The sequence below is a fragment of the Streptomyces sp. NPDC051020 genome, assembly GCF_040683105.1.
Classification (GTDB): domain Bacteria; phylum Actinomycetota; class Actinomycetes; order Streptomycetales; family Streptomycetaceae; genus Streptomyces.
This window is the reverse complement of the sequence record NZ_JBFBCG010000032.1, coordinates 1-88,060: the sequence shown is the minus strand read 5'-3', so window position 1 is coordinate 88,060 and position 88,060 is coordinate 1. Positions and strand designations below refer to the sequence as shown.

The 88,060-nt window shown below is 69.5% G+C and carries 82 protein-coding genes and 7 pseudogenes; 25 read left to right on the top strand and 64 right to left on the bottom strand.

Translation table 11 applies throughout. The features are described 5' to 3' along the window. Positions 1-400: 400 nt before the first annotated feature. From AB0N06_RS19335 to AB0N06_RS19315, 5 genes are all read right to left on the bottom strand, one after another. Positions 401-928, bottom strand: coding sequence for a hypothetical protein (locus AB0N06_RS19335; RefSeq protein WP_366135891.1), 528 nt, complete (start codon positions 926-928; stop codon positions 401-403). Continuing rightward, positions 925-2,361, bottom strand: a complete 1,437-nt coding sequence (locus AB0N06_RS19330) for a HAMP domain-containing sensor histidine kinase (RefSeq protein WP_366135890.1) — start codon at positions 2,359-2,361, stop codon at positions 925-927. The genes AB0N06_RS19335 and AB0N06_RS19330 overlap by 4 nt, the downstream gene beginning before the upstream one ends. Then, positions 2,358-3,041, bottom strand: a complete 684-nt coding sequence (locus AB0N06_RS19325) for a response regulator transcription factor (protein WP_366135889.1) — start codon at positions 3,039-3,041, stop codon at positions 2,358-2,360. Before AB0N06_RS19325 ends, AB0N06_RS19330 begins: the two co-directional genes overlap by 4 nt. 102 nt (positions 3,042-3,143) lie before the next feature. Then, complete coding sequence (gene murJ / locus AB0N06_RS19320) at positions 3,144-4,763, bottom strand: murein biosynthesis integral membrane protein MurJ (RefSeq protein ID WP_366135895.1); 1,620 nt, start codon at positions 4,761-4,763, stop codon at positions 3,144-3,146. Positions 4,764-4,828: 65 nt separating this feature from the next. Next, the gene (locus AB0N06_RS19315; RefSeq protein ID WP_366135888.1) at positions 4,829-6,001 is read right to left on the bottom strand and encodes a peptidoglycan bridge formation glycyltransferase FemA/FemB family protein; all 1,173 of its coding nucleotides are present in this window, start codon (positions 5,999-6,001) and stop codon (positions 4,829-4,831) included. A gap of 226 nt (positions 6,002-6,227) precedes the next feature. Between AB0N06_RS19315 and AB0N06_RS19310 the strand changes: the two genes are divergently transcribed. From AB0N06_RS19310 to AB0N06_RS19300, 3 genes are all read left to right on the top strand, one after another. Then, complete coding sequence (locus tag AB0N06_RS19310; RefSeq protein ID WP_366135887.1) at positions 6,228-7,448, top strand: Ig-like domain-containing protein; 1,221 nt, start codon at positions 6,228-6,230, stop codon at positions 7,446-7,448. Positions 7,449-7,708: 260 nt separating this feature from the next. Then, entirely contained in the window at positions 7,709-8,503 is a 795-nt protein-coding gene (locus AB0N06_RS19305) for a methyltransferase domain-containing protein (RefSeq protein ID WP_366135886.1), read from the top strand. Between the two features lie 424 nt (positions 8,504-8,927). Beyond that, positions 8,928-9,671, top strand: coding sequence for a DUF4232 domain-containing protein (locus AB0N06_RS19300; protein WP_366135885.1), 744 nt, complete (start codon positions 8,928-8,930; stop codon positions 9,669-9,671). Between the two features lie 383 nt (positions 9,672-10,054). Here AB0N06_RS19300 and AB0N06_RS19295 read toward each other — a convergent pair whose 3' ends face one another. The 5 genes from AB0N06_RS19295 to AB0N06_RS19275 form a co-directional block, all read right to left on the bottom strand. Further along, on the bottom strand, positions 10,055-10,921 hold the full coding sequence (locus AB0N06_RS19295; RefSeq protein WP_366135884.1) for an amino acid ABC transporter permease: 867 nt from the start codon (positions 10,919-10,921) through the stop codon (positions 10,055-10,057). Then, complete coding sequence (locus tag AB0N06_RS19290; RefSeq protein ID WP_366135883.1) at positions 10,918-11,562, bottom strand: amino acid ABC transporter permease; 645 nt, start codon at positions 11,560-11,562, stop codon at positions 10,918-10,920. The genes AB0N06_RS19295 and AB0N06_RS19290 overlap by 4 nt, the downstream gene beginning before the upstream one ends. Before the next feature lie 17 nt (positions 11,563-11,579). Beyond that, a complete protein-coding gene (locus tag AB0N06_RS19285; RefSeq protein ID WP_366135882.1) occupies positions 11,580-12,491 on the bottom strand; it encodes a glutamate ABC transporter substrate-binding protein in 912 nt (303 codons plus the stop codon). A gap of 14 nt (positions 12,492-12,505) precedes the next feature. Next, a complete protein-coding gene (locus AB0N06_RS19280) occupies positions 12,506-13,249 on the bottom strand; it encodes an amino acid ABC transporter ATP-binding protein (RefSeq protein ID WP_366135881.1) in 744 nt (247 codons plus the stop codon). A gap of 319 nt (positions 13,250-13,568) precedes the next feature. Beyond that, positions 13,569-14,009, bottom strand: a complete 441-nt coding sequence (locus AB0N06_RS19275) for a DUF6278 family protein (protein ID WP_366135879.1) — start codon at positions 14,007-14,009, stop codon at positions 13,569-13,571. Positions 14,010-14,575: 566 nt separating this feature from the next. On the opposite strand from AB0N06_RS19275, the gene AB0N06_RS19270 reads away from it, so the two are divergent. Together AB0N06_RS19270 and AB0N06_RS19265 are read left to right on the top strand one after the other, a co-directional pair. Next, positions 14,576-15,808 carry a Cmx/CmrA family chloramphenicol efflux MFS transporter gene (locus AB0N06_RS19270; RefSeq protein WP_366135877.1) on the top strand — a complete coding sequence of 411 codons (1,233 nt, stop codon included), beginning with the start codon at positions 14,576-14,578 and terminating at the stop codon, positions 15,806-15,808. Positions 15,809-15,857: 49 nt separating this feature from the next. Further along, a complete protein-coding gene (locus AB0N06_RS19265; protein WP_366135876.1) occupies positions 15,858-16,130 on the top strand; it encodes a mycoredoxin in 273 nt (90 codons plus the stop codon). A gap of 84 nt (positions 16,131-16,214) precedes the next feature. Here the strand turns inward: AB0N06_RS19265 and AB0N06_RS19260 are convergent, their stop codons facing one another. From AB0N06_RS19260 to AB0N06_RS19230, 7 genes and pseudogenes are all read right to left on the bottom strand, one after another. Beyond that, a complete protein-coding gene (locus tag AB0N06_RS19260; protein ID WP_366135875.1) occupies positions 16,215-16,994 on the bottom strand; it encodes an exodeoxyribonuclease III in 780 nt (259 codons plus the stop codon). A gap of 47 nt (positions 16,995-17,041) precedes the next feature. Further along, positions 17,042-17,698, bottom strand: coding sequence for an MBL fold metallo-hydrolase (locus AB0N06_RS19255; RefSeq protein ID WP_366135874.1), 657 nt, complete (start codon positions 17,696-17,698; stop codon positions 17,042-17,044). A 13-nt stretch (positions 17,699-17,711) separates the two neighbouring features. Next, a complete protein-coding gene (locus AB0N06_RS19250; protein WP_366135873.1) occupies positions 17,712-18,989 on the bottom strand; it encodes an alpha/beta fold hydrolase in 1,278 nt (425 codons plus the stop codon). A 32-nt stretch (positions 18,990-19,021) separates the two neighbouring features. Continuing rightward, positions 19,022-19,216, bottom strand: coding sequence for a hypothetical protein (locus tag AB0N06_RS19245; RefSeq protein WP_366135872.1), 195 nt, complete (start codon positions 19,214-19,216; stop codon positions 19,022-19,024). 380 nt (positions 19,217-19,596) lie between these two features. Beyond that, positions 19,597-19,842: pseudogene (locus AB0N06_RS19240) on the bottom strand (HTH domain-containing protein); the annotation flags it as partial. Continuing rightward, positions 19,839-20,216 (bottom strand): hypothetical protein, encoded by a 378-nt coding sequence (locus AB0N06_RS19235; RefSeq protein WP_366135871.1) that lies wholly within the window; start codon positions 20,214-20,216, stop codon positions 19,839-19,841. The pseudogene AB0N06_RS19240 and the gene AB0N06_RS19235, both read right to left, overlap by 4 nt. 339 nt (positions 20,217-20,555) lie before the next feature. After that, positions 20,556-20,633: pseudogene (locus AB0N06_RS19230) on the bottom strand (DUF899 domain-containing protein); the annotation flags it as partial. A 307-nt stretch (positions 20,634-20,940) separates the two neighbouring features. Here AB0N06_RS19230 and AB0N06_RS19225 point away from each other — a divergent pair. Then, complete coding sequence (locus AB0N06_RS19225; protein ID WP_366135870.1) at positions 20,941-22,443, top strand: MFS transporter; 1,503 nt, start codon at positions 20,941-20,943, stop codon at positions 22,441-22,443. Positions 22,444-22,463: 20 nt separating this feature from the next. On the opposite strand, the gene AB0N06_RS19220 is transcribed toward AB0N06_RS19225, so the two are convergent. Continuing rightward, a complete protein-coding gene (locus tag AB0N06_RS19220) occupies positions 22,464-22,616 on the bottom strand; it encodes a hypothetical protein (RefSeq protein ID WP_366135869.1) in 153 nt (50 codons plus the stop codon). A gap of 201 nt (positions 22,617-22,817) precedes the next feature. On the opposite strand from AB0N06_RS19220, the gene AB0N06_RS19215 reads away from it, so the two are divergent. Beyond that, on the top strand, positions 22,818-23,363 hold the full coding sequence (locus AB0N06_RS19215) for a helix-turn-helix domain-containing protein (protein WP_366135868.1): 546 nt from the start codon (positions 22,818-22,820) through the stop codon (positions 23,361-23,363). Between the two features lie 24 nt (positions 23,364-23,387). Further along, positions 23,388-23,543, top strand: a pseudogene (locus AB0N06_RS19210) (IS5/IS1182 family transposase); the annotation flags it as partial. Positions 23,544-23,911: 368 nt separating this feature from the next. Here AB0N06_RS19210 and AB0N06_RS19205 read toward each other — a convergent pair. Then, on the bottom strand, positions 23,912-27,301 hold the full coding sequence (locus tag AB0N06_RS19205; RefSeq protein ID WP_366135867.1) for a S8 family serine peptidase: 3,390 nt from the start codon (positions 27,299-27,301) through the stop codon (positions 23,912-23,914). A gap of 249 nt (positions 27,302-27,550) precedes the next feature. Continuing rightward, positions 27,551-28,579 carry a helix-turn-helix domain-containing protein gene (locus tag AB0N06_RS19200; protein ID WP_366135866.1) on the bottom strand — a complete coding sequence of 343 codons (1,029 nt, stop codon included), beginning with the start codon at positions 28,577-28,579 and terminating at the stop codon, positions 27,551-27,553. A gap of 178 nt (positions 28,580-28,757) precedes the next feature. On the opposite strand from AB0N06_RS19200, the pseudogene AB0N06_RS19195 reads away from it, so the two are divergent. Together AB0N06_RS19195 and AB0N06_RS19190 are read left to right on the top strand one after the other, a co-directional pair. Continuing rightward, positions 28,758-28,855, top strand: a pseudogene (locus AB0N06_RS19195) (LUD domain-containing protein); the annotation flags it as partial. Positions 28,856-28,949: 94 nt separating this feature from the next. Beyond that, on the top strand, positions 28,950-30,071 hold the full coding sequence (locus AB0N06_RS19190; RefSeq protein WP_366135865.1) for a PP2C family protein-serine/threonine phosphatase: 1,122 nt from the start codon (positions 28,950-28,952) through the stop codon (positions 30,069-30,071). A 185-nt stretch (positions 30,072-30,256) separates the two neighbouring features. Here the strand turns inward: AB0N06_RS19190 and AB0N06_RS19185 are convergent, their stop codons facing one another. The 6 genes from AB0N06_RS19185 to AB0N06_RS19160 form a co-directional block, all read right to left on the bottom strand. Further along, positions 30,257-30,817 carry an alpha/beta fold hydrolase gene (locus AB0N06_RS19185; protein WP_366135864.1) on the bottom strand — a complete coding sequence of 187 codons (561 nt, stop codon included), beginning with the start codon at positions 30,815-30,817 and terminating at the stop codon, positions 30,257-30,259. Continuing rightward, the gene (locus AB0N06_RS19180) at positions 30,814-32,145 is read right to left on the bottom strand and encodes an MFS transporter (RefSeq protein ID WP_366135863.1); all 1,332 of its coding nucleotides are present in this window, start codon (positions 32,143-32,145) and stop codon (positions 30,814-30,816) included. The genes AB0N06_RS19185 and AB0N06_RS19180 overlap by 4 nt, the downstream gene beginning before the upstream one ends. A 30-nt stretch (positions 32,146-32,175) precedes the next feature. Next, complete coding sequence (locus tag AB0N06_RS19175; protein WP_366135862.1) at positions 32,176-33,093, bottom strand: TauD/TfdA family dioxygenase; 918 nt, start codon at positions 33,091-33,093, stop codon at positions 32,176-32,178. A gap of 61 nt (positions 33,094-33,154) precedes the next feature. Beyond that, the gene (locus tag AB0N06_RS19170; protein ID WP_366135861.1) at positions 33,155-34,126 is read right to left on the bottom strand and encodes a quinone oxidoreductase; all 972 of its coding nucleotides are present in this window, start codon (positions 34,124-34,126) and stop codon (positions 33,155-33,157) included. Between the two features lie 105 nt (positions 34,127-34,231). After that, the gene (locus tag AB0N06_RS19165) at positions 34,232-35,290 is read right to left on the bottom strand and encodes a 3-keto-5-aminohexanoate cleavage protein (RefSeq protein WP_366135860.1); all 1,059 of its coding nucleotides are present in this window, start codon (positions 35,288-35,290) and stop codon (positions 34,232-34,234) included. 375 nt (positions 35,291-35,665) lie between these two features. Further along, positions 35,666-36,688 (bottom strand): AraC family transcriptional regulator, encoded by a 1,023-nt coding sequence (locus AB0N06_RS19160; protein ID WP_366135859.1) that lies wholly within the window; start codon positions 36,686-36,688, stop codon positions 35,666-35,668. 295 nt (positions 36,689-36,983) lie between these two features. Between AB0N06_RS19160 and AB0N06_RS19155 the strand changes: the two genes are divergently transcribed. After that, positions 36,984-38,489: a long-chain fatty acid--CoA ligase gene (locus AB0N06_RS19155; protein WP_366135858.1), complete on the top strand. Its 1,506-nt coding sequence runs from the start codon at positions 36,984-36,986 to the stop codon at positions 38,487-38,489. A 21-nt stretch (positions 38,490-38,510) separates the two neighbouring features. On the opposite strand, the gene AB0N06_RS19150 is transcribed toward AB0N06_RS19155, so the two are convergent. From AB0N06_RS19150 to AB0N06_RS19120, 7 genes are all read right to left on the bottom strand, one after another. After that, entirely contained in the window at positions 38,511-39,107 is a 597-nt protein-coding gene (locus AB0N06_RS19150; protein ID WP_366135857.1) for a hypothetical protein, read from the bottom strand. 13 nt (positions 39,108-39,120) lie between these two features. Further along, positions 39,121-40,284 (bottom strand): ROK family glucokinase, encoded by a 1,164-nt coding sequence (locus tag AB0N06_RS19145; protein WP_366135856.1) that lies wholly within the window; start codon positions 40,282-40,284, stop codon positions 39,121-39,123. A gap of 135 nt (positions 40,285-40,419) precedes the next feature. Next, positions 40,420-41,274, bottom strand: coding sequence for an ATP-binding cassette domain-containing protein (locus tag AB0N06_RS19140; RefSeq protein WP_366135855.1), 855 nt, complete (start codon positions 41,272-41,274; stop codon positions 40,420-40,422). Further along, positions 41,241-42,293, bottom strand: coding sequence for an ABC transporter permease (locus AB0N06_RS19135; protein WP_358857340.1), 1,053 nt, complete (start codon positions 42,291-42,293; stop codon positions 41,241-41,243). Before AB0N06_RS19135 ends, AB0N06_RS19140 begins: the two co-directional genes overlap by 34 nt. Further along, on the bottom strand, positions 42,290-43,273 hold the full coding sequence (locus tag AB0N06_RS19130; RefSeq protein WP_366135854.1) for a sugar ABC transporter substrate-binding protein: 984 nt from the start codon (positions 43,271-43,273) through the stop codon (positions 42,290-42,292). The genes AB0N06_RS19135 and AB0N06_RS19130 overlap by 4 nt, the downstream gene beginning before the upstream one ends. Positions 43,274-43,467: 194 nt before the next feature. Then, positions 43,468-44,484, bottom strand: coding sequence for a substrate-binding domain-containing protein (locus AB0N06_RS19125; protein ID WP_366135853.1), 1,017 nt, complete (start codon positions 44,482-44,484; stop codon positions 43,468-43,470). A gap of 92 nt (positions 44,485-44,576) precedes the next feature. Continuing rightward, on the bottom strand, positions 44,577-45,335 hold the full coding sequence (locus AB0N06_RS19120) for a GntR family transcriptional regulator (RefSeq protein WP_366135852.1): 759 nt from the start codon (positions 45,333-45,335) through the stop codon (positions 44,577-44,579). A 220-nt stretch (positions 45,336-45,555) separates the two neighbouring features. On the opposite strand from AB0N06_RS19120, the gene AB0N06_RS19115 reads away from it, so the two are divergent. After that, positions 45,556-46,563 (top strand): Gfo/Idh/MocA family oxidoreductase, encoded by a 1,008-nt coding sequence (locus AB0N06_RS19115; protein ID WP_366135851.1) that lies wholly within the window; start codon positions 45,556-45,558, stop codon positions 46,561-46,563. A gap of 141 nt (positions 46,564-46,704) precedes the next feature. Here the strand turns inward: AB0N06_RS19115 and AB0N06_RS19110 are convergent, their stop codons facing one another. From AB0N06_RS19110 to AB0N06_RS19095, 4 genes are all read right to left on the bottom strand, one after another. After that, on the bottom strand, positions 46,705-47,124 hold the full coding sequence (locus tag AB0N06_RS19110; protein ID WP_366135849.1) for a PaaI family thioesterase: 420 nt from the start codon (positions 47,122-47,124) through the stop codon (positions 46,705-46,707). Positions 47,125-47,140: 16 nt separating this feature from the next. Continuing rightward, positions 47,141-48,319 carry a cytochrome P450 gene (locus AB0N06_RS19105; protein WP_366135848.1) on the bottom strand — a complete coding sequence of 393 codons (1,179 nt, stop codon included), beginning with the start codon at positions 48,317-48,319 and terminating at the stop codon, positions 47,141-47,143. A 201-nt stretch (positions 48,320-48,520) separates the two neighbouring features. Then, positions 48,521-49,264, bottom strand: coding sequence for a response regulator transcription factor (locus tag AB0N06_RS19100; RefSeq protein ID WP_366135847.1), 744 nt, complete (start codon positions 49,262-49,264; stop codon positions 48,521-48,523). Beyond that, entirely contained in the window at positions 49,261-50,481 is a 1,221-nt protein-coding gene (locus AB0N06_RS19095; protein WP_366135846.1) for a histidine kinase, read from the bottom strand. Before AB0N06_RS19095 ends, AB0N06_RS19100 begins: the two co-directional genes overlap by 4 nt. Positions 50,482-50,626: 145 nt before the next feature. On the opposite strand from AB0N06_RS19095, the gene AB0N06_RS19090 reads away from it, so the two are divergent. Continuing rightward, on the top strand, positions 50,627-50,830 hold the full coding sequence (locus tag AB0N06_RS19090) for a hypothetical protein (RefSeq protein ID WP_366135845.1): 204 nt from the start codon (positions 50,627-50,629) through the stop codon (positions 50,828-50,830). A gap of 38 nt (positions 50,831-50,868) precedes the next feature. Beyond that, positions 50,869-51,267: pseudogene (locus AB0N06_RS19085) on the top strand (SDR family NAD(P)-dependent oxidoreductase); the annotation flags it as partial. Positions 51,268-51,309: 42 nt separating this feature from the next. Here the strand turns inward: AB0N06_RS19085 and AB0N06_RS19080 are convergent. The 11 genes from AB0N06_RS19080 to AB0N06_RS19030 form a co-directional block, all read right to left on the bottom strand. Beyond that, positions 51,310-51,579 carry a DUF6529 family protein gene (locus AB0N06_RS19080; RefSeq protein ID WP_366135894.1) on the bottom strand — a complete coding sequence of 90 codons (270 nt, stop codon included), beginning with the start codon at positions 51,577-51,579 and terminating at the stop codon, positions 51,310-51,312. Further along, positions 51,576-51,806 (bottom strand): DUF6529 family protein, encoded by a 231-nt coding sequence (locus AB0N06_RS19075; RefSeq protein WP_366135893.1) that lies wholly within the window; start codon positions 51,804-51,806, stop codon positions 51,576-51,578. The genes AB0N06_RS19080 and AB0N06_RS19075 overlap by 4 nt, the downstream gene beginning before the upstream one ends. Positions 51,807-51,885: 79 nt before the next feature. Further along, on the bottom strand, positions 51,886-52,050 hold the full coding sequence (locus AB0N06_RS19070; protein WP_366135844.1) for a hypothetical protein: 165 nt from the start codon (positions 52,048-52,050) through the stop codon (positions 51,886-51,888). 555 nt (positions 52,051-52,605) lie between these two features. Then, positions 52,606-53,826 carry an acyl-CoA dehydrogenase family protein gene (locus tag AB0N06_RS19065; RefSeq protein WP_366135843.1) on the bottom strand — a complete coding sequence of 407 codons (1,221 nt, stop codon included), beginning with the start codon at positions 53,824-53,826 and terminating at the stop codon, positions 52,606-52,608. Further along, a complete protein-coding gene (locus tag AB0N06_RS19060) occupies positions 53,823-53,987 on the bottom strand; it encodes a hypothetical protein (RefSeq protein ID WP_366135842.1) in 165 nt (54 codons plus the stop codon). Before AB0N06_RS19060 ends, AB0N06_RS19065 begins: the two co-directional genes overlap by 4 nt. After that, positions 53,984-55,594 carry a hypothetical protein gene (locus AB0N06_RS19055; RefSeq protein ID WP_366135841.1) on the bottom strand — a complete coding sequence of 537 codons (1,611 nt, stop codon included), beginning with the start codon at positions 55,592-55,594 and terminating at the stop codon, positions 53,984-53,986. Before AB0N06_RS19055 ends, AB0N06_RS19060 begins: the two co-directional genes overlap by 4 nt. After that, the gene (locus tag AB0N06_RS19050) at positions 55,582-55,947 is read right to left on the bottom strand and encodes a hypothetical protein (protein ID WP_366135840.1); all 366 of its coding nucleotides are present in this window, start codon (positions 55,945-55,947) and stop codon (positions 55,582-55,584) included. The genes AB0N06_RS19055 and AB0N06_RS19050 overlap by 13 nt, the downstream gene beginning before the upstream one ends. A gap of 5 nt (positions 55,948-55,952) precedes the next feature. Next, positions 55,953-57,164, bottom strand: a complete 1,212-nt coding sequence (locus AB0N06_RS19045) for a hypothetical protein (RefSeq protein ID WP_366135839.1) — start codon at positions 57,162-57,164, stop codon at positions 55,953-55,955. Positions 57,165-57,999: 835 nt separating this feature from the next. Beyond that, positions 58,000-58,650, bottom strand: coding sequence for a hypothetical protein (locus AB0N06_RS19040; protein WP_366135838.1), 651 nt, complete (start codon positions 58,648-58,650; stop codon positions 58,000-58,002). A 12-nt stretch (positions 58,651-58,662) separates the two neighbouring features. Continuing rightward, positions 58,663-58,950 (bottom strand): hypothetical protein, encoded by a 288-nt coding sequence (locus AB0N06_RS19035; protein ID WP_366135837.1) that lies wholly within the window; start codon positions 58,948-58,950, stop codon positions 58,663-58,665. After that, the gene (locus AB0N06_RS19030) at positions 58,947-59,459 is read right to left on the bottom strand and encodes a cupredoxin family copper-binding protein (protein ID WP_366135836.1); all 513 of its coding nucleotides are present in this window, start codon (positions 59,457-59,459) and stop codon (positions 58,947-58,949) included. The genes AB0N06_RS19035 and AB0N06_RS19030 overlap by 4 nt, the downstream gene beginning before the upstream one ends. Positions 59,460-59,860: 401 nt before the next feature. On the opposite strand from AB0N06_RS19030, the pseudogene AB0N06_RS19025 reads away from it, so the two are divergent. Next, positions 59,861-59,956, top strand: a pseudogene (locus tag AB0N06_RS19025) (IS5/IS1182 family transposase); the annotation flags it as partial. 189 nt (positions 59,957-60,145) lie between these two features. Here the strand turns inward: AB0N06_RS19025 and AB0N06_RS19020 are convergent. From AB0N06_RS19020 to allB, 3 genes are all read right to left on the bottom strand, one after another. Then, positions 60,146-60,475 carry a putative quinol monooxygenase gene (locus AB0N06_RS19020; RefSeq protein ID WP_366135835.1) on the bottom strand — a complete coding sequence of 110 codons (330 nt, stop codon included), beginning with the start codon at positions 60,473-60,475 and terminating at the stop codon, positions 60,146-60,148. Positions 60,476-60,630: 155 nt separating this feature from the next. Then, complete coding sequence (gene alc, locus AB0N06_RS19015) at positions 60,631-61,746, bottom strand: allantoicase (RefSeq protein WP_366135834.1); 1,116 nt, start codon at positions 61,744-61,746, stop codon at positions 60,631-60,633. A 2-nt stretch (positions 61,747-61,748) separates the two neighbouring features. Then, positions 61,749-63,092: an allantoinase AllB gene (allB, locus tag AB0N06_RS19010; protein WP_366135833.1), complete on the bottom strand. Its 1,344-nt coding sequence runs from the start codon at positions 63,090-63,092 to the stop codon at positions 61,749-61,751. Positions 63,093-63,446: 354 nt separating this feature from the next. Here allB and AB0N06_RS19005 point away from each other — a divergent pair, with 354 nt between their 5' ends. Beyond that, positions 63,447-64,247, top strand: coding sequence for an IclR family transcriptional regulator (locus AB0N06_RS19005; protein WP_366135832.1), 801 nt, complete (start codon positions 63,447-63,449; stop codon positions 64,245-64,247). Between the two features lie 67 nt (positions 64,248-64,314). Here AB0N06_RS19005 and AB0N06_RS19000 read toward each other — a convergent pair whose 3' ends face one another. Together AB0N06_RS19000 and AB0N06_RS18995 are read right to left on the bottom strand one after the other, a co-directional pair. Next, positions 64,315-64,995 (bottom strand): ABC transporter ATP-binding protein, encoded by a 681-nt coding sequence (locus tag AB0N06_RS19000; RefSeq protein WP_366135831.1) that lies wholly within the window; start codon positions 64,993-64,995, stop codon positions 64,315-64,317. Then, entirely contained in the window at positions 64,992-66,089 is a 1,098-nt protein-coding gene (locus tag AB0N06_RS18995) for an ABC transporter permease (RefSeq protein ID WP_366135830.1), read from the bottom strand. The genes AB0N06_RS19000 and AB0N06_RS18995 overlap by 4 nt, the downstream gene beginning before the upstream one ends. Positions 66,090-66,200: 111 nt before the next feature. Between AB0N06_RS18995 and AB0N06_RS18990 the strand changes: the two genes are divergently transcribed. Beyond that, the gene (locus tag AB0N06_RS18990; protein WP_366135829.1) at positions 66,201-67,409 is read left to right on the top strand and encodes a sensor histidine kinase; all 1,209 of its coding nucleotides are present in this window, start codon (positions 66,201-66,203) and stop codon (positions 67,407-67,409) included. After that, positions 67,406-68,041 carry a response regulator transcription factor gene (locus tag AB0N06_RS18985; protein ID WP_366135828.1) on the top strand — a complete coding sequence of 212 codons (636 nt, stop codon included), beginning with the start codon at positions 67,406-67,408 and terminating at the stop codon, positions 68,039-68,041. The genes AB0N06_RS18990 and AB0N06_RS18985 overlap by 4 nt, the downstream gene beginning before the upstream one ends. Before the next feature lie 30 nt (positions 68,042-68,071). Here AB0N06_RS18985 and AB0N06_RS18980 read toward each other — a convergent pair whose 3' ends face one another. Continuing rightward, positions 68,072-68,374 carry a DUF5955 family protein gene (locus tag AB0N06_RS18980; RefSeq protein WP_358857310.1) on the bottom strand — a complete coding sequence of 101 codons (303 nt, stop codon included), beginning with the start codon at positions 68,372-68,374 and terminating at the stop codon, positions 68,072-68,074. A gap of 224 nt (positions 68,375-68,598) precedes the next feature. Here AB0N06_RS18980 and AB0N06_RS18975 point away from each other — a divergent pair, with 224 nt between their 5' ends. Continuing rightward, positions 68,599-69,201: a nucleotidyltransferase family protein gene (locus AB0N06_RS18975; protein ID WP_366135827.1), complete on the top strand. Its 603-nt coding sequence runs from the start codon at positions 68,599-68,601 to the stop codon at positions 69,199-69,201. Between the two features lie 172 nt (positions 69,202-69,373). Here the strand turns inward: AB0N06_RS18975 and AB0N06_RS18970 are convergent, their stop codons facing one another. Beyond that, positions 69,374-70,708 (bottom strand): transposase, encoded by a 1,335-nt coding sequence (locus tag AB0N06_RS18970; protein WP_366135826.1) that lies wholly within the window; start codon positions 70,706-70,708, stop codon positions 69,374-69,376. 393 nt (positions 70,709-71,101) lie between these two features. On the opposite strand from AB0N06_RS18970, the gene aceB reads away from it, so the two are divergent. Next, positions 71,102-72,721 carry a malate synthase A gene (gene aceB / locus AB0N06_RS18965; RefSeq protein WP_366135825.1) on the top strand — a complete coding sequence of 540 codons (1,620 nt, stop codon included), beginning with the start codon at positions 71,102-71,104 and terminating at the stop codon, positions 72,719-72,721. A 74-nt stretch (positions 72,722-72,795) separates the two neighbouring features. Here aceB and AB0N06_RS18960 read toward each other — a convergent pair whose 3' ends face one another. Beyond that, complete coding sequence (locus AB0N06_RS18960; protein ID WP_366135824.1) at positions 72,796-73,326, bottom strand: GNAT family protein; 531 nt, start codon at positions 73,324-73,326, stop codon at positions 72,796-72,798. Positions 73,327-73,684: 358 nt separating this feature from the next. On the opposite strand from AB0N06_RS18960, the gene AB0N06_RS18955 reads away from it, so the two are divergent. The 3 genes from AB0N06_RS18955 (at position 73,685) to AB0N06_RS18945 (ending at position 76,786) form a co-directional block, all read left to right on the top strand. After that, positions 73,685-74,500: an SAM-dependent methyltransferase gene (locus AB0N06_RS18955; protein WP_366135823.1), complete on the top strand. Its 816-nt coding sequence runs from the start codon at positions 73,685-73,687 to the stop codon at positions 74,498-74,500. Positions 74,501-74,707: 207 nt separating this feature from the next. Continuing rightward, on the top strand, positions 74,708-75,946 hold the full coding sequence (locus AB0N06_RS18950; protein WP_366135822.1) for an FAD-dependent monooxygenase: 1,239 nt from the start codon (positions 74,708-74,710) through the stop codon (positions 75,944-75,946). 258 nt (positions 75,947-76,204) lie between these two features. Further along, positions 76,205-76,786, top strand: a complete 582-nt coding sequence (locus AB0N06_RS18945) for a TIGR03086 family metal-binding protein (protein ID WP_366135821.1) — start codon at positions 76,205-76,207, stop codon at positions 76,784-76,786. A gap of 180 nt (positions 76,787-76,966) precedes the next feature. Here AB0N06_RS18945 and AB0N06_RS18940 read toward each other — a convergent pair whose 3' ends face one another. Continuing rightward, positions 76,967-79,102 (bottom strand): hypothetical protein, encoded by a 2,136-nt coding sequence (locus AB0N06_RS18940; RefSeq protein WP_366135820.1) that lies wholly within the window; start codon positions 79,100-79,102, stop codon positions 76,967-76,969. A gap of 123 nt (positions 79,103-79,225) precedes the next feature. Then, a complete protein-coding gene (locus AB0N06_RS18935; protein ID WP_366135819.1) occupies positions 79,226-79,909 on the bottom strand; it encodes an alpha/beta hydrolase in 684 nt (227 codons plus the stop codon). A gap of 60 nt (positions 79,910-79,969) precedes the next feature. Here AB0N06_RS18935 and AB0N06_RS18930 point away from each other — a divergent pair, with 60 nt between their 5' ends. Together AB0N06_RS18930 and AB0N06_RS18925 are read left to right on the top strand one after the other, a co-directional pair. Then, positions 79,970-80,821, top strand: coding sequence for a chitosanase (locus AB0N06_RS18930; RefSeq protein WP_366135818.1), 852 nt, complete (start codon positions 79,970-79,972; stop codon positions 80,819-80,821). A 365-nt stretch (positions 80,822-81,186) separates the two neighbouring features. After that, positions 81,187-82,065, top strand: a complete 879-nt coding sequence (locus AB0N06_RS18925; protein ID WP_366135817.1) for a chitosanase — start codon at positions 81,187-81,189, stop codon at positions 82,063-82,065. Positions 82,066-82,146: 81 nt separating this feature from the next. On the opposite strand, the gene AB0N06_RS18920 is transcribed toward AB0N06_RS18925, so the two are convergent. The 6 genes and pseudogenes from AB0N06_RS18920 to uraD all read right to left on the bottom strand — a co-directional run bounded on the left by AB0N06_RS18920 (position 82,147) and on the right by uraD (position 87,765). Further along, positions 82,147-83,589: a nucleobase:cation symporter-2 family protein gene (locus AB0N06_RS18920; RefSeq protein WP_366135816.1), complete on the bottom strand. Its 1,443-nt coding sequence runs from the start codon at positions 83,587-83,589 to the stop codon at positions 82,147-82,149. A 238-nt stretch (positions 83,590-83,827) separates the two neighbouring features. Further along, the gene (locus AB0N06_RS18915) at positions 83,828-85,198 is read right to left on the bottom strand and encodes an 8-oxoguanine deaminase (RefSeq protein WP_366135892.1); all 1,371 of its coding nucleotides are present in this window, start codon (positions 85,196-85,198) and stop codon (positions 83,828-83,830) included. Between the two features lie 62 nt (positions 85,199-85,260). Further along, positions 85,261-85,737: pseudogene (locus tag AB0N06_RS18910) on the bottom strand (solute carrier family 23 protein); the annotation flags it as partial. Positions 85,738-85,922: 185 nt separating this feature from the next. Further along, a complete protein-coding gene (gene pucL / locus AB0N06_RS18905; RefSeq protein ID WP_366135815.1) occupies positions 85,923-86,855 on the bottom strand; it encodes a factor-independent urate hydroxylase in 933 nt (310 codons plus the stop codon). Between the two features lie 5 nt (positions 86,856-86,860). Next, a complete protein-coding gene (gene uraH / locus AB0N06_RS18900; RefSeq protein WP_366135814.1) occupies positions 86,861-87,250 on the bottom strand; it encodes a hydroxyisourate hydrolase in 390 nt (129 codons plus the stop codon). Between the two features lie 5 nt (positions 87,251-87,255). Next, positions 87,256-87,765, bottom strand: a complete 510-nt coding sequence (gene uraD / locus AB0N06_RS18895) for a 2-oxo-4-hydroxy-4-carboxy-5-ureidoimidazoline decarboxylase (RefSeq protein WP_366135813.1) — start codon at positions 87,763-87,765, stop codon at positions 87,256-87,258. Positions 87,766-88,060: the final 295 nt, after the last annotated feature.

Below are 88,060 nucleotides of genomic sequence, written 5' to 3'. Positions count from 1 at the left end.
GGCGGACGGCGGCGGCGAGACCGTGGTCCTGGCCGACGGCACGCTGCTGAGGGTGGACGCCGTGCTGCCCACCGCTTTCCGGCGGCTCCGCCGTAGCCAGCGTCGACGGGCGACTTGGGGGGCGGCGATATCGGCAGTGCGGACGAGGGCGGTGCGGCCGCCCCGACCGAGACGACAGCGGCGAGAACACCCAACAAGGACACATTCCGTGCGACGGAACGTCGCATGCGCACCTCCACTGAAGGATCGTCCGCGCAGGGTAACTCCGCCTCCTACGTCTCGTCAGGACCGCAGTGAACATGGATCCGAATCGCCGATAGCATGCCCGCCCGTGACTGACCCGGGCCCCGGCCGGGGCACCCGGCCCGACGGTCTCGTCCCGGAGTGCGCCCGCGGACGGTCAGACGGTGCAGTGGGTGGGCCCGACGGAGCCGTCGGTGCCGGACAGCGTCACCGCCGCACCCGGGTCGGGCACGCCGGAGTGGACTGCCGTGCAGATCAGCTGCTGTTGCGCGAGTCCGGAAAGTCCGGCGACAGGGATGTCCAGTCGGACCAGCACCCCGCTGCGAGTCATGGTCACGCTCAACCCGCCGTGAGTCTGAGGGAGTTCGGTCGTCAGTCCGGCATTCATCTCCGCCCTGGTGGGACCGCCGAACAGTTGGACGAGCGGCTTGCCCGCCGGGCTCTTCAGATCCCCCGTGCCCGAGGACACGCCCTGCATCGGTACGTCGGTCTGCCGTACGACGGGCAGCAGCGTGCCCGGGGAGGACGAGGAAATGAAGTACAGAAGCGTGCCCTGCCGACTCCCCGGGGCCACGTCCACGGTCGCCGGATCACCGACCTCGACCACGTCCGAGGCCCGGATGCCGCACCCGGTCGCCGGCAGCGCGAACGTCATCAGCGCGACCAGGGCGCGCAGCCGCCTCACACCCCCTCCCGTGGCAGCTCGACGGTGAACACCGCACCGCCGGACGGGTTGTTGGCGGCGCGGACCGTGCCACCGTGCAGCCGTACGTTCTCCTGCGTGATCGCCAGACCGAGTCCGCTCCCCGCCGACCGGGTACGTGCCGCGTCGGCCTTGTAGAACCGGTCGAAGATGTGCGGCAGCACGGCTGCGTCGATCCCGGGGCCGCTGTCCGCGACCTCCGTCACCAGCCGGTCCCTTCCGTCCCGCCGCTCGGTCCACAGCCGCACGGAGACGGGCTCGGCGCCGTGCCGCAGTGCGTTGCCGACCAGGTTGGCAATGATCACATCGAAACGGCGCGGGTCGAGCACCGCTCTTACACCTTCCGGGAGTTCGGTGCCGACCCGGTCCTCCCACCGTCTGCTCTGCAAGGTCTTGCGGATCGTCTCGGCGACATCGATCTCGTCGGGATGAAGGTCCGCGGCCTTCGCGTCGAAGCGGGAGATCTCCATCAGGTCTTCGACCAGGGTGGCCAGCTTCCCGGTCTCCGCGCTGATCAGCCGCACGGCTGCCGCGGTGTCGGCGTTCAGGTGCGCGGCGTCCTCGTCCAGGACCTCGGTGACGGCGAGCATCCCGGCGAGCGGGGTGCGCATCTCGTGCGAGACGTCGGAGGCGAAGCGTCTGGCACGTTCCTCCGCCCGCCGGAGCTCCGCCACGGACTGCTGGAGCTTGGTGGACGACTCGTTGAACGTCCAGGCCAGATCGGCAAGTTCGTCCGAACCCTTCACCTCGATACGGGTGTCGAGCTCGCCGCGGCCGATACCGGCGGCGGCCCGCCGCAGATCACGTACCGGGCGCAGCACACTTCGGGCGGCAAGCAGTGCGGGCACCAGCGCGATGAGGAGGGCGGGCAGGGCGCCGTCGCGGGCCGCGGTGACCATGGCGCTGACATTGGCCTCCTCAGGGACGAGCGGCATCACGGCGTAGAGGACGAGCCCGGTGGGCTGACGCCCCTGGCCCCGGTCGAACATCACGGGCATCCCGATCGTCAGCCAGGGTTTACCGTCCTTGACGACCCGCTGGAACGAGGCGTGCGCGGTGTTCCGGGCCGCATCGCGCAGTTCGGGTGTGATCACGTTGGAGACGGGCCGGTCCGAGGACGAGACCTTCAGCTCCGCGTATTCGGCGAAGACGATCCAGGTGTGCGGCTTGCCCTCGCGGGCGAGGGTCTGGCACATCGTCCGCAGCCGGGTCGCGTCGACCGGCAGGGACACCGCCTGTGCGGTGATCCGGTCCCGGAACTGGGCGACCGCCGTGTCCTGCGCCTGCTGAAGGATCGCGGACCGGGCCTCGCGGTAGGTCAGGGTCGCGGTGGTGGCCGCGCTGATCGCCGCGACCAGCAGAAAAGCGGATATGAGGCGGATGCGCAGGCCGAACCGGGCGGCGAGAAGTCTCATGCCAGCGGCCCGAACCGATAGCCGAAGCCACGGACGGTCTGGATGTAGCGGGGGCTGCCCGCCACGTCCTCGATCTTCTGCCGCAGCCGCCGCACACAGGCGTCGACGAGCCTCGCGTCGCCGTGGTAACTGTGCTCCCACACGTATTCGAGGAGTTGCTGCCTGCTGAAGACCTGCTCGGGCGAGGCCGACAGGTACAGCAGCAGCTTCAGCTCGGAGGGGGCGAGCAGAAGGCGCTCCCCCGCCTTGGCGACGGACAGCCCGGCGCGGTCGACGGCGAGTTCACCGTGGAACTCGATGCCGATGCGTCCGGCCGGCTCGGCGAGCCGTCGCAGCACGGCCCGGATCCTGGCCTCGATCACCTCGGTACGGGCGGGTTTGACGATGTAGTCGTCGGCCCCGGCCTCCAGTCCGACGACCACGTCGAAGTCGTCACCGCGTGCCGTGAGCATGATGATCGGCAGCTGGCTGGACTCCCTTATGCGACGGCAGACCTGGACGCCGTTCATGCCGGGCAGCATCAGATCCAGCAGGACGAGATCGGGCCGGAACTCCGCCAGCGCACCGAGTCCCGCCTCCCCGCTCTCCACGGCCCGGAGTTCATGCCCGCGCCGACGCAGCCCGAGCTCGACCCCTTCCCGTACGGAGGGGTCGTCCTCGATCAGGAGCACACGCGGCATGGCACCAGTATCCCAACGATCATGATCGCACCTGTCCAGCACCCCATCACGCCCGTCCGGCCAGGGAGAACGAATCGTTCGCCGGACGCGAGCGGCACCCTCTCACCGGCCCCCGGCCCCGCGGATCCGCGCACACGCCGCACCCAGCATCGCGCTGACCTCGCTCAACCGCAGCGGCCGGGCCAACACCCCCACCACTCCCAGCAGCACTGCCGTACCCGCCCCCGCGGCCGCGAAGTCCCCGAATCCGTCGCACGCCCGGGCCACCCCGTACGCCAGCGCCCCCGCCGGCACACACGCCACCACCAGCCGCGCATGCGCCCACAGCCCGGCTGAGCGCCACAGCACCGACCGCGGCCCCGAGGCGCCTTGAGACACCCTGCGATGCAGCACATACCCGGTGACCGCGAACCCCGCGAAGAGCGCCACCGAGTACGCCCCCGCCATCCCCGTCACCGCCCACCGCGCAGGCAGCGTCAGATAGGCAAGCACCGACAGCCCGGCGTTGAGCGCCGCGATCACCAGGTTCAGGAAGAACGGCGTACGGGTGTCGCTCATCGCGTAGAACCCACGGGACAGCACGTACTGCCCGGAGTACGCGATGAGCCCCGGCGCGAACGCCATCATCATCCCCGCCATCACCGTGATATCGGCGTCGCCGGTCCGGCCGTATCCGAACACGGCCCCCATCACCCACGGCGCCAGCGCGAAAAACACACCCGCTGCGGGAACCACCACCGCGGCCGTGGTCCGCAGCGCGTACGAGACATCGCGGCGCACCCCCGCGAGGTCGCCGTCGGCCGCCGCCCGGCTCATCCGCGGCATCAGCGCCGTGACGAGCGAGACGGTCACGATGCCCTGCGGCACCACCCACAGCTGAAAGGCGTAGCTGTACGCGGTGTAGCCCGCGCCGCCCGCCACCCCCTGCTCGACGGCGTGCTGTCCGGTGATGGTGGAGAGCCGGGTCACCACCCAGTAGGCGCCCTGGTTCGCCAGTACCAGCATGACAAGCCATCCGGCCGACCGCAGCGGGCGGGTCAGACCGCTCCCCCGCCAGTCGAACCGGGGCCGCCAGCGGAACTTCGCGGCGCGGAGCGCGGGCACCAGGGCCAGCGTCTGCACGACTATCCCGGCGGTCGTCCCCCAGCCCAGCAGCCGGGCATGGGTGGCGGTCAACTCCCCTTCGGAACCGGACGCGACCACCAGATAGAGCCCGAACACCGCGATGATGACCACGTTGTTGAGGACGGGTGTCCACATCATCGCACCGAACCGGTTCCGGGCGTTGAGTACTTGGCCGAGGAGGGTGAAGAGCCCGTAGAAGAGGATCTGTGGCAGGCAGTAGCGGGCCAGCGCGATCGTGAGCTCCGCCTGCTCCCCGGAGTAATCCGTGTAGGCGCCGACGATCAGCGGGGCGCCGACGACCGCGAGCGCGGTGAGGGCGACGAGGCCGACCGTGCAGACGGTGAGCAGCCGGTCGGTGTACGCGGCGCCGCCGTCGCTGTGTTCCCTGGCGGCCCGCACCAGCTCCGGGACGAACACGGCGTTGAGGGCTCCGCCGATCAGGAGCATGTAGAGGATGTTGGGGACGGTGTTGGCGACCGTGTAGCCGTCGGCCGTGAGTCCGGTACCGAGGGCGGCGACGACGACCGCCGAGCGTATGAACCCGGTCGCCCGCGAGACGACCGAACCCGCGGCCATGACGGCGCCGCTGCGCAGCACCGAGCCCGGCTTCTGCCGTCCCTGCGGCCCCTCCTGTACGACCGTGCCGGTCGTCCGCGCGGCGGTCACCGGCGGGCCAGGTACGCCTGGAACGCCCTGTACAGCGTGTTGTTGGCGGCTCCGCCCACCGATGTCTCCCACTCCCCGAGGGTCTCGACGACCTGCCCACCGGTGCCGAGCTTCCAGCGCAGCAGTCCGAAGGAGCGGTCGTCGGGGTCAAGGGTGGAGGGTACCCCGCGCATGTCGTACAGCTCGGCGCCGAGGGCGTGCGCATCGAGCATCATCCGCCACTGGAGGGCGTTGCTGGGGCGGACCTCGCGCCGGTGGTCGGCGGACGCGCCCGTCTGGTACCAGACTCGCCGCCCGGCGCTGATCATGGTGTGCGCGGCAAGGATCTCGCCCTCGTGGACGGCGAGGTAGAGCTGCATCCGGCCGGGCTGTTCGGCGTTGAGCACGGCGTACTGACGCTGGAAGTAAGCGAGGGAGCGGCCGAGCCGGAAGCCGTCGCGCTCCTCGGTGATCCGCAGAAGCCGGTGGAACTCGGGCAGCTCCGCCGCGCCGCCGACGACGATCCGGACACCGGACTTCTCCGCCTTGCGGATGTTGCGACGCCACTCCTGGTTGAGCCCCGCCCACAGATCGTCGGCACTGCGTCCGGCGAGCGGCACCTGGAAGACGTAGCGCGGCTGCGCGTCGGCGTCGTTGCCGGCGTCGCCGTCCCCGCCGCACCGCCGCCAGCCGCGCGCCCGGAGCCGGTCGGCGACGGCGGTGCCGAGCGGGTCCACCTCGGCCGCCAGCACATCACGGACCTTCCGGCCCGGCCCGGTGGCCGCCTTGAGCCGGGCGGTGTCCCAGCGCCGGTACGCCGGTGACGGCCCCATCCGTACGGCGAAGGCGCCCGCCTTCCGCAGATGCGCCATCAACGGCCGCAGCCATCGGTCGATCTCCGGATCGGCCCAGTCGGCCACCGGCCCTTCCGGCAGATAGGCAAAGTATTTACGGGTGCCCGGGAATTGCCGGTAGAGGACCAGCGCATTGCCGGCCAATTCGCCGTCGGCGCCGTGCCATCCGACCATGTCCGACGTCCATTGGTCCTTCACTCCGGCCCAGGACGGATATTGCAGAAAGCTCGCCCCCGGCCGCGCGGTCACACCCGTGCGGTGCTCGGCTGCGGTGAGACTGCGTATCCGCATCCCCTGTTCACCTCTTCGGTCACCGGTCGCGAGCAGCGCTGACATGTCCGTGGCCCTCCCTGGTCCCGCCCCTCCATTCGGCTCGGCGGGGCTGCACAGGATGCTCACAGCGGTCCATGACGGGTCCGAGCGGCACATGTGACCGGACGGTGACCGTTGCGCTCCATTCCTTGTCACACAACGGAATCCATGGCTCGTCAGGGAATTGAGGAACCTAAAGTCTGGTGAATGCCTCTCCACCGGTGAGAAGCACAGCCCTGGAGGTTTTTCGTTGTCCTCTGAACGCCGGCACATACGCCGTACCGCGCCCCTGGCCCGCCCGGCCCGGCTCACCCTGATAGCCGGAACGGCGGTGCTCGGCGCCACCCTGACCGCCTGCTCCGGCGGCGCTGCCGCATCGGACACCGGTTCCCGTCACGCCGCCGGGACCTCTCAGGCTCCGGACACCAGGATCTCGGTGAACCTCCAGGGCACCAGCGCCACCGCGGGCAAGCCGGTGAAGGTGACGCTGGCCGACGGAAAGCTGAAGACGGTGCAGGTGACCGCCGCCGAGGGCGACGCGCTCACCGGCCGGATATCCGGCGACGGCCGCAGCTGGACCTCGGACCGGGTCGCCGCACCCGGCACCGAGTACAGCGTCGAGGCAACGGACACCAGGGGTGGCACGGACGACGCCGGCTTCTCGACAGCCGAGGCCGACAAGGTCAACAAGCTGACGCTCGCCCCCGGCAAGAACACCACGGTCGGCATCGCCCAGCCGCTGTCGATCGTCTTCGACAATCCGGTGAAGGACAAGGCGGCGGTCGAGAAGGCACTCAAGGTGTCCACGTCGAACAACACGGAGGGTTCCTGGGGATGGCTGCAGGACTACTCCGGCAAGGAGCGCGTCGACTGGCGGCCCAAGGATTACTGGAAGCCCGGTACCCGCGTCATGCTCGACGCCGATCTCAACGGCATCAACTCCGGAACGGCCGGCGGCTGGTTCGTGCGCGACTACCGGACGACCTTCACCGTCGGCCGCAACCAGGTGGTCAAGGTCGACCTCGACCGTCACCGGCTGGCGCTGCACCGGGACGGGAAGACGGTCATGGACGTGCCGATGTCGGCGGGCACCCCGGGCGGCCAGAAGGCGTCCTGGCGGGGCACGGCCGTGCTGATGGCGAAGGAGGGCACCATCAACATGCGCTCCGAGACGGTCGGTCTGGGCGATGCGTACGACAAGATGGTCGACTCGTCGATGCGGCTGACCTGGTCGGGGATGTACGCCCATGCCGCGCCGTGGAACGCCGCGTACTTCGGGGTCGCCAACCACAGTTCCGGCTGCGTGGGCATGAGCAATGCGAACGCCGCGGAGCTGTACAAGGAGGCCCAGGTCGGCGACCCGTTCGAGATCACCGGCGCGGACGCCAAGGGGACGGTCGCGGAGGGCAACGGCTACGGGGCGTGGAATGTGTCCTGGTCCGACTGGCAGGCGAAGAGCGCGCTCCACTGATCCCTTTCCTGCCCCGGTCCCCGGCGCGCTGTGGTGTGGGGCGCACCGAGGTGCGCCGAGCTCCGCCCCACGCGCCCTTCCCCACAGGTTCACCGGCCCCGCACGCTGAAGGACGCACGGCGAAAGGAGCCGGGCGCGGCGCATCGGCCCGGACCGGTCCGCGCAGGAAGGACGTCATGGAGCAGGCAGCGGATCAGGGGCCTTCCGTGCAGGAGGTCGGAGCGTGGTACGACCGCTTGGGGGGTCTGTACAGCCTGACAATGGGTGACAGCATGCACCTGGGCATGTGGGACGACGGGGGGCGCCCGAAGCCCGGGCGGACGCTGTCGGCGGACGAGGCGTGGCAGGAGCTGACAGCGGCGCAGGACCGGTGGACCGACGAACTGATCGACGAGCTCGCCCTCGGGCCCGGGCAACGAGCGCTGGACGTGGGCTGCGGCACCGGACGGCCCACGGTGCGTCTGGCCCACGCCTCTGGCGGGCAGGTCCTCGGTATCACCGCCAGCAGCGCCCAGGTCGAGCAGGCCCGCGACCGCGCCGCCCGCACCGGCGTCGCCGACCGCACCGAGTTCCTGCAGGCCGACGCGATGAACCTGCCGTTCGAGGACGCGTCGTTCGACGCCGTGTGGGCGATCGAGTCGTTCGCCCACTTCGCCAACCGCCCCCGTGCTCTGCACGAGGCCAAGCGCGTCCTGCGTCCCGGTGGCCGGCTCGTCCTCGCGGACTGCTTCGAGCACGTCCCGTTCACCGACCAGGACGTGGCGCTGTTCCGCGCAGGCTTCGCGCTCGCCCGCCTGCCCGGCTCCCTCGACGACTACCCAGCCCTCGCCCGGCAGGCCGGCTTCACCATCGACCGCGTACGTGACAGGACCGGCGACTTCGCACCCACCTACCACCTGATCCCCCAGATCTTCGCGGCACGTCGCCGGCAGATCGAGGAACTCCTGGGTACCGACGTGGCCACGCAACTGGACTCGGCCTATCCGCTGATCCTCGGCCTGTGCCGGGACAAAATGGGCTACGTCATGGTCCGTGCCGGCAAACCTGGTTTGTGATCGCCACGCTCGCCGACCACCTGTCCTGGCGGCAGACGTACAACCTGCACCAAGTGAAAGCTGCTGGAGCAGACGTTCCCCACGCCCATGGCTGCTCCGTCGGTGCGAAGTCGGGGCGGCGCGACTCGTGCCTCGCTGCCGCGGCTCGGCACACGGCGGAACATGGCACGGCGGGCATCCGGATCCATCGGCATGCACGCCGTCACGTCGCCGTGAACAAAGCCGCCCTCCTGGCTGTGCTGACCCCACGCCGGGGCAGACCCGCTGCGCGGGGGCTTCGGCCGGCGAGGACGTCAGCAGGGCGTCAGCGGCGCGCCAGCAGGACGTGAGCGCTGGCAGGAAGAGTGATGAGTGTCAGAAGGTCACGGGCGGTTCGCCCGCAGGCCCCATGTCTTTGTCGTGCTGTCACCCTTGGGGGATCCTCATGCGTACGTTCCACAACCGTCACCACGCCACCGTCATCGGCGCCGCCGCCACTGCGGTACTCGCTCTGGCATTGACCGCCTGCGGTGGGGAGGGTGCCGGCACGAAGGCCGCCGGCTCGGCGGACAGTTCTGTAGCCGCTGCGGCTTCGGTGGGGTCCTCGCGGTCCTCCGGGTCGGTGAAGACGAGCGATGCCGTGCAGAACACCGGCACCACGAACGCCGTCACCGTGAACGCCGGCAGCGCGAAGACGGCTGGCGACGCCAACAGCGACAGTGACGCCTACCCGCACCCGTGCGAGATGCAGAAGCTGTCGGTACACGTGACCCGCCGGGCCGGTGCGCCCACCCAGCGGGTGATCAAGGTGCGCAACGTCGGCGCGAACACCTGCGGACTGAGCTACTACCCACTGGTCAGCCTGGGCAACTCGCAGTCCGCGGACCACAGCCACGATGTCAGGCCGCTGATCCCGAGCGGGCTCGGTGGGGCACCCGCATACCCGGTCCGGGCCGGACGCACCGCCTACGCGGTGATCGACCTCAATCCGAGCGGCGCGACCACCGGAACCGTGCCCAAGATCGACGAGATGAATGTGCTGGCCGACGGCGACCATATGCCCAACGCGGACACGCTCAACTTCCCGCTCGGCTCCGGCGCGAAGGTACTCAAGCCCAAGCTCGGCCTGTACAGGAACACGATCGCGGACGCGGTCAGTTCCATGACCCAGGCCGACACACAGCCCTGAACGCGCCCCACACCAGCCAGCCCCGCCTGTGGCGCGCGTCCCCGCATGCTGCGGACGCTCGCTCGTGGGCGCGTTTCCCGCTCATTCTGTGAGCGATCGTTGATCCAAAGCGGCCACCCCGGTGAAACCGAACGCGAGCTACGAGGCTTTGAAGGCCCCGTCTGCCAGACGCCACCTGGCCCGCCCTGCGGGCGGACGGCGCTACTTTCGAAACACGCCCCAAGGGCTGTCCCGTCATCCCTGGTGGATCAGCGCGCGGCGTCAGATGCGGTGCATCGCAAGGCGGAGGGGCATTCTCATACTGGGCGTAATCGGGCGTTCCGACAACACAGCGAGGTGCCATAGCTGTCGTCGTGCGCCCGTCAGGGATGACGGGACAGCCCTTAGTGCACTCCCGGCAGCACCGTTCCTGGTTCGGCCGGTGCGACTTCCACAGCCTCCGTCTTCGGACTGCGCCGCTCCCGCTTGGCCACCCAGGTGGCGAACCAGGAGAGCAGCATGCACATCCCGATGTAGATCGGCGAGATCACCATCACGACGGGGATGAAGGGAAGATCGTAGTCGAGGTTGGACGCGATGAGTTTGCCCGCGTGGAGGAACTCCTCGTACGTGATCAGATAGCCGAGCGAGGTGTCCTTCAGGGCCACCACCAACTGGCTGATGATGGTGGGCAGCATGGCGCGAACCGCCTGCGGGGCCAGCACGAAGGTCATGACCTGCGTCTTGCGCATCCCCAGTGCGTACGCGGCCTCGCGCTGGCCGCGCTCCACCGAGTTGATGCCGGTACGGAACACCTCGGCGAGCACCGAGCCGTTGTAGAGGGTCAGTCCGGCGACCAGCGCGGGCAGCGGCTGCACCTTCAGCGCCACGAAGATGAAGAAGATCATCACCAGGACGGGCATGGCCCGGAAGAACTCCACGAGGAGCGTCGCCAGCCAGCGCACCGCCCGGTGTTCGGAGAGCCGGCCGACGGCCAGGACCGCCCCGAGGGCCAGTGAGAGCCCAGCTGCGCAGGCGAACGCCTTGAGTGTGTTGCCGAGCCCGCGCAGCAGGAGCTCCTGGATGCCCTTGTACGCGAAGGGCGTCCACTTGGCGCTGGTGAACTGCTCCGTCTCGAAGAGCAGATAGATGATCCAGCCGACCAGGGCAATGATCAGGACCGTCGAGACGATTCCGTACACGAAGTGGCGTTTACGGGTCCGCGGGCCCGGGATGTCGTAGAGCGCGGTGGCGGCCTGCGTGTAGGTCATCGGGCCACTCCGTAGCGCTTCTCCAGCGCGTTGAAGAGCGCGCTGATGGACAACGTGATGATGAGGTAGCCGACGGCGATCCAGACGAAGGTCCAGATGATGCCGTAGCCCAGCTCGTTGAGGGTCTTGTAGGTGCCGAGAAGTTCGGTGACGCTGAACGCCCCCGCGATCGCCGAGTTCTTGGCGAGGGCGATGAGCGTCGAACCGACCGGGGGGATCACCGAGCGGAACGCCTGCGGCAGCACCACGTTGCCCAGCGTCTGTCCGAAGGTCATTCCGAGACTGCGGGCCGCCTCGCCCTGCCCCTGCGGCACGGTGTTGATGCCGGAGCGGATCACCTCGCAGATGAACGCGGAGGTGTAGCAGCCCAGTGCGAGGATCGCGAAGACCTTGAACGGCAGGACCAGACCGAAGCGCGGCAGGCCGAGCAGGACGGCGAAGAAGAGCAGGGTCAGCGGGGTGTTGCGCAGCACCGTCACCCAGACGGTGCCGAACACTCGCAGCGAGCCGACGGGCGCCACGCGGAACGAGGCCATGACGAGGCCGAGGAGCAACGCCAGGATCGAGGCGTAGACGGTGAGTTCGAAGGTGCCGAGGAAGCCTTTGGCGTAGAGCGAGAAGTTCTGTGTGAGTACGTCCATGGTCGTGGACCGTCCCCTCAGGTCGCCGGGTAGCGGTCGATGGGCGGCGGAGTCGGCGCGGGCACTCCGGACAGTCCGAGCGTGGCCTCGAACGCCTTCTTCCAGTTGCCGTTCTTCTCGTTGGCCTCAAGGGCGTCGTTGAGCGCGAACCGGAGCGCGTTGTCACTGCGCGGGACGCCGATGCCGTACGGCTCCTCGGAAAACGGCTTGCCGACCACCTTCAGCTCCTTGGGCGCCTTGGCCGCGAAGCCCAGCAGGATGGCGTCGTCGGTGGTGACGGCGTCGACCTGGTACGTCAGCAGGTTGTCGACGCAGATCGAGTACGTGTCGTACGCGACCAGGATCGCCTTCGGGTAGTCGGCCGCGATGCGCTGGTACGGGGTCGAGCCCGCGGCCGAACAGACGGTCCTGCCGGCCAGGTCCTGCGGGCCGCTGATGTCGTGCTCGTCCGTGCGGACGAGCAGGGACTGGCCCGCCATGAAATACGGCCCGGCGAACCCGACGAGCTTCTTGCGCATGGCGTTGATGGTGTAGGTGCCGACGTAGTAGTCGATCTGCCCATTCTGCAGCGCCGTCTCGCGGTTGGCGGAGGCGATCGTCCTGAAGCGGATCGTCTTCGGGTCGAAGCCGAGCGAGGCCGACATCATCCGGGCGATCTCGATGTCGAAACCGGAGTAGATACCCGTGGCCGGGTCCTTCTCGCCCAGATAGGGCTGGTCCTCCTTGGCCCCGACCTGGAGATAACCGCGCTTCCTGGCCTTGGTCCAGGTCTTCGACTCGGGCAGCCGGAAAACGGTGTCGACCTTGTAGACCGGCAGCTGGCCGGGCTTGGGCCCCTTCACCGGGGGGCTGCCCTCCTTCCCGCAGCCGACGGCGAGGACGGCCACCAGAAGGCCCGCGCAGGCGGCCAGAATTCTTCTCGTGCGCAACAGGGAGCCTCCCGTCAGTGCTTGAGGATCTTGGACAGGAAGTCCTTGGCCCGGTCGGTCTCCGGGGCGGTGAAGAAGGCCTCCGGGGTGCGGTCCTCGATGATGCGGCCGTCGGCCATGAAGACCACGCGGTTGGCCGCGGACCGGGCGAACCCCATCTCATGGGTGACGACGACCATGGTCATGCCGTCCCGGGCCAGCTGCTGCATGACCTCCAGCACCTCGTTGATCATCTCCGGGTCGAGCGCCGAGGTCGGTTCGTCGAAGAGGAGGGCCTTGGGATCCATGGCGAGGGCGCGGGCGATGGCCACCCGCTGCTGCTGACCGCCGGAGAGCTGGGCGGGGTACTTGTCCGCCTGGGAGGCGAGCCCGACCCGCTCCAGCAGCTCCCGGGACCGCAGGTCGCACTGGTCCTTCTTGCGCTTGCGAACCTTGAGCTGGGCGAGCGAGACATTGGCCAGCACGGTCTTGTGCGCGAAGAGATTGAAGGACTGGAAGACCATCCCGACTTCGGCCCGCAGCTCCGCGAGTCCCTTGCCCTCCTCCGGGAGGGGCCTGCCGTCGATGGCGATGTAGCCCGACTCGATCGTCTCGAGCCTGTTGATCGTCCGGCAGAGCGTCGATTTGCCGGAGCCGGAGGGGCCGATGACCACCACGACCTCCCCGCGGGCGACGGTGAGATTGATGTCCTGCAGGACGTGCAACTTTCCGTAGTACTTATTGACGTTCCGCAGCTCGATCAACGGATCGACGGCCATACGCTGCCCTACCCACTTATCGCTGTGTCGAGGTCAGCGCAAACTATCCATCCCGGCAAGGGACTTCGCACCCGACACGCACAAATGGGGTATAAGGCGTTTTATTAGCGTTTCGGAGTTGGCCCTTAGCCGGCACGTGGGGGTGAGTGAAGGAGCGGGGCTGGGGTGCGTGCATCGCATGGCGGAGGATTGAGCCATGGCGAATGGGGCCTCCCCTGCTCGAGCGAAGCCGAGAGCTCGGGGAACATGGTGATTGACGACAACGCCCCGAGGTGCGTGCCCCAGCCCCGCGACGCCGCCCCCCATGTGCCGGTCGGTCTTAGCCTTCGGCGGACTCCGCGTACACCTGCGAGAGCTCAGGGCTGCCGGCCATCGCCCAGTCGAGCCCGGCCTCGACGACATCGATCTCGCGCCCGGAGGCGAGCCGCACCACCGGCTGCCCGCTGGGCCAGATGCGCCAGACGGCGCCGGGGACGTTTCGCACCAGGACGGTGCCGAGGTACAGCCCGGCGTCGTTACCCAGCCAAGGCAGCTCCTCCGGGTCGTCCCGCCAGCGGGGAGGCAGTTGGTCGAGCGCCGTCAACGAGGCCGGAGTGTCGTCGAGTTCGAGCCCCCGCTGCCCTGCTCGGACACGCAGCAGCTCGCACTCGGCGAGCAGCTCGGCCACAGCGTCCGGGTCGGCCTCGACGGCGGCCGCGAGGCCCGCTCCGTGCCTACCGTCGTGACGCTTACGCCAGTTGCCCAAGAAGGGGATGTTCATACCACTCAGGGTCGCATCCCGGCCCGGTTACGCACCACAGGCGCGCGGCCTGTCGTTCGAGTGCTGAACCAGGTGCGCACGCCCACCGGTGCGCCGCCGCGCGCGCCGTCGCCACCGCCGGGCCGGCCGTCACACCCGCCCCTCGTGATCGCACAGCCCAAGGGTTGTCCCGTAGCCAGGTACGTGTGCAGGTCATTCTCTTTGAAGGGGTGGAGGTGGAGTGATCCGGACTGGTACGTTCGCCATCATGTCCAGCCCCGAGGCGAACAGACTCTAGCCGCCGGTCCCGCCGGTGGCTGACCCGCTGTCGAGTCGATCCCGCACGGCCGATCGGGCCGGAGGATCGCTTCTGTCCGGCTGCCGCCGCAGGACCACCGCAGTGTGGGCTGTGCTTCCCCGTATGCGCTCGTGCGCAGATTCCCGACCACGACGGCTGCCTGCCGCGTTGTCGCGTCACGTCCGTGAACAGACCTGACGTTCTTCCGCGTTGCCGCTCGACCTGTCGGGCGGGCGCGGCCCACACCCCCTGCCTGGTCCGTCCATCAGTCTGCCCATGGGGTTTCTTCATGCCATTTGCTGTCTACGCGCTCGGGCTCGCCGTCTTCGCCCAGGGCACTTCCGAGTTCATGTTGTCCGGTCTGGTCTCGGACATCGCCGACGACCTGCACGTATCCATCCCGGCCGCCGGATTGCTGACGTCGGCGTTCGCGGTCGGGATGGTGGTCGGCGCGCCCGCGATGGCGCTGCTCAGCCGGAACTGGCCCCGGCGTCGCGCGCTGCTGTTCTTCCTCTCCGTCTTCACCGCCGTCCATGTCATGGGCGCGGTCACCCCCGGATACGGCGTGCTGCTGGCGACACGGGTCGTCGGAGCGCTGGCGAACGCGGGTTTCTGGGCCGTGGCGCTGGTGACCGCGATCTCCGTGGCCGGACCCGGCGCCCGGGCTCGCGCCACGTCGGTCGTGGTCGGCGGTGTCACCGTCGCCTGTGTCGTGGGGGTGCCCGCCGGTGCGGTGCTGGGCGGGCACTGGGGGTGGCGCGCCGCGTTCTGGGCCGTCGCCCTCGTCTCCGTACCGGCCCTTGCGGTGATCGCCAGGACGATCCCCGGCGAGCGGGCCGAGTCCCACGCGGTGGGCGGGCATGCCGAACTGCGGTCCCTGACCGAGCCGCGGCTCGCTCTCACCCTGCTGACGAGCGCGCTCGTGCAGGGCGCGACCTTCTGCGCGTTCTCCTATCTGGAGCCGCTGGTCACCCGGGTCACGGGGGTCGGCGCCGGGTGGGTGCCCGCCGTGCTCGCACTGTTCGGGGTCGGCTCGTTCCTGGGTGTCACCATCGCGGGCCGGATCGTCGATGCGCGACCGGTCGCCGTCACCACCACCGGGCTGGTGGCGCTCACCGCCGGCTGGGCCGGGCTCGCACTGACCGCGGAGAGCCCGGTCGCGGTCGTCGCGCTCGTCCTGGTCCAGGGCATGCTCGCGTACGGCACCGGAACTGCGCTGATCTCGCGGGTGCTCCAGTCGGCGTCCGGTGCGCCGACGCTGGCAGGCTCGTTCTCCACGGCCGCCTTCAACGTGGGCGGCGCGCTGGGGCCTTGGCTCGGCGGCATCACAATCGGTGCGGGGTTCGGCTTCCGGTCGCCGCTGTGGGTGAGTGCGCTGCTGATGGTCCTGGCGCTCGGCGCGACCGCCGCGTGGTCCGCATACGACGCCCCGTCCGGCGCTGAACGGGCGGTGCGGTCCAAGCCTGCGCGAGCAGCCGGCAAGCGGGACAATGACAGGGATCACCGTATCGGCAACCACTGACCATCGGCCCGGGCCGATCTGAGATGCGTGGGCGAACAAGGGGAAGCGCATGACCGAGGACCGCGACGGCATGGTTGTCTACTGGCGGCCCGGCTGCCCGTACTGCATGAAGCTCCGCCTGCGGCTCCGGTTCACCCGCCTCAGGTACACCGAGGTGAACATCTGGCGGGATCCCGAGGCTGCGGCGTTCGTCCGCTCGGTCGCCGACGGAAACGAGACCGTTCCGACGGTGTCCGTGGCGGGGCACGCGATGGTCAACCCGTCCAAACGGCAGGTGCTCGACGCGGTCCGGGCCCATGCGCCGCAGCTGGAGACGTCGTAGGGTACGGGTCTGCATGGTCCCCCAGGACGTTTCTCATCAAGGCGCCCCTGTGCGCCGGGATCAGCGAACGTCACCGGACGGCGGTCACAGGTCCAGGTCGACGACCACCGGCGCATGATCGGACGCGCCCTTGCCCTTGCGCTCCTCGCGGTCCACATAGCTGTCCTTGACCGCCGCCGTGAAGGGAGCGTTGCCGTAGACCAGGTCGATCCGCATGCCCTTGTTCTTCGGGAAGCGCAGCTCGCGGTAGTCCCAGAAGGTGTACGGGCGGTCGTACTTCAGCGGGCGCGGCATCACGTCCGAGAGGCCCTCCGCGCGGAGGGTGGCGAGGGCAGCACGCTCGGCGGGGGTGACATGCGTGGCGCCCTCGAACAGGGCGGGGTCCCAGACGTCCTCGTCGGTCGGCGCCACGTTGAAGTCGCCGAGGACCGCGAACGGCTGGGAGCCCGCGGAGTCGGGGGCGACCGCTTTCTGCAGGGCCTCGAACCAGCGCAGCTTGTAGGCGTAGTGCTCGTGGGCGACCTCGCGGCCGTTCGGCACGTACACCGACCAGAGACGGACCGGGCCGCAGGTCGCCGAGATCGCCCGGGGCTCCTGCACGCCCTCGTAATCGGGGCCGCCGGGCAGCCCCGTGACGACGTCGGCCAGTCCGACCCGGGAGACCAGCGCGACCCCGTTCCACCGGCCCGTGGCGTTGACCGCGGACTCGTAGCCGAGCTCGCGCAGCTCGTCCGCCGGGAACTGCTCGGCCGCGCATTTGGTCTCCTGGATGCACAGCACGTCCGTGCCGGTGCTCTCCAGCCAGGCCAGCAGCCGCGGGAGGCGGGCGGTGATCGAATTGACGTTCCACGTGGCGATGCGCATGTAGTAAACGTAGCGGCTCCCACTGACAGTCGCCGGACCGGCGCCGGTCACAGGCCTGTCGAGTCACCCGGGGTCAGCCGGCCGTGGTCGGTGCCGCCGAGAGTGCCGATCTGCCGGTCGTAGATCGGGCGGGCGAGATCGGTGAGCAGCGCGTCGTGGATGTCGATGGCGCGCCTCGGCTTGACCTCACGTACGTAGTCGATGACCTCGGAGATCTTGTTCCAGGGGGCCATCACCGGGAGCATCAGGGTGTCGACGGGGTGGTCGGGCACGGTGAGCGCGTCGCCCGGGTGGAAGAGCGAACCGTCCACCAGGAAGCCGATATTGGTGACCCGCGGGATGTCGGGGTGGATCACCGCGTGCAGTTCGCCGTGCACCTGAACGTCGAAGCCGGCCGCGGAGAACGTGTCCCCGTGCCCGACAGTGTGGACGCGCCCGGGGAACGCCGCGGAAAGCTGGTCGGCGACGCTGCGCAGGGTCCAGATCTGCGCGGCCGGGTTGGCCTCCATACCGGCCCGCAGCCGGTTCTCGTCGAAGTGGTCGGCATGCTCGTGCGTCACCAGCAGCGCGTCGGCACCGAGTGCCGCGTCCTCCTCCGAGAAGCCGCCCGGGTCGATGACGAGCGTTCGCCCGTCCTTCTCCAGGCGGATGCAGGAGTGCGTCTTCTTCGTCAGGGTCAGGTGCACGGGGTTCGCAGCGTTCATGGTCCCCATCCTGCTATGGGTGGGGCCGGGTTTCTTCCTGAATCACGGTCTGGGCGATCGTGAACGCGGCGCCCGCGGCCGGTATGCCGCAGTAGACGGCGGTCTGCAGCAGCACCTCCTTGATCTCCGCGGGGGTCAGCCCGTTGCGCAGGGCTGCCCTGATATGCGCGGCCAGGCTCTCCAGATGGCCCGAGGTGACCAGCGCGGTGAGCGTGATGCAGCTGCGGGTGCGGCGGTCCAGGACCTCACGGGTCCAGGTCTCCCCCCAGACGTAGCGCGTGACGAGCTCCTGGAACTCGCCGGTGAACTCGTCCGAGGCGGCCATGACCCGGTCGACATGGGCGTCGCCGAGCACTTCGCGGCGTACCCTCATGCCCGGTTCGTACGGGTCGGCCAGGCCGCGGGTCGCGGCCTCCGGCTGATCCGCGGCGGGGGCGATCTCCGCGACGGGCAGCACGGGGGCGGAGAGCGCGGGGCCGGTGCTGGGGACGGGGATGGCGACGAGGGTGTCCTGCCGACTCGTCGAGAAGTGGGTGACGAGCAGGTCGGTGACGGCGGCGGGCTGCTCGACCGGGGCGAGGTGCGAGGCTCCGGGGACGACGGCGAGCCGGGCGTCCGGTATGCCCGCGACCAGGGTCCGGGCCTCGGCGGGCCCGGTGACCCGGTCCTCTGCGCCGACCAGCACGAGGGTCGGGACGCCGATGCGGCTGAGTTCGGTACGGATGTCGAAGGCGGCGAGCGCTTCGCAGGCGGCGATGTAACAGCCGGGGTCGGTGGTGCGGACCATCTGGACGGCCCACTCGACGATCGCGGCCTGGGCGGCGGCGAAGCCGGGGGTGAACCAGTGTTCGGGCGCGCTGCGGGCTATCGGTTCCAGGCCGTTGGTGCGGACGACCACCCCGCGCTGCCGGAACTCGTCGGCGCTGCCGAACCGGGGCGAGGCGGCGACCAGGGCCAGCGAGGCGACCCGGTGCGGATGGCGCAGCGCGAGGTCGGCGCCGATCGCGCCGCCGATGGAACAGCCCACATATCCGAAGCGCTGGACACTGAGACCGTCGAGGGTGGCCAGCAGCCGGTCGGAGAGCTCACCGACGGCGGTGGCCGGGTGGGCGAGGGCGCCGCCGTGGCCCGGCAGGTCGAAGCGGAAGATCCGCCAGTGCTGGGAGAGCTCCGGTATCTGCCGGTCCCACATGTGCCATGTGGTACCCAGTGAGGGACCGATCACCAGGATCGGTGCGTCTTCTGGCCCGTCAAAGCGGTATTGCAGGGTGTTCGTCGGTGTCTCGCTCACTCGCCTGAGCCTCTCATCTGTCACGACAGCCCCTATGAGCGGGGTGCTGGCCGTAGCTGTTTGAGCAGGTGGAAGACCTCGCGGGCCGCATAGCGTTTGAGGCAACGGACGATTTCGCGCCGGGTCTTACCCTCCTTGATCCGGCGCTCGTAGTAGTCCTGAGTGCGAGGGCCGACCCGCAGGCGGGTGAACACGATGCGGTGGAGCTCGCGCCGCATTCTGGGCATCGAGCGGATCCGATTTGCCGCGCCGACAACGATCTGCCTGGTCCATCCGATTCACGTCAAACACGTCCACACCCTGGGCAAGCAGATAGCGGGACAGGGACGCCCCGTAGGAGCCGGTCCCTCCACTCCGGCCCGCCTGACGGTTCCCAATTTCCTGGCGCACTTGAGCAGATCGCGGTATCCCGCCGCGGTGGCCGGAAACTCGTCGGTGGCCAGTACTGCCCCCGTCGCGGAGAGCACCGCGGCCACATGGGCAACCCGGTGCGTGTCCACTCCCAGCTCCACCTCCCCCACCGGGCGGCGGCGGGTCCGCGGAGCAGACGACGTACTGGGCACGGTCCAACTGGACATGCCCTTCTTCTCCTTTCGGGGTCGGCGAGGAGGAAGAGCGCGCGGATCTCGGGGGCGGTGAGGCCGGTCAGATCGGTACGGGCTCCGCCGACGAGCCGCCAGCCGCCGCCTTTTCCGTCCTGGGAGTAGACCGGGACCCCGGAGGCGACGAGCGCTTCGAGGTCCCGGCGGGCGGCGTGTTCGGAGATGCCGAGTTCGGAGGCGAGTTCGGCGGCGATGACGCGCTGCCGGGTCTGGAGGAAGAGGAGGGCGGCGACGAGACGATCGGCTCTCATGGCGCCATCGTCATCTTCGGGCCTTCGGTCTTCGGGTCCTCGGTCTTCGGGTCCTCGGCCACCTGGCCGGTGCGGGCCGGGCGCAGCACGGTGGCGGCGGCCAGGACGACGAGCAGCAGCCCGGTGCCGACGGCGAAGGCCAGGTCGTAGCCGCCTGTCAGGGCCTCGGCGGCGGGCCGTGCGGTCCCTCCGGCCCAAGGCCCGACGCGCGCGCTCCTCGACCGGCCGGACTGCCCGCCACTGTTGCCACGTAGAGCGACGTGCCGCTGACCCGTGGCCGCCTTGAAGCATAAATGATGATCCGCACCACCCCGGCCAGAGCCCCGGCGCCATCTCGCCTCGCCCTCCGGAACGGTCGCCGTCGGCCACCGCACCGGCCCGACCGAGATCGGCAGGATCCTTGAACCCTGCGGGCCGGGTCAGCGGCGGAGGGTGGCGCGCCGGGCGGCAGCACCGCGTCGTCGGGACGGACGCCGGTTGTCAGGAGCGCCCGCCCCTGTCGGCGAGATAGAGGCCCAGGCCGCGGTGGGCCTCGGCGGCCGCGTGGGTGTGGTGGTCTCCGGCTGCCGGCGGCGCGCCGCCGCTGCCGCGCCGCGCTGCGGCCAGCCGCTGATCGGCGAGCGTCAGCTCGGCGTCCCGGGCGATGAGCCCGTCAGCCGGCCGGACGGGGGGACCGGGAGCAGAGGCGGGCCGCGGCGGGGCCGGGAGCCGGCGGTGTCACCGTCGCGCAGGAACACGTTGACAGCGAATCCTCCGTCGGGCGGTGCACCGACGTCGGCCCCGAATGAACTCGCCTGGCAGGGCGGCGCTGCTGAACCGCCCGTCTTTCTCCTTTACCGGCCAGTCCCGCTCGGCCAGACGTCTCGGCCGTGTACTGGCCCTGGAAGAAGGCCAGGCCCAGGGCGCCACCTGGGTGAGCCCCCCTCGGGACGCCCACCGCGTTCCCCCCGCGGCCCTGCAAGAGCGCACCGAGCGATCGGTAACTGGGCGTCAACTGACACGGAAGGCCGCCGATTGCTAAACGGGGACCGTCCCTGTATTTTCAACCGACAAGAATCGTGGAGTGTCCCCGGTTAGCCTTTTGAGGAGATGTGAATCATGAGCGAACAGACCGCCACGAGCGTCGCGGGCCAGCGCGCTCCCGCCCCTGCCGATGCAGTGGGCCGCCGCAACGGCCTGGTGCTTGTCATCGTGCTCGCCCTCCAGACGATGCTCATCCTCGACGTGAACGTGGTGAACATCGCCCTCCCCGACCTCAAGGAGGCGCTCGACTTCACCCCGACCGGACTCTCCTGGGTCCTCAGCTCCTATTTGCTGACCTTCGGCGGTCTGCTGCTGCTCGGCGGCCGCGCCGGAGACGTGCTCGGCCACCGCTGCGGCATGCTCATCGGCGTCACGGTCTTCACCGCCGCCTCGCTGCTCGGCGGCCTGTCCAACTCAGTCGCGATGCTGCTCGCAGCCCGCGCCCTGCAGGGCATCGGCGCCGCCTTCGCTGCGCCCACGGTGCTCGCCCTGATCGCGACGCACTTCACCGACGAGAAGGCCCGGGCCCGCGCCCTGGGCCTGTACGCAGCGGTGTCCGGCTCCGGCGCGGCCATCGGTCTGATCGGTGGCGGCCTGCTGACGGACTGGCTGTCCTGGCGCTGGGTGCTCTTCATCAACGTGCCGATCGGCATCGCGCTGCTGATCGCCGCCCCGATGTTCATCCACGAGACCGAGCGCAAGCCCGCCCGTTTCGACCTCGGCGGCGCGCTCACTTCGACCGTCGGCATGACCGCCCTGGTCTACGGCTTCATCCGGGCCGCCGAGAGCGGCTGGGGCGATGCGCTGACGTTGATCTCCTTCGCCCTCGCCGTCGCCCTGCTCGTGGTGTTCGTCTTCGTCGAGACCCACGCCAAGCAGCCGATCACCCCGCTGCGACTGTTCACAGACCGCAACCGCGCGACCGGCTACCTCTCGCTGCTGTTCGTCATGGCGGCCGGCAACGCGATGTTCTTCTTCCTCACTCAGTTCCTCCAGGAGGTCCGGGGCTTCACCCCGATCCAGGCGGGTCTGGCCTTCGTGCCACTGGCCGTGCTCATCCTCGGCGCCTCCAGCGTCGCCGCCAAGGTGCTGCCCAAGGCCGGCCCACGGGTGCTCACCGCGGTCGGCGCCGCCGCCATAAGCGTCGGCCTGATCTGGTTCACCCAGATCACCCCCGAGGCCGAGTACCTCTCCACGTTGCTCGGGCCCATGCTCGTCGCCGGCCTCGGCATGGGCACCCTGCTCGTGGGCGTCACCACCATCCTGATGTCCGGCATCGCGCCGGAGGAGACAGGCTCCGCGTCCGGTCTGCTGAACGTGATGCAGCAGATCGGCGGCGCACTGGGCCTCGCCATCATGGTCACCGTCTTCGGCGCCGCCAGCCGCGGCGCGGCCGACGAGGTGCCCGTCGGACTCGACGCCAAGGGCAGCGCGGACTTCGTCCTCACCGAGGGCGTCACCACGGCCTTCGCCTGGGGTGCCGGCTTCACCGCCCTCACCATCCTGCTCACCCTGATCATGCGCTCCGTCCCCGCGGGCAGCGACGCGGAGCCGGCATCCGAACAGGGCTCGGAGTAATCCGGAAGCCCCGCGTCCGACTACTCGTGGAACTCGGCCCGGACGGCATCCTCGCGGCGCTCGCCGCGCAGAGTCTGCGCAAGGAGCCGCCGGCCCTGGTCCTGGCGCTGCGGGGCGTCGATGCCCAGCGGCCGAGATCTTGCCGGACGCACCTGCCTGGAAAGCGGTTTCACCCCGTTCACCGGCCTTGAGTTGCTGAACCTGCCGCGGAGGCGAGCGACCTGGAACTGCCGGCGACGCTCGCCTTCGACCACCCGACCCCCGCGGAGCCTGCCGGTTGACCAAACAAGGAGATCGACGGAGAGCCAGGTTAGAATCGGGGTCATACCCCGTTTTGGCGCCACTCCAAGCACGGCCAAGGAGAAGACAGCCCGATGCGTGCAGACGCCCGCCGCAACTACGAGCGACTCCTGGCCGAAGCCAGGAAGGCCTTCGACAAGCACGGCATCCACACCTCGCTCGACGACATCGCCAAGCAGGCGGGCCTGGGCAACGCGACGCTCTACCGCCACTTCCCCACCCGGGAGGCCCTGCTGGAGACGATGCTCGGGGACAGCATCTCGGAACTCGACGAAACCGCACGGGAGTTGCTGACCACGGAGCCGGCCGGAGCGGCCCTCGCGACCTGGGTGCGAGCGGCGGTGGCACATGCCACCACCTATCGGGGTCTCGTAACCATGCTGATGGACAGCCTTAAGGACGAGACCTCCGAGCTGAACAACGCCTGTACGTCGATGCAGTCGTCCGGCCAGCAGCTTCTGGAGCGGGCGCAGCGGGCCGGCGAGGTACGGGACGACACCTCGGCCGCGGAGCTGTTCGCGCTGATAGCCGCGGCGGCCTGGACCCGTGAGCACGCCCCCGACGAGGCGGATCAGGTGCTGACCGTCCTCATCGACGGCCTGTGGTCGCCACGGCGCTGACCGGCCCCGGGCGCCCGGCCCAAGCGGCTTGGCCGCCATCGATGGGGGGCGAGAGGACTGTGTTCGTGGCTGAGACGATGCCGCCGCCTGCACCGGCGCTACGAGCGCAAGCCTGAGCGTTCTCCGGCCTTCGTCAGCATCGCTGCAGCATTGATCGGCTTCCGAAGGCTCGGTGGCTGAGACGCCACCACGCGGTCAAGCGTGGTCGACCGGCCTTTCGGGAGGTGGTGTTCAGCGGCATGGTGGGTGTGTGGACGCACATGAAGTGAACCGTGTTCGGGCAAAGCTGGACGCACCTGGGGCCGGCGCGGCATAACCCCGCAGGTGACGGTGAGTGGACGACGCTCGGGACGGCTGTCGGTGGCCGGACTGACGCCATGCGGCCCGGCTCCCGCCCCCGGCTGCGTTCGAGCTGCTGCTCGGAACCGGCATGCGCCGCGATGAAGCCATCGGCCTGCACTGGACCCTCGGGCAAGCCGGCGGGGCATCGAAGGTGGCCGGCCGGGCGGGCCGCCCATTGCGGGGGACCGCCCGGCCGAACTGTGTGGTTACCGAACGTCGTAGGCGCGGGTGATGGTCTGGGTGACCGCGTTGCCATTGGCGTCGGTGAAGATGGCCTTCGTCGTGACCTGCTTGCCGGCGGCGCCGGTGTGGTCGAGGACGGCCGTCCACTTGCCGTCCTGCTGCTCGGTCGGCGCCTGGGTCCAGGTGGTGCCGCCGTCGTAGGAGTAGGACAGCGAGGCTGCCGTGATCGCGGCCGGAGTGTACCCGGCGTGGCCCTCGACCGACAGGCCGACCCGGATGCCGCTCTGCGCGGGCAGGGTGTTCATACCGTCCACCGGCACGTCGTACGCCGGGGCAAGGATCGGCAGGCCGCGCGAGTAGACGTCCGGCTCCCGGTGGGAGCGGAAGCTCCAGGTGGTGGTGACGGCGGTGGAGCGCAGCCAGGGCCGGTCGGAGGTCGGAATCTTCTCCAGGTTCTGGGTGAGCTCGTACGCGGAGTCCTCGTCCGGAACCTTGAACACTCCGTAGGGCCAGGCCCAGGTAGCGATCTGCTCACCGTTGCGCTTGAGCACCAGGTTGCCGAGGTCACCGAACGACCCGCCGTAGGACCAGTGGTCGCCGGAGCCGTCGACCCAGAGCGCGTTCTGGAAGCCGATCAGGTCGCCCTGCCGCTCGGCGGCCAGCATCAGCTTGCCGTCGGCGTCACGCGCCGCGGCCGGCCGCAGGGGGCCGCCGTACCACTCCTCGGCACGCCGCTCTCCGGCCCGGTAGGTGCGCTCCTGGTCGCTCATGAACGCGGCGAACGGGAAGCTGGTCATCGCGCCGTGGTACCAGGCGTCGTCGCCGGTCGTGTAGTAGGCGGTGCGGGTGGCGGGCACGTGGACCTGGCCGAACGGGCTCACGGGGACGTAGTTGCCGCTGCTCCCGGAGGGGCGGATGAACATCGCGTCGATGTAGTCGGCCTCCTTGCCCAGGGCGTTCCACGTTTCGGTAACCTGGGCCAGCTTGGAGTCCTCGGGCTGGTACACCTGGTCGGACTGCAGGGGACCCTCGGTCGGGAACGACAGGTTGTAGACGTAGGGCGAGCCGCCCTCGGAACCGGTCGCGCGCCAGGTCGGCCGGAACTCGAAGGTGCCGTTCTTGGCACGTCCGTCGACGTCTGCGTAGAACTTCTGGACGGCGTTGCCGGCCATGACCGATCCGCTCAGCTGCCAGGTGTCGTCCCAGGTGCGGGCGTAGCTGAACGTGGTGTTGTTCACCGTCGAGGGGCGTTCGGTGTGCAGGCTCAGCTGGTGGGCCTTGCGCGCGTCGAGGACGACGGTGGTGTCATGGGTGATCCGCAGCTGCGGCTTCGCGAGGTAGCTGATCGATTCGGCCGCATTGTTCGCTCCGTAGCTCGCCACGAAGCTGCTGAGGGCGTAGTCGCCCGGGCGCACCTTGTACGTCTGCTCGGTCGCGCCCGCGTTGTTGCGGCGCTCGCCCTTGTCGATGTCGAGGCTGACGAGGTCCAGGGAGGAGACACCGGTCGCGGGCTTGCCATTGCGGTCGATGACCTTGACCCGGACGGTGACCGTCTCCGGCTGCACGTAGAGGGCGACGGGCACGGAGACGTGCACATCGCCGCCGGTGGCCAGGATCCGGCCGGTGACAGCGCCGTACTGGTCGGCCTTGAGGCGGGCGGTGGGGTCGATCCGCAGCGGCACCTGAGCGGTGGCCCCCGCGGGGACGGTCACCTTGCCCTGCTCCAGCTTGATGATGCCGGAGTTGACGTCGCTGCCGTCGTTGCCGTGCACTCCACTGACCTTCAGACTCAGGGTCAGGTCGCTGCCGCTGGTGTTGGTGAAGGGCACCTGCACCGTGGTGCGGTCCGAGGCGTCCTGCGGCCAGTTGTAGCTGCCGGCCTGGACGGCGGGGGCGGAGAGCACCTTCTGGTTCACCGCGCCGAACACGTCGAGGACACCGGCCCCGGTCTCATCGGCGCCGGCGACCTTGCCGCCGGTACGGGCGGAGGAGACCAGGGCTTCCTTGACCTGCTGCGCGGTCCAGTCCGGGTGCGCCTGGCGGACGATGGCCGCGGCGCCCGCGACATGCGGGGTCGCCATGGAGGTGCCGGACATCGTCTGGTAGGCGTAGACGCCGCGGCCGCCCGCGTTCGCCGCGGAGATGCCGACGCCGGGGGCGGCGATCTCGGGCTTGAGGGTGTGGGTGACGGCCACCGGACCGCGGCTGGAGAACCACGCGGTGGTGTCATCGCGGTCGACGGCGCCGACGGTCAGCACGCCGGGCACGCAGCCCGGCGAGGAGACGGTCTCGGCGCCCGAGCCCATATTGCCGGCGGCGATGACGAACAGAGTGTGCTTGTTCTGCGACAGCTGCTGCGTGGCCTGGGACAGCGGGTCGTTGCAGTCGCCGATCGCGGAGCTGCCGAGGCTCATGGAGACGACATCGGCCTGCTGGTCGACGGCCCACTGCATACCCGCGATGATCCACGAGTCCAGACCGTAGCCGCGGTCGCTGAGGACCTTGCCGATCAGCAGGGAGGAGCCGGGGGCGACGCCCTTCTTGCGGCCGTCACTGGCCGCACCGGACCCGCCGACCGTGGAGGCGGTGTGGGTGCCGTGGCCCTGCCGGTCGTCGGTGGTCTTGGAATCCGTGAAGTTCTTGGCACCGGCGACCCGGCTCACCAGGTCCGGGTGCTCGGCGTCCACACCCGTGTCCAGCACGGCGACCTTGGTGCCCTTGCCGTCGTAGCCTGCCGCCCAGGCCTCCGGCGCGTGCGCCTGCGCGGTGGACCGGTCCAAGGTGGCCTCGACCTTGCCGTCCAGCCACAGCTTCTTCAGCGTGGAGGCAGAACGTGAGCGGGGGTTGGTGACATCCTGCCAGAAGGTGGCGGCAGTGTCCTTGCCGGCCTTGAGCGCGACGCCGTCCACGGCCGGGAGGCTCAGGCCCCGCTCGGCCCCGCGAGGGGCCGCCGGTGCGCTGTCGGCAACGTTCACGCTGTTCTGGTAGGTGGCAATGAGCGGCAGCGTGTCGGTATGGGTGTCGTCGTATCCCTGGCGGATGAGTCCAGTGACGTTAAACAGCTGCTCGTCGACCTTGCCCTCGGCGATCGCCTGGGAGGCGTCTTCGGGGTAGACGTAGAGGTCCTTGCCCATCTGATACGTCTGGACCAGCGGCTGCGTGCCGTCCTCGCGGGGCAGCACGGCCGCAGAGCTGTGACCCGACGTGTCCGTGGTCACCTGCACCTTGTCGCCGGTGACGAGCGTGACCGTCGCCTGCTTGCCGCCTGTTGCCGTAGTCCCGCTGCCGATGATGGGCCTCTTCCCCGAGGCACCGTCAGGCGGCGTATCCGCAGCCCCGGAAGGCGTGACCGCGGTGACGGCCAGGACGGCGGCGGTCGCCGTGCCCAAGGCCATACGCGTTATGGAACGCATGAATCTCCCTATGTGAGCCATGAACATATGCCAAACTGCGGCTGCAGCCTGTCAGACCTGTGGATTGAGTGGGGATGCCAGGCGTGACGGGTTTCCCGCATGGCGGATTTCCGTCACGCGGTCACTTCCAACGGCTCGGTGGGACTTCGGACCTGACCGTGGGGCACGCCCGGTTGGGACGGCGATCCCGGTCCGGGACGGCGACCGTCAAGAGACGGAGACTCCCCGGCACTCAGGCCGAGGAGGAGGTCAAAGCCAGCCCGCACGTGCGGCGTGCCATCCGAGCTGCAGGCGCGAATCCGCTCCGGCCAGATCCATCAGACGGCGTGTCCGCCGCTCCAGGGTACGTATGGACAGGCCGAGTTGGGAGGCCGCCCGCCGGTCGGAGATCCCTGCCAGCAGCAGAGCGAGAACCTCCAGCTCCTCCTCGGTTGGCTGCTGATCGCCTGCCGGCTCCGCACGCACACCCGTGGCGGTGGTGTACAGCGGCCGGGCCTGGGACCATTCCTTCTCGAACAGATGGACCAGGGCCGTCAGCAGGCCACTGCGGTGCACCACGATCGCGCTCGGCTCGCCGCCGGAGTCCGCCATGTCCAGCGGCACCATGGCGCGCTCCTGGTCCGACACGACCATCTTCAGCGGCAGCGAGTCGACGACGCGAAGCTCGATGCCCGCCGTGATGCCCGCCCGTGCGTCCTGCGCCATGCCGGGACCGTCGAGATAGGCCTTGGCAGCCACGACGCGGAAGTCGACTCCGCGGTCCAGCGCAGAACTCTCCGACACGTCGGCGTCCTCGCGCGGCACCGCGATGGGCGCGCCGACTAGGAAGACCAGCAACTCCCGCTGGGCGCCGCGCTGCAGTTGGTGGAACCGGTGTGCGACCTGCTCCACGCCGACGACCACCTCCACGACGCTGCCCGCAGGGTGTGCGGCGGTACTGCGGTACTGCTCGGTCAGCATCGAGAACGCGGTCTCGGCCCGGTGCAGTGCGTTGCGCTGTTCGACCAGGAACGGGGCCAGAGCCACTGAGGGGGGTGTGAGCCGGTAGCGGGCGGGCCGGCGGCCGGCCCCACAGCCAGCCGAGTCAGGTGTCCCGCTCCCGGCCTCGCTCGCGACCGCCACCAGACCACGTGTCGTCAGGTCAAGCAAGACGCGGGTGGTCTCGGCCTTCTCGAGTCCGGTCTGCCGGGCGAGGTCCTGCGCAGAGGCTGTCGGGCGGGCCAGCAGTGCGGTGTAGATGGCTTCTTCAGCCGGTCCCAATCCCAATGCCTGCAGCATCCAGCTCCCCCTCGGGCGGCCGCCGTGTCTGGACCTTGGCGCAGCTCGGGTGGACCGAGCAGGTTCTTCCCGGCCGTACCGTATCCCACTGTCAGGATGTCGCCAGTGGCTGCCGCCTGTTGTGCACGTCACCTGGGACACCCGGACCGGCCTCCCGGGTGTGAGACACCTCGCAACGCTGACCCGGATCCCGGGCCCGTCCGCACCCAGCGACATCGAAGGCGACCGGGTCGAAGGAGTGCACGGGCCACACACACCTTGCACGTAGTGCTGGTCACCGCACACGGGACATCGTCCGGCGGGGCGCTGCTCACCCACGGCCGGGGCCTGCCTAACGTACGCGGAGTACACCACCTGCCCGGGAGGTCCCGTGCCCCATAAGCGTCCGAAGACACTCGCGCGTCCCTTCGAGACCATCGAACCACCGCGCAACGCCGAAGTAATGATCCGCGTGGCGTCAGTGACCTTCCTGGTGCTGCTCCTCGGTGCCCTGTCCGAGTCCCCGGTGTGGCTTCTCGGACTCCTTGTATTCCTGCCGGGGACGGCGTCCGCGCTGTGCACCGTACGCCAGACGAAGTTCGTGTCTGCATGGACCACGCTTGTGGTCACCGTCACCGTGCTGGTCCGGCACGGTGACGGGCGGTCGTGGCTCGACAGGATCCTCATGATGCTGCTCACTCTCGCCCTGGGCGCGGCCTCCGTCTACGCCTGCCACCGCCGTATCCGCCGCGAGCACGAGATGCTGCGGCTGCGCTCCACCGCTGCTGCAATGCAGCGCCACATCCTGCGCCCTCTGCCTCTGCTCACCGACGACGTCCTGGTCGACGGCGTGTACGAGCCCGTACAGGAGGACCGGCTCGTCGGCGGCGACATCTACGACGTCGTCGTCTCTCCGTGGGGAACCAGGGTTCTGATCGGCGATGTCCAGGGCAAGGGCCTGCCCGCGGTCGGCGCCGCGTTCGCCGTCATCGGCGCCTTCCGTGAGGCAGCCCACCGGGAGCCCACCCTGACCGCGCTCGTCGATGCCCTCGATGCCTCTGTCGTACGGCACAACTCCTACGCCGCACAGACCGGCGACGACGAACGGTTCGTCACAGCGCTCGTCATCAACATCGACGCGCACGACGAGGTACAAGTCATCAACTGCGGACACATTCCGCCCCAGTTGCTGCACAACACCACCGTCATCACGCCGGCCCTCGGCTCCGGCGTCCCCCTCGGTCTCGCCGAGCTCGCCGCCGAACCCGCGACCGTCGACTGGTTCACCTTCCCACCCGGCGCGACGCTGCTGCTGACCACCGATGGGCTCACCGAGACCCGCGACGCCGACGGCACGTTCTACCCCGTCACCGAACGCCTCACCGAGCGTGTATCTCTCTCCCCCACCGACCTGCCGCACGCCCTCTACGACGACGCGCGCGCGTTCGCCGGAGAGGGCGGCCAGCACGACGACGTCGCGATCCTGTCCGTCCGGCGGTCACCGTTCCGCTGAGTACGTCACGGCGCACATCACGCAATCGACCGTTACGCCCGCCCAGGATGGGTGATGGCACCCTCGGCGCTCACATCTGCGACATGCCCCCCTGGAGTGGGCGCACGGCTCCTCCCACCCAGGAGAGCGGGCAGGAGGAGCGAGGAGAGCGCGGCCGGACGTCAGACGGACACGTCAGCCAGACCTCAGCTGAGCTCGCGGATGAACTCTTCCGCCCGAGGCCATTCGCCGTAGCCGGATGCAGGGTTGAGGTGTCCGACCGGGCCGAGATCCACGAGACTGCTCCCCCATGCCCGGGCGAGATCGGCGACGCGACTGAAATCGGCCAGGGGGTCGTTCGTGCTCGCCGCGACGATGCTGGGGAAAGGCAGGGTTGTCCGCGGCGCAGGCAACCAGCCGTTTTCACGCAGGGCCTCCGGAGTCGGGTAGCCCTCGGGCAGCGGCGTGCCGAAGTCCGGCGGTGCCGCCAGCAGCGCGCCCTTGACCGGACGCCGGTGTCGTTGTGCCCAGTGCACGGTGGTCATCACTCCGGCGCTGTGGGCGACCACGACGACCGGCCCGGAGATGTCCGACAGTACTTCGTTCAGGGCGGCGACCTGAACGCTGCAGCTCAACCTGCCCCTCGTCAACGGCGGAACGGTAACGGCCTTGGCGATCTTCTTGGTCAGGATGGTCTGCCAGTGGTCCGGCATGTGATCGCGCAGTCCGGGGACGATGACGACCGTCGGCGATACGGTGAGACTCATGACGACAGCTCCGGGTTCGTGAGAGTCACGGCGGGAAGAAGCCCCAAGCGGCGTAGATCGTTCTCGTAGCGGAGCTTGCCGATGACGAAGGCCGCGCCGCTCAGGACCGCGACACAGGGGACCAGCTGCAGTGCGCCGAGCAGGCCCATGCGGTCCGCGAGCATGCCCGTCACCGCGGGCCCCGGGGCAAGCCCGAGCAGGCTGTTGGCCAGGGTGAGCGTGGCCATGGCCGTCGCCGCGACAGCGGCTGGGGTCAAATTCGCCACCATGGCGGCCGCCGGACCGGCCGTGGCGTTGGACAGCAGGGTCCCGGCGCCGATCAGCAACAGTTGCGGCGGGCCGACCGGCAGGTGGAATCCGGCCGTCAGCAGCACGAACGACCCGAGACTGCAGATGATCGCGACGGTCCACTTCCGGGCGCCGATCCTCCGGCTGAGGCGGTCGGTGACGAACCCGCAGAGGATCATGCCTATCCCTGTGATCAATGCGAAGGCCCCGGCAATCACGCCGGCCTTCGCCGGAGGCATGGCGTAATAGCGGTTGAGGAAGCTGGGCATCCAGGCGAGCAGAGCCATCGCAATGAACATCTGCAGCCCGCTACCGATGTAGGCGCAGATCACGGAGACCGAGGAGAACAGCCGCGGCAGCAAGGTCCGGACCGGGGCCCGTTCGCCGGATGCGCCGCTGCTGCCGCCGGCACCTGAACCCAGTCTCTTTTCCGTGACCACCATGCCGTAGATCGCGGCCATGACCAGTCCGGCGACCCCCATGACGCCGAACGCCCATCGCCAGCCGAGTTGCTGGGCGACGACGCCACCGATCGAGACGCCCAGCACAGATCCGAAGGCGCCTCCCGCGATGAACGCGCCGGAGAGTGTGGCCCGCAGGGTGACGGGAAAGATGCTGAGAACCACCGCGATGCCGACACTCCCGTAGGCCGCCTCGCCGACACCGACCATGAACCGCCCCAGGAACATCTGGCCGTAGCTCGCGGCAACGGCGCAGCCCAGCGTCGCCAGACTCCACACTGTCGCGGCGATGACCAGGCTCTTGACCCGGCCCCAGCGGTCCGCCAGGAGCGACAGGGGGAAGGTGAGCACACCCACCATCAAGGCCACGATGCCGCTGAGAGAACCCAACTGGGCATCGGCAAGCTGCCACTCCGCCTTCAGCAGAGGAAAGACCGCGTTGAGGACCTGCCGCGACATGTAGTCGATCAGCAGGAGCGCAAAGCTCAATGCGAACACCAGCCGGGCATAACCGCGAGATACAGCCGGCAGGGCGTGAGACGTGCCCGGCACGATCGTGCCGGCAGTGTGAACTCCCATGGGCGTCACCTTCTCGTCTCTGGTCAGGGCTCAGAAGGGCCTGTCGCCGACGATTCCGGCGCGCTCCATCTTGCGGACGGCGGGCCAGTAGTCCTGGACGGCGTAGTGCTGTGTGGAGCGGTTGTCCCAGACGGCGAAGCTGTTCTTCTGCCAGCGCCAGCGCACCTGGTACTCGGGGACGGCCGCCTGGCTGATCAGGTAGTTCAGGAGGTTGTTCGCCCCGGGCGCGTGGTCCTGGCCGAAGCGCACGTTCTCGGGCGTATGGAAGTTGACGAAGTGCGTGGTGAAAGCGTTGACGAAGAGGATCTGCTCGCCGGTCTCCGGGTGGGCGCGCACCACCGGGTGCTCGGGGTCCGAGTACCGGGCCTTCAGCTGGTGGCGCTGTTCCATGGGCATGACGGCGCCGAAAGTCGCCTCGATGCTGTGCCGCGCGCGCAGACCCGCGATCTGCGTCTTGATGTGCTCCGGCAGCCTGCGGTAGGCCTCGGCCATGTTGACCCAGACCGTGTCTCCGCCGACCTCGGGCGTTTCCACACAGCGCAGCACGGCCCCCATGGGCGGGCACTCGCGCCAGGTCCCGTCGCAGTGGAGCGCGTTCTCGTAGTGCTCGGGCTTGCTGTCCAGGTCCTTGTAAATGCGGACCAGCCCCGGGTAGTCCGGATCGCTGCCGGCAACAGGGTGGTCCTCCAGCGGGCCGAAGCGCGAGGCGATGGCGACGTGCTCGGCGCGCGTGATGTCCTGGTCCCGCAGGAAAAGGACCTTGTACTTCAGCAGCAGTTCCCTGAACTCGGCGAACAGGTCGTCGTCGCGCGAGGCGTCGCCGAGGTTCACTCCGAAGAGCTCGGCGCCGATGGTGCAGGTCAGCGGCTCAACCTTGATCGATGTACGGAGAACGCCCGGGCGCACCAGGGCGGGCGTGGCTTCCTTCGGGTGGACTGTCCGGGGCATGGCTCACTCCTGGGGTGATGTGCGAGGCACGGCGTTTTCGAAGGTGCGCGGCACGGAGTGTTCAGAGGACGAAAACGGAAGATCCCGTGGTCCGTCCCGCTTCCAGATCGCGGTGTGCCTGTACCGCGTCCTGGAGGGAGTAGCGCTGATTGATCTGGATCTTGATACGTCCGGACGCGACATGCCCGAACAGCTCGCCCGCCAGGGCGTCCCGCTCGGCGGGTTCGGCGATGTAGTCGGCCAGCGCGGGCCGGGTCACGAACAGCGAGCCGTGGATGGCGAGTTGCATGGCGTCGAGGGGCGGCACACCGGAGGCCGTGCCGAAGCACACCAGCAGACCGCGGCGCTGCAGCGAGGCCATGGATCCGGCGACGGTGTCCTTGCCGATGCTGTCGAAGACGACGGGAACTCCGGCGCCTGCAGTCAGCTCTCGCACCCGCTCGGCCACGTCTTCGCGCCGGTAGTAGATGATGTGTTCGCAGCCGTGCGCGCGGGCGACCTCGGCCTTCTCCTCGCTGGAGACTGTGCCGATCACGGTGATTCCGAGCAGCTTCGCCCACTGGCAGACGATCAGGCCGACGCCCCCCGCCGCCGCATGGAGCAGTACGGTGTCGCCGGCCTTCAGCGGATGGATCCGGCGCATCAGATAGGCGGAGGTGAGGCCGCGCATGGTCATCGCGGCGGCGGTCTCGCAGCTGATCCCGTCCGGCAGCTTGATCAGCGACCCGGCGGGCATGACCCGCTCGGTGCTGTAGGCGCCCAGCGGACTGCCGGTGTAGGTGACGCTGTCGCCCTCGGCGACATGCGTCACCCCCTCGCCCACAGCCTCGACCACACCGGAGGCCTCGACACCGAGCCCCGCAGGCAGCGGAGCCGGGTACAGACCGGAGCGGAAATAGGTGTCGGCGAAGTTGAGTCCGACGGCGACGTGCCGGATCCTTACTTCGCCCGGGCCAGGGTCGCCGACGGTGACCTCCTCCCACCGCATGACATCGGGGCCGCCGGTCTCATGGAAGCGAATGGCGTGTGCCACAAGTTGCTCCGTCTGCTCGTATGTGGGTACGGCGGTCGCGGGCCGACCCGGATCAGCTGGGGCGGATGCAGGATCGGCCCCGGGACCGCCTCTGGTGGGGGTGGGTCAGCTCTTGACGTCGCGCAGCATGAAGCCGCGCCGCCCGGGGCGGCGGTTGGGCACCATGCCGAGCTGGGCCAGGGTCTCGTCCGCGTCCGCGTACCATTCGCCGATCTTGTAGATCTTCTTCGCCTCCTGCCCGGTGGCGATCTCACGGCCGAGCGCATCGGCGACCTGAACCATCTGCTCGACCTGCTTCACGGAGGACATCCGCTCGCCCTTGCGCCGCCACAGATTGTCCTCGTTGCCCACCCGCACGTGCGTGCCCAGGGCGATGCCGATCGCGTTCATCGGCGCCACCGCGCGCATGGAGGCCTCGATGGTGAGCACAGCGCCGTCCGGGACGCGTCGGATGAACTCGATCAGGTCGGCCGGATGCCGGCCGGCGAACCCGCCGCCGATGGCAACGTAGTTGAGCACGAGCGGCCCGCTGTAGATGCCCTTGCGGATAAGCCGCTCCACGGTCTCCAGCTGTGCCGTGTTGGCGAGTTGGAAGTGCGGCTGGATGCCGTTGACGCGGAGCCGCTCGAGGTGCTCCAGGTAGAAGTCCGGTCCTGCCTCGACCACCATGTCCCGGTAGGCCTTGTAGTACGCCGGCTTGGCCATCGAGGTGCCGTCGATGTCCTCGTCGTCGAAGAGCTCGACGATGTTCATCTGGTTGGTGTTGATCGCGATCGTCACCTGGTCCGGCCTGGGGGTGATCTCTGCCAGCATGTGGCGAGTGTCGTAGCTCAGCCACTTGGCATCGGAGCCCTCGTCCTCGGGGGCGAAGGAGATCGATCCACCGATCTGGAGGACCATGTCCGGCACGGCTTCACGCAGCCGGGCCATCAGCTCGTTGAACATGGACATGCGCTTGGAGCCGTGACCGTCCAGCTCGCGCACGTGAATGTGCAGCACCGTGGCGCCGGCGTTGTAACAGTCGACCGCCGCCTGCACGTGCTCATCCATGGTGAGCGGAAGGTCGTCGGCGTCACCGGGCAGCCACTCCGGCCCGTAAGGGGCCGCCTGGATCACCAACTTCTCCTGGTTCTCCGGATACAGGGAGTCGTCGAGGAAGTGCACGGTCCATCTCCTTTGTCGGACGGGTCTTCACTCGCCGCGCGCATCGCTGTCCGCCATGCGGTGCCTGAAGGGCATGGCGAGGGGCGGAGTGAGCTCGCAGACCGGGGTCCCAGGCCCGTTGGGCGGCTCAGATACGATCAGCGGCTCCGGAAGGAGCACGCGGCTGCAGCAGGGTTCCTGCTCGTCCTTGTGGGGCCGTCGGTGTCCCCTGCGGTAATGCAACGTTAAGGGCCGGTTACGCGCCACGCTTGCCCCTGGGTGACAAGTGACTTATCAGTTGGGGACAGGCTTTGCCCCTGTCGGCGTCCCCCGGTCAAGGAAGGCCCAGGGCGAGGCGGCGGGGCGCTCCGACCTCCGGCTCTTGATCGCCGGTGATCACTCCTCGCCGGAGTGCTGCTGCCTGGCCCTCCCGAGGCGCCACTCCCTCGGGCTGCTGCCGAACTGCTCACGGAACCAGCGTGAGAAGCCGCTCGGTCCGGAGAATCCCAGCAGCCCGGAGATCTCCGTCAACGAGCGGCGCGGGTTCGCCACGAGCTGCTCCGCGAGCTCGGTACGCGTCGCGTTGAGGAGAGAGGAGAACGTCTCACCCGAACCCGCCAGGTAGCGGTGGACGGTTCTCCGGTCGACGCCGAGGCTGGATGCGACCTGCTCGATCGAACAGCGCCCGCTCGGCAGCAGGACTTCGATCAACTCGCGCACGCGGTCCCGTACGGTCGTGTCCCTCGAGACTGCGATGGACTCGAAATACTGTCGCGCGTAGTTCCGGAGCAGCGGGTCCGACATCGTATTGGGAGTGTTGAGGTCGCTTGTGCAGAAAACGATCCCGGTGAATTCCTGGTCGAATTCCACTACCGGACCGAAGATGTGCCGGTGGGTACCGAGATCCTTGGGAGCGCTGTGCGTGAAACACACGGAGTCCGGCTGCCACCGAGCACCGAGGAAAGTGCGGAGAACTCCATGGAAGGCGCCCACGGCCAGCTCCGTGGCCTGCCGGGCTTCCATTGCCCCACCCAACTCCAGGCCCACCTTGAGGGTAGTCAGGCCACGTGCCTCGGAGAGTCGGCTACGGAGCATTTCGTTGTACATGTAGTCATATCGCATAAGTAACCCGAGTGCGCTGCGAACATCGGGCTCCTCGCGGATGACCAAGCTGATGGGGCCGAGATTGGCGAAGCGGCGGCGCTCAGCGAGGAGCAGGCCGAAGTCCTCGCGGTGCGAGGCCGCCGCCGAGAGTTCAAGCAGCTGGGTCACGGCCACGCCAGAGATCCATCTGTCCTGGACCGCGAGGCCCACGGGGTCCAGACCCACGCTCTTCATCAGCGCCCGCGGGTCGATGCCGAGGGACTGGCTGAGCTCGACGTAGCTGTTCAGCGCTGCGTTGCGGACCAGTGGCTTCAAGGGCGCACTCCAAGGCTCTGTCCCCAAATGGTAAGTAAGGTGTCACGTCAAGTAAAGCGATGCGCCAGGCCGTGACCTAGCGTTGCACCACTCCGATGGAGCTCGCCTCCCGGATTCGACGTCCAGGCCGACCGGAATTCCCGCGGAGAACACCATGGCAAATACTCCAACCATTGACCAGCCCCCTGGAAAAGTGGCACGGAATCCTATGCAGATCAATAACCCCGGGAGGAATGTTCTGCTGCTCCCGCAGCCATAGGTGACCGCTACCTACTCCAATCGAAGGGGAAGCCGAATGAACAACCTCGCCTCACTCCTGGCGGAATCCGCCTGGGCCGATGGCGGCCGCATCGCCATTCGCCAGGACGAGATCGTCCTCACCTATGCCCAACTGAACGATGCAAGTGCCCGGGTCGCCACCCTGTTGCAGGCCAAGGGCATCCGGCCGGGCGATCGCGTGGCGTTGGTCATGCCCAACGTCACCTACTTCCCCATCGCGTACTACGGCATCCTCCGCGCAGGCGCCGTAGTGGTGCCGATGAACCCACTGTTGAAAGCCCGTGAAATAGAATTCACCCTCCGGGATTCCGGATCCCGCATCGTGGTGACGTTCCCGCTGTTCGCGGACGAGGTCACAACGGCCGCCGCAGAGGTCGGGGCCGTATGCCTGGTCACAGACCCAGCGGCATTCGACATCCTGGTGCAGGCCACCGAACCCATGCCCGAGATCGTCGACCGGGCAGAGGACGACACCGCCGTGATCCTCTACACCTCGGGCACAACAGGGACCCCGAAGGGCGCCGAACTGACCCACCGCAACCTGATGACCAACGCGGCCACCACGGTCGAGACGCTGCTCCACGTCGGGCCGGACGACGTACTGTTCGGCGGCCTGCCACTGTTCCACGCGTTCGGGCAGACCTGCGCCCTCAACACAGCCGTCGCTGCGGGCGCCACCCTGACTCTGCTGCCGCGATTCGAGCCGACGAAGGCGCTGGAGATCATTCACCGGGATGGGGCCACCGTCTTTCTGGGCGTCCCCACGATGTACACAGCCCTGCTCCACGCAGGGATCCCCGACGGCTATGACCTCTCACGGCTACACCTGGCCGTTTCCGGCGGCGCTTCCTTGCCGGTCGAAGTACTCCACGGCTTCGAGCGGGATTTCGGCGTCACCGTGCTGGAGGGCTACGGACTCTCGGAGACTTCTCCGGTCGCCTCATTCAATCCTCCGGACCGGCCACGCAAGGCCGGCTCGATCGGGCTGCCCATCCGCGGGGTCGAACTGAGGCTCGTCGCGGACGACGGCACCACGGCCGGACCGGGCGAAGTCGGTGAGATCGTGATCCGCGGCGAGAACATCATGAAGGGCTACTGGAACCGTCCCGGCGCGAGCACGGAAGCCATCCGGGACGGGTGGTTCCACAGCGGTGATCTCGCCCGAGTCGACGAAGAAGGCTACTACTTCATCGTCGACCGGAAGAAAGACCTCATCATCCGCGGCGGATACAACGTCTACCCGCGCGAGATCGAGGAGGTGCTCTACGAACACCCTGCCGTCGCCGAGGCGGCAGTGGTCGGCGTGCCTCACCAGGTGCACGGGGAGGAGGTAGCCGCCGTAGTAACACTCCGGGATGGTGCACGGACCACGGCCGATCAGCTGCGCAACTACGTCAAAGAGCGGGTGGCTGCCTACAAGTACCCACGGATCGTCACGTTCGCCAACGGGCTCCCCAAGGGAGCCACGGGCAAGATCCTCAAGCGGGAAATCGCCCTCCAGCACCAGGCGTTCGAGGGCTGAGGGCGCCTTGTAGGCCTCCGGTCAGGGGGTGGCCGCGGACACTACATATACGACAGGGGATGCCGGATCGGTCATGTCGACGGTGATGCTCTGGGTGGGACGCGGGTCCTTGTTGGTGTGCGTGGTGCCCGCCCAGTCGGTGCCGGGGCCGAAGTACCAGCCAGCGATCTTGGCGTCGCGGGCGCTGACGGTGACCTCGCCGTCCTGCAGGGCGGCGCGACCGCTGCCGAGACGGCTCAGGAACCGGTCGAGCCCGGCGGACGACGTGCGGAACTGCACGTACATCCGGCTGGCCTTCCAGTTGTTGGTCTCGTAGTACTGGACGTCCACGGCGTTGCCGGGAATCGGCAGTTCGAAGATCCTTCGCTGCGTCCGGGACGGCCAGCCCTCGCGCATCCCCTGTGCGGCGGCCTCGGCCGCCTTGTCCTGGCCGGAGCTGCGGCTCTGCTCTGCGGAGATCAGCAGATAGCCGGCCGGGACGCCGATCAGCAGCACGATGATGGTCGCCGTGATCAGGCGCCGGCGGATCATCCGACGCCGGTCCTGCGGGGGCCTGCCGCCGTCCTCGCCGGGTGGCGAGGGCTGGCGCGGCACAACGGGGTGCTCGGCTGTGGTCATGTTCTGGGAATCCCTAGGAGGTGCGGGTGTTGCGCGTGGAGCGGATGGTGCTCGCGGCCTGGTCGTAGATCTGCGCGTACCGCTCGTACCGCTCGACGCGACGGCGGTTGGTACGGCGGAACCTCCGCGCGACCAGCCGGGCCAGGTCGGCGGCGCCGACCATGCCTGCCTCCGGGCCGAGCTGCGCCTTGGCGATCCGGGCCTCGGGGCGGTAGCCGCGGCCGGTGAGATGGCGTTTGAAGGCGTCCCTGGCGGGGCCGATCAGCAGATCGTCCGCGGCGCTCACACCGCCGCCGATGACGAAGCAGGAGGGGTCGAGCGCGGCGGCCAGATTGGCGAGGCCGACGCCGAGCCACTGGCCGATGTCCTGGAGGAGCTCGATGCACATCGCATCGCCCTCCCGGGCCAGTTCGGTGATGAGCGGCCCGGTGATCTCGGGGATGTTCCCCTTGACGCGCTCGATGATGCCGTGGGCGACCGGGGAGTCCGCGGCGGCCAGCTCCCGGGCCTCGCGGACCAGGGCGTTGCCGGAGCTGTACTGCTCCCAGCAGCCGCGGTTCCCGCAGGGGCAGCGGTGCCCGCCGGGCACCACCTGCATGTGGCCGAACTCACCGGCGACGCCGTACTTGCCGCGCTTGACCTGACCGTCCTCCAGGATCGCGCCGCCAATCCCGGTGCCGAGCGTGATCATGACCAGATGGTCCTCGCCGCGCCCGGCGCCGAAGCGCCATTCCGCCCAGGCGGCGGTGTTCGCGTCGTTGTCGACCATGACGGGGACGACGAGGCGGGAGGCGAGGGCGTCCCTGAGGGGTTCGTCGCGCCAGGCGAGGTGCGGGGCGAACAGCACCCTGGAGCGGTCCGCGTCGACCCAGCCCGCCGCGCCGATGCCGACGGCGTGCACATCGTGCCGGTCGGAGAGATCGAGGACCAGCTCGACGATGGTGTCCTCGACGACCTTGGGGCTCTTGGACTTGTCGGGCGTCTCGGTGCGCAGCTGCTCCAGGATGTTGCCGTCGGCGTCGACGACGCCGGCCATCACCTTCGTACCCCCGATGTCGATGCCGACGGTGGGCACTCGGGGCGCGGTGAGGTGCGAGCGCCGCTCACGGGTGCCGACGGTCCGCAGGACGGTGGCGCGGGCGGAGCCGCGGTGTGTGAAGTCGCGGTACGTGCTCATCGTCCCTGCGGGGTCGGGGGGCCGGGTAGTGGTGCTCCCGGCGACGGACGGCGCCCGTCAGGCTCGATTCTGCCACTGCCGGGGCTCCGGGCGGGCGGACCGGGTCCGCGACGCCGCCCCCATGTGCCGGTCGGTCTAAGGAGTGTCGTCGGTGTACGGGCGCCCCGGTGACGTGGCCCGCCGCAGCTCGTGGCTGAGCTCATCGAGCTCGCTGCCGCCCGCCATCTGGCGGGTCAGCTCGTCCAGCGTGATGCCGTTCTTGGCGTGGCTGCCGGACATGGCACCTCGCTTGAGCAGCACGAACCGGTCACCGACCAGATACGCATGGTGCGGGTTGTGCGTGATGAGAACCACGCCGAGTCCGGCGTCCCGAGCGGCCGCGACGTACTTGAGCACGACCCCGGACTGCTTGACGCCGAGCGCCGCGGTGGGCTCGTCCAGGACGAGCACCTTGGCACCGAAGTAGACGGCGCGGGCGATGGCGACGCACTGGCGCTCGCCGCCGGACAGGGTGCCGATCGGCTGGTCGACGTCGCGCAGGTCGATGCCCATGCGCAGCAGTTCCGAGCGGGTGGTCTCGCGCATCTGCCGGACGTCGAGCCTCTTGAACGGGCCGACACCCGTCGTCGGCTCGGAGCCGAGGAAGAAGTTCCGCCAGACGGGCATCAACGGGACGACGGCCAGATCCTGGTAGACCGTGGCGATGCCCCGGTCGAGGGCGTCGCGCGGATTGGCGAGCGTGGTCTCCTCACCGTCGATGAGGAACGTGCCGGCGTCGTGCCGGTGCAGACCCGCGATGATCTTGATGAGGGTGGACTTGCCCGCGCCGTTATCGCCCAGTACGCAGGAGATCTCGCCCGCGTGGACCACCAGCGAGACGTCCTGGAGCGCCTTGATGTTGCCGTAGAACTTGCTGACGTGGTCCAGCTCGATCAGCGCCGGGGGGGCCGGGGTCGTCATTTCGTCGCCTCCGCGCGCTTGCGTACCCATGCGTTGAGCAGGGTGGCCAGGAGCAGCATGGCTCCGAGGAAGAACTTGAACCAGTCCGGGTTCCACTCCGCGTAGACGATGCCCTTGCTGGTCATGCCGAAGATGAACGCGCCGACCGCCGAGCCGATGGCGGAGCCGTAACCTCCGGTGATCAGGCAGCCACCGATGACGGCCGCGATGATGTACGTCAGCTCGTTGCCGACGCCCTCACCGGACTGCACCACGTCGTACGAGAACAGCAGATGCTGCCCGGAGACCCAGGCGGCGAAGGCGACCCCGAGGTACAGCCCGACCTTGGTACGGATCACCGGGACGCCGACCGCGCGGGCCGCGTCGGCCTCGCCGCCGACCGCGAAGATCCAGTTCCCGAAGCGGGTACGGAGCAGGATTCCGGTGGCGATCGCCACCAGCACCGCCCACCACAGGATGGTCACCTTGAACTCGACCCCGCCGACGGTCCACTCCGAGGCGAAGACCTTGCGGGCCGAGCTGAAGCCCTCCATGTCGCCGATGGACTTCGTCGACACGGTGCCGCTGATCAGCTTGGTGAAGCCCAGGTTGAGACCGGTCAGCATCAGGAACGTGCCGAGCGTGATGATGAAGCTCGGCAGTTTGGTGCGGGTCAGCATGAGCCCGTTGAACGCGCCGATGGCCAGGGTCACCAGCAGCGACACGAAGACGCCGACCCAGACGTTGGCCGTCATCTGATAGCTGAACATCGACGAGACCAGCGCGGAGCTGGTGACCAGCACACCGGCGGAGAGGTCGAACTCGCCGCCGATCATCAACAGGGCGACCGGCGCCGCCATGATCCCGATGGTGGACGCCGCGTACAGCACCGTGCCCAGGCTGGACGCGCGCAGGAAGCTGTCGGCGACGATCGAGAAGAAGAGGAAGACGGCCGCGGCGCCGACGACCGATCCGAGTTCGGGGCGGCCCAGGAGCCTGCGCAGCGGTGAGGTGCGCAGCAGCCGCTCGTCGGCCCCGGACGGGGCGGGTGGTTGCTCCGTCGTGGTCATCGGGTCCCCCGCTTCGTGTACTCCGCCAGCTCGGCGGCGTCCTTCGAGGTGATGATCTGCGGGCCGGTGAGGACGGGGCGGCCGCCGCCGAGCGCATTGCGGTTGTAGCGGTAGAGCCAGAGCAGGTCGACGGCCTCGTACCCCTGGAGGTAGGGCTGCTGGTCCACGGCGAAGCCCAGGGTCTTGTCCTGAAGTCCGGCGGCGACCTTGGCGTTCAGGTCGAAGGTGTCGATCTCGGCCGTCGACCCTGCGGTCTGCTTCGCCTTCACAGCGGCGTCGGCGAACGGCGCACCGAGGGTGACGACCGCGTCGATGCTCTTGTCGGCCTGGAGCTTCGCCTCGATGGACGCCTGGACGTCGGGCATGTTGGTTCCCTCGACGTACAGGTTCTGCATCTGTCCGTCAAAGGTCTTCTTCGCCCCGGCGCAGCGCTGCTCGTGCCCGATGTTGCCCTGCTCGTGCAGGATGCACAGGGCCTTCTTGCGGCCGCGCGCGTTGAGCTCGTCACCGACGGCCTCGCCCGCGATGGACTCGTCCTGGCCGATGTGGGTGAGCGCGCCGAACGCCTTGGACTCCGCGGAGCCCGAGTTCACCGTGATCACCGGTATCCCGGCCCGGGTCGCCTTGGCGACGACATCCTTCAACGCGTCGGGCTTGGCGAGCGTGACGATCAGCCCGTCGACCTTCTGGTCGATGGCGGCCTGGACGAGCTGGGCCTGCTGCTGCGCCTCGTCGCTGTGCGAGTACAGGAACTTGATGTTGTCCTTGACGGCGGCCTGCTTCGCACCGTTCTGGACGATGTCCCAGAAGGTGTCGCCGTCGCCCGAGTGCGTGACCATGGCGAAGGTCCAGCGGGGTGTGTTCACCGCGGACCGGCCTTCGGCGGCGGCCTGGGCCGCGCGCTCCTCCGCCCGCTTGCCACCGGTGCTGCTGCATCCCACGAGGGAGGCCCCGAGCACCGCCGCAAGCACGGCGCCCATCGCACGTACCCCTGTCCGAACCCTTGCCACGACGTGGTGCCCTTCTTGTGCTGCTCGCTGTGCTGCTTGGTGCCGACCGGGGGTGTTACCGACCGGTCGTGCTGGCCAAGTATCCCCGAGCCCGACTCGGCGCCGCCCGGCAGGGGCGGGCCGTGTGTGCCGGCACGGAGTGGGCACGGCGGTCCGCACGCGGGTCACCGGGTACCGCGCGCGGTGTACTTCTCCAGCTGCGGCACGTCGGCGGCGGTGACGATCGCCGGGCCGGTGAGCACGGGCTTTCCGCCGCCGATGACGTTTCCGTTCGTCCTGTCGAGCCACAGTTCGTCGACGGCGAGATAGCCCTGGAGGTAGGGCTGCTGGTCGACGGCGAAGCCGACCTCGGAGGCCTTCAGCCGCTTGACGACCTCGGCGTTGAGATCGAACGTGTCGACCTCGGCCGTGGAGCCGGAGCCCTCCTTGGCCTTGACGGAGGCGGCGGCGAACGGCGCGCCGAGGGTGACGACCGTGTCGATGCCGTGGTCGGCCTGGAGCTTCGCCTCGATGGAGGACGTGGAGGCGGGCATGTTGGTGCCTTCGATGCCGAGGTTCTCGACGCTCCCCTTGAAGGTCTTCTTCACCCCGGCACAGCGCTCCTCCAGCGACACATTGCCCTGTTCGTGGATGACGCAGAGGGCCTTCTTGCGGCCCCGCTTGTTGAGCTCCTCACCGACGGCCTCGCCGGCGACCTTCTCGTCCTGCCCGATATGGCTGATCGCGCCGACGCCCTTGGAGAACTGCGCGCCCGAGTTGATGGTGACGACGGGGATGCCTGCCTTCACGGCCTTGGCGACGACGTCCGCCACGGCTTCCGGTTTGGCGAGAGTGACGACGATCCCGTCGACCTTCTGGTCGATGGCGGCCTGGACGAGCTGGGCCTGCTCCTTGCCCTCCTTGTTCGCGGAGTACAGGAACTCGACGTTGTCCTTGGCCGCCGCCTGCTTCGCGCCGCTCTGGACGATGTCCCAGAAGGTGTCGCCCTCCCCCGAGTGCGTGATCATCGCGATCTTCATCCGGGGTGTGGAGACGCCCTTGGCTCCCTGCCCGCTGCCGCTGCCGGACCTGTCCTCGGAGCTCTTGCCGCCGGAGCTGCTGCATCCGCCGACGGCGGCGGTGACGGCGAGGCTGATGGTGCAGATGGCGATCAGGGGTGCTGCCTTGCGAGGAGTACGCATGGTGGGTCCGCCTTCTCTCCCGGCCGCCCGAGTGCGGCTTCGGGAGTTGTAGCGAGGAGCGGGGACCCCGTCAACGGGCCGATATGCGGGCGTCAGCGGACAAGCAGCTGGAAATCGAAGGCGTAGCGCGACGCCCGGTAGATGTGCGAGCCGAATTCGACCGCCCGCCCGGTGTCGTCGTACGTGGTGCGTTCCATGGTCAGCAGCGGCGCGCCCTCGGGCTCAGCGAGCTGTGCCGCCTCCTCGGCCGTGGCGAGGCGGGCGCCGACGGTCTCGCGGGCGCTGTGCAGGGTGACTCCGGCGGCCCGCAGCATCCGGTAGAGGCCGGTGGCCTCCAGTCGCTCGGTGGACAGGTCGACGATGCCGGCCGGCAGGTGGTTGCGGAGCAGGGCCATCGGTTCGCCGTGCGCGGACCGCAGCCGTTCGACGAGGTGGACCTCGGTGCCTTCCGGGACGCCGAGCGCGGCGGCGGTCGCGGCGGGGGCGGGCTCGACCGTGTTGCGCAGGACGCGGGTGGTGGGGCGCTGCCCGGCGGCCTCCAGGTCGTCGTACAGGCTGCTCAGTTCGAGCGGACGTCGGACCTGGCTGTGGACGACCTGGGTGCCCACCCCGCGGCGACGGACCATCAGCCCCTTGTCGACGAGCGACTGGATGGCCTGGCGGACGGTGGGGCGGGACAGGCCGAGCCGGGCCGCGAGCTCGATCTCGTTGCCGAGAAGACTGCCGGGGGCGAGCCGGCCCTTCTCGATGGCCGCCTCCAGCTGCTGGGCCAGCTGGTAGTAGAGCGGGACCGGGCTGCTGCGGTCCACGCCGAGTTCGAGGGCGACGGGGTCGGCAGTGGGTTTGGACACGGCAGGAGCGTAGCTGTCACGTCCGGAACACCGGTAGTCAGGTCGTCCTGTTGTCCGGACAATCCGGGCGCTCGCGCCTCATCGCGTCGCTCCGCCCGTGACACCGATGTGACACCGAAGCCGTACCGGGTGTGGGTGCGGCGGCTCGAGACATCGAACACACCCCCATTTGTCAGGACATATAGTTGACAGCGCAGCTGGTGGGCGGCACGTTGGGTCCATGCGTATCGGACTCATCGGCACCGGCCGGATCGGTTCCTTCCATGCGGGCGCGCTGGCCCGCCACCCCGAGGTGGACACCCTCGTGGTGACGGACATCGACAGAGCGCGGGCGGCCGGGATCGCGGACCGCATCGGCCACGCGACAGCCGTCGGGTCCGTGGCCGAGGTGCTGGGCGCGGGGGTGGATGCCGTCGTGATCGCCTCGGCCACCTCGGCCCATGCGGAGCTGATCGGACTGGCCGCACGGGCGGGCCTGCCGGCGTTCTGCGAGAAGCCCATCGCACTGGATCTGGCGGGGACGCTGGGCGCCCTGCATGAGGTCGAGCGGGCCGGGAGCGTGCTCCAACTGGGCTTCATGCGCCGCTTCGACGCCGGGTACAGTGCGGCGCGCACCGCCGTGCGGAGCGGGGCGCTCGGCAGGCTCCACACCGTACGGGCCATGACGTCCGATCCGGCGCCGCCGCCCGCCGCATATCTGCCGCACTCCGGAGGCCTGTTCCGGGACTGTCTGGTCCATGACTTCGACATCCTGCGGTGGGTGACGGGCCGGGAGGTGGTGGAGGTGTACGCCACCGGTTCGGATGCCGGTCCCGCGATGTTCCGGGCGGCGGGCGACGTCGACACGGCGGCGGCGCTGCTGACCCTCGACGACTCCTCACTGGCGACGGCGACGGCGACCCGGTGCAACGGCGCCGGGTACGACGTACGGATGGAGCTGGCGGGCGAGCTCGACCAGGTCGCGGTCGGTCTGGACGACCGTATGCCGCTGACGTCGGTGGAACCCCAGGGCCCCGCCGCCCCGGCCAAGCCGTGGCCGGGGTTCCTGGAGCGGTTCGCCGCCGCGTACGAGGCGGAACTCGACGCGTTCGTCCAGGTGGTGCGAGGCGAGGCAGCCAACCCGTGCGACGGCCGGGAGGCTCTGCACGCGCTGCGGATCGCGGAGGCGTGCGAGCTGTCCCGGCGCGAGCACCGGCCGGTGGCGGTGGCGGAGATCCGCACCGACTGACGGTGCGGGCCCCGCTACCAGGCGACCGGCAGCCGCTCGCGGCCCCGGATCGGCATGCCTCTGCGGTCACCGAGCGCGGCGAGATCGACGACGTCCGCGGCTTCGGTCGCCTCGGTCGCCCGACTGGCCAGGAGGGGCCCTTCAGCGCGTCTCGGCGGAGAGCACGGTTCCCTGGGCGACCGCGCACAGGGCTTCCGCACCGCCGTCCGCCACGGCGAACAGATCGCAGCGGACCACCGCCTGGCGACGGCCGGTGTGCACGACGGCGGCGCGGGCGATCAGGGTGCGACCGGTCGCCGGACGGATGTACTGGATCGAGAAGCCACCGGTCAGTACGGCCGGCCCGAGGGTCGTTCCGGCGGCGAAGGTGATCGAGTTGTCGGCGGCGTAGGACAGCACGCCGCCGTGCACAAAGCCGTTCTGCTGCTGGAGTTCCTGCCGGATGTCCACTTCGAGGGTGGCGGCGCCGTCCCCGAAGGCGGTGATCCGTGCCCCGACGAGCCCGCTGAACGGCTGGCTGTCGAGGACCTTCTGCGCCATCTGTATGTCAAGTCCGCTCATGACACGCCTTCTTACCTCACCAGCGCACCGGCAGGTGCCGGACCCCTCGGATCAGCATCCCGGGCAGCCAGTCCAGCTCCGCACCAGCCGGGTCGAGTGCGAGTTCCGGGCACCGCTCCAGCAGCGTACGGATCGCGATCCGGCCCTCCATACGGGCCAGCGGCGCCCCCATGCAGAAGTGCATGCCGTGGCCGAAGGCCAGGTGGCCCTGGGCGTCCCGGCGGATGTCGAAGTGGTCCGGGTCCGGGTAGCGAGCGGGGTCGCGGTCGCCACCGGCCAGGGCGACCAGGACCGCCTCGCCCGCCGGAATGGTCCGGTTGCCGATCTCGACCGGCTCCTGGGCGAAGCGGAAGGTGGCGGTCTCCACCGGACCGTCGTACCGGAGCATCTCCTCGACCGCGCCGTCGATCAGATCGAGGTCCGCACGGAGTGCGGCGAGTTGTCCGGGGTGGGCAAGCAGGGCCCGTACCCCGTTGGAGATCAGATTGACGGTGGTCTCATGTCCGGCGACGAGCAGCAGAAAGGCCATCCCGACGAGTTCGTCGGGCGACAGTCCGTCACCCTCCTCGTCCCGCACCCTGATCACCGCGCTCATCAGGTCGTCGCCGGGCGCGCACCGCTTGTCCTCGATGAGCTCCACGAGATAGGCCCCCATCGCGCGGACCGCTTCGCTTCCGGTGTCCGCGGACGTCGGGGCGACGATGCCGTTCGACAGCAGGCGGAACCGGTCGCGGTCCAGGTCCGGCACGCCGATCAGCTCGCAGATGACGGTCATCGGCAGCGGGAAGGCGAGCGCGTCGACGAGGTCACCGCGCCCGGCGGGCACCATCGCGTCGAGCAGTTCGTCGGTGATCTGCTGGACCCGTGGCCGCAACGACTCGATCCTGCGGGCGGTGAACTCGCGGGCGACGAGTTTGCGCAGCCGGGTGTGGTGCGGTGCGTCCATCTCCAGCATGTTGGCGTCGATCGGCTCGCCGTCACCGGTCCAGAGGTCCGAGGTCCGCCAGTCCTTGCTGAGCCGTTGGTCGGCGAGGGCCGCGCGGCCCTCCTCGTACCCGACGATCAGCCAGATCCGCTTGGCGTCATCGGTGCGGATGGTGTGCACCGGTCCCGCGGAGCGCAGCTTCGCGTACGTCGGATAGGGGTTCGCGGTGAAGTCATGGACCCCGCGAAGATCGATGTCGACTGCGGACACGTTTCCCTCCCGGCCGGCTCGGTTCGATCGCCCCGGATCGAACCGTCTCACCCTAAGGGCTGTCCCGTCGTCCCTGGTGGATCAGCGCGCGGCGTCAGATGCGGTCCATCGCAAGGCGGAGGGGCGTTCTCGACTGGGCGTATTCGGGCGTTCCGACAACGCAGCGAGGTGCCGTAGCTGTCGTCGTGCGCCCGCCAGGGATTACGGGACAGCCCTCAGGTGGCCCGGCCCGTCGTCCTCCTCGTCGAGCAGCCCCGCGTCGTGCACCAACAGCGCGATCTGGACACGGTTGTTGAAGTCGAGCTTCGCGAGAATGCGTGACACATTCGTTTTCACGGTGGCCACGCTGAGACAGAGGCTTGCGGCGATCTCCGCGTTGGAACAGCCGCGTCCGACGGCGACCGCGACCGCGCGCTCCCGCTCGGCGAGACCGGCGATCCTCCGGCGTGCCCGCTCGGCCCGGCCCGCGCGGCCGTCAGCGCCGGTCCCCGCTGCGACGCCCGCGGCCAGGTCCATCAGCTGCCGGGTGACGGCGGGCGACAGCACGGGGTCACCGGCCGCGACCCGGCGCACCGAGTCGACGATCTGCGCGGGCGGCGTGTCCTTCAGGACGAATCCTGCGGCCCCGGCGCGGATGGCCCGCAGCACCTGCTCATCGGCGTGGAAGGTGGTGAGGACGACGACCTCCGGGGCGTCGGGGCGGCTGCGCAGCGCCTCGGTCGCGGCCAGTCCGTCCATGGTCGGCATCCTGATGTCCATCAGCACCACGTCGGGGCGGAGCCGGTCGACGAGGTCCGCGACCTCGGAGCCGTCCGCTCCCTCCCCCACGATGACGATGTCGGCGGCGCCGCCCAGCATGAACGTCAGCCCGGCCCGCACGAGCGGATCATCGTCGACGATGAGCAGCCGCACGGGCTGGGCCGGAGGATCCAGGGGGTTGGTCATGAGGTCCACGGTAGCCAGGCCCGGATCCCGAATCCGCCGTCGGGTTCGGGCCCGTGGTCGAGGCGGCCCCCGGCGAGGGTGGCGCGCTCGGTCAGGCCGATGAGGCCCTGGGCGGAGCCGGGGACCCGCTCGAACGGTTCGACGGGCGCCGGGTTGCGCACCTCGATGGTGAGACCGTCGCCCGGACCTCCGGTGACGGTGACGGTGACCTCGGCTCCGGGGGCGTGTTTACGGGCGTTGGTCAGGCCCTCCTGCGCGATGCGGTAGACAGTGCGGCCGGTGGCGGCGGGGGCGGCGGCCGGGTCGGCGATGCGGTTGTCGAGGGTGACCTTCATGCCGGCGAGACGGGACTCGGCGATCAGCGCGTCGAGGGTGGCGAGGGTGGGCTGCGGCCGGTTGCCCTCCCCATTGTCGCCAGGGCTGCGGAGGACGCCGATGATCTCGCGGAGGTCCTGGAGCGCCTCGTGCGCGCTGTCCCGGATCACCCCGGCGGCCCGGCCGACCTCGGCCGGGGGCGCGTCGGGGCGGAATTCGAGGGCGCCCGCATGGACGCTGAGGAGGCTGAGGCGGTGGGCGAGGACGTCATGCATCTCTCGGGCGATGGCCTCGCGGGCCAGCCGCTGCGCCTGCTCGGCGCGGAGCTCGGCCTCGGTCTCGGCCCGGCGTGCGCGCTCGCGCAGGGTGACGACGAGCTGACGTCGGGACCGCACGACCATGCCCCAGCTCAGCACCAGCAGGACCAGCAGCACACCGATGATCGTGGAGGCGGCGAACGAGGCGTTCGGGTCGGGGCGCAGATACGGCTGTACGGGGGCGACGGCCAGGGCCAGCGCACCGATGGCGGCCACCGGTTTGAACGGCCGGTGCACCGCCACGCTGAACAGCGCGACGAGCATCGCCCCGGCAGCGACCGGTTCGACGGTGGTGAGCAGCGTCAGGGTCACGGCCAGTCCGACCGGCCACCGGCGCCGGGTCCACAGCGCGCAGCAGGCCGCGGCGCCGATCAGCGAGTCGATGAGGACGACACCGTCGGGGGTGGTGCGGTCGGCGTCGATCGCGGCGGCCGCGAGCAGGCCGAAGCCGGCCGCACAGAGGAAGGCCGTGATGTCGACGACCCAGTCCCGTACCGTGCGGCGCGCCCGGCGGCCGTGGTCGCCGGGCAGCTCGGGATCGGCCATGGCCGAGGGCAGCAGCCAGCGGTACTCCGTACGCGTCATATCGACAAAATTACTCAAGTGACGGGTTCGTACCGGCCGTGCGGGAGCGGGAAGCCACCAAAGTTGCCGGATCGGATACTTTCGGCGCCGTGCCGCAGACCGGCGGCCGACGCCGCGGCCGGACCGGGCCCGCGAGGCTCTCCCCATGAAGAAACTCTGCGAGTCGGCCGGCTTCATCGTGTTCATCCAGGGCGTCGCCGGGCTGCTGCACGAATGGACGGGCTGGTTCCGGCTCTGGGCGGTGGTGCGGCGGTTGGAATTCCTCAGCGGCTACCCGGTCTTCGTCAACATCGTGCTGGTGGTGACGGGCGCCTCGGTGATGGTGGCGGCGGACCGGCTCAAGGAATAACGGCCTCCGCCCCGCGACAGGGAGTGGATCGGCAATACGGCCGCCGGGCGCTCGCCCTGCGCGCCGGCTCTGCCGACCCCGAGGCGGTCCCGGCGGCCGTGCACGAGACCGCGGACACGTTCGGCCGGCTCGACATTCTCGTCAACAACACGGGCATCGGCGTCCTCGGCCCCATCGGCTCACGCACCCCGGCCGATGTGGACCGGGTGCTGGCCGTCAATGTCCGGGCGGTGTTCCTCGCCTGCCGGGCGGCGGCCGCCCGGATGGAGCACGGCGGCCGCATCATCTCCGTCGGTACGGCCCTGAGCAGGCACGCGCGCGGTCCGGGCGCCACGCTCTACGCGATGAGCAAGCCGGCGCTTGCCGGTCTCACCAAGCCGCTCGCCCATGAGCTCGGCCCGCGCTCCATCACGGTGAACCTGATCCAGCCCGGGGCCGGGGCCGCCGTTGGCCGTCGGCAGAGACGTCTCGCGCTCTGCTCACAGGCCGGGTGCCTGGAAGCCGTTCAGGTACCAGAAGGGAGCGGCGTACCAGACCAGGGCGATCGCGGTGACGAGGGTGCCTCCAGCCAGAGGGAGTGCCCAGCTGGGCCAGTGGCGGTGGCGGACCACGATGACCTTGGCGACGAAGGCCCCGTAGAGGAAGCAGCCGGTGAGCGAGTGCAGCGCCAGGCGGGTGTCGGTCAGCTGGACGCCATAGGTGGTGATGCAGTGCTGAGCGATGGGGAGGGAGAGGAGGAAGGCGGTCAGACCGATGAGGCGGTGCGTCGTGTTGACCCGGTGCGGTGCGGTGCGGTGCGCAGTGCGGGCAGACGGCCGTACATCCAGAGGGCGAGAAGTAGCTGAATCAGCGCCAGGCCCATTACTGCGGAGCCGAGTTGGGCTTTGAGGAGTCTGGCGTCGTCGCCGCGCTGCCCGAAGAGGCTGTTCTCGTAGGCAGGGGTGTGTACCCGGCCGTACCAGTAGAGGCCGACCATGACCGCCACGGGCAGGAGCATCCACAGGACGCCGTGGAGCCGTCGGTGGTTGACAGGGTGAGCGAGGCCGTCCACGTGATCAGCCGCCCCCGCTCTCGATTTTGCCGCCCTGGAGCCGGACGGCACTCCACGTGGTGCCGGGCGCGGCGCTGCGGTTGCTGGTGGTGTGAGCCGACGGGCCGGAGACGAAGCGAGGATCGGTGCGGGCGGATGCGACCGCCACCCGTGCGGGCTGCGGGCTCACGGCGATCGTCGTCCTTCTGCCGCCGGAGCAACCGTTGTGCATCGTGGCACGCATGGCGTCTGCGGCGACCGAGGCAGTCGCGAGGCGAGGGCTTCTCAACAGGTTCTCCAGGCGTTGCGGGCCGATCTCGCCAATAGGTCCGAAGAGTCCCTGCCGGGTCCAGTCGGCGCGTCAGCAGGTACGTGAATCGAGGAGAGCGGTTGGGCCGGACGGCCGATGAGAGCGGCATGCCGAGCCAGGTGAAGGAGGGGCCCTGTTCGTAGTTGACGGGGTGGGGAGGCAGCCGCGTTCGAAGCGGGCCCCGGCGCGGACGATCAGGCACATTCAGGTGCGCCGCCGGACGCCCCTGCCGACGCGGCCATGCTCGTCGCCCGCAGCCTGGTGACCGGCGCGCAGGCCGTCGCGAGCCGTACGTGCCCCGCGCGCCGACCCGGCCTCAGCCGCGACGGCTGCGCGCCCAAGCACTCGTAGGTCGTTGGTCTCGCATGTCCATGCATCGTCGCCGATGGATGCGCTGCGATGACGTGTTCCCTTACCCGGCTTGAGGATTCGGAGTCATGGTCTGTGGAACGACGGGTCGTGCTGCTCGCCGAGTACGGCCTGCCCGATGGCCGCCAGGACGTGGTCGTCGTTGTCATGGAGCGCGTAGAAGGTCAGGTCGCGCAGGATCCGCTCCACGGGGCTCGGGCGGATCAGGCTGCGGGCACCGCACGCGCGGATGACGTGGTGCACTGTCTCTTCCGCCACATGCTCGATCACATGCCAGGCCCTGCTGCCGGCGATCCGTGCCTCCTCGACCCTGCCTTCGTCCCACAGACCGGCGACGTAGCGCAACCAGAGGCGGGCGGTGTCGATGTTGACCGCCATGCTGCCCACCCGCTGCTGCACATGGGGATCACCGCCCTTGCCCTGCCGCCTCAGATACCCGAGCCCGTATTCGTTCGCGGCCAGGGCGCCGCCGAGGAAGCTGGCAGCGTAGTGCGGGATGAATGCGGTCTGCCAGTGCCCTTCGAAGTAGCCGCCGGGGCGGCCGATGAGATGCTCGCGCGGTACGAAGGTGTCGTGGAACCGCACCACATGGCTGACCGTCGCGCGCATGCCGATCGGGTCCCACCACGAACTGTCCACCGTCACAGTCGGGTCGGACAGGTCGCAGGCGAGCAGCAGGAGTTTTCCGTGGGCCTCTCGGCCGTGCCGGGCTCCGCCGGGGCCGGCCGGATCGACGAGCAGGATCGCCCACTGGGCTCCGGTGGCGCTGGTGGCGAACGCCTTGCTGCCGCTGAGGGTCCAGCCACTGCGGACGGGTGTCAGCACGGTGCCGAAGCGACTGCTCTCGCCCGGCTTGGGGGCCTGGGGTTCGCCGCTCCAGGCGGCCCATTTCTCTCCGTGTTCGACCACGCCGGTGAACCAGTGTCGCTTCTGCTCCGGGCCGGCCAGGGCGTCGATGAGGACGAGTGCGTTGGCGTGCCCCTCCCAGCAACGGGCCAGTGACAGATCGGCCTTGGCCAGCGTGGTGGTCATCTCCCACAGGGGAAGGGTGTTGCGCTGCTGGGGCCCGTAGCCCAGGCCGCCGTGCTCCCGCGGCACAGGGGCGGCCAGGAACCCGCCGGAGAACAGATCGTCGAAGTCCTCGGCGGGGAAGGCGGCCCTGCGGTCGTATTCCTCGGCGCGGGGGGCGAAGTTGTCCGCGGCCAGCTTCGCCACGGCGTCGAGAACGACCCGGTCGCCCCCGGCCACCGGATCGCGGGCCGGACCGTGTCCCAGGTCGTCGGTCATAGCAGGACGGCCCCTTCCGAACGGGAGAAGTGGGCGCGGTACATCACGTTCGGTGTCTGCGGATCGACGGTATGGACGGTATGGACATCAATGGCCAGCAGGCCGCGGTTGAGGGAGCCGCAGAGGATGACCTGGCGGGAGCCGAGCGGACGGGTCGTCATGGTGCCTGTCCGCTCGTGGGCCCAGCCGGGGGCGATTCCCCCGGCTGGGTGAAGTCGTGGACGTCGGCGCGCTCGACCTGGCTGAAGCAGAGGGAGCGCAGTGGCAGCGCATCGGGGAACGGATGCCCTGTCAACAGCTGGAATTGTTCGCTCACTTCGACGAGCAGGACGTCCCAGCCGTCGATGCCGATCAGTCCGCGGGCGCGGGTGGCGCTCATGAGCGCGGTCGGAGGATCGCGGTAGACCATTTCCAACACCGCCGCGTCCGGGTCAACGGCGGAAACCGGAAACGGTTGCCTTTCCGCCAGGGGTGTGGCGTGGACGAGCACAGCGTGTCCTGCCGGGGAGAACCGGGAGAGCGGTACGTAGGGAGCCCCGAGGCGCGAGGAGGCTTCCCGGCCGCGCGCATGCCCCCGGTTGACCAGGGTCACCCGGGCTCCGGCCTCGAGCAGGGCCAGCGCGACAGCCTGCCCGGTGCTGCCGCAACCGATGACGGCGGCCCTGCGGCCGCTGGGATCGACCCCGGCCCGGGCAAGGATGTGCAGGGCAGCGGCGGTGTCGGTGGTGGCCGCCCGCCAGCGCCCGGCGTCGTGCCACAGAACGTTGGCCGCGCCGCACCGCAGCGCCTGCGGGCCGACGATGTCGGCTGCTTCGACCGCGCTCTGCTTGTGGGGAGCGGTCACGGTCAGCCCGCGTAGCGGCAGCCGGGCCAGCGCCCCGAAGTCGTTGGCACAGCGCCAGAAGCGGGGGAACGTGTCCACCTGGAAGGGCAGGTAGAGCGCGGGCAGCTGCAGCTCCCGCAACGCCGCATTGTGCAGCCGGGGTGAAAGCGAGCGTCCCGGGGCACGGCCGGCAATGCCGAACAGGGCGCTGAGCGGTGGCAGCGCGGGCAGTCCGTAGTCGGTCAGGAGTTGGCCCACGCTCGGCATTCCGTCCGCCCCCGGGGCACCGGCCCGGCCGAAGGCGAGGGGCGCGCCCAGCCACGGCGCCAGCACCCGGGTCCAGGTGCCGGCCGGACCGGACGCGAACGCCGTCACGTCGGAGCGCCCGAGCCCGGTGAGCAGCAGCGGCGAGGCCGACCCATAGTGGGTTCCCGACTGCGGCACGAGAAGGTACAGCAGCGCAGCTGTGGTGGCCATCGTGGCGAACCGCTCCCGCAGTTCCGCGGATGCCTCCAGCACGCCTGCCCCGCGGTCGGCGCTCCGCTCGGGGCGTGCGGGTTCGGGCTGGTGCCAGGAGACGCGCCGCTGCCGGGCGGGGATGCCCGCCAGCAGTTCCGGGACCAAGTCGTCCACGGCCTCCAGATCGACCACGTCATAGTGGTCCGCCGCGCGGAGGAGCCGGGTGCGGCGTTCGACCGGGCCGACAGCCGAGCGGCCGCCGTGGCGCGGGGATCGCAGGCTGTAGGTCACTGGCCCGGTGAAGTGTTGGCGCAGCCGGTGCGGATCGGGGTCGCCGACCAGGTCGGCACGCACCTCCAGCGCGTCGGCCACCCCTGCGAGGCCGCGCAGGCGAGGCGTGGTGAGATCCTCAGGTTGGGCGACCACTGCGACGATGTGAGCCCGCCGCGTGACGGCGGCATCGCACCCGCTCGTCAGCCGCTCCATTGGACGTACTCCTCCAGAGGGGCCCGCGGCAGGACGAACCGATTGACAGCCGGGGTGCACACGACGGGACGGTCAGAGTCGATGCCCAGCAGCAGGCGCAGGGCATCCGCGTAGCCGGCGGTCGGCGGCCCGTTGAGGCGCAGGTTGTCGCGGAAATGAGCCCGTGCGGCGGCGGTATCCGCGGTGGCGTCCCCCTTGGTCGGCAGCGCTCCCGACCTGGCGGCGCGGGCACGGCGTTCGACGACGTCGTCCATCGACGGCGGCCGGTCGGCGTCATCAGGCGTGGGCCGATCACCGCGGTCGAACGCCTCACACAGGGCGTCCACCAACGCCTCCGGGGTGCTGCCGATCACCGCGATCACCTGCCACATCCGGGTGTTGCGGCTCGTCGGTGCGCCGCGAGGAGGTCGGAGCGAAGCAGTTCGCCCAGGCGGACGCGGACGGACCGCTGGATGTGCCGGGCGCACCGGCCGTACACCTCCGGGGACTGCCCCTCTGGATTAGGGATGTCACAGCGTGGATCCAGGCACAGGGTGCGGCCCTCGGCCTCGGGTGCCATGGCGATCACCCCGTGGCGATGGGCCCGGGTCATGCAGTAGATGACGGAGCTGTCCCGGCAGAGCTCAGGAGTGACCGGGCGTGCTCGGTGAAGCCAGGGATTCCCGCGGCCCGGCACTCGGTCCAGTCCGAGCTCAGTGAGCGCGGACCTGGCGTCGGGAGCCATCGGGTCCCCAGGCCGCGTCGTCGCAACACCCGCGCTGGAGAACCAGAAGGCGTACGCGACTCCCGCCTCCGCGGCCTGGGCCCACGCGATGACCTCGGCCATGGGCGAACGGGAGGTGTTCCCGCCGCAGACGAACAGCACGCGGCACACCGCCCTGGTGGCGCGTACCCGCCACCAGGTGACGGCCGACGGGTAGGACAGCGCCGCCGCTGCGCCAACGCCGAAGACGAGCGCGAGGAGCTGAGCGTCCCCCGGAGCTTGGAGCCCGGCCACCCACGCCAGCGAGAAGGAGGCGGCCAGACCGGACATCAGGCTGGCGAACGCCCATGCCGGCACGCCCCAGGTGTACTCGCGTCGGTCCAGGTAGATCAGCGAAGCGAAGACGAACAGCACCTCGTACGCCACGCCTATGCCCGCCGCCGCCAACGCGACAGGGGTACCGAGGAATGTGGTGAAGCCCGCTCGCAACTGCGCTTGCCCGGCCAGTGCCCCTGCCGCCAGGAGCAGAGCCAGCCAAACCGGTGCGGCGACATGCTCCTCCACGAAGAAGCGGCGGTCTGTTGCGAGAACCCCCGACTTGGCCACCCGGCTCATGATTTCGAACCGGCCCATGTAGCCGACGAGATAGATCAGGACGCTCAGCACGGCAGCCAGCGTGAGGTGGTAGCTGTTCACATCACCGAGTGCCACTGAAACCGCGATCAGGCTGAGGCACAACCCCACCCAGGAAGATGCCGTCACCCGCCGTTTGCGCGCCTTGTCAACCAACGGGGAGACAACCAGAACTCCCCCGCGCATCAACAACAGCATGAAGAGGATCGACACACCGGAAAAGGTGTAGTTCATCGTGGTGGTGCCGATAATAAGCGAAGCGAAGAAGCCGGCTGCCAACGTGTCCCGACCCGCCACTGGAATCCAACGCCCCCCGATCCCACTCCGCCGCATGTGCCGCCACCAACCCGACAGGGCTACGAACACAGGCATCACCACGAGCTGCCCGAGGACGGCTGCGGGCAGCAACTCAGAGCCGCTGACCGGATTCCCCGACAGCGGAGTCACTCCGCTGGCCAGTGCTTTCACCAGCATGGCGTACGGAACATACGATATGAAGTAACCGAAAGTGAGCCATCCCATGCGCAGGCCCGTTTCTGATCGAATGTTCGGGATATTCCTACAGGTGGAGTGGCGAAGTGCGGCAGACGACACTCAACCGTCGAGGGGTGCCCTGAGATCGATGTGCTCTGCCCGTCGCCCGAAAAACAGAACCCCGATAACCGCTCTGGAATGATAACCGCTCTGGAATTTAGACCGACACGCACGGTCGAATCGCGCATCGGTTCCGGCTAGTGACCACCTATTGCGCCGACGTCGCGTAACCGTCAGGGCGCCGTAACAAAATCATGTCAGACCACTGCGTGCATCCCGTGGCCCGTGCAAGAAATTCGAGGCCAGTCATCAGACGGGTGCTGTTACTGAAAAATTTTACCGTTCGCGCGGAAACGTGGCCGGCGCATGAAGCGCACGCTTCCTGTCCATGCTCCCTCTTCGATAGCCGGCCTGCCACTTGTCGGTCGGCGGGTAGGCCGCCGCGCCGGGTGGTGTCCGCTGTGTGGGAGGTGCGTCGGCGTCTGGTTCATCTGTCCGGTGCCGTGTTGTGCGAGGGCGGGCAGGCTCCGGGTGTTCATGTGAGTTTCTCGTCCTTGACCGCCAGTGCGTGGCTGCCCTGCCGGTAGTCGACGGTGCGGATGCCAAGTGCGTCCTTGAGGCGTCCGGCGGGCAGCACCTGCGGAATGGGGCCGGGGCCATGGCCGGGTTGGGGAAACGGGTAGCAGGTGGGGGCGGCCGAGTGGAAGGTGATGTTGCCCTCGGTCTTGGTGAACAGCTGGTGGACGTGCCCGTTGAGGCACGTGACCGAGGAGAAACGGCGCAGCATCGCCAGCACCTGCACCGCATCGTCGGTACCCCAGCCCCACTTCGGATACATCGCGAACAACGGGATGTGACTGAAGACGACGATGGGGGTGTCCGATGACAGGCCGGCGATGTCCTTGCGGACGAAGTCGATCTGATCGCTGCCCAGATGGCCGAGTTGCTCAAGGTGCAGAGTGTTGACCAGCGCGATGAAGTGCACACCATGGGTGTCGAAGCTGTACCAGCCGTCGCCGAGGGTGTTTTTGGCGAAAGCCTGTCGGTATGCCCGTCCGTTATCTCCGATCGAGTCGTGCTCGCCCGGCACGGTGAAGATCCGGTCCGTGCGCAGCTGCGACAGTATCTGCTTGACCTGGTCGAACTGGGCGGGGGTGGAAAGGTGTGTCAGGTCACCGCTGTGCATGACGAAGTCGGGTCAGAATCCGAGGGAGTTGACCTGATTGATCGCTGCAGTGAGTGTTCCGGCGACATTCATGTTGGCCGGGCCATGGAAGCCGATGTGGCTGTCGGAGATCTGCACGAACCGCAGGTCTGCGCTGCCTGCCGGGGTGGGGTCCGACGAACCGGAGATATGGCTGATCACCTCTCCCCCGGTGACTGTCAGGACCACGGCGCCACCGAACCAGGCGGAGTGCCGCATGAGCTGACGACGGGTCATACCGTGCTCGCCGTCGCCGCTGGAGTCGTGTGTGGGTCCGGTCATGGGGTCACCTCCACGGTGGCGGTCATGAACGGGTGGACGGTGCAGTAGTAGGCGTAGGTGCCGGGTTTGGTGAAGGTGTAGCTGTAGGTGGCGTTGGTGGCCAGGCCTGCCGACTTCAGCGGCCCGCCCGACCCTTGTTTGCTGGTGACGGTGTGAGTGTCGGGGTCGGTGTTGGTCCAGGTGACCTTCGTGCCCTTCTTGACCGTCAGTTTGGCCGGGGAGAAGGCAAAGTTCTTGATCGTCACCGCGTTGGCGGCCGTCGGAGCGGACGGTTGGCCGGTGGCAGGTGAGGCCGAGGACGTGATGGGTGGTGGGGTGACCGTACCGCCGGTTCCGGAGACACCGGGCGTTCCCGGCAGGGTCTGGCCAGTGCCGGGACTCAGCGCGCCCGCTGGTTTGGGGTGTGACGATCCGCCGCACGCGCTGAGCAGTCCCAGTGCTCCGGCAACGGCGACAGCGGCCAGGCACGTGCGTGACCACCGAACCAGCACAGAGGAGTGAGCATTCATGGTCATCGTTCCTTCTACGCATTCCCCACCGCACGGGGGGTGTGATCCAAGACCGATCCGGGATCGGCCCGTTTCAGGCAGACAGGCAACCGGGTTATCCCCCCGGGGGGTATTTGAAGGCGCGCAACCCGGTGGGTTACTTTAGGTGGGGGGTCAGTAGGTTCCATTCAGCGAAACGAATCCCACAGCGAAGTCTTCGTTGTTTCACTGTGACGGCGGGTAGCAGTACGCCTGGAGCCAGGAGAGTTCCTGCGGTGTCCGTACCGGGCCGCAGGCGACGGCGGACAAACACTGCACTTCGACCCGACCGAAGCCCTGGTGCACCGTCAGCCGACGCCCGCACCGGTGGCGTCAGGCGCGCCGGATCCGCGATCGCAGCGCCGCAACCGGCCGGAGTGAGCGAGAAAGACCAGACCGAACTCCCGGCCTGGAAAGAGGAACACAACGCCTCCCACCGCAAGGTCCGCACCCACGTCGAGCGCGCCTCCGCCCGGATGACGGATGTCCACGAGGAGTTCTGAGACCGACCGGCACATGGGGGGTGGGATAAGGATCGGGGCTGGGTGCGTGCGGCTGCAAGGCGGAGGATGGAGCCATGGTGATGGACGACAACGCGGCAGATGTGCGCGCCCAGCCCGCGACGCCGCCCCAGGTGCCGGTCGGTCTGAACCGTCAGGACTCACGGACTACTGACGGCTGGGCCTGAGCTCCGTCATCCGGGACCAACCGTCGCCCGGGACCTCGACATTGATGATCTCCGGGGTCACCGCGACGAGGTCCGCCATCTGGTCCATAGCCGCCGCAAAGTGCTCGGACTTCACATGCGCCTCTCCGGCCTCGGGGGACGCGAAGGCCTCCAGGAGCACGAACTGGTCCGGGTTCTCGACGCTGTACGACCACTCGAAGAACAGGTTGCCCGGTTCCTGACGGGTGGCGAGGGTGAAGGGCTCGACGGCGGGCAGCCAGTTGTCGCGCTCTTCGCTGTGGACGGTGAACTTGACGGCGATGAAGATCATGACAACTCCTGCTCGGGATGTGCGACGCACTCAGGGTCCCATAAGCCCTGGATGCGGACGCATCGGGCGCACCCGAGGGGGTGGCGGGAGCCGCCGCGCCCGAAGGCGTGGCAGGCGTCGCCACCCGCGAGGGGCGGCAGGGCCGCCCGTCCTCGTCAGCCGCCCAGTTCCTGGTGGCGGGCGGCCAGTCGGGCCGCCCCCTCCTCCGTCAGCGAGCCGAACAGCCGCAGCCGTGAGATACCGCCATCCGGGAAGATGTCGATCCGCACGTGCGTGGCGCGCACGGCCTCCGGGAGGACGAAGCGGTGATTCGTGTCGGGCTGCAGCCGGGTCCGCGGCAGCACTTCCGCCCAGTCTCCGCTCCTCCCGTCCCGCACCGACAGGCTCGCCCATCCCGCCGAGTTGCCCTTGAGGCAGGCGGTGTCGATCTCGACGGCCCGGATCTCCGCCTGCTCGGCGAGCCGGTAGCGGATCCAGTCGTTGCCCTTGTCGCGGCGGCGTCGGGTCTCCCAGCCGTCGTCCATCGTGCGGGAGCGACCGGGCTGGATGGTGTTGGTGGCCGGGGAGTAGAAGCGGTCGGAGGCGTCCTCGACCTGGCCGCCGTTCTCCAGCGCGGCGAGGTCGAAGGTGGTGAGGGCGGCCAGCCATGCGGGGTCGGGGGCGACCTCTCCGTAGACCCGGAGCCGGGCGATTCCGCCATCGGGGTGCTGGTTGACCCGCAGATGGGTGACGCACCGGCCGGCGTCGACCGCGAAGCCGTTGGCCGCGTGGCCGCCGACGGCCGTACGGGGTATGAGGGTTGTCCACGTCACGTCCGGTGCGAGGAGTTCCTCGGGGGACGGGAAGCCGGGCACACAGGCCGCTTCGATGGAGACGGCCTGCGGGTAGTTGCCGCGGAAGTGGGCGGTGTCGACGACGATGCCGCGTATGACGCCGGGCACGCCGAGCCGTACCAGCGCCCAGTCGTGGTCCTCGTCCGAGGGGTGCGGCTGCGCGGCGCTGACGCCGCGGCGGCGACGGGACTCCCAGCCGTCCATGACCTTGCCCTTGTGCCCGAAGTGCTCCGGGTCGAACTCCGCGGGCTCCGGCTTCAGCAGGTTCTCGCGCTCGGCGAAGAACTCGTCGTTGGCGGCGATCACACCCGCGCCGAGCCGCCGGTCGGCGAGATCGACGAAGTGGGTGAAGGGGAAGTCGGCGGTGCGGTAGTCGGCGTACGGATCGCCGCCTCCGTACGGGTCGGCGTCACCGGTGAAGTGCGCTGTCGCCGTCATGGTCAGTGGTTCCTTTCCAGCAGGCGGCCGGTGGGCTCCGTGAAGACGCCGTCGGCTGCGATCCGCTGCCCGCGCAGCCAGGTCGACTTCACGACACCGTGCAGGGTCATACCGGCGTAGGCGGTGACCTGGTTGCGATGGAGGAGCTCGGCGGGGTCGACGGTGAAGGTCTCGTCGGGGGCGAGGACCGCGAAGTCGGCGTCGCGCCCGGCCTCGATGGCGCCCTTGCGGGTCAGTCCGGCCAGCTCGGCGGGGGCGGTGGACATCCAGCGGACCACATCGTCGAGCGAGTGGCCGCGCCGGCGCGCCTCGGTCCAGATGGCGGGCAGTCCGAGCTGGAGGGAGGAGATGCCGCCCCAGGCCGAGGCGAAGTCCGGCGTCTTGAGGTCCACGGTGCAGGGCGAGTGGTCGGAGACGATGCAGTCGATCGTACCGTCGGCGAGCCCGGCCCAGAGCGCATCCTGGTTGGCGGCTTCCCGGATCGGCGGGCAGCACTTGAACTCCGTCGCCCCGTCCGGGACTTCCTCTGCGGTGAGGGTGAGGAAGTGCGGGCAGGACTCGACGGTGACGCGTACCCCCTCCTGCTTGGCGGCGGCGATCAGCGGCAGCGTGTCGCTGGACGACAGGTGCAGGACGTGGATGCGCGCGTTCAGCCGCCTGGCGTGCGCGATGAGGCTCTCGATGGCGGTGTTCTCGGCGTCGCGCGGCCGGGAGGCGAGAAAGTCGGCGTAGGCGGGTCCGCCGCGCTGCGGTGCGGCCGCCAGGTGGTGCGGGTCCTCGGCGTGCACGATCAGCAGCCCGTCGAAGCCGGCGATCTCGGCCAGGGAGCGGGCCAGCTGTTCCTGGTCCAGCTCCGGGAACTCCTCGACCCCGGAGGGCGACAGGAAGCACTTGAAGCCGAAGACCCCGGCCTCGTACAGCGGCCGCAGATCCTTCACGTTGGACGGGATCGCGCCGCCCCAGAAGCCGGTGTCGATGTGCGCCTTGGCGGCTGCCACCTGCTGCTTCGTACGCAGATGACCGACGGTGGTGGTCGGCGGGAGGGAGTTGAGGGGCATGTCGAGCAGCGTGGTGATCCCACCCGCCGCGGCGGCGCGGGTGGCGGTCCAGAAGCCTTCCCACTCGGTGCGGCCGGGGTCGTTCACGTGGACATGGGTGTCGACGAGGCCGGGCAGCAGGACGTCGTCACCGAAGTCCTGGAGCCGGGCGTCGGCCGGCACCTCGGTGTCGCACGGCAGGACGGCGTCGATCGTGCCGCCGGCGACGGCCACCGTCGCGGGGCGCGTCCCCGCGGGGGTGACGACGCGCGTCGAGCGCAGTACCAGGTTCACGTCCGCACCGGACACCCGTGCCCCTCACTTCCGGATGGTCGGCGGCTCACGGCCACCGAAGAAATTCAACGAACTGTTGAAGGAGTCTCCACTCGGGATTCCAGCCCGTCAAGACCCCACCTTCCTCGCCGGACAGCCAGCGGACCACTCCGCACATCCGACTGGAGATTTCCACAAAGTAAAAGACCAATTTCGAAGAGCGGAACGTAGCATGGACCAGGTGCGGCATCGCGGAACGGTCCGGCTGATCCCGAGCACCCGGACAAACAGGCCCTGACCGGCCAGGACGCCGCACCGGGGGCAGTGGGCCGATGGGGAACCTCCCGGTAGGCTGCTGCCTTGCCCTTACGCCTCGAAAGGACCGTTGACGTGCCGCCGTCCCACGCCAGCACATCCGACTCCAAACCCACCGGTTCGAGCGGCGGTGTGCAGTCACTTGAGCGCGCCTTCGATCTGCTGGAACGGATGGCCGACGCCGGGGGCGAGGTCGGGCTCAGCGAACTCTCCGCGAGCAGCGGACTCCCGTTGCCCACCATTCACCGGCTGATGCGCACCCTGGTCATCTGCGGCTACGTACGCCAGCAGTCCAACCGGCGCTATGCCCTCGGCCCGCGCCTGATCCGGCTCGGCGAGTCCGCGTCGCGGCTGCTCGGGACCTGGGCCCGCCCGTATCTCGCACGGCTCGTCGAGGAGACCGGCGAGACCGCGAACATGGCGCTGCTCGACGGCGACGAGATCGTCTACGTCGCCCAGGTGCCGTCGAAGCACTCGATGCGGATGTTCACCGAGGTCGGCCGCCGGGTGCTCCCCCATTCCACCGGGGTGGGCAAGGCGCTGCTCGCGCACACTCCGCCGGAGGAGGTCCGGGCGCTGCTGGCCCGCACCGGAATGCCGGCCGCCACCGAGAAGACGATCACCACCCCGGACGGTTTCCTGGACGCCCTCGACCAGGTCCGCCGGGCGGGCTATGCGGTCGATGACAACGAGCAGGAGGTAGGGGTCCGCTGCCTGGCGGTCTCCGTACCCGACTCCCCCACCTCGGCCGCGATCTCGATCTCGGGCCCGGCGGGACGGGTGACGGAGGCGGCGACGGAACGGATCGTGCCGATCCTCCAGCAGGTCGCGAAGGAGCTGTCCGACGCGTTGGCCAGCAGCGGTCCGACCGGCTGAGACCACACGGACGCAGCGGTGCCCGCCGGGCAGGGACCCGGCGGGCACCGACATGTTCGTTCGGGGATCAGCTGAGCACCGCTTCCGTCAGCCGCCCGTCCCGCATCACCACCGTCCGGTCCGTCCGGTCCAGATGCATCCGGTCGTGGGTGACCAGCACGGTCGCCGTCGACCGTTCCCGGGTCAGCGTGATCAGCAGGTCCAGTACCGCCGCGCCACGCTCGTGGTCGAGAGCGCTCGTCGGCTCGTCGACCAGGAGTACCGCCGGATCGTTCATCAGCGCCCGCGCGATATTGATCCGCTGGCGCTGGCCGCCCGACAGCTGGTGCGGCCTGCGGTCCGCCTTGTCGGCCAGACCGACCGCGTCGAGGAGCTCCAGCGCCCGCCCGCGGGCGCCGCGGGCGTTGCCGCCCGACAGATGCGTCATCACCTGAAGCTGTTCGGCGGCGGTCAGCGACGGCAGCAGGTTCGGCTGCTGGAAGACGATGCCGATGCGTTCGCGGCGCAGCGCCGCCTTCTCCGCGCGCCCGAGTCCCGCCGTCTCGCGACCTGCGATCACGACCCGCCCCTCGTCCGGCGTGACCAGCGTCGCCGCCACCGCGAGGAGGCTGGACTTGCCGGAGCCGGACGGTCCGACGACCGCGGTGAGCGAGCCCGCGGGAACGTCGAGCGAGACGTGGTCGAGTGCGGTGAGCCGGCCGTCACCGTCGGGGTAGGTGAGGGTGACATCGGCGAGGGTGAGGGTCATCGGGCACTCCCGAGTGCGGTGAGCGGGTCGACGGCGGTGATCCGCCGGATGGACAGCGCCGCCCCGAGGGCACCGAGGGCGATCATGACGGCGGACGGAACGAGGACGGTCGCCGCGTCGAGGACGAAGGGCACGGCCCCGCCGCTGACCACCGCGCCGATGCCCGAGGCGAGCGCGGTCCCCAGCCCCGTGCCGATCGCGAGCATCACGACGGCCTGCCCGAGCGCGTCGCGCAGCAGGTACGGGGTGGAGGCGCCGAGCGCCTTGAGGACGGCGACGTCACCGCTGCGCTGGATCGTCCAGACGGTGAAGAAGGCGCCGATCACCAGGGCCGAGATGGCGAAGAGGAAGCCGCGCATCAGCTGAAGCGAGCCGTTCTCGGCCTCGTAGGAGCCGATGGCGGTGAGTGAATCGCCGAGGGAGAGCGTGCTGGTGCCGGCGGCCTTGTCACCGGCGGCGAGGTCGGCGCCGCCGGTGGTGGTCAGGGCGATCACCGTGGCGTGCGGCGCGCCGCCCGTCCCGCTGTCCGCGAAGCGCTGCCAGTCGTCGAGCGAGGTCCACACGACCGGTGTATGGCTGTACGAGGCATCTCCTGCGACCGCCGCCACACGCACCTCGACGCGGCCGAGTCGCACCCGGTCACCGGCGGCCGCGCCGAGCTCGTCGGCGGCCTGCTCAGAAAGCACGACGCTCCCCGGGCCGACGTGTGCTCCGCCGGCTGTCGGGGCAAGGCCCGAGTCCTGCTCAACACCGAACGCCGACACGGCGGCCGTCCGCTTCCCCGCAACGGTGGCGGCGTTGAGCGTACGGATGCCGAGGGGCTGCGCGGAACCGACGCCGGGCTGCTTCGCCCAGCTCCGCCACGCGCTCTCCTCGACGGTCGAGTTGGTGAAGGACACCGACTGGCCGTCGGGCGGGGCGGCGAACGCGAGGTGATCGGCGTTCAGCCCCGTGACGGCCGAGGTGTTCTCCCTGGCCAGGCCGGCCGTAAGACCGGACAACAAGCCCACGAGCAGCGTGATCAGCACCACGACCGTGCCCATGAGTGCGAACCGGCCCCTGGCGAACCGGAGATCTCTCCATGCGACGAACATGACTCCAGCCTCGGTCGGCCGGCCCGCGAAAACATCGCACGCCGGACGGGTCTGACATCAACCTTTCGATTGACCGGTCGCGGACTCCGCACGTCTACGCTGGAACACATCATGAATTCGCGTTCGCACACTCCGGTCGCCGCCGCGCTGCGGTTCTGTCTGCACGCACTGCTGCTGGGACTGCTGGCGCTCTGCGCGGTGCCGGCCGTGACCCACGGCACATCGAGCGCGCCCGCCGTCGTCGCGCTCGTCTGCGTCATGGCCGCTGTCTACGCGGCGGGCGCGCTCGCCCCCGCAGTGCAGCCGCAGAACCGGGCGGCCGCCCTGTGGCTGTCGCTCCTCGGGGCGATCTGGCTCGCTCTTCTCGTCCTCTCGCCGGACGCCCTGTGGCTGGCCTTCCCGCTGTACTTCCTGCAACTGCATCTGCTGCCGATGCGCTGGGGTCTGCCCGCCGTCGTCGTCACCGCGGCAGCTTCCATCGCCGGCTTCGTGATGCACGGCGGGCCGGTCACGCCCGGCGCTTTCATCGGGCCGCTGCTCGGTGCGGCGGTCGCGATCGCCACGGTCCTCGGGTACGACGCGTTGTTCCGGGAGAGCGAGCGGCGCCGCGAGCTGATCGAGGAGCTGGTCTCGACCCGGGCGGAGCTGGCCGTCGCCGAGCGCACGGCGGGAACGCTCGCCGAACGCGAGCGGCTGGCCCGCGAGATCCACGACACACTCGCGCAGGGCCTGTCCAGCATTCAGCTGCTGCTACGCGCCGCCGAACGCACCCTTCCGCCGGACGCCCCCGCCACCGCGCATGTGCGCCGGGCCCGCGAAGCCGCGCAGGACAATCTCGCCGAGGCCCGCCGCTTCGTACGCGCCCTCTCCCCGCCCGATCTGGAGAACGGTTCGCTCGTGGGCGCCCTCGAACGCCTCTGTGCGCGCACCACCGGACCGGATCTGTCGGTGCAGTTCGCGGTCAGCGGGACGCCGGTGGAGCTGCCGACGCCGTACGAAGTGGCGCTGCTCCGTACCGCCCAGTCGGCGCTGGCCAACACGGTGCAGCATGCCGGCGCCCGGCGTGCGGAGATCACGCTGAGCTTCATGGACACCTCGGTGTCGCTGGACGTCGTGGACGACGGCCGGGGCTTCTCGCCGGGTGCACCGCCGCTCACGGGGGCCACGGCGACCGGCGGTTTCGGTCTCCCGGCCATGCGGTCCCGGGCCCGTTCGCTCGGCGGCGCACTGAGTGTGGAATCGGCCCCCGGCCAGGGCACCGCCCTGGCGCTCACCCTCCCCCTCCCACTGTCGGGGCATGAAGAGAGGTCCGCCGCATGACCGCCACCCCTATCCGGCTGCTGCTCGCCGACGACCACCCGGTGGTGCGTGCGGGGCTGCGGGCCGTCCTCGACACCGAACCGGACTTCCGCGTGGTCGCCGAGGCCGACACCGCCGAGCGGGCCGTGGCGCTCGCGGCGACCGGCGAGTTCGACGTCGTGCTGATGGATCTCCAGTTCGGGGCGGGCCTGCACGGCTCGGAGGCCACCGCGGCGATCACCGCGGTGCCCGACGCGCCCCGGGTCCTGATCCTCACCACCTACGACACGGACGCCGACATCCTGGCGGCCGTGGAGGCAGGCGCGAGCGGCTACCTCCTCAAGGACGCCCCGCCCGAGGAACTGGCGGCAGCGGTACGCACGGCGGCGGCCGGCCGCTCGGCGCTCGCCCCGGCCGTCGCGCACCGGCTGATGGACCGCATGCGGACGCCCGCGGAGGCACTGACCAAGCGCGAGCTGGAGGTGCTGCAACTGGTCGGTGAGGGACTGTCGAACCTGCAGATCAGCAAGGCGCTGTTCCTCAGTCAGGCGACAGTTAAGTCCCATCTGGTACACATCTATGCCAAATTGGGCGTCGACTCCCGCACGTCGGCGGTCGCTGCGGCAACGGCGCGCCGCCTCATCCGCCGCTGACCCCCGGCCCGCGCCCTCCCCTCCCGTACGTCAGCGGCGCGGCGGCTCGCCGAAGAGATCCACGGCGACCCGCACGTCCCTGAGCGCGGATGCCAGTGCGCTGACCGAGCCGACCGCCCCCGCGATCAGCAGCAGTGAGCGGCGCAGCCGCGGAATCTCGGGCACACCGGTGACCGCCATCGCATCCAGGGCCGCCAGTTCGTCCTCGGCGATCCCGCGGTCGGGGAACTCCGCGGGATGCCCCGCCAGCTCACGGCGGAGCCGGGAGACCGCCGTACGCAACTCCGTCACCCTCGGGTCCTCGCCACTGCCGGTCGCCCGCGTCTGCCCCATGCTTCGCAACAAAGCACTCCCCCTCGCACATCTTCATGCCAGTGTTTCGATCATGTCCCGGACCGTGGTCAAGTGTCCGGGGGTGGGCAAGTTAACGCCATGAAAGGTGCCGTGCGCCACTCCGGGGACAGAATTCAGGGTGACCATGATGGAGCCCCTAGGGGATGCGGGCCACGGCCGGGTCGAGTGGGAATTCATGGGCGTCGTGGGGTATTCAGGGCCTCATGGCTCATTCATCTCCCCCGGTCATCGCAGGTCTGCTGCTCGCCGCAGGCGGTGGCCGACGGCTCGGCGGCCGGCCGAAGGCATTGCTGGAACACCGCGGGCGGCCGCTCGTCGAGCACGCCATACGCATGCTGCGGGAGGGCGGCTGCGACCCCGTCCATGTGGTGCTCGGCGCCGCTGCGGACGAGGTGCGGGCGCGGGCGGACCTCTCGGGATGCGCGGTGACCGTCAACCCGCAATGGCAGGAAGGCATGGGTTCCTCACTGCGGGCGGGGCTCGGCACGCTCTCCGGTACGGAGGCGGACGCGGCGCTCGTCCTCCTGGTCGACCAGCCGGGCATCGGTGCGCAGGCGGTGGCCCGGGTCCGGTCGGCGTACCGCTCCCGGGTGACGCTGGCGGCAGCCTCGTACGACGGGGAGCGCGGCCATCCGGTGCTGTTCGGTGCCGACCGGTGGGCGGACATCGCGGCGGGCGCCGTGGGTGACCAGGGGGCGCGTGCGTACCTGCGGGCGCACCGCGATGCGATCACCCTCGTCGAGTGTTCCGATGTGGCGGAGGCGTACGACATCGACACCGCGGAGGACCTGAGGCACCTCGGCTGAACGGGCTGTGGGCGCGCCGGCACGCTGCGCCGACCCCACGCCACTTGTGTCGACCCGGAGAATCTCGACATCAACAAACCAGTCAACTACCCGGGAATGAATTCCCGGGCTTGCTGCTCGGGTCGTCGATGGCTTCGGCGAGGCCCGGCTGCGTCCAGCCACCTTGGATGTCTTACGCGAGGAGCGTGAGTTCCGGGGTGGCAGGGGCCGTTGACGGGGCCCCGCAGACCCACGTCCACCAGCCGCGGGCGGCGATGTTGTGGGACGAGTTCAGGTCCGCGTGCTCAACGAAGCCACAGACCCGGCACGCGAACACGGCCTGAGCAGGCCGGTTACGCTTATCGATGTGGTGACACTGGGAACATTCCTGGCTGGTGTACGCCGGATCGACATACACCACCGGGACCCCGGCCCGACGCGCCTTGTAGGCCACGAACGTGCCGAACTGGTGGAAGGACCAGGAGTGCAGGGTGACGCGTTGGGGCTTCCTGAGCCGTGCCCGCTCGCGGATCCCGGAAAGGTCCTCCAGGGCGATGCCGCGTCCGGTGCGTTCAGCCTCCGCCACAATGCACTTCGAGATCTTGTGGTTGATGTCGCGGGCCCGGCGTGCTTCGCGGCCCGCGTACTTTTTCGCCCGCCGCTTGGCGGACTTGGTGCCCTTCCCCTGAAGCGTGGAGCGCACCCGCCGGGCGTTCTCCCGGGCCCGGTTCAGCTTGCGTCCGCTGTACCGAGTGCCGGTGGAGGTGGTGGCGATGTTGACGATCCCCAGGTCCACCCCGTCGAACCCGTCCGGCATCGCGTTGAGGACCGTCTCGGGGATCTCACAGGTGGCCAACAGGTACCACTGCCCGTCGGTGTGGACGAGATCGCTCTCGCCCTGCCGGTGCACGTCAAGGACTCGGAGTTGTTCGGCCTGTCCGGTGTAGGCGAGGGATTTCAGCCGTCCCGTGGTGCTCCAGATCGAGACGGTACGGGCCTCGGTCTGCCAGGACAGACAGCGATCGTCGAAGGCCTGAGCAGCACCGGGCCGAAAGGCGACCGGCTTGCCCATCGCCTTCTCGTACCGTTTCGATCCGGGCTTGCCCAGGTTCCCGGCCTGCGCGTTCGCGGCGAGAGTGGTGTAGGCGTCGGCGACCTTGCGCAGCACGTGCAGGGCGGGCTGCGCGGACAGGCCGTGCTCCTTCACCTCCCCGTACGCCAGCACCTGCAGGGCGGCCCGGGAGGACCGCACCGGCCGTGGCTTGCGCGGCCTGTCGCCCGTCGGCCGGGAGCCTTGGCGTTTCGTCTTGACTGCGGACATCTCGCCCGACCGAGGCCGGGGTGCCGGATCCACCCTGCCCGACGACGCCTCCCGCTCCTTCGACCAGGCATCCAGGGCCTTCCGGTCATGGGCGAAGGCACGAGCGGACAGCCAGGTCGCCGCCTCGTTGCAGGTACGCAAGGTCGCCTCAAGTGCCGCCGCCTGCACGGGCGTTGGCAGCAGCTTCACCCGCACCACCAGCTTCATAAGAGCCGACCATAAGTCGGATACCCGCACACCTGCACCCCACCAGCGCCCCGACCGCCCCATCCAGCGATCAACCGGACACGCGTTCGCATTCCCCGGCTCCGCCGGGCAGAACAGCACTGCGAGCGCTCCGCGCCCGAGACGATCCGATACCGCGACGCTCCGCGTCGCCGCCAGGGGATGCAATTCCTCCCGATGGCTGAAGCCACGGGTTTCCTTGCAAGGATCAGTTGAACTTCCACCATGAGGAAACTACTATCCACTGGTCAGAAGCGCCCTGTACCCCAGACGGCGCCCAGGCCGTATCCCGGAGCCCTGGCACGCCGTGCCATTGAGGCGACCCGACGGCCGCGAAGGCGCCCCCCGCACCGCCCGCTGAAGGAGTGACAGCTCATGTCCGCACCAGCGCCGTCCCCGCTGGCCATCGTCGATGCCGAGCCCCTGCCCCGGCAGGATGAGGTCCTGACCGACGCGGCCCTCGCGTTCGTGGCCGAGTTGCACCGGCAGTTCACGCCCCGCCGTGACGAGCTGCTCGCCCGCCGCGCCGAGCGCCGCGCCGAGATCGCCCGCACTTCCACGCTGGACTTCCTGCCCGACACGGCAGCGATCCGCGCGGACGACTCCTGGAAGGTCGCCCCGGCCCCGGCCCCGCTGAACGACCGCCGGGTGGAGATCACCGGTCCGACCGACCGCAAGATGACCATCAACGCCCTGAACTCGGGCGCCAAGGTCTGGCTCGCCGACTTCGAGGACGCGTCCGCCCCCACGTGGGAGAACGTCATCCTCGGCCAGCTCAATCTGATCGACGCCTACGAGCGCCGCATCGACTTCACGGACCCCAAGTCCGGCAAGTCGTACGCCCTGGGGCCCGCCGACGAGCTCGCCACCGTCGTCACCCGCCCCCGCGGCTGGCACCTGAACGAGCGTCACCTCCAGCTCGACGGCGCCCCGGTGCCGGGCGCGCTGGTCGACTTCGGCCTCTACTTCTTCCACAACGCCCAGCGCCTCATCGACCTCGGCAAGGGCCCCTACTTCTACCTCCCGAAGACGGAGTCGCACCTGGAGGCCCGCCTCTGGAACGACATCTTCGTCTTCGCCCAGGACTACGTCGGCATCCCGCAGGGCACGGTCCGCGCGACCGTCCTGATCGAGACGATCACCGCCGCGTACGAGATGGAGGAGATCCTCTACGAACTCCGCGACCACGCCTCCGGGCTGAACGCGGGCCGCTGGGACTACCTCTTCTCCATCGTCAAGAACTTCCGTGACGGCGGCTCGAAGTTCGTCCTGCCGGACCGCAACGCGGTGACGATGACCGCCCCGTTCATGCGCGCGTACACGGAACTCCTCGTCCACACCTGTCACAAGCGCGGTGCGCACGCGATCGGCGGCATGGCGGCATTCATCCCGTCCCGCCGTGACGCCGAGGTCAACAAGGTCGCCTTCGAGAAGGTCAAGGCCGACAAGGACCGCGAGGCGAACGACGGCTTCGACGGCTCCTGGGTCGCCCACCCGGACCTCGTCCCGATCGCCATGGCCTCCTTCGATGCGGTCCTCGGCGAGAAGCCGAACCAGAAGGACCGCCTGCGCGAGGACGTCTCCGTGGCGCCGGGCGACCTGATCGCCATCGACACCCTGGACGCCAAGCCCACGTACGACGGCCTGCTGGGCGCCGTCGCCGTCGGCATCCGCTACATCGAGGCGTGGCTGCGCGGCATGGGCGCCGTCGCCATCTTCAACCTGATGGAGGACGCCGCCACCGCGGAGATCTCCCGCTCGCAGATCTGGCAGTGGATCAACGCGGACGTGGTCTTCGAGAACGGCGAGCACGCCACGGCGGACCTGGCCCGCAAGGTCGCCGCCGAGGAACTCGCCGCGATCCGCGAGGAGATCGGCGAGGAGGCATTCACCTCCGGCAAGTGGCAGCAGGCCCACGACCTGCTCCTCCAGGTGTCGCTGGACCAGGACTACGCGGACTTCCTCACGCTGCCGGCGTACGAGCAGCTGGTCTGAGCCGCTCCGACTCCGTAGAGCTTTCCGCCCCCGGTACCGCACAGCACCGGGGGCGGAGGGACTCAGCTTGTCTTTTAACCTCGGCCGGCAGTCAGGCGATGTTCCCAGGTGAGTAGTTCGTAGGTCCGGCCCTTGTCGGTAACGGTCTCGGGTGCCGAGTCGGAGGGGTGGAAGCCGGCGGATCGCGCGACTGCGATGCTGGGGTGGTTGTCGGGTTCGATCTCCAGGATCACCCGTGGCAGGGCGGCGTTGGTGTGCGCGTACTCGGTCATTGTTCGAAGAGCGCGCGCTGCCAACTTCTGTCCCCGGTGGGCGGCGCCCACGATGTAGCCGATGCTGCCGGTGGTCCGGTTGAGCAGGACTTCTCCCAGTGCCTGATGCCCATCGGTGGTGATGGCCAGGTGGATCCGGCCGTTCCCCTGCCGGGCTCGTTGGGCGCTGTGCAGGTAACTCAGTGCGGCGGCCTGGCCAAACGGCGATTCCAAAGGGGTCCGATATGCGACATCGCGGTCGTCGAACAGCTCTTGCATGACGGCGAGGTCATCGCTCGTCCATTCACGAAGCACCAGGCCGTGAGCGGTGAGGCGGAGGGGATGTGTGTCCATGACGACCTCATTCTGCCCTGAGATTGTTCCTCACGGTCCGACCTCGAACAATGCACCGAACATGATCGCCCGAACGGGGATTCCCCGGACGTGAACGGCATGCACGGGTCGTGACGAAGGCCGAGGCGACCGCCTGCAGCTGAGGCGGCGCCGGACGATGCGGTGGAGGGCGCGAGGCGCGTGCCCTCCTGGGCCGGCCTCACCGTGAGGCTGGCTGGAATAGGAAGAGCTGCACAGTTCAAGGGGGTTGACACCGATCGAACCCGCCGGAGACGTGAACTGATGTACGCATCCAGATTGTTGGGGCGTAGGTTGTGCGTTGACAGTTCACTCCTCGGTTGAAAGACGGACGGTACCCATGACCGACCACGCGACGTCGCCCGGACCGGCGGTGCATCAGATGATCGATATGTCGGTGCCGCACTCGGCCCGGATCTGGAACTACTGGCTGGGTGGGAAAGACAACTACCCCGTTGACGAGGAAGCCGGCAACGCGTACAGCGCCGTCTTCCCCGGCATCGTCACCATCGCTCGCAGCAGCCGTGCTTTCCTGCGCCGCACCCTCACGCACCTGGTCACCGAGGAGGGCATCCGGCAGCTCCTGGACGTCGGGACCGGCCTGCCGACCGTGGACAACACCCATGAGGTCGCCCAGCGGCTCGCCCCCGAGACCAGGATCGTCTACGTCGACCACGACCCGATGGTCCTCGCGCACGCCCGTGCCCTGCTCACCTCCACCCCCGAGGGGGCGACCGCCTACGTCGACGCCAACCTGGCCGACCCTGATCGCATCCTGGCGGCCGCCGCCGAGACGCTGGACCTCACCCGCCCCACCGCCCTGATTCTCAGCAACATCCTGGGCCACGTCGCCGACTACGAACAGGCACGCGCCATCGTCACCCGCCTGATGGACGCACTGCCGTCCGGCAGCTTCCTCTCCATCAACGACGGTTCACGGGGCACCGACGCCGACTACGAACAAGCCCAGGACGCGTACAACGAAACCGGCGCCGTACCGTACTTCCTGCGCCCCGTCGACGAAATCGCGGCGTTCTTCGACGGCCTGGAACTTTTGGACCCCGGGGTCGTCTCGGTCCCCTTCTGGCGCCCTGACCCCACTTCCCCCACCCCGGAACCCATCGGCGAGCACGGCGGCCTCGCCCGCAAGCTGTGACACCCTGACGAACCAGGGCCCGCTCCAGTTCCAGGCTCACTTCTTCGGGCTCTTCGCCAACTTCAGGGTCGGTGACGTATCCGATGGGAGGCCGCCCGTGACGGCCCGGCTCTTCCAGGCCGGGCAGCGCGACGTCGGGGCGCGGCGCCGGCACCAGGGTTGTGGTCCGTGGGACATTCTTCCACCGTGCAGCCGAGGAGACATCAGATGCGTCGAGGCCGGGTCGTCGTCGTGGGCGGCAGCGTCGCCGGATGCGCCGCCGCACTGGCCGCGCATCGGGGCGGTGCCGACGAGATCGTGGTCCTGGAGCGTGCGCCGGGGCAGTTGGCGGAGCGGGGTGTCGGGCTGGCCGTGCACGACGACCGTTACGAGGAGCTTCGGTCGGCCGGGTATCTGGACGCGGGGATGCCCTGGATCCAGCTGAACCGTCGACGCTGGTACCTACGCGGCGAGGGCGGCGAGCCGCTCGGGAAGCTGATCGGCGAGATGCCCTTCCCGTTCCGTACGTACAACTGGGGTCCGCTCTGGCGGGAACTGCGGACCCGGGTTCCGGGCGAGGTCGAGTACCGCACCGGCACCACCGTCGGCGCGGTGCGGCACACCCCGGACGGGGTTGCGTTACGCATCACGGGCGTCGACGGCAGCGACCGTACCGAGGTGTTCGACTTCGCCATCGGTGCGGACGGCTACCGCTCCCTCGTCCGCACCGAGGTCTGCGCCGGGCTCGCCACCGCGGCGCGCCCCGAGTACGCCGGCTATCTCGCCTGGCGCGGCGCCTTCCCCGTCTCCAGGATGACCGCTTCCGATCAGCGCCTGTGGGACGTCGAGGAGTGTGCGTACGTCGTCTTCCCCGGCGGTCACGTGATCATCTACCGCATCCCGGACGCCACCGGCGGCCACCGGGTGAACTGGGTGCTCTACACCGCTCCTCCCCCGGATCTCGAACTGTCGCTGGAGACTCCGACGAGTCTGCCGCCCGGCACACTCACGGACGCTCTGCACACTCATCTCGCCCGTATCGCCGCCGAGTCGCTGCCACCGTACTGGGGCGACCTGATCGGCCTGACCGCGCCGGACGAGCTGTTCATCCAGCCGTTGTACGACTTCACGGCGCCGCACTACGCCACCGGCCGGCTTCTGCTGACCGGCGACGCGGCGACCGTGGCCCGCCCGCACACCGGTGCGGGTGCGGTCAAGGCGCTCCAGGACGCGACGGCACTGGAGTCGGCGCTCAGATCCACGCCCCACTGGGCCGAGGCACTCCGTACGTACGACTCCGAGCGCACCCCGGCCGGCCGGGCCATGGTGGATCTGGGGCGGCGACTGGGGCAGGCCCTGGTGGAGGCCACACCGGAGTGGGGCTCCATGGATCCGTCGGCGCTGGATGTCTGGTGGCAGCGGGCCGCTGTGGGCGGCGGGTTCGGTGGCCATGCCCTGAAGGCGTGACCCGCGGCCCGATCGGCTCCCGACCGTCCCCACGGTCACGTACCCGCTGAACGGTACGGACAGGGGTTCCGGGACCCATGGACGATACGGTGCGACATCCCGCACGCCATGTCTGCCCGGGTGATCCCCTGTCAGCCGCCGAGGACGACGGTGCGGGGGAATCTCGCCGCCGGTGTCCGGCGCGGACGCCCCGCGCGAGGACCGATGAGTTCCGGGTGCCGGAGCGGTCTGAAGAGTATGGATACCGAGAACCAAACGATGCCCACGGCCGATCTGGGACCTGCCGCACGTCAGGTCGCCGCACTGCTCGACGGCATCGAGGAGAAACAGCTGACCGACCCCACCCCCTGCCCCGACTATGCGGTACGGGAGCTGCTCGCCCATCTGGTCGGGCTGAGCAGGGCCTTCCGTGACGCGGCGCGGAAGGATCTCGGGCCGACGACCGACAGCTCACCGGCCGCCGCACTGCCGGTCCTCGGCGACGACTGGCGCGAGGCACTGCCGCCCCTGCTGGACGAGCTGGTGACAGCTTGGCGCGACCCTTCCGCCCGGCAGGGGATGACCAGGGCGGGCGGTGTGGATCTGCCGGGCGAGGTGGCCGCGATGGTCGCACTGAACGAGCTGGTCGTCCACGGCTGGGACCTGGCCCGGTCCACCGGGCAGGCATACGAGGCGGACGAGGCGAGCCTGCGGGTGTCGCTGGCCATGCTGACGCCCCGCGACGACACCCCGCGGCCCGACGTCTTCGGGCCGCCGGTCCCGGTACCGGCCGACGCGCCCCTCGTCGACCGGGCGATCGCCATGAGCGGTCGGCGCCCGGACTGGCAGCCCGGGCGCTGACGGCTGCGCGGAACGGCCGCTTCCGCCTGAGAGGGGCGTGGACGCGCCCGCCCCACGACCGGCCGATCCGGCGGGCCGCGCCGGAGAGTTCCGGCACGGCCCGCCGGCCCCGCGGTCGCGGACGGCGGGGCTGCGCCGTCATGCCCTCCCGGCGGCGCGCAGGCGATCCCGCACGCGCCGTCAGTGCGGTCGCAGTGTGCGCACCGCCTCGCGCACCCGGTCGCGCAGTCGTTCGTCGGCCGGGGCGATTCCGGACTCCAGTCCTGATGCCGTCACCCGCAGGTCTCTTTCAGCGAGGGCGGTCAGCCGGTTCAGGTGGTCGTCGGTGAGGGCGGTCGGGCCGAGGGCAACCAGGGCTTCGACGGCGGTGACGGGTTCGGCGTCCGCCTCCGCTGCGTCCAGGAGCAGGCCGGCCAGCCGAGGGGCGTCGAGGGACTCGGGTGCGATCGCGTGCAGGGCGAGTACCGCGGCCGGGGTCTGTTGCCGGTCCGTCAGCAGGCCCTCCAGCGCGGGGACCAGCGGGCGGGCCGCCTCTGCGATGAGGGCCGCCGCTCGCGCGGCGCGGATGAACGTCCAGCGCATCCAGGCCGGTCCGACCTCCGCGAACACCCCGGCGAGCACCGGCACCGCCTCCTGCGCGTCGCCCGTGATCCGCCACAGGGCGGTGGCGATCTCGACATCGCCGTCCAGCTGCGGGATGGTGCGGTTCGGCTCGGGGACGGTGAGCGCGGACCGCAGGGCGGGCACCAGATCGGCTGCCTCCGGGCCCAGTTCGCCGGCGGTGCTCGCAGCCTCCCGCACGTCGTAGCCACCCTCGGCGAGCCGGGCGGCCGTCGCTGCCAGCAGGGGGCCGGTGTCGCCGGTCAGTTCGTGCACCGCCCCGGCCGCCGCGAGCCTGCCCACCTTCGGTCCGGAGTGAGCCGCGGTGGTCAGGAGTTCCGCCGTATCCGCGCTGTGTGCCGGCGGGCAGACGGCCACCAGCGCCTTGGGCACGACCTTCGGGAACCGCGCCAGCGCGGACCGCAGTTCGGGCAGGGCCGAGGATGCCCGGCTCCCCCAGGCGGTGAGCAGGGCCGTGAGCCATGACGGCTCATTGCCTTCGAGATCGTCCGCGACGAGGCGGACACGGATCGCGTCCAGCAGGTCGGGATCGTACGGGAAGGAAAGGGCGGCCGCCCCTCGGATCGGGAAGCCGCATGCGGCACCGAGCGCGCGCGGGCGCTGCCCCAGGTCGCGTGCGAGGAGCGGCGCGGCCTGCGCGGGGGCCACGAGGACAAGCGCTTCGAGGGCCCGGTCCGCCGGATCACCCTGCCCTGCGGCGAGTTCGGCCAGGACCGGGGCGGCCACCGCTCCATGGGTGCCCAGCTTCTTGAGGAGCGAGTACGCCGCGGGCACGGCGGCCGGGTCGGCCGTCAGGGCCCGCAGGGACGCGGCCAGCCGTTCGGGCGCACTGCGCGAGAGCTGACAGGCGGTTTCGGCCGCCCACAGCGCCTCGGCGCGGGCGTCGGGGTCGGGGCTGCGCAGTGCCGCGTCGAGCAGGGCGTACGCCGCTTCGCGGTCCTCGAGGGTGTCACGGAGCAGCAGGGATTCGACGACATACTGCAGCGGTTCGTTGCGCTCCTGGTCGAGGCGGCTCCGGACCAGCTCGTCGGCCGGGAGGAGCGCCAGCATCGCCTCGTGCTGGGCGGGGCCCCAGGGCCGGCCGGCGTCGACGCCGGTCAGCAGGGCCGCGATCCTCACCTCGCCCGGCTCGCCCGCACGCATGGCTTCGCTCGCCTCGGCGGCGCTCCCAGCCGGGTCCAGATGGGCGATGGCACCGAGGAGTTCGGCCCGGACAAGGGAATCCGTCTCTTCCGCCCAGCGCCTCCGGAGCACCGGCAGCACCTGGCGGGATGCCCCTGTCATGGCCGCGGTCCACGCGGCGGCCTGCCGCAACCCGGGATTCTCGTCGGCGATCCAGCCCAGGATCAACGGCAGTTGGGCGACGACGGCTGCCCGGCAGGCGGCTTCATCCGTCTCCCCCTGGTCCTCGCCGCCCTCCGCGATCCCGCCGAGCAGCACCAGCAGGTCCTCCGTGCGGTGCCCGGCCTCCGCGAGCCGCGCCAGATACGGCACCGCGTGGGCCGTCGCCTCGTACACCGAACCCTGGTGCAGGATGCTGCCGTACAGCTCAGAGAGTGCTTCGGATGCCGCGTCCTCCTCGTCCCCGGCGAGCATCCGCAGGCAGTCGGGCACATCGGCGGCGCTTCCGTACGCATGCTGCAGCTCGGCCCACGGCTGGGCGTCGACCTCGGCGAAGAACAGTGCAAGCTCCATGCGGACGATCTTGGCACCCGGCACCGACAATGCCCCCGGCCGGGCCCGGCGACGATGCCGACCGGCGCGGTTCGCCGGCTCCCGGGGGCACCCCGCTCCGGGGTTCAGCCGACTGCCGGTGTCTCAGCTGGTGAAGAACTCGGTGATCTGCTGGGCGACCTGGTCTGCGTGGGTCTCATGGACCCGGTGGCCGCCGCCGAGCGTGATCACCCGGCAGTCCGGGATCAGGGCGGCCATGTCGGCCAGCCGGCCCTGCGGCATGGTGCTCTCCGGGCCGCCGGAGATCACCAGCGTCGGCGCGACGATCTCGCCGAGACCGTCCGCCCACTGCGGGTCGGGGTCGGCGACCTGGGCCCGGATGGGCGCGACGACATTCCAGTCGTAGTCGACCGGCTCTTCGGGCTGCGCGGCGGGCCTCGGCTCACTGGGGAACGGCGGCGGGGTCTCCACCAGCACCAGGCGCTCCACCCGGTCCGCGTGCTCCTGGGCGAGCAGATGGGCGACGACGCCGCCCATGGAGTGGCCGACCAGGCCGACGCGGTCGAGCTCGCACTCGTCGAGGAAGCCGAGGACGTCGTCCCTCATCAGCTCGAAGGAGTACTCGTCGGGCCAGTCGCTCTCCCCGTGCCCGCGCAGGTCGAGGGCGTACACCCGCCATTCCTCGCCGAGGAGGCTCCCCACCGCTTCCCAGCTCGCGGCGGAACCGCCGAGGCCGTGCAGCAGGACGACGGGCGAGCCGAACGGGTCGCCCCAGGTCCGGTACGCCAGCCGGACGTCGCCGACATCCACAACAGATTGATCATCCATACCCCTGACGCTACAGGCGAGTGGACCAAGATCCTTCCCCGCACCTGGCAGGCTGGAGAAGTGAAGGTCATTCCGCGTTCCCGGCTCGCCCCCACCACGGCTCTGGTCACCGCTCTGGCCACGGCGGCCGCCCTGCTGGCGGGGTGCTCAGGGCGCTTGCCCAGGCCCGTTTTCGGCAACGGCGCCCCGGCGGCCGGGCTGGACGATCCGGCGAAGAAGGAGATCGCCATGCAGCTGGTCTCCAGCGCGGAGAACTCCACGCTCGACTGGAAGGCGCAGTACAAATACATCGAGGACATCGGCGACGGCCGCGGCTACACCGCGGGCATCATCGGCTTCTGCTCCGGCACCGGCGACATGCTGAGGGTCGTCGAGCGGTACGCATCAGCGCGCCCCGGCAATCCGCTGGAACGGTTCCTGCCCGCTCTGCGCGCGGTGCAGGGAAGCGATGCGCACGACGGCCTCGGTCGCCCGTTCACCGACGCATGGGTGGAGGCGGCCGCCGACCCCGCGTTCCGGTCGGCGCAGGATGCCGAGCGGGACACCTCATACTTCGATCCGGCGGTCGAACAGGGAAAGGAGGACGGTCTCGGCGCCCTGGGCCAGTTCATCTACTACGACGCCTATGTGATGCACGGGTCCGCCGACGAGGACGGCACGGTCGGCTTCCGTACCATCCGCCGCGAGGCTCTCGACGCCGCCGAACCGCCGTCCCGGGGCGGCGACGAGGTGACGTATCTGAACGCCTTCCTCGATGCCCGGGTCGCCGCGATCCGCAAGGAATCCTCGCACTCCGACACCAGTCGCGTCGACACGGAGCAGCGGGTCTTCGTACGCGAGGGCAGACTTCAGCTGGAAACGCCGCTCGACTGGAAGGTGTACGGCGACAGCTACCGTATCGACGGAGTCTGAACCCGCGATCGGCGGTCTGCACGGTCGACGAAGACGGGGATCAAAATCTCAACTGCCGTGTCCAGTAGCGGCATTGGGCCTGGGCGACCTGCAGGGTGGCCCCAGGGGCGTAGGGATCCACGCGGCCTGCCCCGACTGCTGACAGCCATCGGCCAGAGGGTGTCCGCCCCTGATCCGCAGGCCGCCCCGTACGGCCCCGCGTCGCGCGTCCGGCGCGTGGTGCGGGGCCTTTCCGTAGCCGGAGCCGGACTCGACTCGCTTGCGCCGAAGGAGTGCATGACTCTCACTCCAGCACGACTCTCGCTCCGCTCTGGTAGGAAAGCTTCCTAGCGGATCCGGAACGACGAACTCCCTTTGGAGGAATGGTGCCCGCTCGCCATAAGCACGCCGCACGTCGCAACACTCGCCCCGGACGGCTCGCGCTGGTCGCATTCGGGGTGACCCTCACGACGGCACCCGCCACCGCCTCCGCCGGTGCCCCGACACATCGGGCCGTGCACCGGGAAGTCTCCGCCACCCGGCAGGCGGCTGCCGCCACCGGGCTGGGCAATCCAGCGAAGAAGGAGATCGCCATGGAGCTGGTCTCCAGCGCGGAGAACTCCACGCTCGACTGGAAGGCGCAGTTCAAGTACATCGAGGACATCGGCGACGGCCGCGGCTACACCGCGGGCATCATCGGCTTCTGCTCCGGCACCGGCGACATGCTCGACCTCGTCGAGCTGTACACCCGGCGCAAGCCGGGCAATGTCCTCGCGAAATATCTGCCCGCTCTGCGGGAGGTGAACGGCACCGACTCGCACGACGGCCTCGACCCGGACTTCGCCGAGGACTGGGCGACCGCCGCGTCGGACCCGGCCTTCAAGCAGGCGCAGAACGACGAACGGGACCGGGCGTACTTCGACCCGGCCGTCGATCGGGCGAAGGCCGACGGCCTCGGCGCGCTCGGCCAGTTCGCGTACTACGACGCCATGGTCACGCACGGCGACGGCAGCGACAGCACCAGCTTCAGCTCCATCCGCAGGCGCGCGCTCGCCAGGGCGAAGCCGCCGTCGCAGGGCGGCGACGAGGTGACCTACCTCAACGCCTTCCTGGACGCGCGGGTCTGGGCGCTGCGGCAGGAGGGGGCCCACTCGGACACCAGCCGGGTGGACACCGCCCAGCGGGTCTTCCTGAAGGAGGGCAATCTGAACCTGGATCCGCCGCCGGAGTGGAAGGTGTACGGCGACAGCTACCACATCGGCTGAGTCCCGCCCGGACCTGCCCGGAGTACGCCGGTGGCGCGTACGGCTCCCGCCGTGCGCGCCACCGCGCCGTACCGGACGCGCTCAGTGCGCGCCCACCGGCGCCGTCGCCGGGACGGAGGGCTCCCCCTCGTCCCCCGCCTCCGGCTTCCCGCCCAGGTGGTTGAAGGCCAGGTTGAGGACGATCGCCACGACGCACCCGGTGGATATCCCCGAGTCCAGCACGACGAGGAGGTCCTTCGGGAACGCGTGATAGAACTCCGGCGCGGCGATCGGGATCAGTCCGATGCCGACGGCGGCCGCGACGATCAGCGCGTTCTCACCCTTCTCCAGGGCGGCGGTGGCCAGCGTCTGGACGCCGCTCGCGGCGACCGAGCCGAAGAGCACGATGCCCGCACCGCCGAGCACCGGCAGCGGGACGAGCGCGATGACGGACGCGGCCACGGGGACCAGACCGAGCACGATCAGGATGACGCCACCCGCGGCGACGACGAACCGGCTGCGCACCTTGGTCATCGCGACCAGGCCGATGTTCTGCGCGAAGGCGCTGCACATGAAGCCGTTGAAGAGCGGGCTGACGGCGCTGCCGAGGGTGTCGGCGCGCAGACCGCCCTCGATGGTCCGTTCGTCCGCCGGTCGGCCGACGATCTTGCCGAGGGCCAGCATGTCGGCGGTGGACTCGGTCATGCAGACGAGCATCACGATGCACATCGAGACGATGGCGGCTATCTCGAACTGCGGTGCCCCGAAGTGGAACGGGGTCGGGAAGCCGACCAGGTCGGCGTCCTTGATCGCGCCGAAGTCGGTGATGCCGACCGGGATCGCGATCAGGGTGCCGGCGACCAGACCGAGCAGGATCGCGATCTGCTGCAGGAAACCGCGCAGCAGTTTACGCAGGGCAAGGACGATGACCAGGGTGACGGCGGCCATGGAGATGTTGGTCGCCGACCCGTATCCGTCGGCCGTCGCGTTGCCGCCCTGGGACCAGTTGAAGGCGACCGGCAGCAGCGAGACGCCGATCAGGGTGATGACGGTCCCGGTGACGACGGGCGGGAAGAAGCGGACCAGCTTGCAGAAGTAGGGGGCGAGGACGAAGCCGAGGAGGCTGGCCACGAGGATCGCGCCGAAGATGACGGCGATGCCGTCGTGTCCGCGGTCCTTGCCGATCGCGATCATCGGCGTCACCCCGGCGAACGAGACGCCGTTGACGAACGGCAGCCGGGCGCCGATGCGCCAGAAGCCGAGGGTCTGGAGCAGGGTGGCGATGCCCGCGGTGAAGAGGCTCGCCCCCATCAGGAAGGTGGTCTCCTTGGCGGTGAGTCCGACGGCGGGTCCCACGATCATGGGCGGGGCCACCACGCCCGCGTACATCGCGGCCACATGCTGCAGTCCGCTGGTGAACATCTTCAGTGGGGGGAGAGTCTCGTCGACCGGATGCTTGCCGCCGGCGACCTGCGGGTCGTCCGGTACCGGCTGCTGGTCGGGAACTGCGACTTCGTCGTTGCGAAACCTGGGCTGTGCTGCCACGGCGGTTCCTCCGGTCGGGTACACGTCAAGGCGACGCGGGTGTCAGGGAGGTGGTGCGTTGGTGCAGGTGGGGCAGGTTGTGCAGCTGGTGCGGCAGCTTGGGTCACCGGTCCGGCGAACGCACACTTCTGAGCGCGTTCGCCGGACCGGCTGCCGTGGACCCCGCTCGGGTCCACGGCGGCCGGCCGAGGGCCGTCCCCCTCCGGCCGGCCGTTCTGGGGGAGGTGCCCCGGGGCCGTCAGGCCCCGGCGGCGATCTGCGCGAGGCGGCGCGCCTCGTCGCGGGTGGCGCGGGCGATGGCGTCCTCGTCCACCGTGGTCAGGTGGTTGTCCTCGACGACCGTCTTCCCGTTGACGAGGGAGAGGGTGACGGGGGCGGCGGCGCCGAAGACGAGCGCGGTGACCGGGTCGGCGATGGAGGAGTGGGCGAGGGTGTCCAGTTTCCAGAGCACCAGGTCGGCGAGCTTGCCGACCTCCAGGGAGCCGATCTGGTCCGCGCGGCCGAGGACCTGGGCTCCGCCGTACGTTCCCAGGCGCAGGGCCTGACGGGCGTTCAGCGCCTTTTCGCGGTGGGTGCCGAGGCGGTTGATGAGGAGGGCGTTGCGCAGTTCGGTGTGGAGTTCACCGGACTCGTTGGAGGCGGTGCCGTCGACACCGAGGCCGACGGGGACACCCGCGGCCAGCATGTCGGGGACCCGGGCGATGCCTGCCGCGAGGCGGGCGTTGGAGGACGGGCAGTGCGCGACGCCGGTGCCGGTGCGGGCGAACGCGGCGATGTCGGAGTCCTTCATATGGACGCAGTGAGCCATCCATACGTCGTCGCCGAGCCAGCCCGTCGACTCGAAGTAGTCGGTCGGACCCATGCCGAACAGCTCGTGGCAGAACTTCTCCTCCTCCACGGTCTCCGAGCCGTGGGTGTGCATCCGGACCCCGCGGTGGCGGGCCAGCTCGGCTCCCTGGCGGAGGAGTTCGGTGGAGATGGAGAAGGGCGAGCAGGGTGCGACGGCGATCTGCGTCATGGCGTCGAAGGAGCCGTCATGGTGCGCGTCGATGGCCGCCTCGGTGCCGGCGAGCGCACCGTCGAGCGTCTCGACGGCGAAGTCCGGCGGCAGTCCGCCGTCCTTCTGGCTGCGGTCCATGGAGCCGCGGGCGAGGGTGAAACGTACGCCCATGTCGCGGGCGACTCCGATGATGGCGCCGGACAGGTCGCCGGAGCCCCGCGGGTAGACGTAGTGGTGGTCCATGGCGGTGGTGACACCGCCGCGGGCCATCATCGCGAGCGAGCCCTGCGCCGCGGCGCGGACCATCGGCTCGTCGATACGCGCCCAGGTCGGGTAGAGGGCGACCAGCCAGTCGAAGAGGTTGTGGTCGGTGGCCAGGCCCCGGGTGATCCACTGGTAGAAGTGGTGGTGGGTGTTGATCAGGCCGGGGGTGACGAGGTGTCCGGCGCCGTCGATGCGTCGTACGACGTTCTCCAGCCCCTCGGGGGCCCGGCCGGCGCCTACGTGCTCGATGCGGTTGCCCGCGACGACGACATGGCCCGAGGCGTACTCGGTGTCGTCGGCGTCGACGGTCGCGATCGAACAGTTCTCGATGACGATGCGGTCCATACGGTCAGGGGCTGCCATGGCGCTTCCTTCTTCTCTCTCCGGTGAGGTGGGCACGGCAGACCCTAGGAGGATTTGAGTGCCACAGCCGTGCGGCTGTGGGTGCCGAGATGATGGAAGAACAGGTTGAGCAGGACCGCTGCCAGCACTCCCGCACTGATCCCGGAACCCGGCACGGTCTGCGCCCAGGACGGAAATCCGGCGTAGAAGGCGGGCGCGGCGAGCGGGATGATGCCCGCGCCGAGCGTCACGGCGACCAGGATGATGTTGGAGCTGTCGTCGAGTCCGGCCTCGGAGAGCGTACGGATGCCACTGACGGCGATCGAGCCGAACAGGACGATTCCGGCGCCGCCGAGCACGGGCATCGGGACCAGGGAGACGACCGCGCCGAGGACGGGGAAGGCGCCCAGGACGACCAGCGCTCCGCCCGCCGCGGCGACGACATAGCGGCTGCGTACCTTCGTCAGCGACACCACGCCGACGTTCTGGGCGAATGCGCTCGTCGGGAAGCCGCCGAAGACCGGACCGAGCAGGGTGGCGATGTGCTGGAGCGCGGCGGGGACGAGCCGCGAGGGGGAAAGCTTTTCGTCCACCGGATGTACGGAGTTCTCCGGTGGTGCGGTGCAAGGGCCTTCTGCTGCCGGGCCCGTTGCAGGCTGTGCCATGGGGTTTCCCTCCGGGTCGGCCGGCCCCGCCCGTCGGCGGGCGGGGCCGGCTCAGGGCCGCGTCAGAGGTTGGTCATGTCGACCGGGATCTGCGGCTCGATGCCGTCCCGCAGCACGGTGGCCTCGATGAGTCCGTACGGGCGGTCCGCCGCAAAGTAGACAGCACCGTCGGCGGTTTCGTTCTTGAGGCCGAAGGGCTCCAGATCCACCAGGAAGTGGTGGTTGTTCGGCAGGGAGAAGCGGATCTCGTCGATCTCGCTGCGGCTGTTGATCACCCTCGACCCCATCTGGTAAAGGGTCTGCTGCAGCGAGAGGGAGTACGTCTCGGCGAAGGCCTGCAGGATGTGCTTCCTGGCCTGCTCGTACGACTTCTCCCAGTTGGGCATCCGGTCGTCGTCGCTGGTCCAGTTGTAGCGCCAGGCGGCAGCGACGTCGGTGCACAGGATGCGGTCGTACGCCTCCTTGAGCGTCGTGTACTTGTCCTTGACATAACCCCAGAACTCCGAGTGGGTGGTGTTCATGACCGTGAGGTCCTTGAGTCCTGAGACGACCTGCCAGTTCTCACCGTCGTAGGTGATCTGGGCGGTGCGCAGCTCCTGGCCCTTGCGGACGAAGGAGTGGTTGACCTCGTCCGAGCCTATGAACTTGGAGTTGTTGTCCGAGGTGGCGATGCGCTCCCAGGAGTACTCCTGGATACGGATGCGCGCCCGGTGGATCGGCTCCTGCGACGTCACGAAGTGGCGGGCGAGGTGGATGCCGAACTGCTCGGCGGACTTGATGCCGTGCTCCTTGGCGAACGCGTACACCGTGTTCTTGGTGGTGTCGGTCGGCAGGACGTTGGCATTGGAGCCGGAGTAGTGGACGTCGCTCATGTCGCCGGAGAGGGCGACCGAGACGTTCAGGTCCTTGATGTGGTGGGTGTCGCCGTCCCGCGTGATCTTGACGACGCGGTTCTCTGCTTTGCCGTACTGGTTCTGGCCGAGAATCGTGGGCATGTCTGCTAGCTCCCTCGGTATACGGAGTAGCCGAACGGGTTGAGCAGCAGCGGTACGTGATAGTGCTCGCCCGGTACGACGGCGAAGGTGACCGCCACTTCCGGGAAGAACGCACCGCTGTCCCTTACGCGGGGGGCGTCCTGCTGCGCCTCGGCTTGCTGGTTGAAGAAGTACGCCTCGGTCTCGAAGTCGAGACGTACATGGGTGGTGCCCTCCGGCAGCGCCGGCAGGTCCTTGCATCGCCCGTCCATGTCGGTCGCGGAGCCGCCGAGCGTCACCCACGGCGCGTCGCTGCCACTGCGGGCGGCGAGCGTGACCGCGACGGCTGCGGCGGGGCGGCCGATGCTGGTGTCCAGGATGTGCGTGGACACCGATGCGGTGGTGTCGGTGCTCAAGACCGTCACTCTCCTTCGGTTACGAGACGGGTCAGCCGGATGCGATTGATCTTGCCCAGCTCGGTGCGCACGATCTCGCACTCCTGCTCGGGCGAGTTCCCGATCCGGGACTTCACCGCGTCGCGCATCTGCTCGCCGGTGGCACCGGTGGCGCAGATCAGGAAGACATGTCCGAACCGCTCCTGGTAGGCCAGGTTCAGCTCGAGCATCTCGGCCTTGAGCTCCTCGGTGGCGTCGGCCATCCCCCGCTGTTCGCGGGAGGAGGTCGGGTCCCCGGGGGCCGGGCGGCCGATCGGGGGGTGGCCGGCCATCGCGTCGGCCAGATCTTCGCGGGTCAGCTCGGCCATGGCGGCATCGCTGCCGGCGAGAAGGGCTTCTGCGGTGGTGTAGGGGCGCCGGGAGAGGATCGCTCTTCCCCATGCCGCGCTGGCACACACCTCGTGCAACGCGGCGGTGGCCTCGTCGTCTGACAGGGCATTGAACCGGGCGAGGCCCGGTGTGGAGCTCAGAGTCACGGGAGCCTCCGTGGCCTTTTTCGCTGTGCGTTGGTCGGGCTGCGGATAGCTAACGCCCTCCGCAACACCACGTCAACACTTTGTTGAAATTCCGCGAACGCCAAAGGCCGTCGCCCGGCGAACCGGGTGACGGCCTTCCGCAGACTTCCGTGGTCTTCGCTCAACTAGAGCGTGTTTCGAAAGTAGCGTTGTCCACCCGCAGGGCGGGCCGGGCGGTGTCTGGTGCGTGCGATCGCAAGGCGGAGGGTCGCCCCGATACTGGGTGTATCGGGGCGAGCCCGACAACGCAGCGAGC

Coding starts and splice junctions, on each gene's coding strand:
- AB0N06_RS19330 (WP_366135890.1), bottom strand. CDS start 2,361: ATGAGACTTCTCGCCGCCCGGTTCGGCCTGCGCATCCGCCTCATATCC.
- AB0N06_RS19325 (WP_366135889.1), bottom strand. CDS start 3,041: ATGCCGCGTGTGCTCCTGATCGAGGACGACCCCTCCGTACGGGAAGGG.
- AB0N06_RS19315 (WP_366135888.1), bottom strand. CDS start 6,001: ATGTCAGCGCTGCTCGCGACCGGTGACCGAAGAGGTGAACAGGGGATG.
- AB0N06_RS19305 (WP_366135886.1), top strand. CDS start 7,709: ATGGGTGACAGCATGCACCTGGGCATGTGGGACGACGGGGGGCGCCCG.
- AB0N06_RS19300 (WP_366135885.1), top strand. CDS start 8,928: ATGCGTACGTTCCACAACCGTCACCACGCCACCGTCATCGGCGCCGCC.
- AB0N06_RS19295 (WP_366135884.1), bottom strand. CDS start 10,921: ATGACCTACACGCAGGCCGCCACCGCGCTCTACGACATCCCGGGCCCG.
- AB0N06_RS19290 (WP_366135883.1), bottom strand. CDS start 11,562: ATGGACGTACTCACACAGAACTTCTCGCTCTACGCCAAAGGCTTCCTC.
- AB0N06_RS19280 (WP_366135881.1), bottom strand. CDS start 13,249: ATGGCCGTCGATCCGTTGATCGAGCTGCGGAACGTCAATAAGTACTAC.
- AB0N06_RS19275 (WP_366135879.1), bottom strand. CDS start 14,009: ATGAACATCCCCTTCTTGGGCAACTGGCGTAAGCGTCACGACGGTAGG.
- AB0N06_RS19270 (WP_366135877.1), top strand. CDS start 14,576: ATGCCATTTGCTGTCTACGCGCTCGGGCTCGCCGTCTTCGCCCAGGGC.
- AB0N06_RS19265 (WP_366135876.1), top strand. CDS start 15,858: ATGACCGAGGACCGCGACGGCATGGTTGTCTACTGGCGGCCCGGCTGC.
- AB0N06_RS19260 (WP_366135875.1), bottom strand. CDS start 16,994: ATGCGCATCGCCACGTGGAACGTCAATTCGATCACCGCCCGCCTCCCG.
- AB0N06_RS19255 (WP_366135874.1), bottom strand. CDS start 17,698: ATGAACGCTGCGAACCCCGTGCACCTGACCCTGACGAAGAAGACGCAC.
- AB0N06_RS19245 (WP_366135872.1), bottom strand. CDS start 19,216: ATGCCCAGAATGCGGCGCGAGCTCCACCGCATCGTGTTCACCCGCCTG.
- AB0N06_RS19225 (WP_366135870.1), top strand. CDS start 20,941: ATGAGCGAACAGACCGCCACGAGCGTCGCGGGCCAGCGCGCTCCCGCC.
- AB0N06_RS19215 (WP_366135868.1), top strand. CDS start 22,818: ATGCGTGCAGACGCCCGCCGCAACTACGAGCGACTCCTGGCCGAAGCC.
- AB0N06_RS19205 (WP_366135867.1), bottom strand. CDS start 27,301: ATGCGTTCCATAACGCGTATGGCCTTGGGCACGGCGACCGCCGCCGTC.
- AB0N06_RS19200 (WP_366135866.1), bottom strand. CDS start 28,579: ATGCTGCAGGCATTGGGATTGGGACCGGCTGAAGAAGCCATCTACACC.
- AB0N06_RS19185 (WP_366135864.1), bottom strand. CDS start 30,817: ATGAGTCTCACCGTATCGCCGACGGTCGTCATCGTCCCCGGACTGCGC.
- AB0N06_RS19180 (WP_366135863.1), bottom strand. CDS start 32,145: ATGGGAGTTCACACTGCCGGCACGATCGTGCCGGGCACGTCTCACGCC.
- AB0N06_RS19175 (WP_366135862.1), bottom strand. CDS start 33,093: ATGCCCCGGACAGTCCACCCGAAGGAAGCCACGCCCGCCCTGGTGCGC.
- AB0N06_RS19155 (WP_366135858.1), top strand. CDS start 36,984: ATGAACAACCTCGCCTCACTCCTGGCGGAATCCGCCTGGGCCGATGGC.
- AB0N06_RS19150 (WP_366135857.1), bottom strand. CDS start 39,107: ATGACCACAGCCGAGCACCCCGTTGTGCCGCGCCAGCCCTCGCCACCC.
- AB0N06_RS19145 (WP_366135856.1), bottom strand. CDS start 40,284: ATGAGCACGTACCGCGACTTCACACACCGCGGCTCCGCCCGCGCCACC.
- AB0N06_RS19140 (WP_366135855.1), bottom strand. CDS start 41,274: ATGGGTACGCAAGCGCGCGGAGGCGACGAAATGACGACCCCGGCCCCC.
- AB0N06_RS19135 (WP_358857340.1), bottom strand. CDS start 42,293: ATGACCACGACGGAGCAACCACCCGCCCCGTCCGGGGCCGACGAGCGG.
- AB0N06_RS19130 (WP_366135854.1), bottom strand. CDS start 43,273: ATGGGCGCCGTGCTTGCGGCGGTGCTCGGGGCCTCCCTCGTGGGATGC.
- AB0N06_RS19125 (WP_366135853.1), bottom strand. CDS start 44,484: ATGCGTACTCCTCGCAAGGCAGCACCCCTGATCGCCATCTGCACCATC.
- AB0N06_RS19115 (WP_366135851.1), top strand. CDS start 45,556: ATGCGTATCGGACTCATCGGCACCGGCCGGATCGGTTCCTTCCATGCG.
- AB0N06_RS19110 (WP_366135849.1), bottom strand. CDS start 47,124: ATGAGCGGACTTGACATACAGATGGCGCAGAAGGTCCTCGACAGCCAG.
- AB0N06_RS19100 (WP_366135847.1), bottom strand. CDS start 49,264: ATGACCAACCCCCTGGATCCTCCGGCCCAGCCCGTGCGGCTGCTCATC.
- AB0N06_RS19095 (WP_366135846.1), bottom strand. CDS start 50,481: ATGACGCGTACGGAGTACCGCTGGCTGCTGCCCTCGGCCATGGCCGAT.
- AB0N06_RS19090 (WP_366135845.1), top strand. CDS start 50,627: ATGAAGAAACTCTGCGAGTCGGCCGGCTTCATCGTGTTCATCCAGGGC.
- AB0N06_RS19075 (WP_366135893.1), bottom strand. CDS start 51,806: ATGGTCGGCCTCTACTGGTACGGCCGGGTACACACCCCTGCCTACGAG.
- AB0N06_RS19065 (WP_366135843.1), bottom strand. CDS start 53,826: ATGACCGACGACCTGGGACACGGTCCGGCCCGCGATCCGGTGGCCGGG.
- AB0N06_RS19060 (WP_366135842.1), bottom strand. CDS start 53,987: ATGACGACCCGTCCGCTCGGCTCCCGCCAGGTCATCCTCTGCGGCTCC.
- AB0N06_RS19055 (WP_366135841.1), bottom strand. CDS start 55,594: ATGGAGCGGCTGACGAGCGGGTGCGATGCCGCCGTCACGCGGCGGGCT.
- AB0N06_RS19045 (WP_366135839.1), bottom strand. CDS start 57,164: ATGAACTACACCTTTTCCGGTGTGTCGATCCTCTTCATGCTGTTGTTG.
- AB0N06_RS19040 (WP_366135838.1), bottom strand. CDS start 58,650: ATGCACAGCGGTGACCTGACACACCTTTCCACCCCCGCCCAGTTCGAC.
- AB0N06_RS19035 (WP_366135837.1), bottom strand. CDS start 58,950: ATGACCGGACCCACACACGACTCCAGCGGCGACGGCGAGCACGGTATG.
- AB0N06_RS19030 (WP_366135836.1), bottom strand. CDS start 59,459: ATGAATGCTCACTCCTCTGTGCTGGTTCGGTGGTCACGCACGTGCCTG.
- AB0N06_RS19020 (WP_366135835.1), bottom strand. CDS start 60,475: ATGATCTTCATCGCCGTCAAGTTCACCGTCCACAGCGAAGAGCGCGAC.
- alc (WP_366135834.1), bottom strand. CDS start 61,746: ATGACGGCGACAGCGCACTTCACCGGTGACGCCGACCCGTACGGAGGC.
- AB0N06_RS19000 (WP_366135831.1), bottom strand. CDS start 64,995: ATGACCCTCACCCTCGCCGATGTCACCCTCACCTACCCCGACGGTGAC.
- AB0N06_RS18995 (WP_366135830.1), bottom strand. CDS start 66,089: ATGTTCGTCGCATGGAGAGATCTCCGGTTCGCCAGGGGCCGGTTCGCA.
- AB0N06_RS18990 (WP_366135829.1), top strand. CDS start 66,201: ATGAATTCGCGTTCGCACACTCCGGTCGCCGCCGCGCTGCGGTTCTGT.
- AB0N06_RS18985 (WP_366135828.1), top strand. CDS start 67,406: ATGACCGCCACCCCTATCCGGCTGCTGCTCGCCGACGACCACCCGGTG.
- AB0N06_RS18980 (WP_358857310.1), bottom strand. CDS start 68,374: ATGGGGCAGACGCGGGCGACCGGCAGTGGCGAGGACCCGAGGGTGACG.
- AB0N06_RS18975 (WP_366135827.1), top strand. CDS start 68,599: ATGGCTCATTCATCTCCCCCGGTCATCGCAGGTCTGCTGCTCGCCGCA.
- AB0N06_RS18970 (WP_366135826.1), bottom strand. CDS start 70,708: ATGAAGCTGGTGGTGCGGGTGAAGCTGCTGCCAACGCCCGTGCAGGCG.
- aceB (WP_366135825.1), top strand. CDS start 71,102: ATGTCCGCACCAGCGCCGTCCCCGCTGGCCATCGTCGATGCCGAGCCC.
- AB0N06_RS18960 (WP_366135824.1), bottom strand. CDS start 73,326: ATGGACACACATCCCCTCCGCCTCACCGCTCACGGCCTGGTGCTTCGT.
- AB0N06_RS18955 (WP_366135823.1), top strand. CDS start 73,685: ATGACCGACCACGCGACGTCGCCCGGACCGGCGGTGCATCAGATGATC.
- AB0N06_RS18950 (WP_366135822.1), top strand. CDS start 74,708: ATGCGTCGAGGCCGGGTCGTCGTCGTGGGCGGCAGCGTCGCCGGATGC.
- AB0N06_RS18945 (WP_366135821.1), top strand. CDS start 76,205: ATGCCCACGGCCGATCTGGGACCTGCCGCACGTCAGGTCGCCGCACTG.
- AB0N06_RS18940 (WP_366135820.1), bottom strand. CDS start 79,102: ATGGAGCTTGCACTGTTCTTCGCCGAGGTCGACGCCCAGCCGTGGGCC.
- AB0N06_RS18935 (WP_366135819.1), bottom strand. CDS start 79,909: ATGGATGATCAATCTGTTGTGGATGTCGGCGACGTCCGGCTGGCGTAC.
- AB0N06_RS18915 (WP_366135892.1), bottom strand. CDS start 85,198: ATGGACCGCATCGTCATCGAGAACTGTTCGATCGCGACCGTCGACGCC.
- pucL (WP_366135815.1), bottom strand. CDS start 86,855: ATGCCCACGATTCTCGGCCAGAACCAGTACGGCAAAGCAGAGAACCGC.